This is a genomic window from Billgrantia sp. Q4P2 (genome assembly GCF_052806135.1).
Genome location: NZ_JBRBAI010000010.1, coordinates 1 through 112,932, shown reverse-complemented (window position 1 = coordinate 112,932; position 112,932 = coordinate 1). Strand labels below are relative to the sequence as shown.

General features: G+C 65.1%; 105 protein-coding genes (1 of these 105 only partly in view). 38 read left to right on the top strand and 67 right to left on the bottom strand.

All coding sequences use genetic code 11. The features are described from left to right. The 3 genes in view from ACUY1T_RS17075 to ACUY1T_RS17065 are tightly spaced (each overlapping or abutting the next) and all read left to right on the top strand, a layout consistent with a single transcriptional unit that may run on beyond the window. Nucleotides 1–319 carry the end of an ABC transporter substrate-binding protein gene (locus tag ACUY1T_RS17075; protein ID WP_446024775.1) on the top strand. It extends 815 nt beyond the left edge of the window, so only the last 319 of its 1,134 coding nucleotides appear in the window; its start codon lies off the left edge, out of view; its stop codon occupies nt 317–319. Beyond that, nucleotides 309–1,379, top strand: a complete 1,071-nt coding sequence (locus tag ACUY1T_RS17070) for a FecCD family ABC transporter permease (protein WP_446024774.1) — start codon at nt 309–311, stop codon at nt 1,377–1,379. Before ACUY1T_RS17075 ends, ACUY1T_RS17070 begins: the two co-directional genes overlap by 11 nt. Beyond that, entirely contained in the window at nt 1,373–2,122 is a 750-nt protein-coding gene (locus ACUY1T_RS17065) for an ABC transporter ATP-binding protein (protein ID WP_446024773.1), read from the top strand. The genes ACUY1T_RS17070 and ACUY1T_RS17065 overlap by 7 nt, the downstream gene beginning before the upstream one ends. 36 nt (nt 2,123–2,158) lie before the next feature. Here ACUY1T_RS17065 and ACUY1T_RS17060 read toward each other — a convergent pair whose 3' ends face one another. The 9 genes from ACUY1T_RS17060 to ACUY1T_RS17020 form a co-directional block, all read right to left on the bottom strand. Then, nucleotides 2,159–3,154: a substrate-binding domain-containing protein gene (locus ACUY1T_RS17060; RefSeq protein ID WP_446024772.1), complete on the bottom strand. Its 996-nt coding sequence runs from the start codon at nt 3,152–3,154 to the stop codon at nt 2,159–2,161. A gap of 112 nt (nt 3,155–3,266) precedes the next feature. Further along, nucleotides 3,267–3,794, bottom strand: coding sequence for a gluconokinase (locus ACUY1T_RS17055; protein ID WP_446024771.1), 528 nt, complete (start codon nt 3,792–3,794; stop codon nt 3,267–3,269). A 28-nt stretch (nt 3,795–3,822) separates the two neighbouring features. Further along, complete coding sequence (locus ACUY1T_RS17050) at nt 3,823–5,106, bottom strand: TRAP transporter large permease (protein ID WP_446024770.1); 1,284 nt, start codon at nt 5,104–5,106, stop codon at nt 3,823–3,825. 3 nt (nt 5,107–5,109) lie between these two features. After that, a complete protein-coding gene (locus ACUY1T_RS17045; RefSeq protein ID WP_446024769.1) occupies nt 5,110–5,700 on the bottom strand; it encodes a TRAP transporter small permease in 591 nt (196 codons plus the stop codon). 62 nt (nt 5,701–5,762) lie between these two features. Continuing rightward, on the bottom strand, nt 5,763–6,833 hold the full coding sequence (locus ACUY1T_RS17040; protein WP_446024768.1) for a TRAP transporter substrate-binding protein: 1,071 nt from the start codon (nt 6,831–6,833) through the stop codon (nt 5,763–5,765). Nucleotides 6,834–7,017: 184 nt separating this feature from the next. Further along, nucleotides 7,018–8,139, bottom strand: coding sequence for a serine hydrolase (locus ACUY1T_RS17035; RefSeq protein WP_446024767.1), 1,122 nt, complete (start codon nt 8,137–8,139; stop codon nt 7,018–7,020). Continuing rightward, entirely contained in the window at nt 8,136–9,242 is a 1,107-nt protein-coding gene (locus ACUY1T_RS17030; RefSeq protein ID WP_446024766.1) for an acyltransferase family protein, read from the bottom strand. The genes ACUY1T_RS17035 and ACUY1T_RS17030 overlap by 4 nt, the downstream gene beginning before the upstream one ends. 17 nt (nt 9,243–9,259) lie before the next feature. Next, nucleotides 9,260–9,607 carry a hypothetical protein gene (locus ACUY1T_RS17025; RefSeq protein ID WP_446024765.1) on the bottom strand — a complete coding sequence of 116 codons (348 nt, stop codon included), beginning with the start codon at nt 9,605–9,607 and terminating at the stop codon, nt 9,260–9,262. A gap of 98 nt (nt 9,608–9,705) precedes the next feature. After that, nucleotides 9,706–10,347, bottom strand: coding sequence for a LysM peptidoglycan-binding domain-containing protein (locus ACUY1T_RS17020; RefSeq protein ID WP_446024764.1), 642 nt, complete (start codon nt 10,345–10,347; stop codon nt 9,706–9,708). 278 nt (nt 10,348–10,625) lie between these two features. On the opposite strand from ACUY1T_RS17020, the gene ACUY1T_RS17015 reads away from it, so the two are divergent. Then, complete coding sequence (locus tag ACUY1T_RS17015; RefSeq protein WP_446024763.1) at nt 10,626–11,030, top strand: glutaredoxin family protein; 405 nt, start codon at nt 10,626–10,628, stop codon at nt 11,028–11,030. On the opposite strand, the gene ACUY1T_RS17010 is transcribed toward ACUY1T_RS17015, so the two are convergent. Both ACUY1T_RS17010 and ACUY1T_RS17005 read right to left on the bottom strand, forming a co-directional pair. After that, nucleotides 11,018–12,553 (bottom strand): PH domain-containing protein, encoded by a 1,536-nt coding sequence (locus tag ACUY1T_RS17010; protein ID WP_446024762.1) that lies wholly within the window; start codon nt 12,551–12,553, stop codon nt 11,018–11,020. The genes ACUY1T_RS17015 and ACUY1T_RS17010 overlap by 13 nt on opposite strands. Beyond that, nucleotides 12,550–13,089 carry a PH domain-containing protein gene (locus tag ACUY1T_RS17005; protein ID WP_446024761.1) on the bottom strand — a complete coding sequence of 180 codons (540 nt, stop codon included), beginning with the start codon at nt 13,087–13,089 and terminating at the stop codon, nt 12,550–12,552. The genes ACUY1T_RS17010 and ACUY1T_RS17005 overlap by 4 nt, the downstream gene beginning before the upstream one ends. Before the next feature lie 144 nt (nt 13,090–13,233). On the opposite strand from ACUY1T_RS17005, the gene ACUY1T_RS17000 reads away from it, so the two are divergent. After that, nucleotides 13,234–13,704, top strand: a complete 471-nt coding sequence (locus tag ACUY1T_RS17000; RefSeq protein WP_446024760.1) for an aminoacyl-tRNA deacylase — start codon at nt 13,234–13,236, stop codon at nt 13,702–13,704. A gap of 99 nt (nt 13,705–13,803) precedes the next feature. Here the strand turns inward: ACUY1T_RS17000 and ACUY1T_RS16995 are convergent, their stop codons facing one another. The 4 genes from ACUY1T_RS16995 to ACUY1T_RS16980 all read right to left on the bottom strand — a co-directional run bounded on the left by ACUY1T_RS16995 (nt 13,804) and on the right by ACUY1T_RS16980 (nt 18,783). Beyond that, complete coding sequence (locus tag ACUY1T_RS16995; RefSeq protein ID WP_446024759.1) at nt 13,804–14,814, bottom strand: M28 family peptidase; 1,011 nt, start codon at nt 14,812–14,814, stop codon at nt 13,804–13,806. Between the two features lie 113 nt (nt 14,815–14,927). Beyond that, nucleotides 14,928–16,922, bottom strand: a complete 1,995-nt coding sequence (locus ACUY1T_RS16990) for a diguanylate cyclase (RefSeq protein ID WP_446024758.1) — start codon at nt 16,920–16,922, stop codon at nt 14,928–14,930. Between the two features lie 141 nt (nt 16,923–17,063). Then, nucleotides 17,064–18,275: a methyltransferase gene (locus ACUY1T_RS16985; RefSeq protein ID WP_446024757.1), complete on the bottom strand. Its 1,212-nt coding sequence runs from the start codon at nt 18,273–18,275 to the stop codon at nt 17,064–17,066. Next, the gene (locus ACUY1T_RS16980) at nt 18,247–18,783 is read right to left on the bottom strand and encodes a hypothetical protein (protein WP_446024756.1); all 537 of its coding nucleotides are present in this window, start codon (nt 18,781–18,783) and stop codon (nt 18,247–18,249) included. Before ACUY1T_RS16980 ends, ACUY1T_RS16985 begins: the two co-directional genes overlap by 29 nt. Before the next feature lie 279 nt (nt 18,784–19,062). On the opposite strand from ACUY1T_RS16980, the gene ACUY1T_RS16975 reads away from it, so the two are divergent. The 8 genes from ACUY1T_RS16975 (at nt 19,063) to yejK (ending at nt 25,815) form a co-directional block, all read left to right on the top strand. Further along, nucleotides 19,063–19,695: a glutathione S-transferase N-terminal domain-containing protein gene (locus tag ACUY1T_RS16975; RefSeq protein ID WP_446024755.1), complete on the top strand. Its 633-nt coding sequence runs from the start codon at nt 19,063–19,065 to the stop codon at nt 19,693–19,695. Then, a complete protein-coding gene (locus ACUY1T_RS16970; RefSeq protein ID WP_446024754.1) occupies nt 19,692–20,579 on the top strand; it encodes an SDR family oxidoreductase in 888 nt (295 codons plus the stop codon). Before ACUY1T_RS16975 ends, ACUY1T_RS16970 begins: the two co-directional genes overlap by 4 nt. Nucleotides 20,580–20,610: 31 nt before the next feature. Continuing rightward, nucleotides 20,611–20,931, top strand: coding sequence for a hypothetical protein (locus ACUY1T_RS16965; protein WP_446024753.1), 321 nt, complete (start codon nt 20,611–20,613; stop codon nt 20,929–20,931). 119 nt (nt 20,932–21,050) lie between these two features. After that, on the top strand, nt 21,051–21,329 hold the full coding sequence (locus ACUY1T_RS16960) for a peptidylprolyl isomerase (protein WP_446024752.1): 279 nt from the start codon (nt 21,051–21,053) through the stop codon (nt 21,327–21,329). A gap of 192 nt (nt 21,330–21,521) precedes the next feature. Then, entirely contained in the window at nt 21,522–22,496 is a 975-nt protein-coding gene (locus tag ACUY1T_RS16955; protein ID WP_446024842.1) for an ABC transporter ATP-binding protein, read from the top strand. Continuing rightward, nucleotides 22,493–23,254 carry an ABC transporter permease gene (locus ACUY1T_RS16950; protein ID WP_446024751.1) on the top strand — a complete coding sequence of 254 codons (762 nt, stop codon included), beginning with the start codon at nt 22,493–22,495 and terminating at the stop codon, nt 23,252–23,254. The genes ACUY1T_RS16955 and ACUY1T_RS16950 overlap by 4 nt, the downstream gene beginning before the upstream one ends. Nucleotides 23,255–23,450: 196 nt before the next feature. Further along, nucleotides 23,451–24,677, top strand: coding sequence for a GGDEF domain-containing protein (locus tag ACUY1T_RS16945; RefSeq protein WP_446024750.1), 1,227 nt, complete (start codon nt 23,451–23,453; stop codon nt 24,675–24,677). Nucleotides 24,678–24,798: 121 nt separating this feature from the next. Then, entirely contained in the window at nt 24,799–25,815 is a 1,017-nt protein-coding gene (gene yejK, locus ACUY1T_RS16940) for a nucleoid-associated protein YejK (RefSeq protein ID WP_446024749.1), read from the top strand. 9 nt (nt 25,816–25,824) lie between these two features. Here yejK and ACUY1T_RS16935 read toward each other — a convergent pair whose 3' ends face one another. Further along, the gene (locus ACUY1T_RS16935; RefSeq protein WP_446024748.1) at nt 25,825–26,550 is read right to left on the bottom strand and encodes a glutamine amidotransferase; all 726 of its coding nucleotides are present in this window, start codon (nt 26,548–26,550) and stop codon (nt 25,825–25,827) included. Between the two features lie 195 nt (nt 26,551–26,745). On the opposite strand from ACUY1T_RS16935, the gene ACUY1T_RS16930 reads away from it, so the two are divergent. Together ACUY1T_RS16930 and ACUY1T_RS16925 are read left to right on the top strand one after the other, a co-directional pair. After that, the gene (locus ACUY1T_RS16930; protein WP_446024747.1) at nt 26,746–29,220 is read left to right on the top strand and encodes a vitamin K epoxide reductase family protein; all 2,475 of its coding nucleotides are present in this window, start codon (nt 26,746–26,748) and stop codon (nt 29,218–29,220) included. A 104-nt stretch (nt 29,221–29,324) separates the two neighbouring features. Beyond that, on the top strand, nt 29,325–31,100 hold the full coding sequence (locus ACUY1T_RS16925; protein ID WP_446024841.1) for an ABC transporter transmembrane domain-containing protein: 1,776 nt from the start codon (nt 29,325–29,327) through the stop codon (nt 31,098–31,100). Here ACUY1T_RS16925 and ACUY1T_RS16920 read toward each other — a convergent pair. Further along, nucleotides 31,097–32,068 (bottom strand): YbgA family protein, encoded by a 972-nt coding sequence (locus ACUY1T_RS16920; RefSeq protein ID WP_446024746.1) that lies wholly within the window; start codon nt 32,066–32,068, stop codon nt 31,097–31,099. The two genes, ACUY1T_RS16925 and ACUY1T_RS16920, sit on opposite strands and share 4 nt — an antisense overlap. A gap of 71 nt (nt 32,069–32,139) precedes the next feature. Next, nucleotides 32,140–33,930, bottom strand: coding sequence for a methyl-accepting chemotaxis protein (locus tag ACUY1T_RS16915; RefSeq protein ID WP_446024745.1), 1,791 nt, complete (start codon nt 33,928–33,930; stop codon nt 32,140–32,142). Nucleotides 33,931–34,404: 474 nt separating this feature from the next. Between ACUY1T_RS16915 and ACUY1T_RS16910 the strand changes: the two genes are divergently transcribed. After that, on the top strand, nt 34,405–34,500 hold the full coding sequence (locus ACUY1T_RS16910; protein WP_446024744.1) for a KGG domain-containing protein: 96 nt from the start codon (nt 34,405–34,407) through the stop codon (nt 34,498–34,500). A gap of 556 nt (nt 34,501–35,056) precedes the next feature. On the opposite strand, the gene ACUY1T_RS16905 is transcribed toward ACUY1T_RS16910, so the two are convergent. Next, nucleotides 35,057–35,338 (bottom strand): DUF503 domain-containing protein, encoded by a 282-nt coding sequence (locus ACUY1T_RS16905; RefSeq protein ID WP_446024743.1) that lies wholly within the window; start codon nt 35,336–35,338, stop codon nt 35,057–35,059. A gap of 283 nt (nt 35,339–35,621) precedes the next feature. Between ACUY1T_RS16905 and ACUY1T_RS16900 the strand changes: the two genes are divergently transcribed. Continuing rightward, on the top strand, nt 35,622–36,098 hold the full coding sequence (locus ACUY1T_RS16900) for a phosphatidylglycerophosphatase A family protein (protein WP_446024742.1): 477 nt from the start codon (nt 35,622–35,624) through the stop codon (nt 36,096–36,098). 2 nt (nt 36,099–36,100) lie between these two features. On the opposite strand, the gene ACUY1T_RS16895 is transcribed toward ACUY1T_RS16900, so the two are convergent. The 3 genes from ACUY1T_RS16895 to ACUY1T_RS16885 all read right to left on the bottom strand — a co-directional run bounded on the left by ACUY1T_RS16895 (nt 36,101) and on the right by ACUY1T_RS16885 (nt 38,096). Beyond that, nucleotides 36,101–36,862 (bottom strand): metallophosphoesterase, encoded by a 762-nt coding sequence (locus tag ACUY1T_RS16895; RefSeq protein WP_446024741.1) that lies wholly within the window; start codon nt 36,860–36,862, stop codon nt 36,101–36,103. A gap of 316 nt (nt 36,863–37,178) precedes the next feature. After that, nucleotides 37,179–37,529 (bottom strand): DUF2200 domain-containing protein, encoded by a 351-nt coding sequence (locus ACUY1T_RS16890; protein ID WP_446024740.1) that lies wholly within the window; start codon nt 37,527–37,529, stop codon nt 37,179–37,181. 30 nt (nt 37,530–37,559) lie between these two features. After that, on the bottom strand, nt 37,560–38,096 hold the full coding sequence (locus tag ACUY1T_RS16885; RefSeq protein ID WP_446024739.1) for a VOC family protein: 537 nt from the start codon (nt 38,094–38,096) through the stop codon (nt 37,560–37,562). Between the two features lie 47 nt (nt 38,097–38,143). On the opposite strand from ACUY1T_RS16885, the gene ACUY1T_RS16880 reads away from it, so the two are divergent. After that, on the top strand, nt 38,144–39,028 hold the full coding sequence (locus ACUY1T_RS16880; RefSeq protein ID WP_446024738.1) for an NAD(P)-dependent oxidoreductase: 885 nt from the start codon (nt 38,144–38,146) through the stop codon (nt 39,026–39,028). Here ACUY1T_RS16880 and ACUY1T_RS16875 read toward each other — a convergent pair. Then, complete coding sequence (locus ACUY1T_RS16875; protein ID WP_446024737.1) at nt 39,025–39,870, bottom strand: sterol desaturase family protein; 846 nt, start codon at nt 39,868–39,870, stop codon at nt 39,025–39,027. The two genes, ACUY1T_RS16880 and ACUY1T_RS16875, sit on opposite strands and share 4 nt — an antisense overlap. 148 nt (nt 39,871–40,018) lie before the next feature. Here ACUY1T_RS16875 and ACUY1T_RS16870 point away from each other — a divergent pair, with 148 nt between their 5' ends. From ACUY1T_RS16870 to ACUY1T_RS16850, 5 genes are all read left to right on the top strand, one after another. Next, nucleotides 40,019–40,873, top strand: a complete 855-nt coding sequence (locus ACUY1T_RS16870) for an AAA family ATPase (RefSeq protein WP_446024736.1) — start codon at nt 40,019–40,021, stop codon at nt 40,871–40,873. 3 nt (nt 40,874–40,876) lie between these two features. Further along, nucleotides 40,877–42,058 carry a vWA domain-containing protein gene (locus ACUY1T_RS16865; RefSeq protein WP_446024735.1) on the top strand — a complete coding sequence of 394 codons (1,182 nt, stop codon included), beginning with the start codon at nt 40,877–40,879 and terminating at the stop codon, nt 42,056–42,058. Nucleotides 42,059–42,281: 223 nt separating this feature from the next. Continuing rightward, nucleotides 42,282–42,923, top strand: a complete 642-nt coding sequence (locus tag ACUY1T_RS16860) for a hypothetical protein (RefSeq protein ID WP_446024734.1) — start codon at nt 42,282–42,284, stop codon at nt 42,921–42,923. Continuing rightward, the gene (locus ACUY1T_RS16855; protein WP_446024733.1) at nt 42,920–43,678 is read left to right on the top strand and encodes a DUF3307 domain-containing protein; all 759 of its coding nucleotides are present in this window, start codon (nt 42,920–42,922) and stop codon (nt 43,676–43,678) included. Before ACUY1T_RS16860 ends, ACUY1T_RS16855 begins: the two co-directional genes overlap by 4 nt. 2 nt (nt 43,679–43,680) lie before the next feature. Continuing rightward, nucleotides 43,681–44,607, top strand: coding sequence for an N-acetylmuramoyl-L-alanine amidase (locus ACUY1T_RS16850; RefSeq protein WP_446024732.1), 927 nt, complete (start codon nt 43,681–43,683; stop codon nt 44,605–44,607). A gap of 49 nt (nt 44,608–44,656) precedes the next feature. Here ACUY1T_RS16850 and ACUY1T_RS16845 read toward each other — a convergent pair whose 3' ends face one another. Next, nucleotides 44,657–45,094, bottom strand: a complete 438-nt coding sequence (locus ACUY1T_RS16845; RefSeq protein ID WP_446024731.1) for a hypothetical protein — start codon at nt 45,092–45,094, stop codon at nt 44,657–44,659. 133 nt (nt 45,095–45,227) lie between these two features. On the opposite strand from ACUY1T_RS16845, the gene ACUY1T_RS16840 reads away from it, so the two are divergent. The 3 genes from ACUY1T_RS16840 (at nt 45,228) to ACUY1T_RS16830 (ending at nt 48,360) form a co-directional block, all read left to right on the top strand. Continuing rightward, nucleotides 45,228–45,821 (top strand): GNAT family N-acetyltransferase, encoded by a 594-nt coding sequence (locus tag ACUY1T_RS16840; protein WP_446024730.1) that lies wholly within the window; start codon nt 45,228–45,230, stop codon nt 45,819–45,821. A gap of 150 nt (nt 45,822–45,971) precedes the next feature. Next, on the top strand, nt 45,972–47,693 hold the full coding sequence (locus ACUY1T_RS16835; protein ID WP_446024729.1) for a proline--tRNA ligase: 1,722 nt from the start codon (nt 45,972–45,974) through the stop codon (nt 47,691–47,693). 112 nt (nt 47,694–47,805) lie between these two features. Then, nucleotides 47,806–48,360, top strand: a complete 555-nt coding sequence (locus tag ACUY1T_RS16830; RefSeq protein WP_446024840.1) for a lytic transglycosylase domain-containing protein — start codon at nt 47,806–47,808, stop codon at nt 48,358–48,360. 1 nt (nt 48,361) lies between these two features. Here the strand turns inward: ACUY1T_RS16830 and ACUY1T_RS16825 are convergent, their stop codons facing one another. From ACUY1T_RS16825 to rfaH, 5 genes are all read right to left on the bottom strand, one after another. Further along, entirely contained in the window at nt 48,362–49,492 is a 1,131-nt protein-coding gene (locus ACUY1T_RS16825) for a GGDEF domain-containing protein (RefSeq protein WP_446024728.1), read from the bottom strand. Continuing rightward, complete coding sequence (locus tag ACUY1T_RS16820) at nt 49,486–49,971, bottom strand: hypothetical protein (RefSeq protein ID WP_446024727.1); 486 nt, start codon at nt 49,969–49,971, stop codon at nt 49,486–49,488. Before ACUY1T_RS16820 ends, ACUY1T_RS16825 begins: the two co-directional genes overlap by 7 nt. 163 nt (nt 49,972–50,134) lie before the next feature. Then, complete coding sequence (gene ccoM, locus ACUY1T_RS16815; protein WP_411793905.1) at nt 50,135–50,251, bottom strand: cytochrome c oxidase subunit CcoM; 117 nt, start codon at nt 50,249–50,251, stop codon at nt 50,135–50,137. Nucleotides 50,252–50,409: 158 nt separating this feature from the next. Next, entirely contained in the window at nt 50,410–50,916 is a 507-nt protein-coding gene (locus tag ACUY1T_RS16810) for an FKBP-type peptidyl-prolyl cis-trans isomerase (protein ID WP_446024726.1), read from the bottom strand. Nucleotides 50,917–50,958: 42 nt separating this feature from the next. Continuing rightward, entirely contained in the window at nt 50,959–51,501 is a 543-nt protein-coding gene (gene rfaH / locus ACUY1T_RS16805) for a transcription/translation regulatory transformer protein RfaH (RefSeq protein WP_446024725.1), read from the bottom strand. 177 nt (nt 51,502–51,678) lie between these two features. Here rfaH and ACUY1T_RS16800 point away from each other — a divergent pair, with 177 nt between their 5' ends. Continuing rightward, entirely contained in the window at nt 51,679–53,046 is a 1,368-nt protein-coding gene (locus ACUY1T_RS16800; RefSeq protein ID WP_446024724.1) for an AmpG family muropeptide MFS transporter, read from the top strand. Between the two features lie 9 nt (nt 53,047–53,055). Here the strand turns inward: ACUY1T_RS16800 and ACUY1T_RS16795 are convergent, their stop codons facing one another. Both ACUY1T_RS16795 and ACUY1T_RS16790 read right to left on the bottom strand, forming a co-directional pair. Further along, nucleotides 53,056–54,873 carry an SEC-C metal-binding domain-containing protein gene (locus ACUY1T_RS16795; protein WP_446024723.1) on the bottom strand — a complete coding sequence of 606 codons (1,818 nt, stop codon included), beginning with the start codon at nt 54,871–54,873 and terminating at the stop codon, nt 53,056–53,058. 84 nt (nt 54,874–54,957) lie between these two features. Next, a complete protein-coding gene (locus ACUY1T_RS16790; RefSeq protein WP_446024722.1) occupies nt 54,958–56,202 on the bottom strand; it encodes an ABC1 kinase family protein in 1,245 nt (414 codons plus the stop codon). 140 nt (nt 56,203–56,342) lie between these two features. Between ACUY1T_RS16790 and ACUY1T_RS16785 the strand changes: the two genes are divergently transcribed. The 4 genes from ACUY1T_RS16785 to ACUY1T_RS16770 all read left to right on the top strand — a co-directional run bounded on the left by ACUY1T_RS16785 (nt 56,343) and on the right by ACUY1T_RS16770 (nt 60,869). Further along, a complete protein-coding gene (locus ACUY1T_RS16785; RefSeq protein ID WP_446024721.1) occupies nt 56,343–58,271 on the top strand; it encodes a DNA topoisomerase III in 1,929 nt (642 codons plus the stop codon). A 68-nt stretch (nt 58,272–58,339) separates the two neighbouring features. Then, a complete protein-coding gene (locus ACUY1T_RS16780; protein ID WP_446024720.1) occupies nt 58,340–59,245 on the top strand; it encodes a ketopantoate reductase family protein in 906 nt (301 codons plus the stop codon). Between the two features lie 147 nt (nt 59,246–59,392). Further along, nucleotides 59,393–60,064 (top strand): hypothetical protein, encoded by a 672-nt coding sequence (locus ACUY1T_RS16775; RefSeq protein ID WP_446024719.1) that lies wholly within the window; start codon nt 59,393–59,395, stop codon nt 60,062–60,064. Nucleotides 60,065–60,209: 145 nt separating this feature from the next. Then, nucleotides 60,210–60,869, top strand: coding sequence for a peroxiredoxin (locus ACUY1T_RS16770; RefSeq protein ID WP_446024718.1), 660 nt, complete (start codon nt 60,210–60,212; stop codon nt 60,867–60,869). A 197-nt stretch (nt 60,870–61,066) separates the two neighbouring features. On the opposite strand, the gene ppc is transcribed toward ACUY1T_RS16770, so the two are convergent. Genes ppc through cysM form a run of 5 tightly spaced genes read right to left on the bottom strand, consistent with a single transcriptional unit; the run spans nt 61,067 to nt 69,217 of the window. Then, on the bottom strand, nt 61,067–63,715 hold the full coding sequence (gene ppc / locus ACUY1T_RS16765) for a phosphoenolpyruvate carboxylase (RefSeq protein WP_446024717.1): 2,649 nt from the start codon (nt 63,713–63,715) through the stop codon (nt 61,067–61,069). After that, the gene (gene mazG / locus ACUY1T_RS16760; protein WP_446024716.1) at nt 63,712–64,623 is read right to left on the bottom strand and encodes a nucleoside triphosphate pyrophosphohydrolase; all 912 of its coding nucleotides are present in this window, start codon (nt 64,621–64,623) and stop codon (nt 63,712–63,714) included. The genes ppc and mazG overlap by 4 nt, the downstream gene beginning before the upstream one ends. Beyond that, nucleotides 64,620–66,896, bottom strand: coding sequence for a GTP diphosphokinase (gene relA / locus ACUY1T_RS16755; RefSeq protein WP_446024715.1), 2,277 nt, complete (start codon nt 66,894–66,896; stop codon nt 64,620–64,622). The genes mazG and relA overlap by 4 nt, the downstream gene beginning before the upstream one ends. Nucleotides 66,897–66,900: 4 nt before the next feature. Then, complete coding sequence (locus tag ACUY1T_RS16750; protein ID WP_446024714.1) at nt 66,901–68,319, bottom strand: TRAM domain-containing protein; 1,419 nt, start codon at nt 68,317–68,319, stop codon at nt 66,901–66,903. 1 nt (nt 68,320) lies between these two features. Continuing rightward, nucleotides 68,321–69,217: a cysteine synthase CysM gene (gene cysM, locus ACUY1T_RS16745; protein WP_446024713.1), complete on the bottom strand. Its 897-nt coding sequence runs from the start codon at nt 69,215–69,217 to the stop codon at nt 68,321–68,323. 117 nt (nt 69,218–69,334) lie between these two features. Here cysM and ACUY1T_RS16740 point away from each other — a divergent pair, with 117 nt between their 5' ends. After that, nucleotides 69,335–72,061, top strand: coding sequence for an ATP-binding protein (locus tag ACUY1T_RS16740; protein ID WP_446024712.1), 2,727 nt, complete (start codon nt 69,335–69,337; stop codon nt 72,059–72,061). On the opposite strand, the gene acpS is transcribed toward ACUY1T_RS16740, so the two are convergent. From acpS to rpoE, 11 genes are all read right to left on the bottom strand, one after another. Continuing rightward, complete coding sequence (gene acpS / locus ACUY1T_RS16735) at nt 71,995–72,378, bottom strand: holo-ACP synthase (protein WP_446024711.1); 384 nt, start codon at nt 72,376–72,378, stop codon at nt 71,995–71,997. The two genes, ACUY1T_RS16740 and acpS, sit on opposite strands and share 67 nt — an antisense overlap. Then, nucleotides 72,375–73,172, bottom strand: a complete 798-nt coding sequence (pdxJ, locus tag ACUY1T_RS16730) for a pyridoxine 5'-phosphate synthase (protein WP_446024710.1) — start codon at nt 73,170–73,172, stop codon at nt 72,375–72,377. Before pdxJ ends, acpS begins: the two co-directional genes overlap by 4 nt. Before the next feature lie 35 nt (nt 73,173–73,207). After that, on the bottom strand, nt 73,208–73,909 hold the full coding sequence (recO, locus tag ACUY1T_RS16725) for a DNA repair protein RecO (protein WP_446024709.1): 702 nt from the start codon (nt 73,907–73,909) through the stop codon (nt 73,208–73,210). Between the two features lie 46 nt (nt 73,910–73,955). Next, entirely contained in the window at nt 73,956–74,855 is a 900-nt protein-coding gene (gene era, locus ACUY1T_RS16720) for a GTPase Era (RefSeq protein ID WP_446024708.1), read from the bottom strand. Further along, on the bottom strand, nt 74,852–75,544 hold the full coding sequence (gene rnc, locus ACUY1T_RS16715; RefSeq protein WP_446024707.1) for a ribonuclease III: 693 nt from the start codon (nt 75,542–75,544) through the stop codon (nt 74,852–74,854). The genes era and rnc overlap by 4 nt, the downstream gene beginning before the upstream one ends. 24 nt (nt 75,545–75,568) lie before the next feature. Further along, complete coding sequence (gene lepB / locus ACUY1T_RS16710; RefSeq protein WP_446024706.1) at nt 75,569–76,372, bottom strand: signal peptidase I; 804 nt, start codon at nt 76,370–76,372, stop codon at nt 75,569–75,571. 13 nt (nt 76,373–76,385) lie between these two features. Then, nucleotides 76,386–78,203 (bottom strand): translation elongation factor 4, encoded by a 1,818-nt coding sequence (gene lepA, locus ACUY1T_RS16705; protein WP_446024705.1) that lies wholly within the window; start codon nt 78,201–78,203, stop codon nt 76,386–76,388. A gap of 198 nt (nt 78,204–78,401) precedes the next feature. After that, nucleotides 78,402–79,826, bottom strand: a complete 1,425-nt coding sequence (locus ACUY1T_RS16700) for a DegQ family serine endoprotease (protein ID WP_446024704.1) — start codon at nt 79,824–79,826, stop codon at nt 78,402–78,404. A gap of 142 nt (nt 79,827–79,968) precedes the next feature. After that, nucleotides 79,969–80,961 (bottom strand): MucB/RseB C-terminal domain-containing protein, encoded by a 993-nt coding sequence (locus tag ACUY1T_RS16695; protein ID WP_446024703.1) that lies wholly within the window; start codon nt 80,959–80,961, stop codon nt 79,969–79,971. Further along, on the bottom strand, nt 80,961–81,668 hold the full coding sequence (locus tag ACUY1T_RS16690) for a sigma-E factor negative regulatory protein (protein ID WP_446024702.1): 708 nt from the start codon (nt 81,666–81,668) through the stop codon (nt 80,961–80,963). The genes ACUY1T_RS16695 and ACUY1T_RS16690 overlap by 1 nt, the downstream gene beginning before the upstream one ends. A gap of 179 nt (nt 81,669–81,847) precedes the next feature. After that, on the bottom strand, nt 81,848–82,453 hold the full coding sequence (gene rpoE / locus ACUY1T_RS16685) for an RNA polymerase sigma factor RpoE (protein WP_446024701.1): 606 nt from the start codon (nt 82,451–82,453) through the stop codon (nt 81,848–81,850). A gap of 297 nt (nt 82,454–82,750) precedes the next feature. On the opposite strand from rpoE, the gene ACUY1T_RS16680 reads away from it, so the two are divergent. Then, nucleotides 82,751–83,827 (top strand): 3-deoxy-7-phosphoheptulonate synthase, encoded by a 1,077-nt coding sequence (locus tag ACUY1T_RS16680; protein WP_446024700.1) that lies wholly within the window; start codon nt 82,751–82,753, stop codon nt 83,825–83,827. A 60-nt stretch (nt 83,828–83,887) separates the two neighbouring features. Here the strand turns inward: ACUY1T_RS16680 and dinG are convergent, their stop codons facing one another. Both dinG and rhlB read right to left on the bottom strand, forming a co-directional pair. Beyond that, nucleotides 83,888–86,023 (bottom strand): ATP-dependent DNA helicase DinG, encoded by a 2,136-nt coding sequence (gene dinG, locus ACUY1T_RS16675; RefSeq protein ID WP_446024699.1) that lies wholly within the window; start codon nt 86,021–86,023, stop codon nt 83,888–83,890. A gap of 180 nt (nt 86,024–86,203) precedes the next feature. Next, entirely contained in the window at nt 86,204–87,478 is a 1,275-nt protein-coding gene (rhlB, locus tag ACUY1T_RS16670; RefSeq protein WP_446024698.1) for an ATP-dependent RNA helicase RhlB, read from the bottom strand. A gap of 226 nt (nt 87,479–87,704) precedes the next feature. Here rhlB and ACUY1T_RS16665 point away from each other — a divergent pair, with 226 nt between their 5' ends. Both ACUY1T_RS16665 and xthA read left to right on the top strand, forming a co-directional pair. Then, nucleotides 87,705–87,953, top strand: a complete 249-nt coding sequence (locus tag ACUY1T_RS16665) for a hypothetical protein (protein WP_446024697.1) — start codon at nt 87,705–87,707, stop codon at nt 87,951–87,953. Continuing rightward, nucleotides 87,953–88,783 carry an exodeoxyribonuclease III gene (xthA, locus tag ACUY1T_RS16660; protein WP_446024839.1) on the top strand — a complete coding sequence of 277 codons (831 nt, stop codon included), beginning with the start codon at nt 87,953–87,955 and terminating at the stop codon, nt 88,781–88,783. The genes ACUY1T_RS16665 and xthA overlap by 1 nt, the downstream gene beginning before the upstream one ends. 36 nt (nt 88,784–88,819) lie before the next feature. Here the strand turns inward: xthA and ACUY1T_RS16655 are convergent, their stop codons facing one another. From ACUY1T_RS16655 to ACUY1T_RS16630, 6 genes are read right to left on the bottom strand one after another with little or no spacing between them, the layout of a single operon-like run. Next, nucleotides 88,820–89,899, bottom strand: coding sequence for a hypothetical protein (locus ACUY1T_RS16655; RefSeq protein WP_446024696.1), 1,080 nt, complete (start codon nt 89,897–89,899; stop codon nt 88,820–88,822). Nucleotides 89,900–89,903: 4 nt separating this feature from the next. Further along, entirely contained in the window at nt 89,904–90,665 is a 762-nt protein-coding gene (locus tag ACUY1T_RS16650; RefSeq protein ID WP_446024695.1) for an energy transducer TonB, read from the bottom strand. Next, the gene (locus ACUY1T_RS16645) at nt 90,662–91,069 is read right to left on the bottom strand and encodes an ExbD/TolR family protein (protein WP_434233614.1); all 408 of its coding nucleotides are present in this window, start codon (nt 91,067–91,069) and stop codon (nt 90,662–90,664) included. The genes ACUY1T_RS16650 and ACUY1T_RS16645 overlap by 4 nt, the downstream gene beginning before the upstream one ends. Then, nucleotides 91,062–91,595, bottom strand: a complete 534-nt coding sequence (locus tag ACUY1T_RS16640) for a MotA/TolQ/ExbB proton channel family protein (RefSeq protein ID WP_446024694.1) — start codon at nt 91,593–91,595, stop codon at nt 91,062–91,064. The genes ACUY1T_RS16645 and ACUY1T_RS16640 overlap by 8 nt, the downstream gene beginning before the upstream one ends. After that, nucleotides 91,579–92,952, bottom strand: coding sequence for a MotA/TolQ/ExbB proton channel family protein (locus ACUY1T_RS16635; protein ID WP_446024693.1), 1,374 nt, complete (start codon nt 92,950–92,952; stop codon nt 91,579–91,581). Before ACUY1T_RS16635 ends, ACUY1T_RS16640 begins: the two co-directional genes overlap by 17 nt. Beyond that, nucleotides 92,949–93,722, bottom strand: coding sequence for a DUF3450 domain-containing protein (locus ACUY1T_RS16630; RefSeq protein WP_446024692.1), 774 nt, complete (start codon nt 93,720–93,722; stop codon nt 92,949–92,951). Before ACUY1T_RS16630 ends, ACUY1T_RS16635 begins: the two co-directional genes overlap by 4 nt. 290 nt (nt 93,723–94,012) lie before the next feature. Between ACUY1T_RS16630 and ACUY1T_RS16625 the strand changes: the two genes are divergently transcribed. After that, the gene (locus tag ACUY1T_RS16625) at nt 94,013–96,157 is read left to right on the top strand and encodes a TonB-dependent receptor (RefSeq protein WP_446024691.1); all 2,145 of its coding nucleotides are present in this window, start codon (nt 94,013–94,015) and stop codon (nt 96,155–96,157) included. A gap of 76 nt (nt 96,158–96,233) precedes the next feature. Here ACUY1T_RS16625 and ACUY1T_RS16620 read toward each other — a convergent pair whose 3' ends face one another. Genes ACUY1T_RS16620 through ACUY1T_RS16575 form a run of 10 tightly spaced genes read right to left on the bottom strand, consistent with a single transcriptional unit; the run spans nt 96,234 to nt 108,995 of the window. Then, nucleotides 96,234–96,857, bottom strand: a complete 624-nt coding sequence (locus ACUY1T_RS16620; RefSeq protein ID WP_446024690.1) for an RraA family protein — start codon at nt 96,855–96,857, stop codon at nt 96,234–96,236. A 32-nt stretch (nt 96,858–96,889) separates the two neighbouring features. Next, entirely contained in the window at nt 96,890–97,924 is a 1,035-nt protein-coding gene (locus ACUY1T_RS16615) for a FecCD family ABC transporter permease (protein ID WP_446024689.1), read from the bottom strand. Then, nucleotides 97,921–98,925, bottom strand: a complete 1,005-nt coding sequence (locus ACUY1T_RS16610; RefSeq protein ID WP_446024688.1) for a FecCD family ABC transporter permease — start codon at nt 98,923–98,925, stop codon at nt 97,921–97,923. Before ACUY1T_RS16610 ends, ACUY1T_RS16615 begins: the two co-directional genes overlap by 4 nt. Beyond that, a complete protein-coding gene (locus ACUY1T_RS16605) occupies nt 98,919–99,890 on the bottom strand; it encodes an ABC transporter substrate-binding protein (RefSeq protein WP_446024687.1) in 972 nt (323 codons plus the stop codon). The genes ACUY1T_RS16610 and ACUY1T_RS16605 overlap by 7 nt, the downstream gene beginning before the upstream one ends. 24 nt (nt 99,891–99,914) lie before the next feature. Continuing rightward, complete coding sequence (locus ACUY1T_RS16600) at nt 99,915–101,876, bottom strand: IucA/IucC family protein (RefSeq protein WP_446024686.1); 1,962 nt, start codon at nt 101,874–101,876, stop codon at nt 99,915–99,917. After that, nucleotides 101,873–103,147: a type III PLP-dependent enzyme gene (locus ACUY1T_RS16595; RefSeq protein ID WP_446024685.1), complete on the bottom strand. Its 1,275-nt coding sequence runs from the start codon at nt 103,145–103,147 to the stop codon at nt 101,873–101,875. The genes ACUY1T_RS16600 and ACUY1T_RS16595 overlap by 4 nt, the downstream gene beginning before the upstream one ends. Continuing rightward, complete coding sequence (locus tag ACUY1T_RS16590; RefSeq protein WP_446024684.1) at nt 103,144–103,920, bottom strand: HpcH/HpaI aldolase family protein; 777 nt, start codon at nt 103,918–103,920, stop codon at nt 103,144–103,146. The genes ACUY1T_RS16595 and ACUY1T_RS16590 overlap by 4 nt, the downstream gene beginning before the upstream one ends. 9 nt (nt 103,921–103,929) lie before the next feature. Further along, nucleotides 103,930–105,765, bottom strand: coding sequence for an IucA/IucC family protein (locus ACUY1T_RS16585; protein WP_446024683.1), 1,836 nt, complete (start codon nt 105,763–105,765; stop codon nt 103,930–103,932). A 4-nt stretch (nt 105,766–105,769) separates the two neighbouring features. Beyond that, the gene (locus tag ACUY1T_RS16580) at nt 105,770–107,530 is read right to left on the bottom strand and encodes an IucA/IucC family protein (RefSeq protein WP_446024682.1); all 1,761 of its coding nucleotides are present in this window, start codon (nt 107,528–107,530) and stop codon (nt 105,770–105,772) included. 22 nt (nt 107,531–107,552) lie between these two features. Then, nucleotides 107,553–108,995: a DHA2 family efflux MFS transporter permease subunit gene (locus tag ACUY1T_RS16575; RefSeq protein WP_446024681.1), complete on the bottom strand. Its 1,443-nt coding sequence runs from the start codon at nt 108,993–108,995 to the stop codon at nt 107,553–107,555. 182 nt (nt 108,996–109,177) lie between these two features. Between ACUY1T_RS16575 and ACUY1T_RS16570 the strand changes: the two genes are divergently transcribed. Both ACUY1T_RS16570 and ACUY1T_RS16565 read left to right on the top strand, forming a co-directional pair. Then, the gene (locus ACUY1T_RS16570; RefSeq protein ID WP_446024680.1) at nt 109,178–110,020 is read left to right on the top strand and encodes an ABC transporter ATP-binding protein; all 843 of its coding nucleotides are present in this window, start codon (nt 109,178–109,180) and stop codon (nt 110,018–110,020) included. After that, entirely contained in the window at nt 110,017–110,955 is a 939-nt protein-coding gene (locus ACUY1T_RS16565; RefSeq protein WP_446024679.1) for a sucrase ferredoxin, read from the top strand. Before ACUY1T_RS16570 ends, ACUY1T_RS16565 begins: the two co-directional genes overlap by 4 nt. Nucleotides 110,956–111,129: 174 nt before the next feature. On the opposite strand, the gene ACUY1T_RS16560 is transcribed toward ACUY1T_RS16565, so the two are convergent. Further along, nucleotides 111,130–111,741, bottom strand: coding sequence for a superoxide dismutase (locus tag ACUY1T_RS16560; RefSeq protein ID WP_234273414.1), 612 nt, complete (start codon nt 111,739–111,741; stop codon nt 111,130–111,132). 209 nt (nt 111,742–111,950) lie between these two features. Beyond that, the gene (locus tag ACUY1T_RS16555; RefSeq protein WP_446024678.1) at nt 111,951–112,889 is read right to left on the bottom strand and encodes an electron transfer flavoprotein subunit alpha/FixB family protein; all 939 of its coding nucleotides are present in this window, start codon (nt 112,887–112,889) and stop codon (nt 111,951–111,953) included. Between the last annotated feature and the right edge of the window lie 43 nt (nt 112,890–112,932).

Below are 112,932 nucleotides of genomic sequence, written 5' to 3'. Positions count from 1 at the left end.
CGCCTACGTGCCCGGTGGTGCCTGGGTCGGCGTGGGGCCAGGAGCCGATCTGGACGTTGCCCAAGCCAAGCTCGAGGCGCTGACGGAGCGCACCGCCATGACCGGTATCGCGGCCGTGGAGAACGGCAACTTCCATGCCATCTGGCACCAGTTCTACAACAACCCCTACTACTTCGTCGCCGTGCAGCAGCTGGCCAAGTGGTTCCATCCGGAGCTGTTTGCCGACCTCGATCCCGAGGCCACGATGAAGGAACTGCACGAGCGCTTCCTGCCCGTGGACTACGAATCCGGCTATTGGGTCACACTGAATGAGCGCTGAGATCGCCCAGACCATCGAGCAGACCAAGGGGCACGGTTTCTATCGTGCGCTCGTGCTACGGCGCCAGCTCATCCTGCTGGCGCTCACGCTTGCCCTGGCGCTTAGCTTCTGTGTCGACCTGGCGCTGGGCCCCGCCCGCTTCAGCCTCGCCGAGGTCGTGGCCGCGCTGGCGACGCCGGATGCCGTGAGCCAGCAGGCCCGGGTCATCCTGTGGGAGATCCGCATGCCGGTAGCGCTGATGGCGCTGGTCGTCGGCGCCAGCCTGTCGATAGCCGGCGCCCAGATGCAGACCATCCTCAGCAATCCCCTGGCCAGCCCGTTCACGCTGGGCATCTCGGCGGGTGCGAGTTTCGGTGCGGCGTTGGCGCTGGCCTTCGGCGTGGTAATCGTCCCGGCCGCGGTGGAGTACGTGGTACCGATCAACGCCTTTATCATGGCCATGGTCACCGCCTTTCTCATCCATGCGATGAGCCTGCGGCGCGGGGTCACGATCGAGACCATCGTGCTGCTGGGCATCGCCATGGTGTTCATCTTCAACTCGCTGATGGCACTGATCCAGTTCTTCTCCAGCCAGCAGGCCGTGGCGGCGGTGGTGTTCTGGACCATGGGCAGCCTGACCAAGGCCACCTGGCCCAAGTTCTGGGTCGCGCTGAGTGTGCTGGTCGCCGTGCTGCCGCTGCTCGCCCGCCATGGCTGGGCATTGACCGCCATGCGCCTGGGCGATACCAAGGCCGAGAGCATGGGGGTGAACCCTCGCGCACTGCGCCTGGAGGTGATGGTGCTGGTCTCCCTGCTGGCCGCCATTGCGGTGGCCTTCGTCGGCACCATCGGCTTCATCGGCCTGGTCGGGCCGCATATCGCGCGCATGCTGGTGGGCGAGGATCAACGCTTCTTCCTCCCCGGCTCGGCGTTGTGCGGCGCGCTGATACTCTCCATCGGTTCCGTACTGTCGAAGAGCATTCTGCCCGGCACCGTCATCCCCATTGGAATCATTACCTCGCTGGTGGGGATCCCCTTCTTTCTGTTCCTCATCCTCAACCACAAGAAGGCCTCATGGTAACGCTCCAACTCGACCATCTGTCGGCTCGCTACGGCCGCCGCCAGATCCTGGCAGAGGTCACCACACCCCGCTTCGAGGGCGGCCAGGTAGTGGCGCTGCTCGGCCCCAACGCCGCCGGCAAGTCCACGCTGTTCCGGCGCATCTTCGGGCTGCTCAAGGGCGGCGGCGAAGTCAGGATCACGGGCGCTGCCTCGGAGAGGCCCGTGGCCTACATGCCCCAGGACACCGGCGTCAACGCCGTGCTGACGGTATACGAGTCGGTGCTGATGGCGCGTATGCAGGGGCGCTCCCTGAAGGTCATGGAGGAAGACCTGGCCAAGGTCGACCAGGCGTTGGACGAGCTGGGTATTACGGCACTTGGAGCGCGCGATATCGGAGACATCAGCGGCGGCCAGCGCCAACTCGTCAGTGCGGCCCAGGCCCTGGTCCAGGAACCCGAGATCCTGCTGCTCGATGAGCCGACCTCGGCACTGGACCTCAACCGCCAGATCGGCTTGCTGACCATACTGCGGCGGCTCGCCCGGGAGCGTGGGATGCTCATCATGGTGGCGCTTCACGACCTGGGCCACGCGCTGCGCTTCACCGATGAGGCCATGGTGCTGGAAAACGGTCACATGATTGCCTGCGGCAAGACCTGCGATGTGGTCACGCCAGAGCTGTTGCACAGGGTGTATCGGGTCGCTGCCCGTATCGAGCCCTGCTCGAAGGGTCAGCCCCAGCTCATTGTCGAAGCCGACGTTTGAGACCAGGCCAGGGCAACTGCCCAGGCCCGGCCTTCGCTATAGCGTTCCCCCAAGCTCGATCCGATAACCCAGGTCGATGGTGCGCTCCTCCAACACTCCGCCCTGGATGCGTCGCAGCAGTTCGGTCGCGGCACGCTTGCCGATCGCTTGGCGCGGAGTCACCACGCTGGCCAGCCGTGGGGTCATCACCTGGCTCACGTCGTGGCCGTGGAAACCGGCGATGGCCATCCGTTCCGGCACCTTGAGGCCACGCCGCAGGCACTCGAAATAGGCGCCTACCGCCACGTCGTCGTTGGTACAGAAGATGCCATCGGTATCCGGATGTTCTGCGAGGATCTCGTCCAGCAGTGCCGCCCCCACGGTGTAGGAGGAGCGCTGGCTGCGCTGCAGGGTTAGCGGCTTGAGCCCCTGCTCCTCCATCGCCTGGCGGTAGCCCTGCTCGCGCTGCCGGGTTCGCGCGTCGAGCCGCACGGCAAGATAGACGATCCGTCGTCGCCCCTGGCGAATCATCTCACCGACCATGTCGTAGGCGGCACGCACGTTGTCGAAACCGATCGCCTGGTGCAGCGGTGGCGTCAGCGAGTCCATGATCTCAACGGTGGGAATGCCCGCCGTTTCGAGCATTCTGCAGGTGCGCGCCGTGTGGTGGCTGTCGGAAAGGATCACGCCATCGACATTATAGGAGAGCAGCGAGGCCAGGCTGCGCTCCTCGAGTTCCTGGCTGTAGCCATAATGCGAGAGCATCAGATGGTAGCCTAGGGGCTCGGTGACCTCCTCGATGCCCACCAGTACGTCGGCAAACACCTGGTTGGTCAACGACGGCACCAGTACGCCAATGGAATGGCTGGTGGCGCGCGACAGCAGATCGGGTGCCCGGTTGGGGATGTAACCGACCTGCTCTGCCACGCTGAAGATACGCTCGCGCAGCCCTTCCGATACCGTCGTGGGGTCGCGCAGGCAACGACTCACGGTCATCTTGGTCGCCCCGACCCGGTCGGCAATGTCCTGCAGTGTCGGTCGTTTCTTCTTCACGATGCCCCACTGGCTCCTGTTGGCCCTGACGCGTGCCGAACGACCTCCGCCGCCGGCACGAGCAGCATGATACCGGAGTCGCCGCGGGCGTGCCGTTGACGCTACCCGAGGCTCAAGGGTCGTGCCGTCGGCAGTCCGGCATCGCCTCCAGGAAACTCTCGACGATGGCCTCGGGCGTCTCGGCGATGCTGCATACCACGGCCTCGACTTCACCCGGAGGCTCGAGGTCGTGAAGCTGGCTATCGAGCATCGCCTCGCCACGAAAGAAGTGCTCTTCCCGCGCGGCCAGGCGTTGGCGCAGCTGTTCGCGCTGCCCTTCGAGAAACAGAAAGGCGAGTTCGGGGTCGCCGCGCCGCAAGCATTCCCGATAGCGCTGCTTGAGCGCCGAGCAGGCCAGCACCAGCGAGACACCGCGTCGACGATGGTCGCCGATCAGCCCCGCCAGGGTTTCCAGCCATTCACGGCGGTCATCGTCACCTAGCGGAATGCCGTTGGCCATCTTGTCGATGCTGGCCGGCGAGTGGTAATCGTCGCCATCAATGAAAGCGACGCCCAGGCGACTGGCGAGCAAGGCGCCGATATGCGACTTGCCCGACCCCGACACCCCCATCACCACGATGCGGTATGTGCCATCCTTCACGAGACCTCCCGGTTATCAGTTGCCGCACTCAGTTTCCACGGACTGCGGCCATGTCGGGCAGCCAGGTCACGATCCCAGGGAAGGCAATCAGCACCACCAATACCACCAGCAATGCCGCGTAGTAAGGCAGCATCGCCCTGACCAGTTGTTCCATGCTGACCCGACCGACACCACAACCCACGTAGAGGCAGGTGCCCACCGGGGGCGTCAGCAGGCCGATACCGAGAATGAAGGCCATCAGCACGCCGAAGTAGACCGGGTCGACCCCCACCGAGGTGACGATCGGCGTCAGCATCGGCGCCATGATCACCATCGCCGGGGTCAGGTCCATCACGAAGCCCACCAGCAGCAGCAAGCCGGCCACGATCATCAGCAGCCAGAACGGCTCCTGGGTGATCGCCTGCACTTGGCGCACCAGGGTCTGCGGCACCATGTTGATGGTCAGGAACCAGGCAATGACGGTGGCAAAGGCCAGCAACAGCAGCACCATGCCGGTCAGGCGTGCGGTGCGAATCAGCATGCCCCACAGCTCGCGCGGATGAAATTCGCGATAGACCACCAGCGAAATGAACAGCGAGTAGAGCAGCGCCGCCACGGCTGCCTCGGTGGCGGTGAAGACGCCACCGAGAATGCCGCCAATCACTATTACCGGCAGTACCAGCGCCAGCCATGCTGCCTTGAAGGCCTGCCACAGGCGGCCCAGTTCGAATTTACGGGTCTGTCCGGCATGCTCGATGCTGGCCATGATGAAGGTGGTCACCATCAGCGCGAAGCCGATCAGCAGGCCCGGCACGATACCGGCGATGAACAGGCGGCTGATCGAGGTTTCGGTGACGATGCCGAACAGGATCAGCGGAATGGAAGGCGGGATGATGATGCCGATCACCGAGGAGACGGTGTTGATCGCCGTGGCATGCGGGGCGGAATAGCCCTGCTGCTTCATCGACGGGATCATCATCGCGCCGGTGGCGGCGGTATCGGCCACCGCCGAGCCGCTGATGCCACCGAAGAACATCGAGCCGGTGATCGCCACTTGCCCTAGCCCACCGCGCACGAAACCGACCAGCGCGCCGGCGAGTTCCATCAACCGACGGGCGATGCCACCGTTGCTCATCACCTCGCCAACCAGAATGAAGAAAGGGATGGCCAACAAGGGGAAATTGTTGACCCCACGGATCGACTGCTCGATCAGGATCGACAGTGGAATGTTGGAGAGTACGGCCATGACGACCGCGGCCACGCCGAGACCGAAGGCGATCGGCAACCCAATGGCGATGGAGGCAAACAGGATACCCAGGAAGATCCACAGCATGGCTCAGTCTCCTGCCGTTCGGTTGACGAGGTCGGGGTCGCGAATCAGGCGCAGGCACTGCCAGGCACGCCAGAGGGCCACCGCCACGATGAACAGCGAGCAGAGCACCAGCGAGATGTTGATCAGGTTCCACGGCACACCGAGGATGGCGGTGCGGCCGGTGGAGCGGGACATGACCAGGTAGCCGCCCCAGACCACGATGCCCATCAGCGTGGCGATGATCAGGTGCTGCAATAGGTAAACCAGGTAAGCGGCCCGCGGCTTGAGCCGGCGCACCAGGAAATCGACGGCAATGTGCTCGTAGCGGGCGAAGGCCGCCGCGGCGCCGACGAAGATCAGCCAGATGAACAGCATGCGCGCCAACTCATCGGCCCAGGGCAGCGAGCGATTGAACAATGAGCGACCGATGACATTGGCCGACACCGAGACGATCAGCGCCACCAGGATCGTCGCGATCAGATGTTCCATGAGACGGGTCGCCCAGCGGAAGATGGCCGGGCCATGGTGCCCTTCGATATCGAGTTCGAGCGGTTTGCGCCTGGGATCATCCAGATAGGCGCTGGCCTCGTTGGGCAGTTGGGTGGGCGAAGTCATGCAGCGCTCCGTGCAGGGCAAGGGGACACCCCTTGCCCTGCCAAGTCAGGCGGTTGGAAGGATTACTGAGTGGATTCGACGATGGCCTGGATCTCGGCGATCAGGTCCTCGCCGATGCGCGGCGCCCACTGCTCGTACACCGGCTGCACGGCTTCCTGGAAAGCGGCGATCTGCTCGTCGTTGAGACGGGTGATCTGCATGCCACGCTCCTCGAGCTGCTCGCGCGACCAGTCGTCATACTCGGTAGCCAGCTGGATCTCGTACTCGGCTGACTGACGCGCCGCTTCCTGCACCAGCTCCTGATACTCCGGTGCCAGGCGATCCCAGGTGCGCTCGGAGATCATCAGGATGAACGGGGTGTAGACGTGGCGAGTCTCGGAACCGTAGTCCTGCACCTCGTGGAAGTTTGAGGTCAGGATGGTGCTCCAGGGGTTCTCCTGGCCGTCGACCACACCCTGCTCCATGGCCGAGAACAGTTCACCGAAGGCCATCGGCGTGGGGTTGGCGCCGAGGGTTTCCCAGATCGACAAGTGCACCGGGTTCTCCATGGTGCGTACGGTCAGGCCGCGGACGTCGAGGCCGGCTACGTCTTCGGGCGACTCTACCGGTCGCGCGCTATTGGAAAGCTGACGGTAGCCGTTCTCGGAGAAGGCCAGCGCCTTGATACCGCTGCCCTCGAAGCCATCGAGCATGCGCTGGGCGGTATCGCTCTGCATGACGGCGATGGCCGCTTCGCGGGTCGGCAGCAGGAACGGCAGGTCGAACACCGCCAGCTCTGGGACGTAAGTGGTCGCCGGCGAAGAAGAAGGATAGGTCATGTCCAGTGAACCGGTCTGGAGCATCTCCATCATCTGCACGTCATCGCCCAACTGGCTGTTGGGGAAGACATTGACGGAAATACGCCCCTCGGTGCGCTGGTCGAGGATGTCGGCGAAGTACTGGACGGAAAGATACTGCGGCGAACTCTCGGCCAGGCCGATGCCCATGCGCAGGGTATGGCTACCGTGATCGCCCACCACATCGCCCTCGATAGCGGGCGGATCGGAAAGGTCGGGGCTCTGGGCGTAGGCGATGCCCAGGGAAAGGGTAGCAGCACCGGCTAGCGTGAGGGTGTTGCGCCAGATGGTGGTCATGGCGGACTCCAGTCGAATTATCGTTGTGAGTTGGGCGTCGAATGCCGGCGTTATTTGTTACCGGTAACATCCGATGCTAGAAGGCTAGACATCCGCTATAGGGCTGTCAATCTCGAACATGACGATTACCCACTAGACGTTCGTCGTACAAACAAGCCTGCCACCATCTCGGCACACGCCCCGTTCAGCCCTCGAACACCCCCGCTTCCTTCACGGCACGCCCGATCGCGGCCAGCATCTGCTCGTTGCGGGCCAGATCGGGCTCGCCGCGCACGCAGGCCACGATCACGACGCGGCGGGCGCCATCGCCCTGCCCTTGGGTAGCGATACCTGCATCGCAGGCGAGCCGGTGCTGAGTGCCGGTCTTGTGAGCCAGGCGGATGTCGCGGCCCAGGCCGGCCTTGAGCCGCCGCTCGCCGCTGCTGGTCCGGGACATGACCGCCAGCAGCTCGGCGGTGGCATCCGCCCCCAGCGCCCTGCCCCGCGCCAATGCTTCGAGCAGGTCGCCGAAGGCGTCGAGCCGGCCGCTGTTGAGTTCGGTGGCGTAGTAGTGGCGAAAGGCTTCGTCGAGGCTCGGTAGCAGCAGCTCCTGCGGGGCCAGGCCAAGGCGCTGACGCAGCCACGCCACCCGGGCAGCATCGTCCTGGCGCTTGCGCAGTTCGATGAAGTCCATGCCCCCCAGGTGGAAAGCATCCGGATGCAGGTTGGCATAGGCATGGCGACGCACGTCGACCAGGGTGGTAATCGGCCCCAGCCCGTTGGCGGGTGTGAGCTGGCGCGCCCTGGCGTTGACGCTTTCCAGCCCCAGATGACGCATCAGCATGTCGCTTGCCGTGTTGTCGCTGACGGTAATCATCGATTCCAATAATTGACGTAGCGTGAGCAGGCTGTCCGGTGCCGCCCAGTTGGTGGAGCCGGCACCGTCGACATAGTCGCTGCGATGAAGCGTCAGTCGGTCCTGCAGCGCCATCTCCCCTGCTTCGACGCGGCTCATCAGCTCGATCGCCACCGGCACCTTGACCAGCGAGGCCAGGTACCAGGATTCTTCATCGCGCCAGCCATGGCGTGCATTCGTTTCGAGGTTTCGCACGTGCACGCCGAGCTCGCCGCCGAAGCCGGCTTCGAGTAGCGCCAACCTGGCTTCCAGGCGCTCGGCCCAGGGCGGCTCCACCCAAGCCTCGACCTGCTCCGCCCAGCCAGGCTGTGCCGTGGCCAGCGACGGTATCGCCATGGCCAGCAGCAACAGTGCCCGCACGAGCTTGTGTAGCCAATGCTGCCCGCACTCCCGAAACGTCTTGCCGATCATCGACTCCGCTCCCTGAACCAGCGCATCAGGGCAATCCAGCCCGCGGTGAGAAGTATCAGTGCCAGGCCAATTGCCAGCACCTGCGGGTAGCTGTAGACCTGCCAGGCGCCCAACAGCAAGCGCAGCACCAGGAAAATGACCACGATATGGAAGATGAACGCGCGCAGGGCATCGCTGCCGATCACGCTGAGGGGTTTGAGCCAGATGGCCGCACGTCGGCCGCCCAGCAGGCAGAGCGCCATGATCACCAACGCTCCGCCGGTACTGAAGAGCATGAAGGGCACCTCCGGCGGATGCTTGCCGGCGTTCCACGCCACCGCCATCAAGGCCTCGTACGGTTCAGGCAGGGAAAGCGCCGCGAAGCCAATCAGGAATACCGCCCCGATTCCGGCCAGGCAGGCCACCAGGCGGCGGCGAGTGGCCGGCTCGCCATACCAGCGCAGTACGGCCTCACCGATCAGTAGCCCCAGCATCACCAACGGCAGCCGCGAAAGCTGCCCCCAGGTGTAATGGTCGGCATCTTCGACCAAGAGTGCCTTGAGTATCTCGCTGCCCCAGAAGTGGAAATGGCGTTCGAGCATCACCGAGAGCACGCCCACTACCACCGGAGCGAGCAGCCGCGTCCACAGCGGCATGCGGCACCACAGCGGCAGCACCCAAGGCAGCCATAGCAGCGCCAGGGCATAGAAGCCGAGAATCTCGACCCAGATGGCGAAGCGCTGGTAGAGCAGCGCCTCGAGAATGTCCTGAGGGGGGAAGAGCGGCAGCATCTCTACGATGGTCAGCGCCTTGTACCAGAAGAGCACTTCCAGCCCACGCAGCATCAGCTTGAGCCGGCGCTGCGGCCAGCCGGGCGTGTCGACCTTGGGCAGAAAGGCCACCGCCAGGGCAATGCCGAACACCAGGATGAACAGCGATGAGGAGAATTTGGTGAGCAGATGGATCGGCACCATGCCCCAATCGGGCACTTGGCGAATGCCCAGCAGCCCACTGACCGCATGACTGAGGATCATCAAGGCAATGGCGATGCCGCGGGCAAGGTCGATGGCCTCTACCCGGGCGGGCAATGACGGCAGCTGCGGCCGCTGGCTGAGCCCGATCATGGCGGTTCCCTCCAACCCTATCGGCTCTCGACCGGCTCGATGCTCTCCAAGGTCAAACGACGCCCCTCCGTGGGAGAGTACTCGAAATCGCCGACGACGCGCACCGTTTCACCCAGGTGGGGAGCGATCCGCTCCTGGGGAAAGATCTCCACCCGGTTCAGGTCCTCATCCTCGATCCAGTAGTGAAGCGGGTTCTCGAAGTGCCTCACCGTTCCCTGAGTAGCGACCCGGGAACCAGCGAGCTGCTCGGCCTGGTTGACGAGTACGGCCAAGCTCACTTCACGCACTTCGCCCGTCGAATCCGAACAGGCCGCGAGAGCCAGCAGGGCCAGCCCAGCCATGACACCACGACATTTTGCCTTCACTGCGGTACCACCTGCATGGCCAAGCAGAAGCGCCTTTAGCCAGAATCTATAGGAAAGAGAGCCCGCCGCCCACCACCGTCGACGACAGGCCATTCGTTTCAGCGAGGAATCACCAGGGTCAGGCCCGGCCAGACCAGGTCGGGGTTCTCGAGCACGTGGCGGTTGGCCTCATGCAGCTCCTCCCAACGCTGGGGATTGCCATAGAAGCGCCCCGCGATGCTCGCCAGGGTATCACCGCGGCGCACCCGGTACAGGTTGGCGTCCAACCCGCGCGCCACCAGGCGCTGCTCGCGCCCGAGTTCATCGACCAGCTCGTCGATACTCTCTTCCAGCGCCTCATCACGTCCGCCAGCTCGCATGAGTTCCCCTCGCGTGGCACGAATCGCCCCCATCGTCACGCTGGCCGAGCGCAGGGCACCATCGAGGTCCAGCTCACCGCCCTCCTCGGCCGGCAGGCGGGCGCGCAACGCGGCAAGCTCTCGCTGGGCATCGCGCAGCTGTCGCTCACGCTCCTCCAGCTGTTCAGCAAGCGCAGCCGCATCCTGGCCGTCAGCTTCGGCGGCAACGTCTTCGGCGGATGCCTCTTCGGCCTGTTCGGCGGTGGCTTCCTCGGCCTCGTCATCCTGCTGGGCCAGGGTTGCCGTGCTGAAGGAAATCGCCAGCAGCCCCGCCGCCAGCAGGCCAAGGAGTGATGCAAGCCCCCCAGTGCGTTCTCGCAACAAGATGATAGCCTGTTTCATGACACAACCTCTCTGCGGTTATTGTTGGTGTGGACCGCAGCCCAACGAGGCCAGCGGTCATCAAGAGAAGTCGGGCGAGCACAAGGGCCTGCCCTGTGGCACAGTATGGCCAGTCAGGTACATTCATGCCTGCTTGCTAATCAACGCAGCGGTGTCATGACCCGTTACTTCATCCTCGGCAGGGCTGTCATGCTCCTGTCGCTGCAGCTCGGCTTGGAACTTGGCAGCGGTCACGGCATCATGTGCCCCCTGTGAATTCATCTGCCACTGGGGCTGCAATGAGACTTGTATTGCGCTATTTCTTTCGCGGCGTACGGCTGGTGCTGTCGCCGGTCATGCTGATCGCCGAAAAACTCTCCACGCCGCAAAGCATCGCGCGCCCCGCCGAGGAGCAAGCCCGCGTCGACGAGGGGTGCCGTCAGCTGGCGCTGTATCAGTTCCGCTCTTGCCCATTCTGCATCAAGGTGCGCAAGGAGATGGCCCGGCTGGGGCTGAAGATCGAGGTTCGCGACGCCCAACTCGACCCAGACCGTCGGCGGGAGCTGGAGGCAGGTGGCGGCAAGGTCAAGGTACCCTGCCTGCTCATCGCCCATGACGATGGCGGCGAAGAGTGGTTGTACGAGTCCGACGCCATCAATGCCTGGCTGCATCGTCGTTTCGGCCATAGCGATCAGGCGGCCTGACCGGTTTCGACGCAGAACAGCAGCGTATCGGCGAGCCGGCGAGCCTCGGTTTCTTTCAGGTACGGCAGGCTCTGGCGGCCGTTGGCCAGTTCGAGGTGCAGGGTGGCAACGCCGCGCCGGCGCTGCAACCAGCTCTGTTGGATGCTCAATGAAATGAGGTGGTGCATGGGAAAGATCCCGGTGCGCTGCCCCAGCACCCCGCGGCGAATGCGCAGGTAGCCTTCCTCCATGGCCCAGGCGGTGGCCATCCAACGCAGCTGGGCCAGCCCCGCGGATGCCAGCAGGACCAACCCGGCGAGCCCGCCCCATGCCGGCGCGGGCAGTTCCAGCGAAGCGAACAGGGCCAGTACCAGCGTCGCAGCCACCCCCAGCAACAGCGCATGCCGCAACAGCAGGACCCGCCGGTAGCTCGCATCCACCCGCTGCAGGGGACGTTCGGCGCCATACCCCGGCCACAAGCGGGCCGTCAGCTCGCCACCCTGCTTCCGGGTGAGACCCGGAACCACGAAGCGCCGCGACTCGGCGGCATCGCCGCCCAGTGCACCGAACTGATGGCAGACCAGGTAGCCACGCCCCAGCAAGCGGCCAAGGCCCGTCTGCACCCACTCCACTACCTGCAACCGTGCCAGGCTCAGCGCCTGTTCCTGGCGGTTGAACAAACCACTGACCTGCACCTGACGATCGCCTTCGTCATGCAGCACATAGCCATGGAAGCGCCACCAGGCGGCGAGAACGGCCAGCAATGCCAGCAGCGCCATGACCACCACGATGCCCAGGGGCACCGCGACCCAGAGTGAGGCAGGCAGCCAGGCGGCCAGGTCGAGCTGGGGCAGGCGGTCGTGCAGCCAACGCTCCAGCGGGCGCACCAGCGGTGAGAGCATCGCCGCGATCACATAGATCGAACGGCTGGCCAGGCCATGCAGAACGATGGCCCCGCAGGTAATGGCAAAGACCGGCTCACTGCCACGAGCAAGCAACCTGGTGCTGGTGTAGGCACCGGGCTGGCGGCTAAGGCCTGCTCCTGGCGGGTCGTCCTTCACGCGCAGGCGCTGGCCGAGGGCCTCGGCCCTGTCACGCCGGATACCGGGCAGCGCAATGCGCGACGCCTCCCCCGCCAGCGTTTCCACTTCCCACAGCACCAGCCGGAAGGGGCGCATGTAGGCCGGCTGGTGTATGGCAACGTGCTGCACGTGACGCGCCGCCACCTTGAACTCGCGATGTTCCAGCAAGCCCTTCTGCACGATCAGCACATCACCCTCGAAACGGTATCGAAAGCGTCGGTAATAGAGCAGGCTGACCAGTGCCGCCAAGCCCAGCAGCAAGACACCACCCAGCGCCAGCTCTCGCAACCCCACACGCTCGAGCAGCGCCAGACCTGCGCCAGCACCGAGTACGAGCGGCATGTGCTGACGCAACAGCGTGGCGGCACCGCTGAGCAACAGCAAGATCACCGCCCAGGGCGAAAGGCGCTGCCATTGCGCCAGATCGCTTGGCGTGCCGCCCGGCCGCATCTCTTGGCTCATGGCGCATCCCGCCCTGCCTGAGTTTCCGGCGTACTCTCCAGCTGCGCCAGCAAATGCTGGCGGATCGCCGCGGCACGCTCGGCCGTCAGACCTTCGAGCACCATGTCCGCCCCTCTTCCGCCTGCCGTGAAACAGGCCAGCCGTACCAAGCCAAAGGCCCGCTCGACCGGATTGCTCAGCGTCTCGACGTGCTGCAAGCGAACCAGCGGCAATACCTGAGTGCGCCGCACCAGAAGACCGCGACGATAGATCAGGTCATGCTGGCGCAGCCCATAGGCCCGCCGGCGCGCATCGCACCAGCCCACCAGCACGCTGATTACCCCCAGCGTTGCCACGCCGACGGGCAACCATGGCTGCCATACGGCGAGTTCTTCGTGAAGGAGGGGAAGAAAGAACGCCAGCAGGGCAAGAAACAGCCAATGCAAGGTGCGCAGCAGCGCTTGGCAGGGCGCCAGCCTCCACGATACGGGTTCGAGCGGAGCCTCCTCCAGCAGCGGTAGCCGCTGCGGGTCCAGCGAAGGATTGGAAAACGTCACAGAGGCTCCTTCTCCAGGTTCAACGGGGCGATTTCAGCCCTCTCTCACCGCCCGTTGGCTATGCTGATTAGGCGAGGACACACACCGCCGCAGGGAGGCGCATCACCAGCGAACGTCGGCCGCCGTGCCGAGGGAGACAGAGTCATGGCTATCCCGGCAACCCTTCGGGAATACTTGAGAGCCTGTGATATCGATTACGAGGAGGTCAAGCACACCCACGAAGTCAGCGCCAGCCGCCTCGCCCAGCAGTCGCATATCACCGGCGAGCAGCTTGCCAAGGCCGTCATGCTGCACAGCAGTTCAGGCTACCGGATCGCCGTTCTGCCCAGCACCTGCGATGCCGACCTCGACAGCCTGTCACAGCTGTTCGACGAGCCGGTCGAGCTGGCCACGGAAGACGAGATCGTCAGCCGCTTCCGCGACTGCGACCCCGGCGCCACCATCCCCGTTGGCCAGGCATATGGCCTACAGGTCTACGTCGATGACATGCTGCGCCACCAACCCGACATCTATTTCGATGCCGGCGATCACGAAACGCTGCTGCACATGAGCGGCAAGGAGTTCGAGAAGCTGATGGGCAACAGTCCGCACGGACAGTTCAGCCGCCACCACTGAGCGCGCCAGAAGCCGCCTGGCCGGCCTGTCCTGTCCGCTCGTCCTCCCTGCTGCCCCGGGTCTTGCCAGCGCAAGGCCCGTTTTTTACTACCGGCTGGCTCAGCGCTGGGCCATGGCCTCGAGTGTGTTCGCCAGCGCCACGGTGAGCCTGGCCATGGTGGCATAATCGAGGCGGTCATGAGTGTCGCTGGGGCCGTGATAGTAAGGGTTACGGAAATTGGCGGTGTCCGTCAGCATCATGGCGGGATACCCTTTCTCCCAGAACGCCCAATGGTCCGATCGGCGTATGTCGCCGAGCTGCGGTGGCGCCGCCAGTCCCTCGGAGGGAACCTCGGCGTGGCGGCGAAACGCGCCGATGGCACGGTGGACCAGGCGGCGCGACTCCAGATTGCTGACGAAGGCGAGAAAATTCCCCGTGTCGGGATAGAAGCGATCGAGCGGGAAGGGATAGGCCTGGCTGCCGGGCTCGTCGCTGAAGTAGCCAAGCATTTCCAGCGAGATCATGCCCATGATGTCCGTCCCCTCGGCCTTGGCCCGTCGGGCATAGAGCAGGCTGCCCATGGCCTCGCTGCCGAAAAACGGCATCTCCTCGTTGACGAACGCCACCAGGTGCAACGAACGGTCGAGTTCGGCGTCCTGCAAGAGATTCGCCAGTTCGATCAGCACCGCGACACCGGAGGCATTGTCATCGGCCCCCGGGGTGCCGCGCACCGTATCGTAGTGCGCGCCTACCACAAGCACTTCGTCTGCCAAACGCCCGCCAGACAGGACCACTTCGATGTTATGGAATGTCCAGCTGCCGGTCGGCACGGCCTGTCGCCGTGGGCGATGCCCAGCCGCTTGAAAGGAATGCTCGATGTAGTCCCCTGCGGCCTGCAGGGCTTCCGGTCGCCAATAGTGCCGCTCACCGATCTCCTCGGACAAGGCCCGCACGTGGTCGTGGAGACGTTCGCGCAGGGCCTCGCCCTCTTCCCCCAGCGGCGCTGGCTCACCGCGAAAGGACGTTCCCGGCATGTACAGCATCAGCCAGTACCCTCCCGCCAGTGCGACGCTGGCGAAAAGCGCAATCGCTCCCAGCCATGCCGGCAGGAGCGAACGCCTGCGCCTCACCGTTCGTACCTCTCAGCACCCCTGCCAAGGCTCTTCCACCCGTTTCTTCTACTTCCGTTCATCCTCTCCCCCTCTCCCTGGAGTCGCCTCGTTTCCCTGATCAAGATAGGTGGCTACTGCACCTTGCGCCTCTCGAGGTTGTAGCTGGGCGGCTCGGCCAGGCATACCCGATTGCGTCCGCCGGCCTTGGCCCGGTAGAGCGCTTCGTCGAGGCGCTTGTAGCACAGGGTATCCGGCTCGTCGGGCTCCAGCTCCGCGACGCTGAAGCTGCTGGTGAGACTGGCTGCCGGGGCGAAGTCCTCCTCCCCGACCGCCCGGCGCAAGCGTTCGGTCAGTGTCACGGCCCCGGCCAGGGGCGTGCCTGGCAGCAACAGCATGAACTCCTCGCCGCCCCAACGGGCCAGCACGTCCACCTCACGCAGCAGTGCGCTGCAGGTGCGCACCAGCTTGCGCAGCACCATGTCGCCGACGCTGTGGCCAAAGGTATCGTTGATGCGCTTGAAGTGATCGATATCGAACATGACCATGCTGACGGACCGGCCGTCGCGACGCGCTTCCTGCCGCTCGCGTTCCAGCAGGTCGATGAAGCGGTTGCGGTTGACCGCACCGGTCAGCGGGTCGTGGCCGGCATGGTACTCGAGCTCCGTTTGGTAGCGCTTGGCCTGGCTGATGTCGCGCATGATGGTGGCGATGCTCTCTATCTCTCCGTTTTCGTCACGGCGGGTGACGATCAGCTGCGAGACGGGAATCTCCCCACCGCGCCCCAGTACGGCGGTCTCCGCATACCAGTGGCCGTGCTCGATGGCATAAGGGATACCCTGCTCCTGGATCAGCCGGCGTGCCCAGAGCGGATGCGCCGCGGCCAGCGCGTCCGACAGCGCCTCGGGCAGAGCGCCCAGCAGCTCGCGCCCCGCCTTGTTGAGATAAACGACCCGACGCTCGGCATCGGCAATGGTGACGATATCCGGCGAGGCGTCGAGCAGATGCGTCAGCCTGTCCTGGTTGACCTGGGCGGCGTGGCGCGCCGTGACGTCTTCGACGATGCCGCTGAAATCCACGGTGCCATCCGCCGCGGTCTGGCGATGGACGGTGACCTCGGCATGGATGAGGCGTCCCTTGAGGCTACGCAGGCGCAAAGGCCGGCGGATCACGGCGCCATCGCGCTCGAGATCGGTCAGGAAATCCTCGATCTCCCTGGGACAGTCATAGAGCGAGGAGACCCGCGCGGTGAAAAGTGCCTGGTGTGAATCCGCCTCGAAGATGCGCAGCATGGCGGGGTTGGCGGCCGTGAAGTGCCCCTTGGGATCCGCCGTATGGCGATACACACCCACGGGCAGGTTGTGGAACAGCTCGTTATAGCCCTCGAGCTTGGCGCAGTAGCGCTTCTCGTCGGTAACATCGACGATGATCGAGTGCAGGTACTCGCGGCCGTCCAGGACCACCGGCCCCGAATAGACGTTGACGTCGCGAATCTCGCCGCTGGCCAGGCGATGGCGAAACTCGAAGAAGAGCTGCTGGCAGGACTCCGCCCTGGCCATGTTGGCACGCACCTCGTCGAAACTCTGACAATTGATGTCGGTAATGCTCAGCTGCCTGAGGGCATCGAGCGAATAGCCGTAGAAGGCCACGGCCGAGGCGTTGGCGTCGACGATACGCCCATCGGCGGGGTCGATCAGCAGCTTGATCGCCGGGTTGGTATTGAACATCTGCTTATAGAACGGCTGACGGCCCAGGCGGGATTCTTCCGCCAGTTGGACCAGCGTCAGCTGGCACGCGACCTGGCCTTGCCAGGTGGTACGGCGCAGCAACGCCTCGAAAGGCGGCTTGCCATCGCCTCCCTGGCACTCGACGCTGGTTTCGGCGAGTTCCGATTCTGCCAGGGCGGCCATACCCGCCTCGAGTGCCTGGCGATCGGCAGCGGATATGAGCTGCAGCAGAGCCTGGCTTTCTACTTTGCTGCCCAACCTGAAGTAGCGGCGAGCAGCGTCGTTGGCATAGTGCAACTGCCACCCCTGCTGAATCCCAACGACCAGCACAGGTAAGGGCAACGCATGGAGCAGTCGGCTCAGATCGTCGTCAGACGACGCCGTCGAGTTACCTTCGTTCACAGCCCGGCTCCCTTGCATGTTGACGCTTCGTCAGACCACAACAGGTCCAGGAATCTGGGACTAGCGTCTTATAATAGTCGTTATTTTTTATCGGCAGATACGGTCTGAGCTGAAATCAGGATTCGATCTACTACTTGAAGGTTAAGTCTTCTTGGCATGGATTAACAGATTTCTCGGCGTCAATTCGGCGGCACAGAACGTGGCGATCTCTACCATGTAGCCGGCCTCTTCCATCAGTGAAAGTCGATCCATTACCAGCCACATTTCCAATGGGCGACGAAACAGGTGACGGACCAGCTCCAGGCGCTTCACCTCGGCCTGTCGCTGCCAACCCGCCCGCTCATAGGGGGCCAGATCGAGTGAGCCCGGCAGGTCGAGCCCCTTTCTTTGCGCGGCCCAATGACAGAAGGCGTCAAAACGCTCGGGCATGCGGCCGTAGGCCAGGCTGGGTACCGGCAGGTAGCTGTCCTCGCCGCGCAGCTCGCGCTGCAACTCATCGAACCCCAGCCGCCAGGCGTTGGCCTGCTCGCGGCGGCGGCGCACGCCTCTTGGCGCGGTGACGGTTTCCTGTACCGCCAGGGCCAGGTCCTCGCGGTCGAGCCGCAGGGAGTGCTCACCTGACAGAAGCCGGCCGCGTTGCGATACGGGTCGATATGCCTCTTCCTGGGTACGGTGGTAACAGCATGGCGCCAGGGTAACGGTACTCCCGGCTGCCGCGGCGAGATCGAGTAGCCGCACATGCAGGTCGCCACAGGCATGCAGGGCGACGACATGGGTTTGCGAAGAGAGAAAACGGCCGGCTTCAACGGCCATGACGTCCTGCTGTTGCATGTCCACCGTGGCCTGCTGTGCTGTCGCCAGTCGCTGCCCCTCCTCGCACAGCGATGCCTGCCATTCCAGGGCGGTGACCTCAGCGGCATGGCAGCGGGCCAAGGCCCGGGCCAGATGCCCCTTGCCCGCGCACCAATCCAGCAGGCGGTCTTGCGGGTCCACCTGCAGGCAGTGGCAGAAAGCCTCGATCTGCTGCCATTTGCGGCCAGCCACATGGCGCCCCCAGCCCTGCGGCAATGACCAGGGCGCAGCGGCACGCGGCACCAGACGTACCAGTTCTGCCAACTCCTGCACTGGCAGCCAATTACGCAGCGGCGAGTCCTGCCAGGGGTTGGCCTGAAGGCGCGCCACCTGAGGATCGTCCAGTCCCAGCAGTACGTCAGCCAGTTCGCGGTAGGCCTCCCACCACGGCGGCCGACGATACATGAATGGCGCCGGGCGCCACAGCGGCTGCCACTCGGCCAGCAAGGACGTCAGGCGGGAAAAACGCGGCTCAGTATTCGATACGGGATGCTTCGGCACCGAATTCCACCGATATGCCAATGCCCTCGTCTTCGATGGCGTCTTCGCCCAATTCCTTCTGCAGGGCCAGGATCCCCTCCACTCTGCCCGCCACATGGGCCTTGCCCCCCTCCACATCGAAGGCATGCAGAGTCAGGCGCACCGTGGCATTGTCGGAGGTGAACACCGGCGGCATGACGGTAGCGCCGATGGGGTGCAGCACGTCGAACTCCGTCACTTCTCCCTCGACCAACGTGATGCTGAGCGAAAGCGAGTCTCGCACCCGCCAGTCATCCGGTTCGATGAAGCCGACCAGGTCGACCTGAACGTGGTCGCCAAGCTCGGTAAAGGTGGCATTGGAGTCGGCGCCCTGGCTCATGATGAACCACTCGCGCTCCTGCCCGTCCAGCAGGCCCGCCATGTTGCCGGTAATCTCGGGCTCCTCCAGCGGGCTGGCCACGGCGGGGATGGCCACTGCCAGCAGTGCCAACGGGCCGAGCCACATCCACAGCGCGTATTTGCCCTTCATGATTCCCCCCCTACCGTCGCTTCGGCTCGCCTGCAGCCGTACGGCGGCCATTCTCAAGGGCGCCTGGCTACCTGACAAGCCCCCATCGTTCATGCCACTCCGCCAGCCTCTCTTCCGGGTAGTGGTGGAACATCGGGTGGCCGCGTTGATTCGAACGTGCTTCTTCTTCACAGCGTAGCTGCTGTGGCGCCTGACAAGACTTGCCCGCAAGCAGGCCGTTACGTCGCGCCATGGCGAAATGGTATGGTCTTGGGCAGTCATTGCCCCAAGGACAAGACGATGATCGATCTCTGGACCTGGACCACCCCCAACGGACGCAAGGTTTCCATCCTGCTCGAGGAGCTGGGCCTGCCCTACCGCACCCACGCCGTGGATATCACCCAGGGCGAGCAGTACGAGCCGGACTTCCTCGCGGTCAGCCCCAACAACAAGATTCCCGCCATTCGCGATGACGACACCGGCATGGTGCTGATGGAGTCAGGGGCCATCCTGATCTACCTGGCCGAGAAGGCGGGGTACTTCCTGCCCACGGAGTTCAAGCAGCGCCATCGTACCCTGGAGTGGCTGATGTGGCAGATGGGAGGCCTGGGCCCCTTCCTCGGCCAGGCCCACCACTTTCTGCATTTCAATCCCGGCAAGGCGCCCTACGCCGAGGAGCGCTTCCACAACGAGGCCCAGCGCCTCTACGGTGTGCTTGATTCCCGCCTGGCCGAAAACGCCTACCTGGCCGGAGACGAGTACACCATTGCCGATATCGCCTGCTGGCCCTGGGTGTCGCGCTACGAGTGGCAGCGTATCGACCTGAACGACTATCCCAGCGTGAAGCGCTGGTATGTCGAGATCGCCAATCGCCCGGCGGTGCAGCGCGGCTACCACGTGCCAAAGAAGGTCAATGAGATCCCCTTGCCATGAGCCACGGTTCGCAGTCCGACAGGAATGATGCATCACCTCCCAGCATATTGGTGACCGGCTGTTCCAGCGGGATTGGCCATGCCGCGGCCCATGCCCTGGTACAGCGCGGCTGGCGTGTCTTCGCCACCGCCCGCCGCCAGGAGGATCTTGATCGGCTCCGCGAGGAGGGGCTCGAGGCGCTGCCACTGGAACTGGCTTCGAGCGCTTCCATTTCCGCCTGCGTGGAACAGTTGCTGCAACGCACCGGCGGGAGGCTCGACGCGCTGTTCAACAATGCTGCCTACGGCCAGCCGGGTGCGGTGGAGGATCTCTCCCGGGAGGTACTGCGCACCCAGTTGGAAGCCAACCTGCTCGGTACCCACGAACTCACCACACGGGTCATTCCGGTCATGCGCGAGCAGGGAAGCGGACGCATCGTGCAGAACAGCTCGGTGCTCGGTTTTGCCGCCCTGCCCTATCGCGGCGCCTACGTATGCTCCAAGTTCGCCCTGGAGGGCCTGACCGACACCCTGCGCCAGGAGCTACACGGCAGTGGCATCCATGTCAGCCTGATCGAGCCTGGCCCCATCGCCAGCCGCTTCCGTGACAACGCCTATCGCGCCTTCAAGGCCTATATCGACACCAACAACAGCTACCACCGCAACACCTACCGCGCGGTGGAAGCCCGGCTGGCGGGCAGCAAGGGCTCTTCAGGCGGACCCTTCACCCTGGGGCCCGACGCCGTGGTCGACAAGCTGATTCATGCCCTGGAGAGCCGACGGCCCAAACCGCGTTATCATGTCACCCTGCCCACCCATCTGTTCGGCGTGCTGAAGCGGTTGCTCTCCACGCGGGGCATGGACCGGGTGCTACTGGCATCGACGCGCGACGAACGCAAAACCTAGCCTGGTATTCGGTTAAAGAAAGGAGAAGAACTTGGGCCGACTCATTTCGCTGATCTTCATCGCCGCCCTGGCCTATGGCGGCCTCTACTTCTACTACGGCCATGTCGTCAGGCAGGCCATCGACGAGCAGCTCGAGGCACGAGGACTCACCGCCCTGGAGGTGCAGCGGATCGACTACCACCCGCTGGCTCCCCTCAGCACCGAGGCCACGATACGGGCGGAGGTCAGCTACCGCGGTGCCGATGCCACGGTGACCATTCGTCTGCAGGGCCACCCGATCTTCTCGGACGAGATGCGCATGGAACTCGACGGCCTGCAGAACCTGCGGCTGAGGTTCGGCGTAGGCGGGTAACGGACGAGGAAACGCCAGCATGGGCTTTCGGCGTCACGCGCCCTCCATGCTATGCTTCGCGTCCCTACAAGACACTCATTCAGGCGGCACGCACGCCAACCCTTTCATAGGAGCACGACATGGCCAGGGCAACTGCACGGCATATTCTGGTAGATAGCGAAGAGAAGTGTGAGGCCCTCAAGGCCGAGATCGAGGGCGGTCGCGATTTCGCCGAAGTGGCAAGCGAACATTCCTCCTGCCCTTCCGGCCGCCAGGGCGGCGACCTGGGCAGCTTCGGCCCGGGCCAGATGGTGCGCGAGTTCGACGAGGTGGTATTCTCCGCCGAGCTGAACAAGGTGCACGGCCCGGTGAAGACCCAGTTCGGCTATCATCTGCTGGAAATCACCAGCCGCAGCTAAGGCACGGCTCGCCTGGCGAGCATAGCCACCTGCAACCTGACTGGAAAGCCGCTCGTGCCTGGCACGGCGGCTTTCCTCGTCATGGTCTCTGCGTCAAGCACTGGCTCGCGCTAGGATAGGGGCAATGTCGATTCGCTCTTTCGGAAACAGGGATGCCGCATGACCCTCTCAGCCAACCCCGCACCGATCACCATGCCGGAACAGGGCAGCACCGCTGGTGGTAACGCCGACGCCGGCACGCCGGTCATCCAGGTAGAAAAGCTGTCGAAAGTCTACGGCGACGGTTTCCAGGCACTCAAGGAGATCGACCTGACCATTCGCCGCGGCGAAATCTTCGCCCTGCTAGGCCCCAACGGAGCCGGCAAGACTACGCTGATCAGCGTGATCTGCGGCCTGGTCAATGCCAGCGGCGGCAGCGTCAAGGTCGATGGCTTCGACAATGTGAGCCAATACCGCAGCGCCCGAGAGCGCATCGGCCTGGTGCCCCAGGAGTTGACCAACGAGGCCTTCACCACGGTATGGGATACGGTCAGTTTCAGCCGTGGGCTGTTCGGCAAGCCCAGTGACCCGGCGCACATCGAGAATGTGCTGCGCGCCCTGACCCTGTGGGACAAGCGCGACAACCGCCTGCTGGAACTTTCCGGTGGCATGAAGCGTCGTGTGCTCATCGCCAAGGCGCTGTCGCACAAGCCGCAAGTGCTGTTCCTCGACGAACCCACCGCCGGGGTCGACGTGGAGCTGCGCCGCGAGATGTGGGAAGTGGTGCGTGGCCTGCGCGACCAGGGCGTAACCATCATCCTCACCACCCACTATATCGAGGAAGCCGAGGAGATGGCCGATCGTATCGGCGTGATCCGCCGCGGTGAACTGGTGCTGGTGGAAGACAAGGCCACCCTGATGCAGCAGTTGGGGCGCAAGGAGCTGACGCTGCATCTGGCCTCCCCGCTGGAAGCCGTACCCGCCGCCTTGGCCGGCCACGAACTCTCCCTGGCCGAGGAGGGGCACGCACTGGTCTACACCTACGACGTCACCCGCCTGGACGAGGGTACCGGCATCGCCGGCCTGCTGGCGGACCTGGAGGCCACCGGCATTCGCGTCAAGGACCTGCATACCCGGCAGAGTTCGCTGGAGGAGATCTTCGTCAACCTGGTCAGGGAGAGCGCATGAACCTGCAGTCGGTCAAGACCATCTACCTGGCCGAGATGGCCCGCAGCCTGCGTACCGTTTTACAGAGCATCGTCTCGCCGGTGGTCTCCACCTCGCTCTACTTCGTCGTGTTCGGCGCGGCCATCGGCTCACGCATCAGCGAAGTCGATGGCGTGAGCTATGGGGCCTTCATCGTGCCCGGGCTGATCATGCTGATGTTGCTGACCCAAAGCGTCTCGACGGCCTCGTTCGGCATCTTCTTCCCACGCTTCTCGGGGACGATCTACGAGATTCTCTCGGCGCCGATCTCCTATTTCGAGATCGTGCTCGGCTACGTCGGCGCAGCGGCCACCAAATCGGTCATCCTGGGCCTGATCGTGCTCGGCACGGCGCGCCTGTTCGTGCCCTTCTCGATCCAGTACCCGCTGGTGATGCTGCTGTTCCTCGTCCTCACCGCGCTGACCTTCAGCCTGCTCGGCTTCATCATTGGCATCTGGGCCGATGGCTTCGAGAAGCTTCAACTGGTGCCACTGCTGATCGTCACCCCGCTGACCTTCCTCGGTGGCACCTTCTACTCCATCGACATGCTGCCGCCCTTCTGGCAGGCCGTGACCCTGCTCAATCCGGTGGTCTATCTCGTCAGCGGCTTCCGCTGGAGCTTCTACGGCACGGGTGACGTCAGCATCTGGGCCAGTCTGGCCATCATCACGCTGTTCCTCGGCGTTGCCCTGGCGGTGATCAACTGGATCTTCCGCACCGGCTACCGCCTCAAGCCGTGAGGGCGTAACGAGGCGTTTGGCGATTGGGCATAGTCACGGCTGGCACTCGCCAGCTTTCTTGGCCATCCTTTAGAGGTTACTTCTCGTTACAGAGTCAATGAAGAAAGGTAGGGAAGAGCCACAGGGCAAGATATAACCAAAAAGCTCCGCTGGTAGGCGTCACGCAACTCGGCGCCTCCTTTCAAGGGAACACGACATGACTGCTGGCAAGAACGAGGCTGGGGAGGGGGCTTCGCTCGACTGGCGCGACGAGTTCAACGACTCGGCGCTGGAGACCCTGTATCGTCGCACCATGCAGCTGCAGGACGCCCAGCAGTTGCGTTACGCACTGTGGATCATCGCAGGCATCTTTCTGCTGTTCGGTGTAGCGGACTATATCCTGCTCGGGGCGAGTGTCGAGCTTCTGGGCTTGTGGCTCATCCGTCTCGTCGTGGCGTTCAGTTGCCTGGCGTTGGCGCGCCTGGTTGGCCGCCATCCGTTCCAGGCGCATCTCCCCAAGCCGCTCAACCTGGTGTACTTCACCGCCATCACCGGTCTGCTGCTGTCCATCCTTTTGCATCCCGGCAGCGTGGGCCTGCATATCTCGAGCGTAGCGGTATCAAGCCTGGCCATCTATCTGCTGGTTCCCAACCGCCTGCCGTGGATACTGGCCTGGAACGGCTACCTGGCGGGCGGATTCGTCCTGGTAGCTGCACTGTGGAAGCCCCTCTCGCCCGGCATGCTGGTCAGCAGCATCCTGATACTCGCCTTCGCCAATCTAATGGGCTGGTTGACCTATAGCCGCCTCAATCGTCTGCAGCGCAAGCAGTTCGCCCTGCTGGTGGCGGAACGCGACGCCAACCGCAAGCTGCAAAAGGAGATCGAAGAGCGTCAGCTGCTGGAGGCACAGCTGCGACACATGGCCAGCACCGATCCGCTGACCGGCATTGCCAACCGGCGTCATTTCTTCGAGCTGGCGGGACGCGAATTCAGCCGGGCGCAACGAGAAGGCACTCCGTTGGCGATCTGCATGGTCGATATCGATCTGTTCAAGACCCTCAACGACCATCACGGTCATGCCGTTGGCGACCTCGTCCTGACCACCGTCGCCTCGTGCTGCGCCTCGATGCTACGCGACACGGACATCATCGGCCGTTACGGTGGCGAGGAGTTCGTCATCGCCCTGCCCCAGGCCGATCTCGAAACTGCCACCTTCATCGCCGAACGGTTGCGCCACAAGGTGACTTCGCTGCGTCTGCCGATGCTCGATGAAGACCTGCACCTTTCCGTCACGGTGGGCATCAGCCAGGTGGAACCCAATGAGGCGAGGCTCGAGCTGGCGCTGCAGCGCGCCGACGATGCGCTCTACGCAGGCAAGGCGCGCGGGCGCAACTGTGTAGTAGTGGCAGGCGAAAACCCTCCCTCGATAGTCGTCAGAGCCTGAGAGGCATCCGGTACATGGGTTGAACTGGCCCATGAGCCCGGTATGATTCGCCTTTCTGCTTTCCGGCACCGCTCTCCCGTGCCTTCTCGCAGCCTCCCTTCGCTTCGCAGGATCACAGGTCATGCCGATACAGCACTGCATCGTCCACGACATCGACAAGGCCGGAAGCGACCAGCCCGCCAGCCTGAGCCCCGCCACCACGGAGCTGGCGACCTCGGCGCTCATGGAAGATCTGCTCTCCCGCTTCCATGATGCTTATCATGCCAAGACCAAGGCTTGGGGCCACTTTCTCGGCGAAGACGATCTCGAAGCCGACTCGCTGCCCGCTTTCCCCCAGGTATTGGGGACGTACCTTGATGGAGGCAGCGATTTCGTCGCTTTCACGCGCGCCATCGCCGAACGGCTCCTGCCTTTGGTCGATGCACATCTATCGGTGTCCGGCCATTTACTGTGCGTCGATTACCGCCATGGCGAGACCCACTACCTGAGCCTGGCCCTGCTGCATCAGCGTGAGGGGTTCGGTGTGACCGAGTCGCTGCAGGTGGTCCCCGCCGCCCAGCTCAACCTGGCACGCATGAGCCTGGGCCTGCGCATCAACCTCACGCAGTGGCGCGAAGGCGCTGCTTCACGACACTACCTCTCCTGGATTCACGACCGCGGCGGCAAGAAACTCTCCGAGGACCTGGCCACCCTGCTGGGCGCCACCGAAGGCATCGACGCCACCGGCGAGACCCGCGCCCTGCTCAAGGCCTTCAGCGATTACGTGGAGCAGGAAGACATGCCCGAAGAACAGAGCCGCGAGAAGACCGAGGCACTGATCGACTACGCCAACGAGCAGGCCAGCCGCGGCGAGCCGATTACCCTGGAGGAACTCTCCGAGCTGCTCGACGAGCAGCAGCCGAAGGCCTTCTACGATCATATCCGCAACGCCGACTATGGCCTTTCCCCCGAGATCCCGCCCGACAAGCGCACCCTACGCCAGTTCCGTCGATTCACCGGCCGTGCCGGTGGCGTTTCGATCAGCTTCGACTCCCACCTGCTGGGCTCCAGCATCGAGTACGACGAGAGCCAGGATCGCTTGATCATCAAACAGGTACCCAAGCAGTTGAAGGAGCAGCTCAAGCAGCGCAAGGAGTAACGTGCCGCGTCACTCGATGCCGAAGGCTGCCTCCACGTTGGTCAGCCATTCGCGCAGCACCTGCTGGCCACGCTGCTTCAGGTTCGCGCCATGGCGCAGGGACTGTTCGCGCAGCTCGACCGGGTCGACTCCCGCCATGGCCAGCTCGGCGGCATGACCGATCAGCCAGGGTTCGATCCTGGCCGGATCCACCTCGAGATGGAACTGCAGGCCAAGCACCTGATCGCCCAAGGCAAAGGCCTGGTGAGAGCAGGGATGGCTGTAGGCCAGGCGCGTGGCACCGGGAGGTGTCTCGAACATGTCGCCATGCCAGTGCAGCACCACGTCAGGGTTGCCGATGTGCCTAAGCGGCCCCTCCTGGCCTTCACGGGTCAGGTAGACGTCGGAAAAGCCGATCTCCTTTTCCGGCATGGGGAACACCCGGCCTCCCATCGCCCGGGCGATCAGCTGGGCACCGAGGCAGATACCGAGCAGCGGGCGCCCCGCATCGAGCCGATGGCGAATGGCGTCCAGTTCGGCACCGAGAAAGGGGTAGAGCGCATCGTCATTGGCGCTGATCGGCGCCCCCAGGACCACCATCAGCTCGGGACTGGCAACGTCCAGCGCCTCGAGGGCATCCGGCCCCAGCAGGCCCGGGTCGAGATAGCGCACCCGGTAACCGAACTCTTCGAGCATCGGCTCGAAGATACCCAGGTCCTCGAAGCCGACATGGCGAATGGCAACGACACTCTTCATGCGAAAGAAACTCCTTTTCCCTTGCTGACGGTACGGCAAGCGACTGGAGCAGAAGCCAGTGCCTGCCTCTCTTTCTTGTACTGAGAATGGCACAAGGCGACAAGTCGCGTTTGCCGTGACGGCGAAAACCCGACTAGCTTGAGTGTGCAGCAGCGCGATGCGCTTCAACGGAGTCGTGAGGAGGGAGCCCCGGTCATGGAGGACAAGGAAGTGGCAACCCAGGAGAAACCGCTGGTCGTCATCACGGGGGCCTCGGGTGGCGTGGGAACGGCGCTGACCCAGAGCCTCAAGGATGACTATCTCATCATCGGCCTGGACAGAAGCACCGGTGAAGAGGCTCATGAGAGCTACGAATTCGACCTGACGGACGTCGGCTCCATCAAGGCGGTAATGGACAAGATCACCGAACGGCACGGACGCGATATCGCCGCGGTGGTCCATCTAGCCGCCTACTTCGACTTCACCGGCGAGGAGTCGCCGCTCTACGAGAAGGTCAACGAACAGGGCACCAGGAACTTGCTCGAAGCGCTCGAGGGCATGAACGTCGAACGCTTCATCTACTCCAGCACCATGCTGGTCCACGAGCCCCAGGTGCCGGGCCACCGGGTCAGCGAAGAGACACCGATCGGCCCGACCTGGCCCTATCCGCAATCCAAGGCCAAGACCGAGGCGGTGATCCGTGAACACGCCACCATGCCCTACACCCTGCTGCGGCTGGCCGGCATGTACGACGAGAAGACCAGCGTGCCCACGCTGTCGCACCAGATCGCACGCATCTACGAGCATACCTTCAAGAGCCACTTCTACTCGGGCAATACCAACGCCGGCCAGGCCTGTGTGCACAAGGAAGACATGATCGATGCCTTCCGCCGTACCATCGACCGTCGTCATGAGCTGCCAGAGCGCAACGAGATTCTCATCGGCGAGGAGCATGCCGTCAGCTACGAGGCCCTGCAGAACCGACTCGGTGAGCTGATCCACGGCAAGAAGAAGTGGAAGACCGTGGTGATGCCCAAGCCGCTGGCCAAGACCGGCGCGCTGCTCGAGGAGAAGAGCGAGCCGCTGGTGCCGGACGATTTCGACAAGGGCGAGAAGCCCTTCATCCGGCCGTTCATGATCGACATGGCCGATGACCACTACGAACTCGACATTCGTCGCGCACGGGAACAGCTCGGCTGGGAGCCGCGCCATGACGTCTTCGAAGTGCTCGAAGACATGGTCGACAACCTGCTCGCAGACCCTCACGGCTGGTACGAAGCGAATGGCATCACCCCACCCGACTGGATCGAAGAGGCCGAAGAGAAGGGCGTCAACGCCGAACAGGTGCTGGAGAGTTACGAGGCCCATGCCCAGCGCGAGCACTACCGCTTCCTGTGGGCACACTTCTTCAACGTCGGCCTGGGCGCCTGGCTGGTGGCCTCTCCTGCCACGCTGGGCTATGACGGCGCCATGGCCTACAGCGACATGGCCTCGGGTCTGCTGCTGGCGCTGTTCGGCGCCCTCTCGCTGTCGCTGAAGCTGAGCTGGGCACGCTTCGCCTGCGCTGCCGTAGGCCTTTGGGTGCTGTTCGCCCCGCTGGTGTTCTGGAGCGAAAGCGCGGCGGCCTACCTCAACGGCACCCTGGTCGGCACCCTGGCCATCGGCTTCGCGGCCCTGGTGCGACCGGCACCGGGCGTGTCGCCCGCGGCGGCGATGACCGGCCCCACCATGCCGCCCGGCTGGAACAACAACCCCTCGAGCTGGTTCCAGCGCATGCCAATCATCGTGCTGGCCTTCGTCGGCTTCTTCGTCTCGCGCTACCTCGCCGCCTACCAGCTTGGCCATATCGACGCGGTGTGGGACCCCTTCTTTGCCGGTACTCGCGACGGGCTCAACGGCACCGAGGACATCATCACCTCGGAGGCGTCCGAGGCCTGGCCGGTGCCCGATGCCGGCCTCGGCGGCATCGTCTACATGCTGGAGATCCTGCTCGGTTTCATCGGCGCGGCCAACCGCTGGCGCACCATGCCTTGGGTCGTCGCCTCGTTCGGCGTGCTGATCGTGCCGCTCGGCGTGGTCTCGGTGACCTTCATCATCATCCAGCCGATCCTGATCGGCACCTGGTGCACCCTGTGCCTGATCCAGGCCGGCGCGATGCTGCTGCAGATCGCCTACGCCTTCAACGAATTCGTCGCCACCGGCGAGTTCCTCAAGCGGCGCCACAAGGCCGGCGCCCCGGTACTCAAGATCTTCTTCACCGGCGACACCGACGAAGGCCCCAACGAGTCGCCGGACGAGGATTTTCAGCGCAAGCCGTCCACGATCATGGGCGACGCACTCGGCACCGGCGTAAACCTACCGTGGAACCTGGCACTGTGCATCCTGATCGGCGCCTGGCTGATGCTGACGCGCATCACTTTCGGCGCCGAAGGCACCCTGGCCAACTGGGACCACCTGATCGGCGCACTGATCATCACCGTGGGTATCGTCGCCATGGCCGAGTCGGCACGCCCGGTGCGGTGGTTGCTGATCCCACTGGCGGCCATGCTGTTGTTCACCCCCTTCCTGCATGGGGCCGACATGCTGGCCACCGTCAACAGCCTGGCCTGCGGGGCGGCGGTCATAGCGCTCAGTCTGCGTCGCGGGCCGATTCGCGGCGAGTACGGCAGCTGGAGCCGGCTACTGGGCTGAGAGAACCGGACAAGGCACCTCATTGAGGCGCCTTGTCCGCTCATGCACTCCCGCCGTGGCGCTGTTATCGTGTCTGCATGCCTGCCTTGAGCGACAACCCTGCCATGACCTCACGCCCCGACCCTCGGGTACTGCTACGCCTGCTGAAGTTGCTGGCGCCCTATCGAAGCCGACTGGCCATGGCCGCCCTGGCGCTGCTGGTGGCATCCGCAAGCGTGCTGCTGCTGGGCCAAGGGTTGCGCCTGGTGATCGACCAGGGCTTCCTGGCCGGGGACGGCACTCGTCTCAACCAGACCCTGGCCGCCATGCTCGGCGTGGTCAGCGTGCTCGCCGGTGCCTCGGCACTACGCTACTACCAGGTGAGCTGGATCGGCGAACGCCTGGCTGCCGACTTGCGCCGACAGGTCTTCGATCACCTGCTCGAACTCGAGCCGGCGTTCTTCGAGAGTGCCGCCCATCGCGACCACGGCGCCGCCGAAATCGCTTCGCGACTGACCGCCGACACCAGCGTACTGCAAACCCTGTTCGGTTCCTCGATCTCGCTGGCACTGCGCAATCTGGTGATGCTGCTGGGTGCCATGACGCTGATGCTCGTTACCCAGCCGTGGCTCTCGGCACTGGTGCTGATCGGCATACCCGCCACGGTGCTGCCGATCCTGTGGTTCGGCCGCCGGGTGCGGAAACTCTCCCGCCACAGCCAGGACCGCGTGGCCGAGCTGGGACGCTATGCGAACGAGGCCCTGGACGGCATTCGTACGGTACAGGCTTTCACTCACGAAGTGATCGATCGGCGCGACTATGGCGAACGTGTCGAGCAGGCCTTCAGCACCGCCGTGGTACGTTCGCGACAGCGCGCCTGGCTCACCGGTGCGGCGATGCTGGCAGTCTTTGCCGCTGTGGGCCTGATGCTATGGCAAGGCGGCCAGGCGGTGCTGGCCGGCGACATGAGCGCAGGCGAACTTTCCGCCTTCGTCTTCTACGCGGTACTGGCGGCGGGTGCCGTGGCCACCCTGGCCGAGGTCGCCGGCGACGTGCAGCGCGCCGCCGGGGCCGCCGAGCGCTTGCTCGAGCTGCTCGACGCAGAACCCGGCATCCGCCCACCGACTCGCCCGACACCCCTGCCCTCCTCGCTACGCGGTGAGATCCGCCTGGAGGGTGTGAGCTTCGCCTACCCCGGGCGCACGATACCGGCACTCGAGTCACTCGACCTGTGGATTCGCCCCGGCGAGCGCGTTGCCCTGGTCGGCCCTTCCGGCGCCGGCAAGAGCACCTTGCTGGGGCTGCTGCTGCGCTTTCATGACCCCGACCGAGGCCGCCTGACGCTGGATGGTATCGACCTGCGTGATCTCGACCCCAAGGCACTACGTGCCTGCATGGGCCTGGTGGCCCAGGAGCCGATACTGTTCACCGGCACGGTGGCCGACAACCTGCGCTACGGCAAGCCCGACGCCACCCTCGACGAGCTGCGTGGCGCCACCCGCGATGCCAATGCCCTGGACTTTGTCGAGGCTCTGCCGCGCGGCTTCGACACTCAGCTCGGCCCCGGCGGCGTGCAGCTCTCCGGCGGCCAGCGCCAGCGCCTGGCGATTGCCCGCGCGCTGCTCAAGGACCCCCGCGTACTGCTGCTCGACGAAGCCACCAGTGCGCTCGACGCCGAGAGCGAGCGCCTGGTGCAGCAGGCGCTGGACCGGCTGATGGCCGGCCGCACCAGCCTGGTAATCGCCCACCGGCTGGCCACGGTGACCGCCGCCAACCGCCTGCTGGTGTTCGACGAGGGGCAACTGGTGGCCGCCGGCCACCACACCGAGCTGCTCGAGCAGAGCCCGCTCTACCGTCACCTGGCGGAGCTGCAATTCGGCCGGCACCACCCCACCCCCTAGATGGTGTTGCGCAGCCCCAGTTCGTAAGGGTGCGGGTCGAGGTAGGTCTGCTGGCGGATGTAATCCGAGCCGTGGCGCTTCACGTAGTGGTTGAGCAGGCGCACCGGCACCGCCAAGTGCACATGGCCCAGGCGGTACTCCTCTATCGACTGGAGCAGGTCCTGCTTGACCTCGCTGTCCAGCGCCTGCTTCAGGTAGCCCAACACATGCATCAGCGCATTGGTATGGGTCTTGCGCGTGGCAGGGCGCGATAACGCCACCATGAAGCGCCGCAGGTAGGAGGACTTCACCTCCTCCAGCGGCAAGGCATGGGCCTCGCTGCCCAGGTAACGCCCCAATTCGCGGTAGGCTGCCACGTGGTGTGCCATCAACAGGTACTTCTGGCGGCTATGGAACCGGATCAGCGCATGGAACTCCACTGCATCCTCGACATGGCGCTTCCAGTCGTCGAAGGCGAACACCCTTGTGATGAAGTTCTCGCGCAGCACGGCATCGTTCATGCGCGCTTCTTCTTCCAGCGGCAGCTCGGGGAAGTGCTCGCGCAGCACCCGCACGAAAAGACCCGAATCGGCATGGCTGGGCATGCCGTTGGCGTGGTAGACCTTGACCCGCTCGAGCCCGCAGCTCGGCGAGCCCTTCATCAGGATGAAGCCGCGCAGGTGCCGGTGGCGAGCGACGAACGCCTCGCCAACCTCTTGCAGCCGCTCGGTGACGTCGAGGCTCGGGTCGACCGTGCCCTTCACCCGCGGCGGCTCGTCAGGCGCACCGACCAGGCGAATCGGCTCCCGCGGCACGCCCAGGCCCGCCTCGAGTTCCGGGCAGAAGGGTTCGAAGGCGAAGCACTCCTGCAGCACCTCCAGGCAGTATCGGGAGCGCTTGTGCCCACCGTTGTAACGCACCTGCTCGCCCATCAGACAGGCACTGATGCCCACCGGTATCGATTTCGAGAACGATATCGTTTCAACCAAGGCAAAGCTCCCTTCCGGCTCTCCGCCCCATCGTCACCCCTCTACCGTTCCCGGGCAAGAGGGCCGCAGAGCTAGAAGGCCTCCCATTCGGGTTCGGAGGTTTTCTCCTTTCGCTGCGAAATTGCCTTGGGCTTGGGCCTCGTTGCGGCCGGTGCCGGCAACTGCGTTTGGCCGTCGTTCCAAGGCTGCGCCGCCGGTGCTTCCCCGCCAAGCACAAAGGTGTTGATCAGGCGAGTCAGCTTTTCCGCCTGGCTACGCATGGCTTCAGCCGTATCGGTGTTGTGGCCCACCATTGCCGCGTTCTGCTGCGTCATCGCATCCATCTGGCTGACCGCCGTATTGACCTCATGGATGCCGATACTCTGCTCGCGCGAGCCGGCGCTGATCTCGGCGATGACCTCGTTCACCTTGGCGATGCTGGCAAAGATCTCCTGCATGGTGACGCCGGCCCGATGAACGATGTCGGAGCCCTGCCGGGTTCGCGTCATCGATTCGTCGATCAGCCCCTTGATCTCACGGGCCGCATCGGCCGAACGCTGCGCCAGGGAGCGTACTTCCTGGGCCACCACGGCAAATCCCCGCCCATGCTCGCCAGCCCTGGCAGCCTCGACGGAAGCATTGAGCGCCAGGATATTGGTCTGGAAGGCGATGCCGTCGATGAGCGAGACGATCTCGCCGATCTGGGTCGAGGATGCACTGATCTGCTCCATGGTCTCCTCGACCTGCTGCATCGACTCCTTGCCCTGCCGTGCCACTTCACCGCTGCCACGCACCAGCTGATCCGCCTGCTGGGTATGTTCGGCGTTGTGCTGCACCGTGGAGGTGATCTGCTCCATGGCCGACGAGGTCTGCTGCAGGCTGGCCGCCGCCTGTTCGGTGCGCGAGGCCAGCTCATCGCTGCTCCGGGCGATGCTCAGGGAGGCCGCATAGACGCCGTTGGCACCCTCTTTGACTTCACGCAGCGTTACCTGAATGCGCGCCAGAAAACCATTGAACTGCCGAGCAAGGTCTCCGATCTCGTCCCGGCTGGTAACGGTCAAGCGCCGGGTAAGGTCACCATGCCCCTCTGCCACACCTTGGGCGATCTCGTTCATATCGCTGGCAGTGCGACGAATCTGGCGGACCGTGCGACGCGTGATCCAGATGGCGAACAAGGTTATGGTCAGGTTGATGGCCGAAGCAATGAACCACAGCCGGACCAGGGTATCGACAAGGTTCTGCCTGGCCGCCTGCTCGATCACAGCCATGGCAGCATCCACACCCGTGGCATAAACGCCGGCACCGATCACCCAGTTCCACTCGGGAATGGCCACGACATAGGAGTACTTGGGCTCCACCTCGCCATTTGCCGGATTGGGCCACTCGTACTCGTAGGCCCCTTCTCCACGGCGCGCGATGTCAATCATGTCACGGATCAACGGCTTGCCGTTGGGGTCCTGAGCGCCCAGCATGTTGCGCCCTTCCTGTTCGGGCACTGCCGGTTGGACCAGCATGGTGCCCTGGTAATCGAAGACGAAGACGTAGTTGTCCTGCTCGAAGCGCAGGTCTCGCAGCAGCTCGATCGCCGCCTGCCGTGCCGCTTCGGTATCACCGACGTTGTCTGCCACACTCTCGGTCAGCGTCCTTGCCATGCTGACGATACTCTCGACCTCATGGCGTCGAGACTCGAGCATCAGCTCGCGCTGTTGCTCCAACTGAGAACGATTGGAGTCGATACGCTCGAGGCCTTCAAGAACCAACAGGCACGAAGAAGATACGATCAGTGGTACCAGAACCAAAAGCAGGATCTTGTTCTGCAGGTTTGGCGACAACAGTCGCTTGAGGCTGGCGAGCCTGCCTCCCTTGGTCGTTTGCATTGTCATGGCTGGGCCGTTTTCGCTATGAGTAGGCGTCCTCATGAAGCCCTAATCCTGCCTGCCGCGCCAGTCGTTCTAAGACCATCGAATGCCGGCTTTTCACCTGTCGTTGACTTGCGTCAACCTATCGCGTCCACAGCGCCTTCCAGCCCCAACCATCCCTGCGCACCCAGGCCAACCACATACGCAGGCTCTCCAGCGCTTCGAGGTACTGGCAAGCGTTTCGTTAGCTTCATCATGCTATGCCGGCCCCAAATGCAAGGAGAATCGAATCGAGTAAAGCGACTTCCCACTGTGGGCAATCTTTCGTTAGAAACGCCAACGCTTCTTTGCATTACGAAACCCGAGATGGGTTGATGCACCGCTTTGCCGTTCCTACTTTTAACCGTGATGGCAGACGCCAGCAGTGCCGGAAACTCGGTAAATGGAAGTACGATCTCGCTTGTGATGCGACAGGCAAATATAGGAAGGAGATCTGACATGGCACAGCGCAACCAGAATCCAGGCAACTTTGCCAACGATCCTCAGAAGGCCTCCGAGGCTGGCCGCAAGGGTGGCAAGAACCAGGGCCGCTGAGACAACCCCTTCCGTTCAGGCGCTTAGGGATCGAGGCACGGAGCACGGATGCTTCGCAGGAAGGGACTCGAACCATCGATCGACAGGCTGTCAGGGCACGCCCTGGCAGCTTTTTGTTACTTCATGGCCGCCAATTTCACCATGCACGACCAAGGTCGAGTTGCGGCATCCATGGCCAGCGCGCACCCTAGCCAAAAATAAAAAAGACCCCCCGAAGGGGGTCAGGTGGAGCACGCCAGCTCACATCGGTATATCGCCCGCTGTTCGTTCAGCCATTGGCGACGTTGCTCAGGAAGTGGAGTCGCACACCGATCTTCCTGCAGCGTTGTTCGGTTATCAAATACAAAGCGATTACTGCGCCAATAATTACAGAACCATTGAAAAAACAAAGACCTGCAAGAAAAACAGTCACGCAGGCTTTGTGCCATACGATGCCAGTTCACCTTACCTGCACCACCGAAACCCACTTAAGGGCTATCTTGCCGCATTTTGATGCATTGCAAAATCAGCGAAACGGCATAAACCGCCCGAACGCCTCGACGAGTGGGCCACGTCACTACAGAAACTCACGAGTGGCATCCATCACGCGGCCATCCACCGTGCGCTGCACCTTGTGCTCGATCTCGCTGCACAGCGATTCGACCTTCTGCCGATCGTTGCCGACCGCCACGAAGGTCCACTCACTCGATTCCAGCCGGTCATGTTCGCCGCTCTCGCATACTGCTACCGCCGGGTTGCGGCCATAGCGCTCGTGCAAGCCGCCCATCCGCTGACGCTTCTCCTTAAGCGACGCACAGCCGGGCAGGGAAATGTGCAGGGTCAGTACGGCAATGAACATGCGGCTGGGGCTCCTTCGGTCGATGTCTGCCTGGGGCAGCCTGCTCAGCATGTGGCGTCGAGCCAACTCCCTCCCGGTGCGCTCCGTGGCGCCGCCTATCAGGAAGTATCGCTGTACCCGCCTATGGCTGGGTGAATTTCGCTCTCGTCAGGGTGAGGACGACCGAGCCGCAGGGTCGCGCGACCGGGCCACGTACCGCTCGATACGCAACTCCTTTATGCCAGCGATTCAGCGAAATTGGTATATTGGCCCGCTCCGACGATAGGGAAAAAGCGTACTGCCAATGACCATGGACAACGCCGTACTCTTGTTTGCCACCGGCTTCGGGCTGGGCTGGCTGCCCTGGGCACCCGGCACCTTCGGCTCGCTGCTAGGCATACCGCTGGCCTGGTGGGTGCTGGGCTTCTCCCGTGGCTCGCAACTTGGCATCATGGCGTTCCTGCTGATCGTCGCCGTGCCGATCTGCCATGTGGCCTCGCTGGCCCTGGGCGGCGGTGATGCACCCCAGGTCGTCGCCGACGAGTTCATGGCCTTCCCGATAGCGTTGCTGGGACTCTCCGTCGCCCGCCGACCCTGGGTCATGGCACTGGCTTTTGCCCTGTTCCGCCTGTTCGATACCACCAAACTTCCTCCCATCGATCGTATCGAAGCACTAGGCGGCGGGCTCGGCATCGTGCTCGACGACGTCATGGCGGCGATCTACGCCTGGTTGGTCCTGGTGGCGATACTGGCCCTATGGCGGCGGTATGACCGCCGCTGATTTCACACCTCGATGACAAGATCCGGCACGAACAGCGGTGGCTCGAACTCCCCGGGGTAACCGCCAGGGTTGGCCAGCACCCGCGTGCCAGCCACTTCCCGATCCACCGGCTCGTGTACATGGCCGTGGATCCACAGGTCCATGCGCCCCATCATCGCCGGCAGATGCGAGGCGAAGGCCGGCGACAGCGCATCGCCCCGGTAACGCGGCGGGATACACTCGGCCAACGGCGCGTGATGGCTGATCACCACCCGAGGCCCGTCGAAGGGCTTGGCCAGCTCCACCGCCAACCAAACCAGGGCTTCAGTATGCAATCGCTGGCTTTCGGCCGGACTGAAAGTCTCCCCTTTCGGTTGTTCGATAATGCTGAAATCCGGCATCAACCAGCGCGCCTTCTCTTCGGTCAGCGCCGGGTCGAAGCCAGGGTCATCGGCATAAAGCGCGAAGTCGGTCCAAAGGGTGGTGCCATGGAAGCGCACGCCACCCAGCGTGAGCGAACGGTTGTCGAGCAGATGAATCCCCAGCCGCTCGGCCTCGGCCGCCAGCGCCTGGCGAAGCAGCGGCATGCAAGCGCCATAGAACTCGTGGTTGCCCGGCACGTAGAGAATCGGCAGCCCGGCGAAGCGCTCGGCCGCCCAGGCCAGCCCCTCCGCATGGCGGTGAATGTCCCCGGCGAGAATCACCACATCCGCTGGCGCTTCCGGTAGCTCACGCCCTTCGTCGAAGTGTTCCAGATGCAAGTCCGACAGCACCCTGAGCCGCATGACAACCTCCCTTTGTTCCCTTTCACCGAACCGTTTGCCGGCCCCTCTGCAAGAAGGTCAGCATAAGCGGGAGACGGAAGGCTCCGCCAGGTTTGGCTCATGCGCCAGCCTGCGGCTATGTTGAGATAGCCCGTTGCAAAGGGCGTAACGACTCCCAGCGCGCCCCACTCCGAGCTGTTCCACAAGACGGTAGGCCCCGGCGTCGGCATGGTCGACCGCCTGCGCGACCAGCTCAGTGGCAGATTAACCGGCTAAACGCCAAACCTTCGGTCGAACCTTCGCTTCACCCGGGCGCCTGGAAGGAGGCGCCCGGGTTTCATTGCCTAAGAATCTTTTCGATGGACTTGCCTTTGGCGAGTTCATCGACAAGCTTGTCCAACTGGCGGATCTTCTTCATCAGTGGATCCGCAACCTCTTCCACGCGGACACCACACACTACGCCCTTGATCAGTGAGCTGCGTGGATTCATCGCTGGCGCCTGAGAAAAGAAGGTTTCAAAATCGGCTTCCTGTTCTATCTGAAGCTGTAAGCCAGCGTGGTCATAGCCGGTAAGCCAGCAAATGACGCGATCCACCTCCTCTTGCGTGCGCCCTTTGCGCTTGGCCTTTTCCACATACATGGGATACACCACCGCGAAAGGTGTCGAGAAGATTCGATGCCCTGACATCTCATGTCTCCTGAACTGCCTCATCTCGCCTTACCAGGGGTCGTAGGTGCCGAAGTTCCATAAATGGCCTTCCGGGTCGCGGCAGCTGAAACCCCGCCCGCCGTAATCCTCGTCCTTGATCTCGATGGCGATCTGGGCACCGGCTGCTTTGGCTCGGGTATAGATGGCATCGGCGTCCGAGACGACGAGATAGGCACACTGCGTCTCGGCGCCACCGATTTCATCCGGCTGTTTCATCAGATGCCCGAATTCGCTGTCCGTGGCCGAGCCCAACATGATCATCCCGTTGCCGAACGTCAGTTGGGCATGGGCAATGGTGCCATCCTCGTTGGCGGCAACGAACTGCTTCTCGAAGCCGAAAGCCTGGCAGAGCCATTCGATAGCCGCTGGCGCATCTCGGTAACGCAGGCATGGGATCACCGTGACTCGTGTGTTTTTTGCATCACTCATCTCACTCATGACCTGCTCCATTTCAATGGCTGCCTTGAAGCGTAGCCCGGCACGGTTCGATTCACTGAAGTTTGCGCTACGATATGTAGCATCCTTCTTGATGGAAAATACTTCCATCGCACATGCTAGGGGTCCGCTTCCCTGCCTCATTCTGGAGAGACGACATGACACAGCCCCGCCTCGGCTTCATCGGCATCGGTCTGATGGGCGACCCCATGACGCGCCGCCTGCTGCAGGCCGGCTTTGCCGTCACGGTATGGAACCGCACCCCGGCCAAGGCCGAGCCGCTGCAGGAGGCCGGCGCTACGCTCGCCAGCTCCATAGCCGAGTTGGTACAGAGGGTCGATGTGGTGATGCTGTGCCTGGCCAACACTGCCGTGGTGGAGGATGTCGTGTTCGGCGAGGGCGGCGTGGCGGCCCACGGTCGGGCGGGCCAAAGGCTGATCGACCTCTCCAGCAGCGACCCTGAGGCGACGCGCGTCTTTGCCGAGAAACTGGAAGAAGAGTGCGGCATGCGCTGGGTCGATGCGCCGGTCTCCGGCGGTGTGGCGGGGGCCGAGGCCGGCAGCCTGGCCGTCATGTGCGGCGGTGCGGAAGCGGACGTCGAAGCCGTGCGCCCCCTGCTCACCCCGCTTTCGGCGCGCGTCACGCACATGGGCCCCGTAGGCGCCGGCCAGGTCACCAAGGTGTGCAACCAGATGATCGTCGGCTGCCAGGCGGCGGTAATCGCCGAGATGGTGGCCCTGGCCGAGGCCAGCGGCGTGGAGGCCAGCCGCCTGACCGAGGCGCTGGCCGGCGGTTTTGCCGATTCCAAGCCGTTCCAGATCCTCACCCCGCGCATGGCGGCAAGCGAGTATGCTGATCCGGCCTGGCACCTGCGCACCCTGCTCAAGGACCTCGACATGGCCATGGCCCAGAGCCAACGCGCCGGCAGCGCCACGCCCATGAGCGGGCTAGCCGCCCAGTTGATGCGCGCCCACGTCAATCATGGTAACGCCGAGCACGACCCGGCTACGCTGGTGGAGGCATATCGTCGGAAGGAAGCCTAACCTTGGGACTCCTGCTCACTGGTCTGCGCGGCAGGAGGCTTGGGATTCAGCAGGGGCTGGATCAGCATGCGGTCCAGCCTTAGCTCGCGAGGGTCGCGGAACGCCTCGATGCCCAGCGTCATGCCGAGGTGGCCGGCGCCAGGCTGGTCGCGATAGGTGCCGAACAGCCGGTCCCACCACGGCAGGTTGAAGCCGAAGTTGCTGTCGGTTTCGCGGCGCACGATGGAGTGATGAACGCGATGCATGTCGGGCGTCACCACGACCAGGCGCAGCCGGCGGTCGACCCGCTCGGGCAGGCGTACGTTGCCGTGATTGAACATGGAGGTGGCATTGAGCAGGACCTCGAAGATCAGCACCGCCACGGCCGGCGCCCCCAGCAGCGTGACCACTGCGATCTTGATGCCCATCGAGATCAGGATCTCCAACGGATGGAAACGCAGGCCGGTGGTCACGTCGAACTCCAGATCCGCGTGGTGCATGCGGTGCAAGCGCCACAGCCAGGGCACGGCATGAAACAGCCGGTGCTGGAAGTAGATTGCCGCGTCGAGCAGCAACACCGAGAGCGGCAGCGCCAGCCACAGCGGCGCCGAGACCAGATGGAACAGCCCCCAGCCGTGCTCGGCAGCCGCCAGGGCGGCTCCCACCGCCGCCAAGGGAAACACCAGGCGAACCGCCAGGGTGTCCAGTGCCACGATCGAGAGGTTGCCGGGCCAGCGCTGCCAGCGCCGGATCCGCTGCTGACGACGCGCGGCGAGGATTTCCCACAGGGCCATCGTCGCCAGTACCAGCAGGAAAATGCCGAGGCGGATCGGCGGTTCGTGAAGGAGAAGCGTCTCGCTCATGTTCATGGCTCCCCTGCCGGCATGCAGCGGCAGACCGGCCGTTTACCTCTTCTGATGGTATCGCGTTCGATCGGGATTTGTCCCTTGCCCCACCCTTCCGTACACTTGTTTGACTCTCCCCTACACGACGCTACGCCGAGGCATGACCATGGCTTTCGATTCGACCTCTACCTATGTGGCTACCGATGCCTTGAAACAGGCGGTAAACGCCGCCGTGACGCTGGAGCGCCCGCTGTTGATCAAGGGCGAGCCGGGCACCGGCAAGACCCTGCTGGCCGAGGAGCTGGCGGCCTCGCTGGGTACACAGCTGATCACCTGGCATATCAAGTCCACCACCAAGGCGGCCCAGGGGCTCTACGAGTACGACGCGGTGAGCCGCCTGCGCGACTCCCAGCTCGGCGTCGAGGGGGTGGAGAACGTCGAGAACTACATCAAGCCCGGCAAGCTATGGGAGGCCTTCACCGCCGACGAGCGCGTGGTGCTCTTGATCGATGAGATCGACAAGGCCGACATCGAATTCCCCAACGACCTGCTCCAGGAGCTGGATCGCATGGAATTCCACGTCTACGAGACCGGCGAGACCATCTCCGCCACGCATCGGCCGATCATCGTGATCACCTCGAACAACGAGAAGGAGCTGCCCGACGCCTTCCTGCGCCGCTGCTTCTTCCACTACATCGAGTTCCCCGACCGCGAGACCATGCAGGCCATCGTCGACGTGCACTTCCCAAACATCGCACCGCAGTTGGTCAGCCAGGCGCTCGAGGTGTTCTTCGACCTGCGCCAGGCGCCGGGGCTGAAGAAGAAGCCCTCCACCTCGGAGCTGGTGGACTGGCTGAAACTGCTGATGAGCGACGAGCTGGCCCGCGAAGCGCTCTACCACCGCGACCCGGTGAAGGCGATCCCGCCGCTGGCCGGTGCGCTGGTGAAGAACGAGCAGGATACCCAATTGCTCGAGCGGCTGGCCTTCATGATGCGTCGCCAAGGCAACCAGAGGCGCTGAGACATGTTCATCGGCCTGTTCGAGACCCTCAAGCGTGCCGGCGTACCGGTGTCGCTGCGCGAGCTGCTCGATCTGCATGCCGTCGTCGAGCGCGGCGTGGTGTTTGCCGACATGGAAGCGTTCTACCAGGTGGCGCGTACCGTGATGGTCAAGGACGAGCGCCATTTCGACCGCTTCGATCGCGCCTTCGCCGCCTGGTTCGACGGCCTGGAGAATCTCGATGCCGCCATCGAGGCGCTGATACCCGACGACTGGCTGCGCCGCGAGTTCGAGAAGCAGCTCTCCGAGGAGGAGAAGGCCCAGATCGAGTCGCTGGGCGGGTTGGAGAAGCTGATCGAGACCTTCAAGAAGCGTCTCGAGGAGCAGAAGGAGCGCCATGCCGGCGGCAACAAGTGGATCGGTACCGGCGGCACCAGTCCCTTCGGCGCCTACGGCTACAACCCCGAGGGCATTCGCATCGGCCAGGAGGGCTCACGCCACCGCCGGGCGATCAAGGTGTGGGACGAGCGCCGCTTCCGCGACTACGACGATTCGCTGGAACTGGGCACGCGCAACATCAAGATAGCGCTGCGCCGCCTGCGCAAGTTTGCCCGCCAGGGTGCTGCGGAAGAATTCGACGTCGATGCCACCATCCGCGACACCGCCCGCGACGCCGGCCTGCTCAACGTGCGCATGCGCCCGGAGCGTCACAATACGGTGAAGGTACTGCTGTTCCTCGACGTGGGCGGCTCCATGGACGACCATATCCGCGTCTGCGAGGAGCTGTTCTCCGCCGCCCGCTCGGAGTTCAAGCACCTGGAGCACTACTATTTCCACAACTGCTTGTACGAAGGTGTCTGGCGCAACAACTACCGCCGCACCAGCGAGCGTATCCCCACCATGGACGTGCTGCATACCTACGGCCGCGACTATCAGGTGGTGATCGTCGGCGATGCCGCCATGTCGCCCTACGAGGTGACCCACCCCGGCGGTAGCGTGGAACACTTCAACGACGAGGCCGGGGCGGCGTGGCTGAAGCGACTGGCCGACAAATTTCCTCGCCTGGCGTGGCTCAACCCCATGCCGCCGCGCGCCTGGGAGTACACCCACTCCACCCAGCTGATTCGCCAGTTGATCGACGATCGCATGTACCCGATGACCTTGGAGGGGCTGGAGAGCGCCATGCGCGAGTTGGCACGCGGCTAGAAGCTGCCGAGGCCGGGCTCGATAGCCCTGCGATGGCTTGCTCATCCTGGGCCTGCTCTCTATACTGTATTTTCATACAGTTTTCGTATGACGAGCCATGTCATTCACTTGGTCGTGTACAAGCGTCGATAGTGGAAAGGCCGCTATAACCTTTTTTGGTTATTATCTTGAAAAATAACCCTTAAGGGCTATTATCCTTCCATACCTCATGCAGAGCGGGCCTATGGTGCAGCGCATTGCCGTACTCACGGGCGACCTTGTCGATTCCCGCAAGGCCAGCGACCCGAAGCGACTCTTCAAGGAGCTCGATACCGCCCTTGAGGCGATCACCGACCACTACGGCGGGCAGGGCGAGCGGTACCGTGGCGATGGCTTCCAGATCGCCCTGCCCGACCCCGCGAACGCCCTGCCCGCGGCGGTACTGTTGCGCGCGGCGCTGATTCGCCATTCGGAAAAGCACCAGCGCTGGGATGCCCGCATCGCCGTCGCCATCGGCAAGGATCGCTGGCAACCCGAACAGCGTGTCACTGAAGCCAGCGGTGAGGTGTTCGTGCGCTCCGGTCAGACCCTGGACGCCATGAGCGAAGGCTCTTCCCACCTATGCCTCAAGCTGGTCGAGGAGTCCGAGAGCGAGTGCCTGACCCTGCTGACCCGCTTCGTCGACGACCTGATCGATGGCTGGTCGCGCTACGCCGCCGAGGCCGTCTACCTGAGCCTGTGGCACGATGAGTCCCAGCAGGCGCTCGCCAAGCGGCTCGGTATCAGCCAGCCCGGCGTGCACAAGCGATTGCGGGCCGCCCGCTGGGCGCTGCTCGACGATTATCTCCGCTACCTCGGCCAACGATTCAAGGACGACCCACGATGAATGCCGATCTCTCGCTGCTGCTGGGGCTGGTGCTGGTCCATCTGCTTGGCGATTTCGCCCTGCAGCCAAGGCGTTGGGTCGAGGCTCGCTACGTGCGCAAGGTGCGCTCCCCGCAACTCTACCTGCATGCAGCGCTACACGGAGGTTTGGCCTGCGCGGTGCTGGGTGCGGCCACCCTCACCCATTCGACCGGTACCTCCTTGTCCATGGTACTGGGAGGCGCGCTTGCTGTCGCGGTGAGCCATATGGCGATCGACCTCGGCAAGTCCTATCTGTCGCCGGCAAGGCTGCGCTGGTTCATGCTCGACCAGGCGTTGCACCTGCTGGTGCTGCTGGGTGTATGGCTGGCCTGGCTGGGCAGCTGGCAGCCGTTGGTCACCTTCTGGCAATGGTTGTTCACCCCGCCGGTGCTCGGCATCGTCGTCGCGTACGTGCTCGTCACCCGTCCGCTGTCGATCGTCATTGCCCTGGTCATACAGCGCTGGAGCGCCGAAATCGACAACCCGGGCACGCTCATTGCCGCCGGGGCACGCATCGGCATGGCCGAACGCGTCCTGGTGCTGACCCTGGTGCTGCTCGACCAGTTGACCGCCATTGGTTTCCTGCTCGCCGCCAAGTCGGTGCTGCGCTTCGGCGAACTGCGCGGCGCGCAGGATCGCAAGCTGACCGAATACGTGCTGATGGGCACCCTGCTCAGCGTCTCGACCGCCATGGTGCTCGGTTTGCTGATCCGGCTTGTGACACAGGGGAGCTGATCATGCCGAAACGCTGGACCGCCATCGCGAGCGCCGTTATCGCAGGCGCGTGGCTAAGCGGTTGCGCCACACCGGAGCCTCTCGAGCAGCGCAACGGCTACGTAGTGGATCACACCCACGTGTCGCCCTCGCATACCAGCCGGGTGCGCCACCTGGTCATGCATTACACCGATGTCGACGAGGCCGAGTCGCTGGCCGTGCTCACCGGTCCTCACGTCAGCGCCCACTACGTGCTGCCGTTGCCGGCGCGGGACCACCGCGGACAGCCGCTGGTCTACCAACTCGTCGACGAGGAACGCCGCGCCTGGCACGCCGGCGCCAGCGCCTGGAAGGGACGCCCCAACATCAACGACACCTCGATCGGCATCGAGATCGTCAATACCGGGCCCGACCGACCCTACGCCGAGGTGGAGCAGTTGCTGGAGGCGCATCCCGAGGCCGCCGTGGAGATGAACTGGGCGCCTTACCCAGACGAGCAGATCGAGGCGTTGATCGCCCTGTCCCTTGACATCATCGAGCGCCACGACATCCACCCCACCGACGTGGTGGCCCACTCCGACATCGCGCCGACGCGCAAGATCGACCCCGGCCCGCGCTTCCCCTGGCGCGAACTCCATGAGGCAGGTATCGGCGTATGGCCGGGGGAGGAAGCGGTATCGCACTGGCAGGCTCGCTTCGAGGCAGAGGAGCTACCGCTCGCCACTCTGCAGGAGGCGCTGCGCGCCTGGGGCTATCCGCTGGAGGCAACGGGTGAGCTGGATCGCCAGACCCGCGCCGTACTACGCGCCTTCCAGATGCGCTTCCGGCCCGCCGACTACCGCGGCGAGCCGGACGCCGAGACCGCCGCCATTCTCTGGGCGCTGCTGGAAACGTATCGCCCCCTCGAGCTGGAGCGGCTCGAGGGGGCGATGACGCAGCCGAAAAGCTAGTGGTTTACACCCCCTGGGCCACGTCGGAAAACCGTCGAGCCAGGGCGGGTTACATGGTCGCCAGGCGCTCGCGGTCGTTGATGCCGGCCATGCGCACCAGGGCCAGGGCTTCGTCGAGGCTTTCCACCTCTTCGACCCGCACCAGCTCGCTGTCCAGACTGAACGACTTGCCCGTCTTTTCGGAGAGCAGTCTTTCCAGGGTGGGTACGTCCATGCTCTCCTCCATCTGCAGGACATCGACGCTGGCGCTGTCGTGAGTACCAGGCAGGTAGATGGTGCCGTTGGAGAAGTCCACGGCGTAGGCGATCACGCCCGGGACGATGAAGAACAGCAGGCCCACACCATTGGCAATGGCGACTACCGGGTCGATGCGGCCACTCATCTGGCCCTTGCGCTCGGGATGGAAGACGGTACCGCAGCCCACCAGGGCGGTAATGGAGACGCCAAGCACCAGGCCAATCAGGGCACGACGGATTAGGATCCTCATGGAACGGATGCTCCGCAGAAAGTCAGCTTACCGGCGCCGGACGATTGCCGCCCTTGGCGCCGCCATGGAGAATGGCGGGAGATTACCACAACGCCGACTAATACGAGCGTTTACATTTTTCACGGAGACCGCCATGAGTGAAACCGTACTGCGTATCCTCCAAGGCAACGCCATCGAGCCGCGACTGGACGAGCTGGCCCACCTGCGGATCACCGTATTCCGCGATTTTCCCTACCTCTACGATGGCAGTTTCGATTACGAGGCCAACTACCTGCGCCGCTACGCCGAATGCCCAGAGAGCCTGTTCGTGCTGGCCGAGGATGGCGATGCCTTGGTGGGTGCCGCCACGGGCATGCCGCTGGCGAAGGACGTGGAGGAGTTCCGCGCGCCCTTCGAGCAGGCCGGCTTCGATGTCGACAGCGTGTTCTATTACGGTGAGTCGGTGTTGCTGCCGAGCTACCGTGGCCGCGGAATCGGCAAGGCGTTTCTCGCCGAGCGCGAGCGCCATGCGGTCCGCCAAGGCTTCTCCACCGTGGCCTTCTGTGCCGTGGAGCGTCCCGATGACCATCCGCTGAAGCCGGAGGGCTATGTGCCGCTGCACGGCTTCTGGCGCTCGCAGGGTTACGAGCGGCATCCGGAGCTCGCCACCACCTTCCGCTGGAAGGACATCGGCGAGCCGGAGGAGACCGACAAGCCGATGGTGTTCTGGCTGAAGTCGTTGAGGTAGGAGGCCTGGCGACGGATCAGCCCCGATCGGTCATGCAGGTTGGGCAACGCTTTTGCCGCCGTTCCCCGTTGGCCGTACAATGCCCCGAACGCCGCCCGCCGCGGCACGCCGAATCATGTCAAGCCCATGCTGGAAGGAAACGTCGGACCCATGCGCGCCACTCAACTGTTGATCGCCACCCTCAAGGAAACCCCCTCCGACGCCGAGGTCGTCAGCCATCAGCTGATGCTGCGTGCCGGCATGATCCGTCGCCTGACCTCGGGCCTGTACACCTGGCTGCCGATCGGCCTGCGCACCCTGCGCAAGGTGGAACGCATCGTGCGCGAGGAGATGGATCGCGCCGGGGCCCAGGAGGTCCTGATGCCGGCAGTACAGCCCGCCGAGCTGTGGCAGGAGTCCGGCCGCTGGGAGCAATACGGCCCCGAGCTGCTGCGCCTGAAGGACCGCCACGAGCGTGACTACTGTGTCGGCCCCACCCATGAAGAGGTGATCACCGATCTGATGCGCCGCGAGCTCTCCAGCTACAAGCAGCTGCCGGCCAACTTCTACCAGATCCAGACCAAGTTCCGCGACGAGATCCGTCCGCGCTTCGGCGTGATGCGCTCGCGCGAGTTCATCATGAAGGATGCCTACTCCTTCCACATCGACCAGGCCTCTCTCAAGGAGACCTACCAGGCGATGTACGACGCCTACGTGCGGATCTTCACCCGCCTGGGCCTGGACTTCCGCCCGGTACTGGCCGACACCGGCGCCATCGGCGGCACCGATTCCCATGAGTTCCATGTGCTGGCCGCCTCGGGCGAGGACGATATCGCGTTCTCTACCGAGTCCGACTACGCCGCCAATATCGAGAAGGCCGAGGCGCTGCCCGCGCCGCTGGGTGTCAATCCCGAGCGCACCGCACCGAGCGAGGAACTGCGCCTGGTCGACACGCCCAATGCCAAGACCATCGCCGCCCTGGTTGAACAGCACGGCCTGCCCATCGAGAAGACCATCAAGACGCTGATGGTGCGCGCTGCCGAGGGCGGCCTGATCGCCCTGCTGGTGCGTGGCGACCACGAGCTCAACGAGATCAAGGCCGAGAACCTGCCCGAGGTGGCCGAGCCGTTGACCATGGCCACGGAAGAGGAAATTCGCGCCGTGGTCGGCGCCGGTCCCGGCTCGCTGGGTCCGGTGAATCTCGACATGCCGATCATCATCGACCGCAGCGTGGCGCTGATGAGCGACTTCGGTGCCGGTGCCAACGTCGACGGCAAGCACTACTTCGGCATCAACTGGGAGCGCGACGTGGCGCTACCCAAGGTGGCCGACATCCGCAACGTGGTCGAGGGCGATCCCTCGCCGGACGGCAAGGGCACGCTTTCGATCAAGCGCGGCATCGAGGTCGGCCACGTGTTCCAGTTGGGCAAGAAGTACTCCGAGGCGATGAACGCCACGGTGCTCGACGACTCTGGCCGCGCCGCCCACCCCTGGATGGGCTGCTACGGTATCGGCGTGACCCGCGTAGTGGCGGCTGCCATCGAGCAGAACCACGACGAGAACGGCATCATCTGGCCCAACGCCATCGCCCCCTTCCAGGTCGCCCTGGTGCCGATGAACGCCCACAAGTCCCAACGCGTGCGCGAGGAGTCCGAGCGGCTCTACCAGGCCCTCACCGCGGCCGGCATCGACGTGCTGCTGGACGACCGCGACCTGCGCCCCGGGGTGAAGTTCGCCGACCAGGAGCTGATCGGCATTCCCCACCGCCTGGTGGTCGGCGACCGCGGGCTGGACAACGGCGAACTGGAGTACAAGGGGCGGCGTGACAGTGAAGCGACCATGGTACCGGCCGACAACATCGTCGAGTTCCTGCGCGAGCGGATCGAGGCCTGATCGCCGGCTGGCCGCGACGCTACTGGTCGCGGCCGGCCTGCTTGGCACCTTGCCAACTGCGGCACTGGAACATGGCGAAGCCATCGACACCGGGGAAGCGGGCTTGCTTGATATGCTGCCCGTTGCCCTGCAAGCCCCATCCGCCCAGCGGGTACGGGTGGAGCCCGACATTCCCCCTTCGCTGCGCCAGACCCTCGATACGCTGGTCGGCACACCGCCCTCAGCGGATCAGGTATGGGCGGCACGCCAGTGGATGAGCCAGATGGAGCCCAGGCTCGCACGCTTCGTGCGCGACGACGCCCTGCGCAGCGAGATGCTTACCCGTATCTACCACGAGGCCCGGCTGGCCGGGTTGGCTCCTGAAATCGTCCTTGCGGTCATTCAGGTGGAAAGCGCCTTTCAGGCCGATGCCGTCTCCTCCGCTGGCGCGGTAGGGCTGATGCAGATCATGCCGTTCTGGATTCGCGAGCTGGGCCGCACGGCCGACGACCTGATGGACCCCTGGCTCAACCTGCGTTACGGCTGCACGATACTCGCCCACTACCTGGCCGTGGAGCGCGGCGACCTCACCCGTGCACTGGCCCGCTACAACGGCAGCCTGGGCCAGACCTGGTACCCCGAGCGGGTCATGCGCGCCTGGACCGACCACTGGTGGGTCAAGCGATGACTCAGCCAGCTACCTTGCTGGTGTTCGACGTGGCTATTGCCCAGCCGTCGCGACCCTGGGTCTTGACCTGGTAGAGCGCCGCATCGGCGGCGGCATAGCCGGCGTCCAGCTCGGCATGAGAGGCAGTGAAACGCACCGCCCCCACACTGAAGGTAACGTGCGCGGAGTGAGGGTGGGAGGGATGCGGAATATCGGCGGCACGCAGCGCCTCGATGACGCCTCGGCAGGTCTCGCTCAGGACCTCGTCATCGAGACAGTCGAACAGGACGGCAAACTCGTCGCCTCCCATCCGGTAGAGCCTCGCCTCGTGCGCCAGAGCCTCCTCGATCAACTGGACCAGGCGGCGCAGCAGCCGATCGCCGTCGGGATGGCCCAGGCTGTCGTTGTACTGCTTGAAGTAATCGATATCGACCAGCAGCATGCCCATGGCACGTCCTTGGGAGGCGACCACGTCGTCATGCAAGGCGCTGCGGTTGCCGACTCCGGTCAAGGGATCGCGCAGGGCACGGGTCATCCACTCCAGGCTCTCGCGGGCAGACTTGGCGGCACGGCGACGCTGAAGCTCGTGCATGAACCAGAAGCCCAAGCCCAGTACGAAGATCACCAGGCTGCCGCCCAGTACCTGCCCCTGGTGGCGGCGGGTCTCCTCGACGAACTCAGATGTGACCGCACTACGTCGATCGAGCTGGTGCATTTCGATCCGCGTCAGGCAACGCATCGGCTCCAGCAGGCTTTCACGCAGGTGGGAGGCTTCGACGGGGGCGTCCCCTTGCAGGCGCTGGAGCAGGCGGTCCATGGCCACAAGGCTCGGCCCGGTGCAGTCGTACTCCCGCCGGTAGAGGCCAATGTCGAACAGGCTGTAGGCCAGCTTGATCTGGAAGCGGGCACGCTGGCGAGTATCGGCGTCGCGGGGCGATTGCAACAGCAGGTCGAGCCCTTCCTGGAGATAGCCACGAGCACGGGTGGCCAGTTGCTGGCCCGTGAGGTTGCCCGACTGGCTGAAATAGGCGTGGATCTCGGGATAGACCCAACGCGTCTGGTAGGCGATCAACAGCATCAGAGCGGTGAAGCTCATCAGGCTGAGCCACAGCCAGCGTACGTGACGCCGCCAGAAACGCACGGGTTCTACCATACCGCCTCGATGCTGCGAATCATCCAGATCCAGTCATTGAAATTGCGCAGATTGGCGGGATCACGACGGCCATAATCGCGCTCGACCAGGCGTACCGGGCCGCGATGGCGCAGGCCGATCGGCTCGCCGTCCTGGTGAGTCACGAGAATCCAGTTGGGATCGTCCCAGCCGGACAGGGTCACGTCATAGTCGTCCCAGGCTTCGAAATGGAGCTGTGGCGGCACCCCGCCAAACTGCTCGACCAGCAGGTCGCGGAAGACGAGCCCCCGGATTTCGACCTCTTCGGCCAGATAGGGATCATGGAAGCGGAACTCGACGTCGGCGCGGGCGCGCAGCTCCTCCACCGTGAGCGGGATTTCGCGCCCAGCATCACGTAACAGCAGTGCATCGGGATTGGCGAGAGCGGCGGTCGAAGCAATCAGCAGGATGCCAGGTAGCAGCCCCTGCGCGCATTGACGGATGCGGTCCAGGTAGGACATAGCAGACTCCCTTTGTTCTTGTTCTTCTTCTTTTTCTCGTGCCGATAGCGCCATTGGCGTACCGTTACCGACGGAGTCTACCACGAAAAAATGCCGGCCCAATTGGGCCGGCTACTGGGGGGAAAACTCCCCCCTCCCCTGACGACTTGCTCTACAGGCTGGTTCAGTGCTTGCGCTTGCGACGATGGTCGCGAATCACGAAGCCGATCCAACCTGCCATGAAAGCGACCATCATCGCGACGGTTACCAGCCCGAAAATCACTGCATCATCCCAGTACATGGTGGTTTCTCCCCGTCACCTGATGTGATGGGTTCACTCTAGCCGGTTGACGCCCATGGAAAACTGACCTGCATCAAATTTCGCCTCGGCCTCGACGAGTGCCGCGCAGCGAATTGACACAGGTCAGTTTTTTGAGCTGACTCGAGCTTCCCGAGGGGTCAGGGAGCCTTGCGGTCTTCGACTTGGGAAGGTTCGATACCCGCGGGAAGCGGATGGCCCTTGGCCAGTTCGGCACGAGTCGCCTCGCGTACTTCGAGCACTTCCAAGGCATAGCTCAGGGTTTGCCCGGCCAGGGGGTGATTGGTGTCGATCAGCACGCTGTCGTCATGCACCTCGAGCACCGTCACGACCTGAGGACCGTCATCGCCGGGGGTCTGGAAGCGCATCCCAGGCGCCAGGTCGTCCTGGGAAAAGGCATTGCGGCCGACTTCCTGGACCAGGCTCTCGTTGCGCAAGCCATAGGCTTCTTCGGGCGGCAGCGTGATGCTCAATCGAGCGCCGGGCCCGTGTCCCATCAGGACCCTTTCGAGGCCGGCCATGATGTTGTCATGGCCATGCAGGTACTCGAGGGGCTTGGCACGCGCTCGCGAGTCGTCGAGCACTTGGCCTTGCTCGCTGCTGAGCACGTAGTGCAGGGTCACGACCCGCTGCGGGGCGATGTTCATGGCGGTCTCCTTTGGTCGGTTGGCGAGGCGAGCGCCAAGCGGTTACGTCCGTGGACGCAGGTTTGCCACTGGCATCTCCAGTTGCTGCTGGCGATTGAGCAGATTGAGCAGCACGATCGCCCGCTCATCGCCCTTGTGGCTGGCAAAGACCGCTTGCAGATCCTTGAACGGCCCTTCGGTAATCTCCACCTTCTCGCCGGCGCGGAAATAGACGTTGGCGACATTCTCCGCCCCTTGGGCGCCCTGCTCACGCAACATCGCGATGAGTTCGTCATCGACAGGCAACGGACGATCGCCGAAGGTGACGATCCTGAGCACGCCGCGGGTCGAGCGAATCGGCCGCCAGTTGCTGGCGATGCGGTCGAGACGGATGAACAAATAATGGGGAAACAGCGGCTCGTCCAGCCATACCAGCTTGCCACCGCGCTTCTTCTGGACCTGCAAGATGGGGTGGAACAGCTCGTAGCCCTGGTTGGCCAGATGCTCCGCAGCACGGAAGGACTCTCCTCCCTTGCACTGAACGACGTACCAGTGCGGCAGGCTATCGTTCTCGTCTTCGATCGGCTGACGTTCGCTGTGGCTCATGAAGGCCTCCTACCGGATATCCTGCTGGCATCGATGCCGGGGCTCTGCAACAATCGAGCGGCCGGACGATGGGTCCTCCTGGGCCGCCCACCTCCGCCGAGCGGTGTGCCATTCTAGCATCGTTGCCGGCCTCGGGCCGCCCCCTGGCCGTTGTCACACCGAGGAGTATCGCCACGCATGACCACCCCTACCGCTCAGCGCAGCTGGGGAGCCGCCCTGGCCATTTATCTACGCGCCCCCGTCATCACCATGCTGTTCCTGGGATTCTCGGCCGGTTTGCCGTTCCTGCTGGTGTTCTCGACCCTCTCTGCCTGGCTGCGCAGCGACGGTGTCCAGGTGGCCGCCATCGGCTTCTTCTCCTGGATCGGCATGCTCTACTCGATCAAGTTCTTCTGGGCACCGGTGGTGGATCGCCTGGCCCTGCCAGTACTGACGCGCACCTTCGGCCAACGGCGCGGCTGGATGCTGCTGGCCCAGGCCATGATTGCCGGCGGGCTGGTGGGCCTGGCTAGCCTCGACCCGCAGCAGAACCTGACGCTGGTGGCCGTCTTCGCGCTGCTGGTGGCCTTCGGCTCGGCCACCCAGGACATCGCCATCGACGCCTTCCGCATCGAGTCGGCACCGGATGACATCCAGGCGGCCATGGCCTCGACCTATATCATCGGCTATCGTGGCGGCCTGCTGGCCGCGGGCGCCGGCGCCCTCTACGTGGCTTCATGGCTATCCTGGCAGGCCGCCTACCTGACCATGGCCCTGCTGGTCGGCGTGGGCGTGATCACGGTACTGCTGCGACCGGAGCCCAAGCGGCTGTCGCTCTCCATCCAACTGATCCATGAGCCCCGCGTACGCGCCTTCATCCGCGTCAGCCGCGGCAAGCCGCGCCACCTGCGCCGCCTGGGCGCCTGGCTGATCGGTGCGGTGGTGTGCCCCTTCACCGATTTCATTTCCCGGCATCGGCTCAAGGCGCTGTGGCTGCTGGTGTTCGTGGCCGTGTTCCGCATCAGCGACCTGGCCATGGCCTCGATGGCCAACCCGCTGTATATCGATCTGGGCTTTTCGCTGGAAATCATCGCTAAGGTCACCAATGTGTTCGGCATCGCCATGAGTATCAGCGGCGGCATCCTGGGCGGGTTGTTGGTGGCACGCTATGGTATCGGCCCGATACTGGTGCTGGGCGCGGCGGCAGCGACGCTGACCAACCTGCTGTTCGCCGCCCTGGCGCTGGCCGGCCAGAGCCTACCGATGCTGGTGATGGCCATCGTTGGTGACAACCTGGCCAATGGCCTGGCCAGCGCAGTGTTCATTGCTTTCCTGTCGAGCCTGACCTCGCGCGCCTACACCGCCACCCAGTACGCACTGTTCTCGTCGCTGATGACACTGCCGGGCAAGTTCTTGAGCGGCTTCGGTGGGCTGGTGGTAGCGGCGGAGGGCTACGCCACCTTTTTCGTCATCGCCACGGCACTGGGGTTGCCGGCCATTGCCCTGGCGATCTGGATCAGCCGCGACAAGGAGCTGGTTCCGCCGCCCACCCCGCGCGCGGCCTGACGGGGCATCTCAGCCGTCGATCTGCTCCTGCAGCCAGGCCAATGCGCCCGGCGTGATGCGCCACTGGTCGCGCATCAGCGTGCGATATTGCCACGCCTCGGCGCGGGTGCCAGGCTCGGCGACGCTGTCCGGCCCCTGCTGCACCGGGCGGGTCTGCTCGGCGCACAGCATGGGCAGCGCATGGGGATTATGGTGGCGCACTTCGCGTAGTGCCTCATTGGCCTCGTCGATACGCTCCAGCCGGAACAGCGCCAGCGCACGCCCCATGAGAAGGCCCAGTACGGGCGTGTCGTCGCGCCGGGTCTCGGTCACGGCCAGCGCCTCACGGTCACGCCCTTCGCGCAGCAGTTGATCGAGCACCAGCTCCTGCAGCCCCAGGCTGTCCTGATCGTCGAGTACCAGCAGCCGCTCGGCCAGGCGCCGCGAGCGCTCCCGGGCGCCCCGCTCCATGCCGACCACCAGTGCCAGGCCGGTACGCAGCAGCACGGCGTTGTCGGCGCTGTCCCACAGGAACGGCCCCTCACCCTCGCCTCGGACCCGCTCGAGCCAGCGCTCGAGACGGTCGGCCAAGGGCTCGAACAGGCTCGGTGACATCCATGGCAGGCTGCCGAAGCGGCTGGTCAGGGCCAGGGTCAACGCCTCCACCACCCGCGGCGAGTCGAGCCATTCGGGATGCGCGCAGAGTTCGCGCAGCCAGTCGCCGGCCTGGACCCAGGGGTCGCCCTTGAGACCCAGCGCGCTCTCGTCATCCACTTCCACCTGGAAGTGTTTGTGCCAGGCGGCGAACAGGGTGTCCTCCCGGGCACTGCTGTGATACTCCAGCTCCCCAGATGCGGTACGCTGCGCATCCAACCCGGGTGCCGTTGGCAGTTCCGACAACAACTCCTGCAAGGCGGCCAGCGGCTCTGCTAGGTCTTCCTCGGCGTTGAGCAGCTGGTCGGCCAGGGTAGCACCGGGGTTCTCCGCCAGGTCGGCCAGGAACTGCAACTGGTCGGGCTCCAGCTCGCCCTTGCGGGCCAGGCGCCGAAACCAGAAGCGTGCGCGTTCCGCGGCTTCCTCCTCATGCCCCTCGTGCAGCAGCAGCATGGCCTCGATATAGGCCAGGGTCGGCGAATCGGGCAGCGCTTGCTGGGCCCGCACGAAGGCGGAACGGGCACTGTCCAGGTCGTCGTTGTCCAGATGCATCAGGCACAACCGCTCCAGGGCCACACCGCGCAGGAACAGCGGGCCGCGTTCGAGCACCTCGTCGAGCAGCTCGGTGCGCTTGCGGATGAAGCCGCGCTCCTGGTAGAGGTCGATCAGCAGTTCGAAGGCGGGTTCGGCCTGGGCCGGCAGGCGCGACCAGTCGGCACGCTGGAACAGCGATTCGAGGATCTGCTGGGCACGCCCGCGCTGGCCCGTCTCGGCGGCAATCAGCCCGGCCTCGAGCAGGGCCTGGGCGGGAGCGTTGCCGCTCTCCAGGGCAGCCTTGAGCGTAGGGCCCTTCCAGTCCCGCAGCGAGAGCATCCACATCAGGTGGTCGGGCACTTCGGCGGGCATCGCGACGGCACCGCAGCAGTGCTTGGTCTTGCGCCCGGAATCGCACCAGCAGGGTTCGTTGCGTCCGGGGCGCGCCAAGGGCTCGCTGGTAAATCCGGTACGTTCGAGCGGAGTCTGGCTCCACAGGATGGGCGCGAGTGCCTGGGCCATGGCCAGGTCACCGCCCATCAACTCGGCACCCTCCTCGCGCGCCCAAGCCATGAAGGCCGGGTAGCGCTCCTCCTCACGGATGGCTGCCAAGGCACCCGAAGCATAGCCCAGCAGCTGTTCCACCCATACTGCCAGCATCACACTCTCCGCCAGTTCAAAAGGCGCATATAGTAACAGGGAAGCGTGGCTCGGTGCTGCACACAAGGCAGGCTGCGCATAGCTTCATCGTCGAGCCCAGGCCAGCAGCGGACGGGTGCGGGCATGCATGTCGAGGCGAGCTCCCAGGCGTACCAGATTCCAGTAGTGTCCGTTAAGCGTGCGCGACAGCAGCAGCACGTCCGCTGGTGGCTGCAAGCGATCCATGGCCGCCCACACCTTGGGGGTGAGATCGCGCAGACGGCGGTGCACCCTGACGTCGGAGAAGTCCTGCGGGCCGGGTTCGAACAGCGGCGCCACCGCTTCGGCGGATTCGCGATACAGCGCCAGCGGCGCACCCTGCCCTTGGCGGCCACCCAGCCGACGCAGAGCATCGTCCATGGCCATGGGGTCTCCCGCCAGGGTGGCATCGAGCAATTGCATCGTCGCCTTGAGGTGCGCTTCCGGCACTGGGATCACCGCACCCAGGTCGTAGATCACCAGCCGACCCTCGGCGTCTACGGCAAAATTGCCGGCATGCGGATCGGCATGCAGTTCGCCGTGGGTGAAGAGTTCTTCGGTGAGCCAGTCGGCCAGGGTCGCGGCCACACGCTGGCGCACGGCATCGTCGGCCTCCTCCAGCTCGCGCAGCGGCGTGCCGGCCACGTAGCGCATGGCCAGCACCCGCGGGCCGGAAAGATCGGGCAACGGCTCGGGAATCAGCAGCCCTTCCAGATGCGCATAGCGTTGCCGGTAGCGCGCCAGCGCGCGAGCCTCGGCGTGGTAGTCGAGTTCGCTGCGCAGGCTGGCGGCAAGTTCTTCGAACAGGGCATCGAGGCGAGCCTGCGACACCTTGAGCCAGCGACCGAGACGCATGATGCGCCTGAGCTGGGCCAGATCGCCCTCCAGCACTTCGGCCAACCCCGGATACTGCACCTTGAGTACCAGCGTCTCGCCACCCCGAGTCACCGCGCGGTGCACCTGCCCCATGGAGGCACTGGCGAAGGGCGTGGGTTCGATCTCGAGGAAGTGGAGGTCCAGCTCACCGTACTGCTCGATCAGGGTGCGTCGTATGCCCTCCCAGGGCATGGGCTCGGCCTGGCGCTGCAGGCGCGCCAGCTCGTCGGCGAGATCCGGCGGCAAGAGGTCGTCCCACTGGGCCATGATCTGGGCCAGCTTCATGGCCGGCCCCTTCAGCTCGGAGAGTCCCTCGAACAGGGCTTCACCCAGCGCGCGCCAGTCTGCCTCGCCGCCGAGCCGGCTGCGCAGCAGGGTGCCGCCGGTACGCGCACCGAGACCGAACAGGCGTCGCGTTCTTCCCCGTTCCCGCATGGTGGGTTCTCCTCTCCCCATCGATTCCTATACGCTACAGGCATTGTACAGCTTGTGGCGTTTTTGGCCCCTGGCCTTGGCGGTCGATTACTGTAAGAATATCCATAAATGACGCGACTCGACTGCAGCGGAAGGGTGACATGCGCCTGATCATCGCCGAAAAACCCAGCCTGGCCCGGGCCATCGCCGACGCCCTGCCAGGTGGCGTGCGCCGTGAGGACGGCGCCATCCACGCCGGTGAAACCGTGGTGACCTGGTGCCTGGGTCACCTGCTGGAGCAGGCCCCGCCCGACGCCTACGACCCCGCCTTCAAGCAGTGGCGCCTGGACCACCTGCCGATCCTGCCGGCGCGCTGGCAGCTCAGCCCGCGGCCCAAGGCCAGGGGGCAGCTCGCTGTCATTCGCAAGCTGCTCAAGCAGGCCCGTGAAGTGGTGCATGCCGGCGACCCGGACCGCGAGGGGCAACTGCTGGTGCAGGAGGTCATCGAGTACCTGGGCTGGAAGGGGCCGGTGTCACGCCTGCTGGTCAGCGACCTCAACCGTCCCGCGGTGCAGCGGGCCTTGACGCGGCTGCAGGACAACGCCCGCTATCAGCCGCTCTACCGTGCTGCCGAGTCGCGCTCCCGCGCCGATTGGCTGTACGGCATCAACCTGACCCGCGCCTGGACCCTGACCGGGCGACAGGCCGGCCACGACGGCGTACTCTCGGTGGGCCGGGTGCAGACCCCGGTGCTCGGGCTGGTGGTGCGCCGCGACGCCGAGATCCGCGATTTCGTCCCCTACCCCTTTCATGTGCTGTGGGCCGATCTGGCGGTGGCCAACGGCAAGCTGCGCGCCTGGTGGCAGCCGGGCGAGAACCACCGGCTAGACGACCAGGGCCGCCTGCTCGAACGCGCTCCGGCCGAGGCACTGGCCGAACGGCTGCCCGGTGCCGAGGGCAAGCTGACCTCGCTCGAGACACGCCAGAAGCGTCAGCCCGCCCCACTGCCCTATTCGCTCTCGGCGCTGCAGGTGGACGCCGCGCGGCGCTTCGGGCTCTCGGCCCAGGCCGTGCTGGACATCTGCCAGCGGCTCTACGAGCGCCACAAGCTGATCACCTACCCGCGTTCGGACTGTCGCTACCTCCCTGAGGAGCATCTGGGCCAGGCACGCTCCACGTTGGAGAGCGCCTGCGGCAGCGATGAGACCCTGCGCGGCTGGCTGGCAGGCGCCGATTTTGCACTGCGCTCCAAGGCGTGGGACGACAAGAAAGTGGGCGCCCATCACGCCCTGGCGCCTACCGGCAAGCCGGCCGAACTCGAACGGCTGGAGCGCGCCGAGGCCGACGTGTTCCGCCTGATCGCACGCAACGTGCTGGCGCAGTTCTATCCGCCGCTGGTCGCTCGCGAAGTGAAAGCGGAGTTCACCATCCTCGGCGAGCGCTTTCGTGCCAGCGGCCAGGAACTGCTCCAGCCGGGCTGGAAGCCGCTGTTCACCACCCGCGACGAGACCCCGCCGCTACCCCCGCTGACAGAAGGCGAAGCCTGCCGGGTGGAAGCATGCGAAGTCGAGGATCGTGAGACACGCCCACCGGAACCCTTCACCGACGCCAGCCTGATCAAGGCGATGATGAACATTGCCCGCTACGTCGACGACCCCGAAGTCAAACGCACCCTGCGCGAGCATGACGGCCTGGGCACCGAAGCCACTCGCGCCGGTATCATCGAGACGCTGATCGAACGCGGCTACCTGGTGCGGCTGAAGAAGACGCTGCGCGCCACCCGGCTGGGCACGGGCCTGATCGCCTCGCTGCCCGAGGCCGCCTCACGGCCCGAGCGTACGGCACTGTGGGAACAGCGACTGACGGCCATCGTCGAGCGTAACGACGACCCTGCTCCGTTCCTCTCCGCCCTGGTCGAAGATCTGCGTGGCCTGCTGGGCAGCGCCGATGCAGGCCGCCTACGCCAGGCCATGGCCACGGCCCAGGGCGAGGCCGCTGCCGCACCGAAGCGACGCGGGGCGGCTGGCAAGAGCCGACGCAGCCGCAGCGCTCCGGGACGAACGCGCCGCAAGCCGCGCACGAGTGCATGATCCCGCGGGCTGGCATCCGGCCACCGGGCATCGGTATGCTGCCTTTGTTCCTTCCGCCAAGGCATCACATGAACGACCAGACTCATCTGATTGTCGGACCCGGCGCCCTGGGTCGGCTACTGGCCATGCACCTGGCCGATGTCGCACCGGTCGTGCTGGCTGGACGCCGGGCGCTGCCCGCCAAGCAGACACTGACCACCCCGGAAGGCACGCTGCACACGCGCCGCCTCGTCACGCACCAAGTCGACCGACTGCCGCCCGCGACGCCCACCTTTCTGCACCTCACCACCAAGGCCTATGCCGCCGAGGCGGCTTATATCGCCGCCATGGCCCGGCTGGCCGGCACCCCGACGCTGGTGCTGTGGCAGAATGGCTACCAGGTACAACCCGAACTCGACCAGCGCCATCCAGGCCCCGTGCTGTGCGCCTCCACCACCGAAGGCGCCTGGCTGAGTGGTGACGACGGCGTCACCCATGCCGGTCGCGGCATCACCTATATTGGCGACCTTGCCAACCGGCATGCCCCATCATGCCGCGAACTGGCCGCCCTGCTCGACCAGGCGGGCCTGGCCGCCGAGGCGGTCACGGACATCGACGTGCGACTCTGGCACAAGCTGGCCGTGAACGCCGCCATCAACCCACTGGTGGCACGCTTTCGCATTCGTAACGGCCAGCTGCGCGACCGCCCTTTTCGGCCCATGGTGGAACGAATCATCGACGAAGTCGCCACGATCATGGCCGCCGAGGACATCGCACCTCCGGTAATGGGCTGGCATGCCCTGGTATGGCAGGTGGTCGCGGGAACCGCCAACAACCGCGCCTCCATGCTACAGGACGTGCTGGCCGGCAGGCCCACCGAACGTGAGGCAATCCTTTGGCCCTTGCTGTCAGCCGCCCATCGGCACGACATCGCCACCCCCAACCTGAGCGAACTCGACGCCATCCTGGCACGCAGTACCCAGCCCCAGCGTTAAGGAGTTGCCTGGCTATCGCCCTGGCAGGCTGCTAGTCTTTCGTCATTGGCTTACTATCTCCAAGCTAGGCGCGTGTTTCGCATAGCGTTTCGCATAGAGACCTCCTGTCAGGCGAGTCGCCTCGCACAGGGAAATGGGACAGGAAACATGAAAACGTGTTTCAGAAGTGCCATCACCATGGCTGCCGGCCTGGCGCTGCTGCCACTCGTGGCCATGGCAGAGACGGGCACGTCACACGTTGTGAACATGCCTCTGCACAGCGAGCCCGACGCCTATACCGAGGCCTCGCATGACCTGCTGGCTTCGCTGACCATGACTCGTCTGGCACCTGCCTACGCCAGCAAGACCAGCGACCTGATGTATCTCGACAACGGTCTCGTGCTGGAGGGAGGCGATCTTCAGACGCCTGACGGCTATACCTCCGGCTTTCGTTTGACGGCGGGCTTCTCGCCGATGAACCTGCCGCGGCTCGACCTGGGGGCCGAGTTCACCTATCGCGAAAGCGACGAGGTTCCGACCCGCCATGCCGATCAGGCAATGCTGGTCAACTCCACCACCCTGGGTGGCAGCCTGGTAGCCGGCGTCCGCCTGGGCCAGGTCGGTCTCTACGCCAAGTCGGGCTTTGCCGAATGGGAGGGCGACCCGGTGTCTCAGAGCGAGCCGCTGTACATGGCGACGACCGGGACCGCCCGAACTCAGGGCTTCGGCGCCAGGCTGCAACACAATCGCCTGGTGAGCCGGCTGGAGTTCGAGGAGATCGATGCCCCCAGCATGGCCCACCTGAACCTGATCACGGCCTCGCTCCATTACGCCTTCTGAGCAACTGCCAGGGCTGACGCATGCCCGACATCTCTGCATTTCACCGGACACCACGGCATCTCAAGCAGGTGTGTTCTATATTCAATCAGCGCTGCATGCCGACATGCGGCCCCTTTACATGAACTCATGACCTGGAGTCACGACGATGAGTCTCAGAATCGGCGATACCGCGCCCGACTTCACGGCCCAAACCACCCAAGGCACCGTGAATTTCCATGAATGGATCGGCGACAGCTGGTGCATCCTGTTCTCGCACCCGAAGGATTTCACTCCGGTCTGTACCACTGAGCTGGGCTACATGGCCAGGCTCAAGCCCGAGTTCGACAGGCGCAACACCAAGATCATCGGCCTGTCGGTAGACCCGGTGGACAACCATACTGCCTGGGCCAAGGACATCGAGGAGACCCAGGGCACCGCGCCCAACTACCCGATGATCGGCGACGACAAGCTCGAGGTTGCCAAGCTCTACGACATGCTGCCCGCCGAGGAACCCGGCACCGCCGAGGGTCGCACCCCGGCCGACAACGCCACGGTACGCTCGGTGTTCATCATCGGGCCGGACAAGAAGGTCAAGGCCATGCTGGTCTATCCGATGACCTCGGGGCGAGACTTCAACGAGGTGATGCGCCTGCTCGACTCGATACAGCTCAATGCCAAGCACACCGTGGCCACCCCGGTGAACTGGCGGCCCGGGGATGACGTGATCATCCCGCCCGCAGTCAGCGACGAGGAAGCCAAGAAGAAGTACCCGGAAGGCTTCACCACCATCAAGCCCTACCTGCGCACCGTCAAGCAGCCTAACTGAAGCCATACCAGGCTTCATTGACGACACCGCCCCGGCAACATGCCGGGGCATTCGCATCCGCGGGTAGACAGCACACAAGAAAAGTCTACGAGCGATGGCCAGACGAGGCGAAAAGCAGCGACAAGACGGAGTTTACAATTCGTAAATGAGTACTTGGCGCTGCTTTTCAACACAGTATGGCCGAGCGCAGTAACTTTTCAGCCCGTATTGCGCAGGCCCGCGGCAATCCCCGCCATGGTCACCATCAGGGCACGCGAGAGTTCGCCGCTGATAGCACCGTCGGCATCGCGGTTACGCTGCAACAGCTCGGCCTGCAAGCCATGCAACGGGTCGATGTAGGGGTTGCGCACCTCGATGGCCTGGCGGATCAGCGGCGTCTGGTCCAGCAACTGCGGCTGGTCGAGAATCTCCAGCACGACCGACTGCAGCTTGGTGAAACGCTGGCGCAGTTGGGTACCGAGCTCCTTGAGGGCGGGCTCGTCGACCAGGCGCTGCTCGTAATAGGAAGCAATGCCCACGTCGCCCTTGGCCAGCAGCATCTCGAGCATGTCCAGGTAGGTGCCGAAGAAAGGCCAGCGGTCGCGCATCTCGCGCAGGACTTCGAGGCCACCCTCCTCTTCCATGCGCGTGGAAAAGGCTTCGCCGCTGCCCAGCCAGGCCGGCAGCATGAGGCGGATCTGAGTCCAGGCAAAGATCCAGGGAATCGCACGCAGGGTCTCGACGCCGCCATCCTGGCGTCGCTTGGTCGGGCGCGAACCCAGTGGCAGGTGCCCCAGTACGCCCTCCGGCGTCACCGCACGGAAATAGGGCACGAAGTCGGGATCCTCGCGCACCACGCCGACATAGGCAGCATGAGCGATGCCGGCCAGGCGATCCATCTCCTCGCGCCAGTGGGGCTCAGGTGCCGGTGGCGGCAGCAGGCTCGCCTCCAGCACGGCACAGGCGTAGATCTCCATGGAACGCAAGGCGATGTCCGGCTGACCGAACTTGAAGCGAATCATCTCGCCCTGCTCGGTGACCCGCAGGCTGCCGTTTACCGAGCCCGGCGGTTGCGACAGGATGGCGGCGTAAGCCGGGCCGCCGCCGCGGCCGACGGCGCCACCACGACCGTGGAACAGGGTCAGCGCCACGCCGTGGCTGCGGCACACCTCCACCAGGCGTTCCTGGGCACGGTACTGGGCCCAGGCCGCCGCCAGTTGACCGGCATCCTTGGCTGAGTCGGAGTAACCGATCATCACTTCCTGCCGTTCGCCGACCAGCGCCCGGTAACCCGATAGCGCCAGCAGCCGATCGACCACGTCGCCAGCCCGGTTGAGGTCGTCCAGCGTCTCGAACAGCGGGGCGATGGGCAGCGACACGACCCCACCGACCTCCTTCATCAGCAGGGCGACCGTCAGCACGTCGGAAGGCTGGGCGGCCATGGAAATGATGTAGGTGCCGAGCGCCTCGGACTGCTCGCTGGCTATGACCATGAAGGTGTCGAGCACTTCGCGGGTCTCGGCCGAGCATTCCCAGCGCCGCGGGATCAGCGGTCGGCGCGACTCGAGTTCGGCGAGCAGGAAGGCCTGGCGCTGCTCCTCGCTCCAGTCACGGTAGTGACCGAGCCCCAGGCACTGGGTCAATTCCTCCATGACCATGGCGTGGCGACTCGCTTCCTGGCGAATGTCGAGCTTGGTCAGGGTCACGCCGAATACCGCCACCCGCCGCAAAGTATCGAGCAACGCGCCGTTGGCGATGGTGTCGAGCCCGACGTCGCACAGCGAGCGGTAGCAGGTCAGCAGCGGTGCGTAGAGCTGGTCGCTGTTCTCGATGATCGGGCCACCCTCGTAGCTCTTGCCGTCGAGCTGGGCCTTGGCCCAGTCGCGGGTCGCTTCCACCCGCTGCAGCAGGCGCTTGAGCAGCTCGCGGTATGGCTCGGCGACGTTGCCGACCTCGGCCCGCAGCGCGCTGTTGCATTTCCACATGGAGAGTTCGGCCTTGAGCTGCTCCAGGTCGCGCAGGTAGAGATCCGCCGCCATCCAGCGCCCCAGCAGCAGCACCTCACGAGTCACCCGCGAGGTGACGTTGGGGTTGCCGTCACGATCCCCCCCCATCCACGAGGCGAACACGATCGGCGCGGCATCCAGCGGCAGGCGCTCACCGGCAGACTCCAGCAACAGGCTGTCGAGATCGCGATGAAACGCCGGCACCGCCTGCCACAGCGAATTCTCGATCACCGCGAAGCCCCACTTGGCCTCGTCCACCGGCGTGGGCCGCTCATGGCGGATCTCGTCGGTATGCCAGGCCTGGCTGATCAGCTCCTCGAGGCGTCCGCGAGCTCGGCTGGCCCGCTCGGGATAGTCCAGCGACGACTCGATGACGGTGAGGCACTCGTCGATGGCATCGTACTTCTGGATCAGGGTGCGCCGGATGACCTCGGTGGGGTGTGCGGTCAGCACCAGCTCGACGCGCATGGTAGACAGGCTCTCGACCAGCTTGCGCGGCGCGTGGCCGGCGCCGCGAGCTCGCGCCAGCAGCTCGGAAAGCACCGGCTGCGAGCCCGGTTTGTAGTCTTCCACCCGGCGAAAGCGCGCCCGGTAGTGCTGTTCGGCGATGTTGGCCAGGTTGAGGAACTGGTTGAAGGCACGCGTCACCGGCAGCAGGTCGCGGTCGGGCAGCTTGCGCAGGTACTCGATCAGCTCGCGGCTGCTCTGCACGTCTCCCTGTCGACCGCTCTTGGCCAGGCCGCGGATGGTCTCGATACGGTCGACGAAGCCCTGGCCCAGGTCATCGGCGATGGTGCGGCCCAGGCTGTCGCCCAGGATGCGTACGTTGTCGCGTAGGGATTCGTGCAGATCGCCGCTCATGGCCGATCTCCTCCTGAAGACGATTCGGAATGTCCAGATGACGTTTCGGAAACTGTGCTCTCGAGCCGCTTGGCCGCTTGCCAATGGCGCTCCATGGTGTCCAGGTCGACATCGCGGGGGGTCATGCCGCGCTCGGCCAGCGCCGCCTCGACATGGCGGAAGCGGCGCTCGAACTTGGCGTTGGTGGTACGCAAGCACTGCTCGGGGTCTGCCTCGAGGGTGCGCGCCAGGTTGGTCACGGCGAACAGCAGGTCGCCGACTTCCGTGGCAGCATGGTGGCGATCGCCCTCGGCCAGGGCCTGCTCGACCTCGTCGAGTTCCTCGCGGATCTTGGCGATCACGCCGCTGGCATCGGGCCAGTCGAAGCCGACCCGGGCGGCGCGCTTGGAAAGCTTGGCGGCACGCGCCAGCGCCGGCAGGGTGCGCGGCACGTCGTCCAGCACCGAGGCGGGTACCGCATCGGTGCTGCGCCCGGCTCGCTCCTCGGCCTTGAGCGACTCCCAGCGACTGCTCACGTGCTCGAGTTCGACCTGCCGCGCCTCGAACTGCTCGGCACTGACCCCGGCGGGGCGACGCGACGCCAGGGTACCGTCGGGAAAGACGTGTGGATGCCGGCGCACCATCTTGGCGGTCAGGGTATGCACCACGTCGTTGAAGTCGAAGCGCCCCTCTTCGTTGGCAAACTGGCTGTAGTAGACCACCTGGAACAGCAGGTCGCCGAGTTCACCGGGCAGCTCATCCCAGGCGCGGCGCTCGATGGCATCGGCCACCTCATAGGCCTCTTCCAGAGTATGCGGCACGATGCTGTCCCAACCCTGCTCGAGATCCCAGGGACAGCCCTGGTCGGGATCACGCAGCACGGCCATCAGCGTCAACAGGTCGTCGATGCCGTGTCGGATCTCGCTCATGTGCCGCCTCCCTTGCGCTTCATCCCCTTGGCACCCGTGCGCAGGCGCTGGACCTCGATCACGTTGGACAATTGCTGAATGCGTGAGAAGAGCCTGCCAAGCATCTCCAGGCCATCGACTTCCACGGTAATGCGCATGCGGGCAATGCCGTCGCGGGTATCGGTCAGGGTATTGACCGAGAGGACGTTGACCTTCTCGTTGCTGAGGATGCCGGTCACGTCGCGCAGCAGGCCGGAGCGGTCCCAGGCCTGGATCTCGATGTCCACCGGATACTGGGTCCGGGCGCGCTGCCCCCACTCCACCTCAATGACCCGCTGCGGTTCATCCAGGCGCAGTTGCAGGATGTTGGGGCAGTCCTGGCGATGCACGGTGACGCCACGTCCCTGGGTGATGAAGCCGACGATCGGCTCGCCGGGCACCGGGTGGCAGCAGTTGGCCATGCTGGTCTTGAGGTTGCCCACGCCCAGCACGGTGATGTCTCCTGTCCCTGCCTTGCCCTGGTCGCGGCGGGGCTTGGCCAGCAGGCGGTCGAGCTGCTCCTGATCGTCGGTTTCGCCGAACAGCTGTTGGGCCTGGTGCAGAACCTGGCCAATACGCAGGTCGCCGGCGCCCAGCGCAGCGTACATGTCCTCGGGGCTGGTGTAGTTGACCTTGTGCGCCAAGGTGTCGAGGTCCATGTCCTCCACGTCCAGGCGCTTCATCTCGCGGTCGAACAGCGCCTTGCCCTCTTCCACGTTCTGCTCGCGGGCCTGGTGCTTGAACCACGACTGGATCTTGGCCCGTGCCCGCGAGGTGCGCACGTAGCCGAGGCTGGGATTGAGCCAGTCGCGGCTGGGCCCACCCTTGCTGGCGGTGAGGATCTCGACCTGCTGGCCGGTCTTGAGCCTGAAGGTGAGCGGCACGATGCGGCCATCGACCTTGGCCCCACGGCAGCGGTGACCGACCTCGGTATGTACGCGGTAAGCGAAATCGATGGGCGTGGCGATGCGCGGCAGATCGATGACGTGGCCGTCCGGTGTGAAGACGTAGATGCGGTCCGGTGCCACGTCACTGGAGAGCCCTTCGCGCAGATCGCTGAAATCGCCGACTTCGTCCTGCCATTCGAGCACTTGGCGCAGCCAGGCGATCTTCTCCTCGTAGCTGGAACTCTTGCCGCCGGTGTCGTGGCCCTTGTAGCGCCAGTGGGCGCAGACACCGAGTTCGGCCTCGTCGTGCATGGCGAAGGTTCGGATCTGGATCTCGAGGACCTTGTTCTCCGGCCCCAACACGGCGGTGTGCAGCGACTGATAGCCGTTCTTCTTGGGGTTGGCGATGTAGTCGTCGAATTCGTTGGGCACATGGTGCCAGCGCGAGTGGACGAGCCCCAGCACGGTGTAGCAGTCGGCCACTTCCGGCACCAGGATACGCACCGCACGCACGTCGTTGACCTGAGAGAAGTCGATGCGCTTGCGCTTCATCTTGCGCCAGATCGAATAGATGTGCTTGGCGCGGCCGTTGACCTCGTATTGGGTGATGCCCTGGGCCTCGAGCATGCCCTTGAGGACGTCGACCACGTCGTGGATATAGCGATCGCGATCCAGGCGCTTCTCGGCCAGCTGGCGGGCGATCGCCTTGTAGTCATCCTCGTGCAGGTAGCGGAAGGAGAGATCCTCGAGCTCCCACTTGACCTGGCCGATGCCCAGGCGATGGGCCAACGGTGCATAGATGTCGAACACCTCGCGAGCCACCTGCAGGCGCTTCTCGCGAGGGGCGTCCTTGACCTGACGCAGAGCGCAGGTGCGCTCGGCGATCTTGATCAGCGCCACGCGCACGTCGTCGATCATGGTGACCAGCATCTTGCGCAGGTTGTCCTGCTGATCGTGCTGGACCAGCCCTTGGCTGGGCACCTGGGCATTGCTGATGGCCGCCATCTGCAACACACCCTCGATCAGGTGCGCCACTTCCTTGCCGAAGCGCCTGGCCACGGCATCGACCGAGATCAACCCTTCACGCACGGCGCGATAGAGCACCGCGGCTTCGAGCGCCGGCTGGTCGAGCTTGAGCAGGGCCAGGATGTCGGCCATCTCCAGGCCCATGCGGTAAGTCGTGTCCTGGGGCAGCCAGGCCTTGTGAGGGCGGTCGGCCTCTTGTGCAAGATGCTTGGTGAGTTCACAAGCCTCGTGCATTTCACCGGGGTCGCGCAGCTTGACGTCTTCCTGCAGGCGCTCCAGCCAGTGAGCGATATCGACGTCGCCATTGTCCGTCAGTGGCTGATCGTCGCGAACTTTCACCATCTCTCTAGGCTCCTTGCGATGACGGCTGCGTTGCTCCGTGTTCCAGCAACAACAGGGACTCCAGATGGGAGGTATGCACGAACATGTCGGCCACCGCCACTCGAGTGATGCGATAACCGCCATGCACGAGTCGTGCCGCATCGCGCGCCAGCGTGGCAGGGTCACAGGCAATGTAGACCAGCCGCGGCACGGGGCGTTCGATCAGTGCACGACATGCCGCATCGGCACCGTCGCGGGGCGGGTCCAGCACCACAGCCTCGGGCGAAAGCCGTGCAAGAAGTCCCGCCACGGCCGCCTCGTCGTTCAGGTCGAGCTGCAGCGCATCGATGTCGAGCCCATTGCGGCTGGCATTGTGCGCAAGCCTGGCCACCATGGCGGGATTGCCTTCCGCCGCCGTGACCGAGGCACCGTCGGTCGCCAGCGGCAGGCCGAAGTTGCCGATGCCGGCGAAAAGGTCCAATACGCGCTGGCCGGCAATCGGCGCCAGCCACTGGCGCGCCGTGGCCACCAGCTCCCGGTTGATCTGCTCGTTGACCTGCACGAAATCACCCGGCGCAAAACCGAGTTGCAGTTCACGCTCGCCACCCGGCAACCGATAGCCAAGCGTCGGTGCCTCACCCAGCCATTCGAGAGTCGGCTCCTCGCGACCCAGCAGGCACGCGACGGCCACGCCATGCGCCTCGCCGAACGCACGCCAGCGCTGCAGGTCGGCACGGTTGTCGCGCAACTGGCGAACCACCACCACCCGTGTGGAATCGGCAGCGATCAGTTCCAGGTGCCCCACCAGGCGTGGCGCCTCGAGTTCGGCCAGCAGTTCCCGCAGCGGCACGATCAGTACTGCCAATTCCGGCAGCAGCACCTCGCAGGTCTGAATATCGACCAGGCGAGTGGCGTGACGGGTGCGAAAACCGAGATGAACACCGCCCTCGGCATCCACCTTGACGCCCAGCCGGGCGCGACGCCGATAGCCGAGCGGCTCCCCGGCCAGCAACCCGGGCGGCTCGGCCAGTGCGACCCCCTCCCGCGCCAGCAGGTCGGTGAGCACCGCGCGCTTGTGTTCACGCTGGGCCGCCACGGCCAGATGCTGCAGGTCGCAACCGCCGCACTGGCCATAGTGAACGCAAGGCGGCTCGACCCGTTCGGCCGCCGGCTCGAGCAGCTCGCGGACATGGGCTTCGTCGTAACGCTTGCGCGTACGGTGCACGGCCACCTCGACCCGCTCGCCCGGCAAGGCCCCATCGACGAACAGGGTCTTGCCGCTGGCAGCACGCGCCACGCCTCGACCGTCGTGGGCCAGGCGCTCGATGACCACAGCCGCATCGGCGCCCGGCGGTGCTGCAGGAGGGGCTTCGCCCGGGCGTCGCTGTAGCCCCGAAACGCCGGAGCGTTGGCGCGCCGGACGTCGCTTGCCAAGCATTGCCACCTCAAGCCTCCGGGGCGAACAGCCCGGTCGAGAGATAACGATCGCCGCGGTCGCAGACGATGAACACGATCACGGCATTCTCGACTTCCTCGGCGATACGCAGCGCACCGGCCAGGGCTCCACCGGACGAGACGCCGGCAAGAATGCCTTCTTCCCGGGCCAGGCGACGCATGTGTTCCTCGGCTTCGTACTGGCCGATATCGAGTACCCGATCGACACGCGTGGCGTCGAAGATGCTCGGCAGGTACTCCTTCGGCCAGCGCCGGATGCCGGCAATGCTGGCACCGTCTTCCGGCTGCAGGCCGACGATCTGGATGTCGGGATTACGCTCCTTGAGATAGCGCGACACCCCCATGATGGTGCCCGTGGTCCCCATGGAACTGACGAAGTGAGTGATCGTGCCCGCGGTCTGCTCCCACAGCTCGGGGCCGGTACCGCGATAATGTGCCAGCGGGTTGTCGGGATTGGCGAACTGGTTGAGCGGCTTGCCCTCGCCGCGCGAGATCATCGCCTCGGCCAGGTCGCGCGCTTCCTCCATGCCGCCCTCCTTGCTGACCGTGATCAGCTTGGCGCCATAAGCGGCCATGGCGTGCTTGCGCTCGCTGGAGGCACTCTCGGGCATGATCAGGATCAGGCGGTACCCCTTGATCGTCGCGGCCATGGCCAGCGCGATACCGGTATTGCCCGAGGTGGCCTCGATCAACGTATCGCCCGGCGTGATCTCGCCACGCGCCTCGGCCTGCTCCAGCATCGACAGCGCCGGGCGATCCTTGACCGACCCGGCGGGGTTGTTGCCCTCGAGTTTGGCCAACAGGGTGTTGTTGCGACCCGCCGTAATGCGCTTGAGCCGCACCAGCGGCGTATGCCCAACGATATCCTCGATGGTAGGAAACTGCATGTAACCGTCCTTAGGGTAACGTCTTTTCAGTAGTATATCCGCGGCGCCATCGACTGGACAGGCATGCCCCTTCAATGTGGCATACTAGGACGGAAGGCCCATGACAAAGGAATGCCGATGTCGCTCGGAAATCGCCTGACACTCTGGATCTTGTGTCTCCCCCTGCTGGTGCTGCTGCTCGTGGCGGTTTTCGTGCTGCATCTGGATACCGAGTGGCGCAAGTCGGCTCTGCACGACCGCATCATGACCGCCATCGAACAGCAGGCACCCGAAATGGCCCTGGCCGTCATCGAGTCCGACCAGTCGCGACTGGACGCCATGGCGAGACGCCTGCTGGACATCGATGAGGCGCGTGGGGTGGGGATCTATTCCGACAGCGGCGCGATCCAACTGGAACTGGGCCGCAACCGCGCCCAGGTCGCGACGACGCCACCGCTCGAAAGATACCTCGATACCAGCAGCGACCTGTGGCGCCTGATGGTGCCACTCGCCCCGACAGAGCTGGAAGGCAGTGTGACCAGCCGAACCTGGCTGGAACTCGACATCGACAGCCGCCCGCTTACCCTCGACTACTATCGGCGCCTTGCCACCACGGGGCTGGGCTTGCTGATCCTGGGCCTGCTGCTGTTCGTGATCGCCTCGGCCCTTGGCCGCCGCGTGGATACCAGCCTGGACGATACCGCCGAGGCACTCAGACGGCTGCGCAGCGGCGATTTCGAGGCTCGTCTGCGCGAGGCAGGAGCTCCGGAGTTACAGCGACTGGCGCGCCACGTGAACGCGCTGGGCGACGAGCTGAAACAGTCTCACGAGAACATGCAGCGCCAGATCGAGCAGACCACCATCGACCTGGAAGAGTCGATGGAGACCATCGAGATCAAGAATATCGAACTCGACCTGGCCCACCGCAGGGCACTGGAGGCCAACCGGATCAAGTCCGAATTCCTGGCCAGCATGAGTCACGAAATTCGCACCCCGCTCAACGGCATCGTTGGCTTCTGCCGCCTGCTGGGGCGCTCGCGTCTCGAACCGCGCCAGCGTGAGTGGCTCGACCAGGTGCAGATCGCCTGCGACAACCTGCTGGCCCTGGTCAACGACGTACTCGATTTTTCGCGCATGGAAGCCGGACGCCTCGAGCTGGAACGTGCCGAGCTGGATATGGTGTCGCTGGTCGACGAGGCGCTGGCTCAGCAGGCACCGCTGGCTCACCAGAAGGGGCTGCATCTGCTGGGTCTGGTCTACGACGACGTACCCTCGCTGCTACGTGGCGACCCGCTACGCATCCGCCAGGTGTTGACCAACCTGATCCACAACGCACTCAAGTTCACCGAGCGGGGCGAGGTCATCGTCCGGGTGATGGTCGAGGAGCAGAATGCCCAGGGGCGCGCGCTGCTGCGCATCAGCATCAGCGATAGCGGGATCGGGCTCACGCCGCAGGAACAGCACAGCCTATTCCAGGCCTTCCGGCAGGCCGCCGCCAGTCATTCCCGCCACTACGGCGGCTCCGGGCTGGGCCTGGCCATCAGCCGGCAACTGGTCGAGCAGATGGGCGGGCAGATTACCGTGGAGAGCGAACCGTCACGGGGTTCGACCTTCTCCTTTACCCTGCCGCTGGATGTCGTCGACAGCGGCGAAGCCACTCCAGAAGCGATTCTCGACAACCACCGGGTCGCCCTCTACGAACCGCACGCCCCGACACGCCACGCGCTGAATCACCTGATCGCACTCTGGGGAGGCCAGGTAGTGGAACTCCACCAGCCGGAGCTGGCGCCTCCCTACCCTTCCCTGCAGGTTGCCGCCCTGCCTATCGAGCTGAACGACGCGCTGCTCGACGAATGGCGGGCCAGACTCCAGGCAAGCCCTTGCCCGGTGCTGCTGCTGGTCAACGTGGCGCCGCTGGAAATGCCGGACCTGCACCTGCCCAGCGGCTGCGAAATCCTGAGCAAGCCGGTTTCGCGCCAGGCCCTGGCGGATGCCTTGCGCCGCTGCAGCGCCGCCAAACGTTGTCCGGCAGCCCTGGAAAAGCGCCCGGTTCGAGTGCTGGTCGTCGACGACAATGCCATCAACCGCCGACTGCTGCGCGAGCTGCTGCAGCGCCCCGGCCTTGAGCTGGTAGAGGTCGGCAGTGGCGAAGAGGCCCTGGCGCTGGCCGAGAGCCCTCCGTTCCAACTGGTCCTGATGGACATTCGCATGCCGGGTATGGATGGCATCGAGACGACCCAGGCGTTGCGCCGCCTGGGAGGGCACTGGTCGAACTGCCCCATCATCGCGGTGACCGCCCATGCCCACGATAGCGAGCGCGAGCGGTTGCAGGCAGCGGGCATGCAGGAAGTGCTGGTCAAGCCGGTGGATTCCAACCGGCTAGAGGCCATACTGCATCGCCATATCGGCCCCGTGTCGCCACCTCTTGCGCCTGCGCTGCCCGCCGCACGAGAGTCAGGGCTCGCCAGCGAGCTGGCCGTCGTCGACATGGAACTCGGCACCCGCCTGGCGAACGGCAACGAAAGCCTGGCACGCGAACTGCTGGACGAACTCGTCGCCTCGCTGTCGGCTACCGCGGACGACATCAGGGCCGCGCTCTCCAGCCAGGACCCCGAGGCACTATTGGACGCCGTGCATGCACTCAACGGCGCCTGCCGCTACTGCGGCGCACCCGCGCTTGCCCTGGTGGCGGAAACCCTGGAAACCCGGCTGCGCTCACGCGGGATGTCGGACGTCGACACACTGGTCGACGAACTGTTCCAGGCCATCGAACGGCTACGCGACTGGCACGCCGGGCATCAGGGCGCGCCTTCCAACACGACCATCGCCAATGCCAACTCGGCCTCGTCGCTCAAGGACAGATGAATCACCCTGACACCTGCCGCAGTGGCCAGCTCGTAGGCCCGCCCCGAAAGCATCAGTGACGGGCGGCCCAGGGCATCGCTGGCCACCTGAATCTCGCCCCAGCGCATGCCGTGGCGCAGCCCGGTGCCCAGCGCCTTGACGAAAGCCTCCTTGGCCGCGAAACGCTTGGCGAGGAAGGCAGCCCTGTCACTGCGCTGAGCCAAGTGTTCACGTTCCAGTTCACCGAGCACACGCTCCGGGAAGCGTTCCCCATGACGCGCCATGGCGGCCTCGAAGCGCGCCACCCGGGCGATGTCGGTGCCGATGCCGATGATCATGCGTGTTCGTCGTCGTGGTGATGATCGTGGTCGTGCTCTTCCAGCGAGGCGATGAACCCCGCCTCCTGGCCAGCGATCATCAACCGCTTCATCTCGGCCACGGCTTCCTTGAGCCCAACGAACAACGCTCGGGCGATGATGGCATGACCGATGTTGAGTTCATGCAGCCCCGGGATCGCCGCAATCGCCTCGACGTTGTGGTAATGCAGGCCATGTCCGGCATTGACCGTGAGCCCCAGCTCCAGCGCCATCTCCGTCGCCGCCGTCAGCCGCGCATGCTCCTCACGGGCCAACTGGCCGGTGCACTCGGCATAGGCCCCGGTATGCAGCTCGACCACCGGCGCCCCGGCGCGCTTGGCCGCCTCGATCTGGGTAGGTTCGGGGTCGATGAACAGCGATACCTCGCAGCCCACCGCCGCCAGGCGCCGGCAGGCAGCCGCAATGGCATCGAAACCGCCGGCCACGTCCAGGCCACCCTCGGTGGTCAGCTCTTCGCGCTTCTCGGGCACCAGGCACACGTGGGCCGGGCGGATCTCCTCGGCCAGTGCCAGCATCTCCTCGGTGACCGCCATCTCCAGGTTCATGCGTGTATTGAGCACCTCGGCGAGGATGCGCACGTCGCGCTCCTGGATATGCCGCCGGTCTTCGCGCAAATGGACCGTGATGCCATCGGCACCGGCCTCCTCTGCCAGCAGCGCCGCCTGGACCGGGTCAGGATAGCGCGTACCGCGAGCCTGACGCAGGGTGGCAATATGATCGATGTTGACGCCAAGCAAAATGCGCGGGGGGTGCATGATTGTCTCCAGCTGCAGGTCGGGGGATGACGCGATCAGTTTGAAGGGGAACGGCGCCGCTCGGCAAGCTGACGCATCAGCTCACGCGAACGCAGAGGACGCGAGCCGAGCAAGGGGGCAAGCGCCGCTCGCGCAATCGCCTTGGCCGGGCCGGCCAGACCGGAAGCCGTCCAGTCGCCGCCAGCCAGCAGGCGAAGGGTGCGCCCATCGAGGCCGGGCTCGCCGGGCACGAAGGCCCGCGAGGCCGTATCGAAGCGATAGCGGCACTGGGGGTCGAGCTCCCTACCCTCCGGCGTGGTATAGCGCGGTGCGGCATCCAGCGCATCGAGCAGAGAGAACTCGAGACGCCGCAGCGCCACGGCGCGGCCATCGGGGCGAGGCAGCGCCTCGAGCAGCGCCGTATAGAAGGCGAACACCTCCGCCACCGGTAGCTCCACCGGCAGGGTTCGGGTCAGCAGTTCATTGGCATAGAGGCCGCACAGCAGGCCCTCACCAGCCAACAACGCCGCCGCACCGCGGCTCTCCATCAGGCGCAAGCGCTTGAGCTCACCCTCCCCCACCCAGGTCACGTGCAGCGGGGCGAAGGGCTGCAGCCGCCCGCGCGAGCGCGACCCAGGGCGCTGTACGCCCTGGGCCACTGCACGCACGCGACCATGTTCGAGGGTCAACAGCTCGACCAGCGCACTGGTCTCACGGTAGGGGCGCTTGTGGAGGAGAAAGGCCGGCTGCGGCTGCATGGTGGGTCGCCTGAACGAAGGAGGGGCAAGCGCAGACAGGTTCGGGTCAATCCAGGTCGTAGCCCAGGCTCTTCAGGGCTCTCTCATCATCCGACCAGCCGCGCTTCACCTTGACCCACAGGTTGAGCATCACCTTGGCATCCAGGGCACGCTCCATGTCGAGCCGAGCTTCGCGGCCGATGCTCTTGATCCGCTCACCCTTGTCACCGATGAGGATCTTCTTCTGGCCATCACGCTCCACCAGGATCAGGGCACTGATGTGGACCACCCTGCCCTCGTCGCGGAACTCCTCGATCTCCACCGTTACCTGATAAGGCAGCTCATCGCCGAGCTGGCGCATGATCTTCTCACGCACCAGTTCCGCTGCGAGGAAACGCTGGCTACGGTCGGTGATCTGGTCGTCGGGGAAGTGGTGGATGCCTTCCGGCAGGTGCTTGCTCACCTCCGCCTCCAGCTCAGGCACGTTGGTGCCGTGCTTGGCGGAAATGGGAATGATGGCGGCGAACTCTCGCCGTGCTCCGACCTCGGCAAGCCACGGCAGTAGCGTGCTCTTGTCCTCGAGCCGGTCGACCTTGTTCACGGCGAGTATTACCGGTGCCTCGACGTGCTCGAGCCGCGTGAGCACCACCTGATCCTCTTCGGTCCAGCGGGTACGGTCGATGATGAAGACCACGCAGTCCACGTCGCGCAGGGCCTGGGTGGCCGCCTGGTTCATGAAGCGGTTGATCGCCTTGTTGCGATCGCGCCCCAGGATATGGATGCCCGGGGTGTCGACGTAGATGAACTGCGCCTCGTCTTCGGTCTTGATGCCCATCACCTGATGCCGGGTCGTCTGGGGACGACGTGAGGTGATCGAGATCTTCTGGCCGAGGATACGGTTCATCAGGGTCGACTTGCCGACGTTGGGACGACCAACGATGGCTACGAAGCCACAGGTCTCGCTCATGATTTCTGCCCTTTGCGGTTCTCGAGCTGCAGCAATGCAAGCTCGGCGGCCTGCTGCTCGGCATGGCGACGGCTGGACCCGGTACCCAAAGTGTGCGAATCCAGCAGCTCGACATGGCATTCGACGGTAAAGGTCTGGTCGTGGGCCTCGCCTTCGACCGTGACCACCTCGTAGCGCGGCAGCGACGACTGGCGCGACTGCAGGAATTCCTGCAGCCGGGTCTTGGGATCCTTCTGGGTATCCTGCAGGTCGATCGCCTCCAAGCGCTCGGCGTACCAGGCCAGCACCCGGGTACGCGCCACGTCCATGCCGGCATCGAGATAAATCGCTCCAAGCACGGCCTCGACCGCGTCGGCCAGGATCGAGTCGCGCCGGTGCCCGCCGCTCTTCATCTCGCCGGAACCCAGGCGCAGGCACTCGCCGAAGGACATCTCCCGGGCCAGCTCGGCCAGTGTCTGGCCGCGCACCAGGCGCGCACGCAAGCGCGAAAGCTGCCCCTCACGGGCCTGCGGGAAACGCTCGTACAGGGCCTCGGCGATGACGAAATTGACGATGGAGTCACCGAGGAACTCCAGCCGTTCGTTGTTCTGGCCCCCGAAGCTGCGGTGGGTCATGGCCAGCTCCAGCAGCGAGTCGTCGCGGAAGGTGTGGCCGATACGGCGACTGAAGGCAGTAAGGGATTTGCTCACGAAATTCCTGTTATTTCTGGTCCATCAATGGATGCGGCGAACCTGGGTAAAGCTGGGCAAGCCGCCATCCCAGTGCATCCATACGGCAAAAGCACGACCGACGACATTCTCTTCGGGTACGAAGCCCCAGTAGCGGCTGTCGTTGGAGTGATCGCGGTTGTCGCCCATGGTGAAATAGTGTCCATCGGGGACGACGACCTCACGCACGCGAGGGCCCGGGTCACGCGGATTATTGTAGATACGATGGCTGACCGCGCCCAGTCGCTCCTCCATCAACCACTCGCCGGGCGCCGTAGGAGGCGCTTCGTCAAGCAACTGCTTGGGCACGAGTTCACCGTTGACGTAGAGCTGCTTGTCTTCATAGCGCACCGTGTCGCCCGGCAGACCCACCACCCGCTTGATGAAGTTTACCGAGGGCTCGGTGGGGAAGCGAAACACCATCACATCGCCACGCTGGGGCTCACCGAACTCGACGATACGGGTATGGGTGACCGGCAGGCGCAGACCATAGGCATACTTGTTGACCAGAATGAAGTCGCCCACCTCCAGGGTCGGACGCATGGAACCGGAAGGTATCTGGAACGGCTCCACCAGAAAGCTGCGCAGCAGCAACACCACCAGCAGCACCGGAAAGAACGAGCGCGCGTAGTCCACCGGCCAGGGCTCTTTCATCGCCCGCTCGCGAGCGGTCTCGTCGAGCCCTTCCATGGTACCCACCTCGACGGCGGCCAGCTTACGGCGACGCGCCGGGCGCCACCAGGCCATGTCGAGCAGCCAGATCAGACCCGTGATGGCGACGGCCATCACCAGCAGGAGAGAGAAATCCATAGTATCGCCGGTCCTAGTCGTTCACCTTGAGCACGGCCAGGAAGGCGTCCTGGGGAATTTCCACCCGACCGACCTGCTTCATGCGTTTCTTGCCCGCCTTCTGTTTCTCGAGCAGCTTCTTCTTGCGCGTCACGTCGCCACCATAGCACTTGGCGGTGACGTTCTTGCGCAGCGCCTTGACCGTGGAGCGCGCCACCACCTGACCGCCGATGGCCGCCTGAATCGCCACGTCGAACATCTGACGCGGAATCAGTTCCTTCATCTTCTCGACCAGCAACCGGCCACGGCCATGCGCATGATCCCGATGGATGATCACCGCCAAGGCATCGACGCGGTCGCCGTTGATCAACACGTCCAGGCGTACCAGCTTGGCCGCCTCGAAGCGCTCGAAGTTGTAATCCAGCGAGGCGTAGCCCTTGGAGATGGACTTGAGACGGTCGAAGAAATCCATCACCACCTCGGACATGGGCAGCTCGTAGGTGAGCTGGATCTGGCTGCCGAGGAACTGCATGTCGAGCTGGTTGCCGCGCCGGTTCTCGCACTCCATGATCACGTTGCCGACGAACTCCTGAGGCACCAGGATGCTGGCGCGCACGATCGGCTCGCGCATCTCATCCACATCGGCCATGTCGGGCAATTTGGAGGGGTTGGAGACGTACTTGACGTCACCGTTCTTCATCGCCAGCTCGTAGACCACGGTAGGCGCCGTGGTGAGCAGGTCCAGGTCGTACTCGCGCTCGAGCCGCTCCTGGATGATCTCCATGTGCAGGGTGCCGAGGAAGCCGACGCGGAAGCCGAAGCCCAGGGCGTCGGAGTTCTCGGGCTCGTATTCCAGCGAGGCGTCGTTCAGCGCCAGCTTCTCCAGCGCATCGCGGAAGTCCTCGTAGTCGTCGGCGCTGACCGGGAACATGCCCGCATAGACCTGGGGCTTGACCTTCTGGAAGCCGGGCAGACGCGGCACGTCGGGGGTCTTGGCATGGGTGATGGTGTCACCCACCGGGGCCCCCTGGATATCCTTGATGCCGGCCACCACGAAACCCACCTCGCCGGCACGCAGGATATTGGTTTCCTTGCGCAGCGGCGTGAAGATACCCACCTCGTTGGCCTGCCAGTCGCGACCGGTGGACTTGATGCGGATCTTCTCGCCCTTCTTCAGGGTGCCATCGAAGATCCGTACCAGCGAGACCACACCCAGGTAGTTGTCGAACCAGGAGTCGATGATCAGCGCTTGAAGCGGCGCTTCCGGATCGCCCTTGGGCGGCGGGATGTCGCGCACCAGGCGCTCGAGCAGCGCATCGATGCCCAGGCCACTCTTGGCCGATACCTGGCAGGCGTCGGTAGCATCCAGCCCGATGATCTCCTCGATCTCGTGAGACACCTTGTCGGGATCGGCCTGGGGCAGGTCCATCTTGTTGAGTACCGGCAGCACTTCCAGCCCCTGCTCGATGGCGGTGTAGCAGTTGGCCACCGATTGTGCCTCGACGCCCTGGGCGGCATCGACCACCAGCAGCGCCCCTTCGCAGGCGTAGAGCGAACGCGAGACCTCGTAGGAGAAATCGACGTGCCCCGGCGTGTCGATGAAGTTGAGCTGATAGGTATTGCCGTCCTGGGCCTGGTAGTCGAGCGTGACCGACTGCGCCTTGATGGTGATACCGCGCTCACGCTCGAGATCCATCGAATCGAGCACCTGTTCCTTCAGCTCGCGCTCGGAAAGCCCACCGCAGCTCTGGATCAGGCGGTCTGCCAGGGTCGACTTGCCGTGGTCGATGTGGGCAATGATCGAGAAATTCCGAATATGCTTCAGTTTTTCGTTGCTTGCTTCGTTGCGCATCTAGCCCAATCCGGTGTTCGACACGAGCGCGGCAGCGGCGGAGTCATCGGCGCCCGTTCACGTCATATGAATTCGATGGCCGGTATTGTACCGGCATGACCCAGGGTTGGACAGCACAGCCGCCCCAGGAGGGTAAAACGAAGGCACCTCCCGCCGCGGGCAGGAGGTGCCTTGTCAGCCGTACGCAGCCGGGACGAATCAGCCGCGGCCGAGTCGCAGCGCCACGAACAGGGAACGCCCCTCGCGATAAAGGCGCACGGGCACGGCGCGGTCGGTGGGCAGCGATTCGACCAGTTCGCGCAGCTGCTCGGCACTCTCGACGGCGTGATGGTCGAGGCTGACGATCACGTCGCCCGGCAGGATACCCGCCTCGGCGGCTGCGCCACGGGAGTCGACCTCACGCACCAGCACACCGCTGTCGACACCCAGCCGTTGACGTTCGACCTCGTCCAGTTGGGCCACTGCAATCCCCAGGCGGGCCTGGGCGTCGGACTCTCCGGGACGCGCCTGTGCCGTCTGTTCGCCATCGGGCCAGTCGCCGATGGTGACCGCCAGGCTCTGACGATCGCCGTCGCGCATGATGGTCAGTTCGGCCTCGTTGCCGGGCGTCACCCGGCCAATCAGCCGCGGCAGGTTGCGTGAACGCTCCACCTCTTCGCCATCGACCTCGAGCACGATGTCGCCCGCCTGCAGGCCTGCGCGAGCCGCGGGGCCTTCGGGATCGAGATCGGCGATCAGGGCGCCGCTGGCGCTATCCATGCCGAACGACTCGGCAAGGTCGCGAGACACCGGCTGAATCATCACCCCGAGCCAGCCACGCCGGACACGCCCGTCATCGCGCAGTTGGTTGGCGACGTCCATGGCCACGTTGATGGGTATCGCGAACGAGACCCCCATGAAGCCACCGCTGCGGGTGAATATCTGGGCGTTGATGCCGACCACCTCGCCATCGAGGTTGAACAGCGGCCCGCCCGAGTTGCCCGGGTTGATGGCGACATCGGTCTGGATGAAGGGCACGTAAGCATCGCGCGGCAGCGTGCGGTTGATGGCACTGATGATGCCGGCGGTTACCGAATGGTCGAAGCCGAACGGAGAGCCGATGGCGGCCACCCACTCACCCACGCGCAGCCGATCGGAATCGCCCAATCGCAGCGTAGGCAGATCCGATGCATCCACCTTGAGTAGCGCCACGTCGGTCTGGGTGTCCGCTCCAATCAGTTCGGCTTCCAGCTCACGGCGGTCGTTGAGACGCACGAGGATCTCGTCGGCCCCCTCGACCACATGGGCATTGGTCAGGATATAGCCGTCCTCGCTGATGACGAACCCGGACCCCAGCGACTGCCGCTCCTCGCCTCGCCCGGGGCCACCCGGCCCCGGAGGCATCGGGAAGCGGTCGCCGAAGAAGTGCCGGAAGATATCGGGAATCTCCTGGCCACCAAAGCCTTCGAAAGCCTGCGAACGATCCGGCATGACCCGAGTGGTGGAAATGTTGACCACCCCTGGAGCGGCCTGCTCGACCAGCTCGGTGAAATCGGGCAACTCGCGGGCGAAGGCAGACTGCCACGACAGCAGCACGGCCAACAGCAGCGCCCAGAGAGAGAACTGTCGCGTCAACGGCATCATAAGAGCTCCTGCATCAGTGTACTTCGTCTCAAGGGGTAACTGTCTCAAGGGGTAACTGTCTCAAGCGATAACTAGGGAACCGTGCATCGTTTTTCAAGGGGGTACAGCGTTGGGCAACGATACATGCACCGGGGGCGAGCGCTCATTCCGTCACCTCGCGCCAGGCCAGATTCTCGGCCACCTGCACGAGCACCCGCGGAGGCAGTTCGCCCATGACGACGACCTGCAATGGGCGCTCGTCCGCCATCACGTGGCGCACCACGGCAAGCGAAATACCCAGGCGATGCAGTCCGGGAATCAGGCGCTCGCGCCCCTCCTCGATGGGCTCGACGAACAGACTGAGCGTCGACAGGCCATCACTGTAGATGCGGTGCCCTACTACCGGATCCTGCCCTTCCGCATCGCTGTCGACAGGCTGGTCGACGAAGCCTTCGGGCAGCCAGGTCGGGTACCATGAGTGCCGTGGCGGCTCCCGGTAGGTATCCAGCACCACGCCGCCCTCATGCAGCCGCGGTGGCTGAAGCTCGGTGAGCTGGAACGTCTCCACGACTCGCCCACGATCATCGATCAGCTCACGCTTCAGCGGCAAGGCCGTCTCGGAGTCGAGCCACAGGCGCTGGCCGAAGCGCATCCCATCGAGCGGCTCGATATCCAGTCGTACCGCGCCGCGGTTGGCAATACGCTCATCACTGCCCAGGGATAGCCGGTAGTACTGATCGATATGGCGTGCGATTCCCGCCGGAGAGGCAGGTGCGCTCCCGTCGTCGCTGGACCAGTTCATGCGGCCGATGCGCCCATGGCGCTCGAAGAAAACCGGCGGCCCGTCGAGAAAGCGGGCCACTTCACGCTCGATGCCGTCCTGGATGTCACGCGAGAGCGCCAGCGTGCGCACCCCATCGATACCGATGCGTACCGCACGTGCCTGGAAGACATGACAGTGACTGGCCCATAGGCTGTGCTCGAACCACTCCAACGGCGTTTCGGGCGGCTCCCAATCGGCCAGTTGACGACAGTCGAATCGCTCGGCGTCACCCGTCATTGCCGAGGTGTCGGCAATGACGGGTGAGGATAGATGAGCCAGAAGCGCGGCGCTGCTGAGTAAGGCCAGGCGCTTTGCGATACGCCTGTCTGCCATCAGCGCTGCCCCAGTGTCTCGTTACCCGAACCGCGTAGTAGAGGCATCCACACATCGCCGCTGCGATAGGTCGCACCTTCGGCATGCCGATCGAGATAGGACTGAAGCAGACGCGCCTGCTCCTGGTCGGAGCGCTGGGACTGACGAGGGTTGGGCGTCATGAACAAGGGGGAATCGAAGCTGGCTCCCACCGCCATCAGGCCGGATTGCCCGCCCGAGGCTGCTGGAGAAAAGAGCGGCATGCCGACGGGCATCGCCTGACTGCCACTTCCAGCCTGCGCCGCAAGACTACGCTGCGGTTGGGCGGTGGCGGAGCGCGCCTCGCTGTCGGCCAGTTGGGCGTCACCTTCGGTAGTGGTGAAGTCACTGCCTTGATAGAACTGCACCCCGGTGATGACCATCAGGGTGACGGCGGCGGCGATACCCGCGCTGCGGGCGAAGGGATAGGAGCGACGCGGTGCGATGCGCGGCTCTTCCACTACCGGCGCCGGTTCGGCCTCCAGTCTGGCCATGATCCCGGCCGAAAGGTCCGTGCGGACATCGATGTCATGATCCCGCCGCAGCAGGCTGCGCATCAGATGATAGCGCCGCCAGGCTTCCGCTGCATCCGGCTCGTCTTCGAGCGACTTCAGTACCCGGCGCAGCTCGAGATCATCACCTTCGCTGTCCATCAGCGCAGAAAGCGATTCCCGTGCATTCTGACTCATTCCTCACACCCCCACATCGGCAAGGCACCCTGCCTCGCTACCAATGATTCCCGGCATTCCCGACCGCACCCAACCGGAATGCCGACAGCCCATGTTGCCACTGTCATACAGCAGTCAATGCTTCAGACGTCATCGACGCGAGACAGTTCAGCGTCGAAGCAAAAACATTGTCGAAAACTTCACTCCGTCATCGATTCCCGTGTTCGCGCCGTAGTCACCAGCGGCTGAATGTGTTGGTCCACCGCCTCGCGGGCACGGAAGATTCGCGAACGAACCGTGCCCACCGGACACTGCATGATATTGGCAATGTCCTCATAGGAAAGCCCGTCGAGTTCGCGCAGGGTTATCGCCGTGCGCAGGTCGTCGGGCAGGTTCTCGATCGCCTCGAATACGGCCGCTTCCAGCTGGTCCCGAGCCAGCGACGATTCGGGCGTCTCGATGTCGGCCAGACGACCGCTGTGGTCGAGAATCTCGGCATCGGCGATGTCGAGGTCGCTACCGGGAGGCCGCCGGCCCTTCGACACCAGGTGATTCTTCGCCGTGTTGATGGCGATGCGGTACATCCAGGTATAGAAGGCACTCTCGGCACGAAACTTGCCGAGCGCCCGATAGGCCTTGATGAAGGCTTCCTGGGCCACGTCCTGCACTTCGGCGTGGTCCTGTATGTAGCGTCCAATCAGCCCGATGATCTTGTGCTGGTATTTCTTGACCAGCAGATCGAAAGCTCGCGTATCGCCCTTCTGCGCACGCTCCACGAGCTGTTGGTCGGTTTCCCGGTTACCCATTCACGCTCTCCCCGGCAGGGCGTTACCCTGAAACGGGACGAGCGAGAAATACGTCGTTAGGTAGTCTGCATGCATGGTATCAACCTGGAGCCCATTGGCCGCTGTATGTCCCTGGACGTCGCCGTCCGTTTCGACAAGTGTTCCTGTTTCTTGGCCGCGCATCAAGCCGCTGCCATGCCGCCCGCGCTGTGACAATCCCGGGGCCGTCGGGTTCCGTTGCGATTGCTGATTTCTTCCTCGGCGGGTGTATAGTAGTTCATCCTCTTGCCATCAACGCACCACGACACAGGTAGCAACATGTCAGATCAGCAGGTCAGCAACCTCAACGTCCTGTCCCAGGACGTACTGATCACCCCCGAAGCCCTCAAGAACGAAATCCCCCTCGGCGAAGTCGCCGAGAGAACGGTGATCGAGGGACGCCGGACCATCCAGAACATACTCGACGGTACCGATCCGCGCTTGCTGGTGGTGGTCGGCCCCTGCTCGATCCACGACGTCGAAGCTGCCCTGGACTACGCGCGCCGCCTGCGCCGCCTGGCCGATGAAGTGAAGGACAGCCTCTACATCGTGATGCGAGTCTACTTCGAAAAGCCGCGCACCACGGTCGGCTGGAAAGGCCTGATCAACGACCCGCACCTCAACGGCTCCTTCGAGATCGAGGAAGGCCTGCACATCGCTCGCAAGCTGCTGGTGGAGCTTTCGGAACTCGGCCTGCCGCTGGCCACCGAGGCGCTGGACCCGATCTCGCCCCAGTATCTGCAGGACTGCATCAGCTGGTCGGCGATCGGTGCTCGCACCACCGAGTCCCAGACCCACCGTGAGATGTCCTCGGGCCTCTCCAGCCCCGTGGGCTTCAAGAACGGTACCGACGGCAGTCTCGACGTGGCGATCAATGCCCTTCAATCGGTCTCGCACCCGCACAACTTCCTCGGCATCAACCAGAGCGGCCAGGTGGCAATCATCCGCACCCGCGGCAATGCCTACGCCCACGTGGTGCTGCGTGGCGGCAACGGCAAGCCCAACTACGATAGCGTCAGTGTGGCACTGGCCGAGCAGGAGCTGAAGAAGGCCGGCATCAAGCCCAACATCATGATCGACTGCTCTCACGCCAACTCCAACAAGGACCCGGCGCTGCAGCCGCTGGTGCTGGACAACGTCACCAACCAGATCCTCGAAGGCAACCGTTCGATCATGGGGTTGATGGTCGAGTCCAACATCGGCTGGGGCAGCCAGAAGATCCTCGACGATCATAGCCAGATGCAATATGGCATTTCCGTCACCGACGCCTGCATCGACTGGCCGACCACCGAGGAAAGCATGACCCGAATGGCGCAGAAGCTCAGCACGGTACTGGCCGAGCGACGCCAGGACTGAAGCCGCAAGGCTCGACTGCCACCGTAGGCCCGCGATCGCGGGCCTTCTTTTTACGCTCCACTATACGCCGTCGATCTCTCTCACGAACGGCGGCAGGGCATCGAGCAGCGCCTGGCCATAGCGCCGGGTGAGCACGCGCCGGTCGAGCAGCGTGATGCGCCCCTGGTCGGCCTCCTTGCGGATCAACCGCCCACAGGCCTGGACCAGCTTGATCGAGGCATCGGGAACGCTGATGCGCATGAAAGGGTTTCCGCCCCGGCTCTCTATCCACTCGGCCAGCGTCGCCCCCACCGGGTCGTCGGGCACGGCAAACGGCAGCCGGGTAATGACCACATGGGTCAGGTAGTCGCCGGGCAGGTCGATACCCTCGGCGAAGCTCGCCAGACCGAAGATCACGCTGCCCTCCCCGGCGTCCACACGGGCACGGTGACGCTCGATCAGCTCGCGCTTGGGCAGGCGGTCCTGGGCCAGCACCCGCTCGCGCCACTTCGACGGTAGCGCTTTCTCCACCGCCCGCAGCTGAGCCCGCGACGAGAACAGCATCAGCACCGCCTCCTTGTCACCGAGCGCTGCGACGAAGTCGACGATGGCTCGCTCGTGGGCCTCGCGGTCGCTGGGGTCCACGGCCGTGCGCGGCACGCTGAGTACCGCACGGGAATAGTCGAAGGGGCTCGGCAGACGCTGGTAGCGGTAGCGGTTGGCCAGCCCGGCGCGCTCCTGCAGGCGCTCGAATCGCCCCAGCGCAGTGAGCGTGGCCGAGGTCACGACGGCACCGAAGCAGCTGCCCCACAGGCTCTTGGCCAGGGTCGGCGCGGCTGACACAGGGCTTGCCGAAAAGGTCAGCTCGGGGTCGGCACCGAAGCGCTCCAGTGTCAGCCAGCGCGCCCGTGGCGCCTCGCCCTCGATATCCGGTTCGGCGTAGGCCTCCCACAGGCCATGCGCCTCCAGCGCCCGGCCATGCAATAGCGCCAGCAGCGGCAGCCAGGCCTCGGCCTGCTCGCGCTCGAGTCCGGTGTGCTTGTCGGGATCGAGGCTCTCGCGCAGGATGTCGCTCATGGTCTCGAGCGTGCGTGAAAGCTCGGCGAAAGCCACCAGCAGGGTACCGGCATGCTCGCGCAAGGCATCGGGCAGCTGCCCCATGGGGAAGCGATATTGATGGTTCTCTTCGCCCTCCTCCAGCCCGTGGTGGCGACCGGCCAACTGATGCCCCAGTGAGAAGGCCTCACCCAGGCGCGGCTCCAGCGCGGCGATGGTTTCCGGCAAGCCGGCCAGCAGCCGTGCCAGGGTCGGCTGTATCGCCAGCGCCTGATGAAGTTCGGTCAGCGACTTCTTGAGATTGCCCAGCCAGCGCAACGTACCGTTCACGCCCACACGATGAGCGAAGTGGTTCAGCGCCTTGTCCGGCAGGTGGTGGCCTTCGTCGAAGACGTAGATGCAATCGCCGGGCGGCGGTAGCACCACGCCGCCACCCAGCGACAGGTCGGCCAGCACCAGGTCATGGTTGGCGACGATGATATCGGCACTTTCGAGGTCGCGACGGGCACGGAAGAAGGCGCAGGCGGCGAAGTGGCCGCAGCGGCGGTTGGTGCACTGGCGATGGTCGATGGTCAGGCGCCGCCAGTCGCCGTCCTCGATCGAATCGGGCCAGCTCTCGCGGTCACCCTCCCAGCGGCCGCTGCCGTAGGCGTCGGCCATCTCCTGCACCAAGGCCTGGAAGTGGTCGCCGCCCCCCTGCGCCAGGCTCTGCTCGAACAGCGACAGGGTGGGGTTGCCCTCGACGCCATCGAGGGCTTGCTCCAGGCGCGTCAGACACAGGTAGCGCCCACGCCCCTTGGCCAGGGCGTAGTCGAAATCGAGGCCGCTGTGGGCCTTGAGGGTCGGCAGGTCCTGCAGCAGCACCTGCTCCTGCAGGGCGATGGTGGCGGTGGCAATCACCAGCCGCTTGCCCTTGGCCTTGGCCACGGGCAGCGCCGCCAGCAGGTAGGCCAGGGTCTTGCCGGTGCCGGTGCCCGCTTCGAGTACGCAGACATGCTCGTCGGAGACCCGCCGGCCGGCGTCGTCGGCCTCGATGGCGCCCAGGGTACGAGCAATCTCGGCGATCATCAGCCGTTGGCCATAGCGAGGCGTCAGTCCCTGGGCCTCCAGCACGCGGCGGTAGGCGGCCTGTATCTCGCCCTTGAGGGCCTCGTCAAGCATGGCCTCACTCTCTAGAGAACTTACTGTCTGGGGAACGCCTGGCGGTGGTGGCTTCGGCGCCGTCGACAGGTTTCCGAGGAGGCGCTGTGAACCCTTCCTTGGGCGCTACTTTTGCCATCCATGGCAAAAGACCTCCTCTTCCACCTGTCCCCGGCACCCTCTCGGCGAGGGCAGCAGGCTTTACAGCAATCCTTCGGGCGGATGCACGCAGGGCAACTTGTCCTGGATGTAGCGCTCGATTTCCGGCAGCGAGAAGGCATCCTCCTCACCGACGAAACTGATCGACACCCCGGCAGCCCCGGCACGACCGGTACGGCCGATGCGGTGGACGTAGTCCTCCGGGTCCTCGGGCAGGGTGTAGTTGATCACGTGGCTGACGTCCTCGATATGGATGCCGCGGCCGGCCACGTCGGTGGCCACCAGCACCTGCACCTCGCCCTCGCGGAACAGCTCCAGGGTCTTGATGCGCTGGTTCTGCGGCACGTCGCCGGAGAGCATGGCCACGTTGATGCCGGCCTTCTTCAGCAGGCCCTCGAGCTTGCGCACCAGGTCGCGACGATTGCCGAACACCATCACCCGGTCGAAGCTCTCCTGCTTGAGCAGGTTGACCAGCAGGCGCGCCTTGTCGTCGTCGCTGACCATGTAGACGCGCTGATCGATGTTGGCCTTGTTGTCCACCGTGACCTCGATCTCGACGTGGGTCGGCTGGTGGGTCCACTGGCTGGCCAGGTTGAGGATGTCATGGGAGAAGGTGGCCGAGAACAGGAAGGTCTGGCGCTCCTCCTTCTTCGGCGTGTGGCGAATGATGCGCTTGACGTCGGGGATGAAGCCCATCGACAGCATACGGTCGGCCTCGTCGAGCACCAATACCTCGACCTGGGTGAGATCGACGTCGCGCTTCTCGTGGAAGTCGAGCAGGCGTCCGGGCGTGGCCACCAGGATGTCCACCGTCTTGCCCAGGTGTTCACGCTGCTTCTGGTAGTCCATGCCGCCGACGACACTGGCCACGTTGAGGTCGGTGAAGCGCGCCAAGGCCTTGGCATCCTTCTCGATCTGCAGGGCCAGCTCACGGGTCGGCGCCACGATCAGCGCGCGCGGTGCGCCGGGCTTTTGGCCATCGGGCGCCTCTTCCTCGAGGAAGTAGGCCAGTATCGAGATCAGGAAGGCGGCGGTCTTGCCGGTGCCGGTCTGGGCCTTGCCGACCACGTCGCCACCCAGCAGGGTATGGGCCAGCGCCTCGGCCTGGATCGGCGTGCAGTACTCGAAGCCCAGGGCATGAATGGCGCGCATCAGCGGCAGGGGCAGATCAAAGTCGTGAAAGCGCCACTTGCCCGCCACGGCAGGCACCTGAAACTGGCGCAGATCCCAGTTCGACTGGCGGCGGCGCGGCTTGCGACGACGGCGCTTGGGCTTGCGGTTCTCGGCCGGGGCTGTGGTCTGTTCCGACTCGCTCATAGGCTATGTATCACGTCCGTAGCAATGGATGAAGAAAACACTGCACGAATGCTTGCGCGACCGAATCGCTGCGTTGCGCTTCAACTCGCTCGTCGATTCGTTCAGCGTTTCCTGAACTTCGTACAGCCGCATATTGTACCAGCCTATGGCGTCGAGGGCGCGCCTCTTGCATTGGGCTGGTAGAATGACGCTTTGCCGCCACTCGACACCCATGGAGCCAGGCCTGATGACACGCCGCAAGAAGACACGCTCGCTGGCCGACAAGGTGACCATCCGCACCGGCAAGCGCAAGGACTACAAGAAGTGGCGCCACGAGAACCCCGACCAGGTGGTTTCGTCGCGCCGCTTCACCCAGAAGAAACGCCAGCAGCGCAAGCTGCAGGCAGCGCGCAAGCTGGCCCGCCAGGAACAGGGCGCCAGCATCGCCATTCATCCCGAACCCGACACAACGTCTAGCGAGGAGCGCGACGAGTGATACGCCTGGTCTCGTTCAACATCAATGGGCTGCGCGCCCGGATGCACCAGCTCGAAGCGCTGATTGCCACCCACCAGCCGCTGGTGATCGGCCTGCAGGAAACCAAGGTGCATGACGACGAGTTTCCCCGCGAGGCGGTCGAAGCCATGGGCTATCACGTCCATTTTCACGGCCAGAAGGGGCACTACGGTGTCGCCCTGCTGTGCCACAAGACACTCTGCCCCAGCGGGCCGGAGGAAGTCTTCTTCGGCCTGCCCGGCGACGGCGAGGAGTCGCAGCGTCGGCTGATCGGCGCACGCCTGCGTACCGCCGACGGCGAAGCGCTGACTGTCTGGAACGGCTACTTTCCCCAGGGCGAGAATGTCGATCACCCCACCAAGTTTCCCAACAAGCGCGAGTTCTACGCTCAGTTGATTCAGCTATTGCGCGAGCAGCATCGCCCCGACGAGCGGCTGGTGGTGATGGGGGATTTCAATATCTCCCCCGAAGACATCGATATCGGCATCGGCGAGGCCAGTCGCAAGCGCTGGCTGCGTGAGGGCAAGACCAGCTTTCAGCCCATCGAGCGGGAGTGGCTGGGCACGCTCAAGGCATGGGGGCTCAGCGACAGCTATCGGGTGCGCCATCCCGACGTGAACGACCGCTTCAGCTGGTTCGACTACCGCTCCCGCGGTTTCGAACGCGAGCCCAGGCGCGGCCTGCGCATCGATTACATCCTGGTCACGGCAGCGCTGGCCGAGCGAGTTCGCGAAGCCGGCATCGATTACGACCTGCGCGGCATGGAGCGCCCCTCGGATCACGCCCCGGTATGGACCGAGTTCGACCTCTGAACGATTGACGACCAGCTTTACCTAGCGGTTGGAAGACTAGCGGTTGGTCAACCAGCGAGGATCGACTTCAGCGCCATGCGCAGCGGCCTGCTGCATGGCTTCCTGAGCCAGCTCAAGCCGCCCCCAGGCGTGGGCCAACAGCCCAAGGCGCTGCCAGTCCTTGCCGCTATCGCTTCGTTCGGCGACCGTGCGCCAGGCGTCCAGCGCCCGCTCACGGTCGCGGGCCTCCTCCCAGCCACGGGCGAGCAGGCGGCGGTTGGCCAGGGTATCGGGCAACGCCGCGTCGGCCAGCGCCGCTTGCAGGTATTCGGCCGCCCGGGCCGGGGTGCCGGCAGCCAGGTGCAGCTCGATGCGCTGGCGCAAATCCTCCTCGCCCGCCAGCACCCCCAGCCGCCAGCCGGCTTCCCAGATCACCGCGGCTCGCTCGGCCTCGCCGAGCCCATGGGCCAGCGCTGCGGCACGCCGCCATGCCTCGGGCTCAGCCTGCGCGCTCAGTGCGGCTTCCAGGCTAGCCAGGGCCTCCTCGCTCTGCCCGGCGCGCTGGAACACGGCGGACGCCAGCGCCTGCCGGCGCTCGTCCGGGGATGGGTCGTCGGCCAGGGCACGTTCGACCCAGCCAGCCGCCTCGTCCCAGCGCTCCAGTTCCGCCAGGGCGCGGGCCAGGCGCCAGCGATCGTCGACACTCCCCGTATGCCGCTGGTGCCAATCGAGCCACAGCGTCACCGCCTCTTCGGTCTGCCCCGCCGCCAGGCGCAGGCGCGCCTCTTCGCGCAGCCAACGTTCGCGCTGATGTTGCGGGGCCTCCTGCGTTCTTCGGGCCTGGCGCAAATGCTCGGCAGCGGCTTCATGACGCCCCGCCCCGGCCTCGGCGCCGGCCGCCAGCTGATGATAGAGCGCGCTGGCCCAGCGATCGGCGGCATTACCGCCTTCGAAACGCCGTGCCTGTGTACGGGCCCGCTCGCCCACGCTGTCATGCTCGCCCTGCTGCAACTGACGCTGCAGACGCTCCAGGTCGGCAATGATGTCGCCGGGAAGCGTCGGCGGATCGGCCGCGGCAGAGGCGGCTACCAGCAGGCTGGCACAGGCGATTAGACGAATCACGGCACGAAGTGGCATGGCATCACCTCAACTGGAACTCGAGGCGCTGGCGAGCGCGACGTACCCCATTAGCCGGTGCGAACTGCCAGCGCGCCACGGCCTGTTCGGCGGCCGAGTCGAAGACATTGCGCGGCTGCGACTCGAGCACACGGATCGACGAACGATCGACACTGCCATCGGGGCGAATCAGGAACTGCAGTTCCACGTGCCCCTCGAGGCCGCGCCGCTGGGCGCGCGACGGATACTCCGGTGGCACACGGCTGGTCGGCGCGATCTCGCCGACGTCCACCGGCCCCTGCTCTGCAGATGCGGCTTCCTCGGCCGCCGGTCCTGGTGCGGGCGCGGCGCTCGACGGCGTCGGCGACGAGCTAGGCTCGGCTGTCGGTTCGGATGCTGGCTCGGGTTGAGGTGACGGCTGCGGGGTTGGCTCAGGCGGCGGCTGAGGCTGCACCTCGGCGAGCTCGGGCAGGCTGGCGTCGAATTCCAGCGGCTCCATCGGCTCCGGCGGAAGCTCGGGTTCCGGCATCGTGATGGAACTCTCCAGCGGCGGCAGCGGCTCCGGCTGGGGCGGCGGCGTCGCTTCCGCCGGGGGTGGCGGCCGCTCGGCACTGGGCTCGGCCATTTCTTCCTGCACCGGCTCCGGGGCCTCGACCATGTTCATGGTCATGCTGACATCGAGGACGTCGAACTCCTCCTCCGGCGGCGTTACCAGCAGCGCCAGCAGCCAGAACAGCAGCAGCGCCAGGGCCACCCCGCCCAGCGAGGAGAAGGGGATGCGTATCACGGCCGGCTCCGGCTGGCGGCGACCGCCACCTGCTCCACGCCGGCCTCGCGGATGCGGTCCATCACTTCGATCAGCAGGCCGGTGGTGGATTCGCGATCGGCCTGGATCACCACCGAGCCATCCTCGCTCACCAGCCCGGCAACCTCGCCGCCGACACGGTGCAGATCCACCGCGCGACCATCGACCCACACGGCGCCTTCCGGCGTGATGGCGACCATCACCTGGGCGTCGGGCCGCGGCGAAGCGGCGCTGGATTCGGGGCGTTCGATCTCTACCCCGCTTTCCTTGATGAAGCTGGTGGTGACGATGAAGAAAATCAGCATGATGAAGACGACGTCCAGCATCGGCGTCAGGTTGACTTCGCTGGCTTCGCCATCGTCGGCGCCAAGGCGGCGTCTACGCATCGTTATCCTCCACGGCACGGGCCAGGCGGTCATGCAGCCGCTGGTCCTCGCGTCGAATGATGTGCTCGAGGCGGCTGGTGAAAAGCAGCCCCACCACCGCCACCGCCATGCCGGCCAGGGTCGGCAGGGTGGCCCGCGCCACGCCATCGGCCATGGCCCGGGCCTGGCTGGTATCGGTCATCGCCAGGCTGTCGAAGACGGCGATCATGCCGGTCACGGTCCCCAGCAAGCCGAGCAGCGGGCACAGCGCTACCAGCAACTTGAGCCACGGCAGCGGGCGGCGCAGCCGCCCGATCAGCTCGCGCGCCCAGGCCTTGCGCAGGGTCAACGCGCTCCAGCTCAGGTGGTCCTGGCGCGCCGCCCAGCGCTCGATCAGGGCACGCCTGGCCCGGCGATAAGTGAGGCGGAAATACCACACTCGCTCCAGCGCCAGGCTGAACAGCAGCATCGCCACCAGGGCGATCACTACCAGTACCGAGCCGCCCGCCTCGACCAGGCGCTCGAGCGGTTCAAACCATAGCGGCATCGCGACGCGCGCTCCCGGTGACGCCATCGAGCCCATGCGAGCGGTGCTCGAGCTGCTCGGCCAGCGCCGCACTGGCCTGCCCCTCGACCAGGCCCGCCAGGTGGCGACTGCGACCGGCAAGCGCGGTATGGGCGAACAGCAGCGGCACGGCGGTGATGAGACCCAGCACCGTGGTTACCAGCGCCTGGCTGATGCCGCCCGCCATCATCTGCGGGTCGCCGGTGCCGAACACGGTAATCGCCTGGAAGGTCACGATCATGCCGGTCACGGTACCCAGCAGCCCCAGCAGCGGCGCCACCGCGGCCAGCAGCTTGACCAGCGGCTGGCCGCGCTCGAGACGCGGCAACTCGGCCAGCACGGCCTCGTCGAGGCGAGCCTCCAGCGCTTCCGGCACAGGGTCGTCGTGCAGCGCCCGGAAGCGCAGCAGCACTCGCCCGAGCGGGTTGTCCTGGCGCAGCGTGGCGAGATCACGTATTTGGCGACGCATGGCCAGGCTGACGCGCAGCAGGTAGGTGTACTGCAGCAGGGCGACCAGCAGGCCAATGGCGCCCAGTCCGACCACCACATAGCCAACCGCCCCGCCCTGATGGAAGCGCTCGATCAGGCTCGGGCGCTGGGCCAGTGCCGAAATGACCTGGCCGCGGGTGGGGTCGAGCGCCAGCGAGCGGGACTCACCGGCATGGAAGGAGGCCAGGCTGGTGGCCACCTCGCGCGGCGTGCGCTCGACCATCGCCAAGGTCTCGTCATCGGCACCGCGGCGCAGCAGGTGGCCCTCGGTGAAGGCGGTGAAATCGCCCAGCCGCACGACCTCACGCGGGGCAAGCTCGCCGCTGGTCGACGCTACCGGCGCCTCGAATCGGAGCACCCTTCCCGTATCGACGGTCAGGGCCATCAAGCGGTCAGCGAACGCTTCCAAGTGTCCGAGTTCGAGAACCTCGGCCTCATCCAGCCGCGGAGGCAAGCTGTCACCCTGCATCACCAACCAGCTATCGGCCAGGGTGTCGCGCAGCTCACCGCTATGGCGGGCCAGCGAAGCCAATACGGCTTCGAGGTCGTCCCCCTGTTCCTGCTGGCGCTCCTCGAGTTCGGCCTGGCGCTCATTCAGCGCCTGCGCCTCGGCCTGCAATTCGGCGTGGCGGGTTTCGGCCTGTTCGTGGGCGGCACGGGCCTCCTCCAGAGCGGCCTCCAGGGCGTCGCGGTCTTCGATCAGCTCGGCCAGCCGTGCCCGGTCGCGGGCCTCGGCGGCTTCGCGTTCAGCGCGCAAGGTATTCAGCGGCTCGGACTGAGCCTGGGCCATGACCGGCACCGCCAAGAGCGCGGCAATGGTCACACCGATAAAGTAACGTCGCGCTCTCATGCGTCGCCCTCCCCGGCCCGTTCCAGCGGCTGCGAGATGGGCAGCGTGAGCAGTTCGGGCGCACGGCGATCACGGGCGATGCGCAGGCCGTTGCGCACCTCGCGACGCTGAACTTCGTCAAGGGGTGCCCAGCTGCCCGTATCGGCCTGCCACACGCGCCCGGCTCTTCCGTCCGGAGTGAGATAGTAGAAGCCCACGCGCCCCAGGCGCAGGAAGTCCACCTCGCGGCGCGAATCTCCTTCACCGAGATAGCCGCGCCAGGCATCGACTTTACGCCCGTACTCCAGCTCGGTGCGCCAGGCTTCGACGATACGCTCCCAGCGTTCGACAGTGGAGAGTTCGCCGGCTTGGGAGCGCAGGCTGGCGACCCGTGCCTGGCGCTCCTCGCGCAGGAACGGCATATCATTGTCGACCCACTGCGCAAGCCGTTCGATCAGGCGTTCCTGAAGTTCTGGCAGGGCCTCACGGGTTTCCTCCAGCGTATCCAGCGCCATCTCGCGGCGATCGAGGGTCTCGGCCTGGCGCTCTAGGCGCGGGGCGAGCTCGGCGTTCTCGCGCGTCAGGCGACGCTCGACACGCTCCAGCTCGCGCAGTTCTTCGAGCATGGCACGCGTCTCGTCATCGGCAGCGTCGATGCGTGCCTGCAGCTCGGCCTGGCTGCGCTGCGCCTCTCTCGCCTCCTGCTGCAGCGCGGGGTCGGCGGACGCCGAGACGACCAGGCCCAGCCAGAGGATGCCTACCCAGAGGCATGGACGGCGAAACGTTCTCACGTGCGGACTCCCGGCAAAAACGACTCAGTGAACAAACAATGCTCTGCCCACACGGGCAGGGCAAGACGATGCCATAAATGATAACCGTTATCAATGAAATCGGTGCATCGCCATGCCACCGGACTTCGTTGGGTTCGCCACGCCCCATTATTACCACTGGCGATATAGCATTCACTTGCGTTTGAAAAATCAAATGCAAACTATTATCGTTGCCACGCTTGAACATGGCTCTGCCTGAACTGCGCTGAGACGACTCGATAGCCCAACACAAGCAAGGGAATAAACCTTCCATGATCCACAAGACGCATATCGCCTGGCTGGCGCCGGTGATGCTTGGCTCCACCCTGCCGGGATTGGCCTTCGCCCAGGTCAATGACGAGACCGCCGCTTCGTCCAATCTCTCACCGCTGGTGGTGACCGCGACCCGCAACCGCAGCCACGCCGGCGAAACGCCACAGAAGGTCACCGTCATCACCCGCGAGCAAATCGAACAGCAGCTTGCCGTTACCCGCGACCGCGGACAGATCCTGGGTAACCTTATCCCAGGCTATTCGCCCAGTCGCCAGAAGATGACCAGTTCCGGCGAGACGTTTCGCGGCCGCGCCCCGCTCTACATGATCGATGGCGTGCCGCAATCCACTCCCATTCGCGACAGCGCCCGCGAGAGCTACACCATCGACCTCGACATGGTCGAACGCATCGAGGTGATTCACGGCGCCAGCGCCGAGCACGGCCTGGGGGCCACCGGCGGTATCATCAACTTCGTGACCAAGCGCGCCGAGGGCGGTGGCGTCAATCATCACGTCTCGAGCCAGATTACCTTCGACGACAAGCTCGACTCCGAGGGCCTTGGCCACCGGCTGGGCTACCGCCTCAGTGCCCAGCGGGGCGATTGGGATTTCCTCGGCGGTATTACGCGTCAGGAGCAAGGCATCTTCCGCGATGGCAGTGGACGCAACATCGGCATCGATCCCATCCAGGGCGAGATCCAGGATTCGACCAGCTACGATCTCTTTGCCAAACTCGGCTACTGGATCGACGATGACCAGAGCCTGGAGTTCTCCCTCAACCGCTTCGAGCTGGAGGGTGACAACGACTACGTGCCGGTAGTGGGAAACCGGGCGAACGGGATTCCGACCAGCGCCGAGCGTGGCACACCGGATGGAGAGGCTTCCTACAACGAATCCACCACTGCGCAGCTTACCTACCGGCACGGCGACTGGTTCGGCAACGAGCTGGATGCCAAAGTGTACCACCAGCGTTTTCGCGCCCAGTTCGGCTCGCATCCCTCCGCCTTCCCTTATCAGGACGCTCAGGGCAACGACCGGCTCGACCAGAGCCGTAACGAGTCCGACAAGCTGGGCGCCAAGTTCACCCTGAGCCGTAGTGACCTGTTCGACGACCGCGTGTCGCTGGCCACCGGCATCGACCTGCTGCAGGACGACACCCAGCAGCGGCTGGTGCAGACCGATCGCAGCTATGTGCCCGAGACCCAGTTCCGCAATGCCGCGGCCTTCCTGCAGGGCTCATTGCAGGTCTTCGAGCCGTTGACGCTGCATGCCGGCGTTCGCTACGAGCATGCCCAGCTCGATGTCGATACCTACCAGACCCTCGACCGTAACGATGTCCGACAGGATGGCGTGACCGTGGAAGGCGGCAAGCCGAGCTTCGACGAGACGTTGTACAACTTCGGGCTGGTCTACCAGGCCACCGACTGGGCTCAGCTGTTCGCCAACTACTCCGAAGGCTTCGGCATGCCCGACGTGGGCCGGGTACTACGCGCCGTCAATAGCGAAGGACAGTCGATCGATACGCTGCTGGAGCTGAGCCCCATCATCACCGACAACCGGGAGGTCGGTACCCGCTTCGACTGGGGGCGTGCCCGCCTGGAGCTGAGCTACTACGAGTCTGACTCCGACCTTGGCGAACGACTCATCCAGGACGACAGCGGAGTGTTCGTGGGCAGCCGGGAGAAGACCGAGATTCGTGGCGTGGAACTCGCGGGCGAACTCGACGTGACCGACGCTCATGGCCTGCGCGTTGCCTATGCGCGCAACCGGGGCAAGTCCGACACCACCGGCGACGGGCGGGTCGATACCGAGCTGAGCGGTCTCAATATCGCCCCCGAGCGACTCACCCTGGGCTGGAATGCCAGTTGGAGCGACGATCTCTCGACCCACCTCCAGGCGAGCCACTTCTTCGATCGAAGCTTCAACGATCAGGAAAATCCCGACCTGCAGCGCTTCGACGGCTATACCCTGGTCGATGCCTCGCTCGGCTACCAGTTGCCCGTAGGCCGTCTCTCCCTGGGCGTCGAGAACCTTACCGATCGGGAATACATCACCTACTACTCACAGACCGCCCGCCCCGGAGACGATCAGTACTTCGCCGGTCGCGGCCGCACCTTTACCCTCGGCTACCAGTTGGACTTCTGAATCCTCGTCCTGACACGGACCTGGCTTACTGCTGACGGCGCCTGCGGGCGCCGTTTTTTCATGCTTGCGACACCTCTCAGCGCCACCACTCGGGATTCGAAGCCATGACTTCCCGCCGGCGCGCCGCTTCCTGCGCCTGCTTGTCGAGTACGGCCGCCAGCACCGTTTCGGCGCGCTCGGGCGTCAGCGCGTAGAGGCCATCATCATCGCCGACGATCAGGTCGCCCGGCGCAATCGTCACCCCATCGATGGCCACCGCCACGTTGACCTCGCCCTCCAGCTTCAGGGATCGAGTAGTCAGCGGGCTTGGTCCACGCGAGTAAATGGGCAGCCCCAGCCGTACGAGTTCGGCCGTATCGGTCACCCGTCCCGAGGTCACCACACCGGCCAGGCCCTTGCGCAGGGCCGCGTAGGTACGCATCTCGCCCCAGCAGGCGCGCCGCTCGTCGCCGGCGACGTCGATCACCAGTACGTCCCCGGGTTCGACCATTTCCAACGCCTGACGGATCACGCTGCCATCGAGGTGCGGGATGCGCACCGTCAAGGCACTGCCCAGCAGCCGCGTGGGACGGCGCAGCGGCGTGAGGTCGGTGATGGCGCCGATGTCGGTGAAGTGGCCCAGGGTGGAAGTCGCCACTTCGCGGTAGCGGGCCAGCAGCTCGGGCGAAATGCCCCTCACCCGGGGACGGATATCGAACATGTACAAGACTCCTAGCCGTCGTCCACTGACGCTCAGCTGCGCCAGCGGTAGAGCAGATAGACGAAGAACGGTGCGCCGATACCGGCGACGAAGATGCCTGCCGGCAGGTCCCGGGGCAGGAAGGCGATTCGCCCCAGCAGGTCGGCATACAGCACGATCAGCGCGCCGACCAGTGCTGTTACCGGTACCAGGCCGGTATGGCCTCGTACCGCCAGCCGCCGCGCGATATGCGGGGCAAGCAGGCCGACGAAGCTCAGCCCGCCGGCAAACGCCACCGCTGCGCCGGCCAACGCCACGGCCAGCAGCAGCAGGGCCAGACGACTGCCCTGCAGCGCCGTGCCGAGCCCAACGACCAGCTCGTCGCCCAGCGCCAGGACATCCAGGCGTCGCGCCAGCACCAGTGCCAGGGGCAAGCCCACCAGCGCCCAGGGGACGAGCCCCGCCACTTCCCGCCACTGAGCGGCATAGAGACTTCCGGTCAGCCATACATAGGCCTGCATCGCCGTGGTATCGGTGCTCAGCACCAGCACCAGCGTGGTACCCGCACCGAGCGCAGCGGCAATGCCGATGCCGATCAGTACCAAGCGTGCCGGGGTCACGCTGCGCCCGGCCAAGGCGATGATGGCCAATGCCACCAGCAGTGCGCCGCCCAGCGCCACCAAGGGCAGCCAGGCTTCGCCCAGTGCCGCCCCGCCCAGCGCCAGGAAGCCGACCGCCGCCAGCGAGGCGCCACCGGTAATGCCGATCACATCCGGCGACGCCAGGGGGTTGCGCACCAAGCCCTGCAGCAACAATCCGGCCACGCCCAGGCAGGCACCGACGAGAATCGCCAATACGATTCGGGGCAGGCGGATCTCGTGGACGATCAGGGCGATGTCGCTGCGCCCGGGAAACAGCAGCGCCTCCAGCACCGCCCCAGGCGGCGTGGCCTGGCTGCCCAGGCTCAGCGAGGCCAGGGCACTAGCCGCGAGTAACAGGGTCAGCAGCAGCGTCACCGCCAGGGTGCGGCGCTCCAAGCGCAGGGAGAACCGCCCATCGGCAGTGCGTACGACAACGGGATGGCTCATGAGGCCAGGCTCCGGCGGCGAGCCAGATAGAGGAAGAACGGTGTGCCAAGCAGCGCCGTCATCACCCCCACCGGTACCTCCTGGGGCGGCATGAGGAAGCGGGCCAGGGTATCGGCCGCCAACAGCAGGCCGGCACCGAGCAGGACACAGCCGGGCAGCACCCAGCGATGATCGCGACCGAACAGGGCGCGCACCATGTGCGGTACGATCAGCCCGACGAAACCGATCATGCCGGCCAGCGCCACCGAACTTCCCGCCAGCACGATGACCGCCGCCCCCGCCAGCAACCTGACCCGGCCGGTACGCTGACCCAATCCCTTGACCACCTCGTCGTCCAGCACCAGCAGGTCGAGTTGGCGCACCAGCAGCAGACAGACGCCGGCGGCGACCACGAAGAATGGCAGCAGCGGCGTCATCATCTCCAGGCTGCGCCCCGCCACCGAGCCCGCCAGCCACAGCAGCAGGCTCTCGAAGCCCTCCTGATCGACGATCAGGAGCCCTTGGGCCAGCGAGACGAACAGGGCCGTGACCGCCACCCCGCCCAGCACCACCCGCACCGGAGAGAAACCACCGTCCCGCCCGCGCCCCAGCAGCGCGACCAGCAGTGCCGCCACCAGGGCGCCGAGAAAGGCCACCCAGGCCAGCGCCAAGGGCGAACGCAGGGCGAAGAGGCTGCTCGCCACCACCACGAAGCACATGGCGCCGGCGTTGATACCGAGAATGCTCGGCGCCGCCAGGGCGTTGCGTGTCAGGGTCTGCATCAGGGCGCCGGCCACCGCCAGGCTGGCGCCCACCACGGCGGCGATCAGCGCGCGAGGGAGGCGCTCGGTACGCAGGATCAGGTGCTGCACCGACCCCGGGTCGGGCGCGAGAAAGGCCTCCACCAGGGTGGTCGGCGCGATCGCGGTGGCGCCCAGCGCCAGGCTGGCAAGGCCGGCGGCAAGCGTCAGCAGCGCCCCCACCATCAATCCAAGCAGTCTCGTCGTGGGGGTGGTCAACATATCCCACCCTCCCCTTGGCGCCCGGCGTCATGCAGCTCGTAGTGATCGTAGAGTTCGTCCAGCAGCCGATGGGCGGCCAGGATGCCGGCGCCCATGTTCCATATCACCGGGTCGACGTAATAGACACGCTCCCGCTGGACCGCCTCCAGGCGCCGCCACAGTGGGTGAGCCGTCCACTCGCGATGCAGCTCGACTACCGCCGCATCGTCACTCATGAACACGAAGATGGCGTCGGCATCCAGGGCCGGCAGGGTTTCGCGGCTGACCAGCTTGATACCCCAGCCGTTGCCCTGCTGCCCTTCCGGGCGCAGAAATCCCAACTGGTCGAGGGTGTGCCGGGCAAAGCCGTCGTAGTAGAGGCGCGCGTGGTCACCACGGAAGCTCACCACCGAAACCCGCTGAGGCCAGGCATCACCCAGGTGCGCCTCGGCACGGCAGCGAAAGTCGGCCACGCGCGCCCGCCAGTCGGCAAGCAGCGCCTGGGCTTCGTCCTCACGACCGGTTGCCCCGCCCATCAGCTCGAGCATGGCCTCGAAGTCATGGGCGGTATCGGCGATCAGCGTGGGAGCGATACGCGACAGCAGCGGATAGACCCCGGCATGGCGATAGCGGGCCCCCACGATCAGCTCGGGCGCAAGCCCCGCCACCGCCTCCAGGTCCGGCTGGGTCTCCAGCCCCAGGTAGCGCACGTCCGCGGGCAGCTCGTCGCGCAGGTAGCGATACATGGGCCGCTCGAGCCACGACTCGACTACCCCGACCGGTTCGAGTCCCAGCGCCAGCGCGCTGTCCGTAGCACCCTGGTAGAGCGTCACGATGCGCTGGGGCTGGCCCTCGATGCGTGCCTCACCGAGGGCGTGTCCGACGCTGCGCGTCGCCTCGGCATGGGCCGCCAGGGTCAGACAGATCGACAGCAGCATCAAGGCGGTGAAGCGACGACAGGTGGGCAAGAAGTGCATGAGAATCATTCGTTATTCCAGAATTCGGCCCCTTTATACAGGTTCAGCCCCGACAACGCACGCGCCTTCCCGCTCCCGGCTGCCCAGCATTGCCGCGTGGAACGGGTTGGGCAGGCTCGACTTGCCCGAAGGCATGCTGCCAGGCACGCCCTGCTGTTCGAACAGCGGTCGCAGCACGCACTTCAACGGCCAACGCGACGCTTCGAACAGCACGGCGTGCAGGGTACGCCGCTGCTCGTCGTCGAACGGCAGCGCCACGATTCGCGCTTCCAGGCGAACGCGCATCTCTTGCCATAGCCGCGCTTCCGCCATGCCGAGATGAGAATAGTGACGCGTCAGACTCTCGACGATGGCCAACAGGTTGACCTGGATGCCCAGGGTCTGGAGGTAGAACAGCAGGTCCTGCGGCGTCTCGTTGTAGAGGCTGTTCGAGTAGCCCGGGCGAATGCGGTATCGAGGGTCGTCGATATCATGGCGGTCAAGCCACGGACGATGCAGGCGCACCGAGTCGTGATCGCGCAGCAGCAGCCCTTCGAGGCGACCGTCGCGGCATACCAGTACGGCGTTCTGGCCATGAATCTCCGGCATCAACCCGAGGCGGTAGAGGCGCAGCGCGATATCGAAGAAGGTGTCGCACACTTCGCCGAACAGGGCGAGCATCGCCGCCTCGCTGTCACTCCATCCGCGCTGTTGCCGCAAGGCGTCGAAGGGGTGCTCGCCGGCACGCGCCATCTGAACGCTCGATACACCCAGCGCTGCCATCGGTACCAGGCGTACCGAGGGGTCTTCCAGCAGTGAAGCCGGATACTCCCGTGCCAGCGCTCCCAGGTGGCGGGGTGGGTCGTCGAACAGCCCGCTACCCTGCGGCAGGTAGGACCACCAGCGGCGCTCGTCGCACAGGTACAGCCGTGCCTGGAGTTCCGGATCCCGTGCCTTGGCCTGCTCGAGCAGCGTCTGGCCTCGCTCGCCGTTGATCAGTTTGACCGCCGGCAGGTAGCGGGCGGCCCCCAGCGAGAAAACCGCCATCGGCAGCTTGAGGTGGAAGCGGCCCTCGTCCAGCGGCGCCAGCGAGCGCAGCGAAGAGGTTGCCGTGTAGTCGCCGACGGCCGTCGTCAGTGCCACCCCCTCCTCTGCCTCCAGCATGGCAGCGAGATGACGCGGCAAGCCGTGCTCGAACTGCCAGGGATGCACCGGTAGCGCCATATAACGGTGAGGGTCCAGGCCACGCCTTGCCATTTCCTCTTCCAGCTTGCTGCGCGCCGTGGCATCCAGCAACAGATCTGCCGGCTCCGACGCCCCGGGCGCCGCCCCACTGCCGGTCGTGAGGCAGTCTCGTCGCATGGCCAGCCAGCGCATGCGGATGGTCTGTGCAAACTCCGCCGCATGGCAACGATGGTCCGCCTCGTCGAGCCCCTCCTTGGCCTTGGCCAGCGGATGGAAGGGGCGATCGCGCAGCGCGGCACGCCGCTCGAGGGTACGCAGGCTCGCTGCCGCGGTGTGCCTCTGCGGCATGTCCAGCGGCGCCGCCTCGGCGATGGACTGGCGGGTCTGCCACAGGGTGGTGAGCAACAGCCGGCGAACGTTGGCCACCCCCGGCTGTTGGCGCTGAGCGTCGTTCAGGCAGTGCTTCACCACGAACTCGAGCAGCTCGGCCGGCGCCAGGCGCCACCAGGTGGCGAGGGTGCCATCGTCGCGGTAGCTCGCCGCGAACACGCCGGCCGTCGCGACATGGCGGTGCGGCGGCAGTATCGCGCCACGCAGCGGAATCAGCACCGCCTCCCCCGCCTCGCGCGCCGTCCACCAGCGCAGACACTGTACCCCTCGCGGCCAGGCCAGGGCGTCAGGCAGCGTATCGGACGCCGGCCAATCGACGTTCTGGTCGTCGAGAAAGCCTTCGGCCAGCAGCGTGTCGACGAGATCGCCCAGCACGCGCGCCTCGGCAAGGCGCCCTGCCTCGGCCAAATCCGCATCGGTCGGTGAAGATAACGCAGTCATCGGACAAGCTCCTTGTCGTCGTGGCAATCGTCGAGGTAGAGATGCCGGGGATGGGGGTGGCCCAGAAAGTCGTGATGGGAGATGGTCCAGCCGTAGGCACCGGCACGATGGAAGAGCACCCGATCGCCGACCCTCAGCCGTGCCACAGTCACTTCCCGGGCCAGCACGTCCTTGGGCGTGCACAGTTCGCCGGCCAGGGTCACGCGCTGGGCATTGAGTTCGGGGCGCGGGAAGGGATAGGGCCAATGGTGGCGCGGCACCACTTCGAAGGGGTGGTCGTGCTGCCAGGAAGCGGGCAGGCGGAAGTGATGGGTGCCGCCGCGCAGGATGGCAAAGTGGCGCCCATGGCTCTGCTTGAGATCGATGACTTCGGCAACGTAGTAGCCGCAGAAGGCGGCAATGTAGCGCCCCGGCTCGAACAGCAGCTCCGCCCCGGGCAGCGGGTCGGTGGCGAGCAGTGGGCGCAGCGCTTCGACGAAGGCCGCCCAGTCGAAGTCCGGGCGCTCGTCGTAGGAGACGCCAAAGCCGCCACCGGCATCGAGGCAGCGGATCTGCAGGTCGAAGCGTTCGGCCCAGGCGCGCACTCGCGCCAGGTAGGTGGCTACCAGCCGTGCATGCAGGCGGGCATCTAGATTGTTGGAGATCGAGTGCATGTGGAAGCCGTCGAGCCGCAGCCCCGGGCTGCGCCGGGCCGCCTCGATCGCCTCCTCCACCTGCGGCTCGTCGATGCCGAACTGGGTGGCCCGCCCGGCCATGGTGACGGTGGCCTCGGGCAGTGCGTCGTGCAGGTTCACCCGCAGCAGTATCGGCACCACCCTGCCGCGTCGCTCGGCAATCAGATTGAGCCGGCGCAGTTCGTGCAAACTCTCGACATGAATGCGCTTCACGCCGAGGGCGAGCGCCTCCTCGAGCTCCGCATCCTTCTTGCCGGGGCCGCCGAAGATCACCGGCGCCGATCCGCTGACTTCACGAATCCGGCGGATCTCGCCGATCGAGGCGGCTTCGAACCCCGCCACCAGGGGCGCCAGGGTTTCGACCAGGCGCCGGTCTGGGTTGGCCTTGACGGCGTAATAGAGCCGGCAGGGCTGCGGCAGCCCCGCCAGCATGGCACGAACGTGCTCGCGCAGTGCCGCCAGGTCGTAGACAAAGGCACAGACAGGTTCGCGCGTACTGCCGGGAGCCGGCTCGCCGAGTGCCGCCAGGCAACGCCTGACCGCCGACGAGGGCGGGCTCCAGGGCGCCCGGGGCAGAATCTTGGCCACGCTGGTCATGGGCTCGTCTCCTCACGATAGGGGGCCAGCTTCGCTTGCAGGGCACGAAAGGCCGTGCCGCGTTCGTCGCCCAACACAAAGGCGTGCACGCCCCGCTCGCGCCAGTAGTCGCGCCGCGCGGCACTGCGAGGGATCGCGCAGAACGGCACCTCGGCGCAGCGACAGGCCGCTTGGATACGGTCCAGCGCCTCGCGTACCTCCGGCGCCTCGGTCTGCCAGGGCAGGCCCAGCGACTGCGACAGGTCCGCCGCACCCTCGAGTACCATGTCCACCCCGGGTACCTGCAGGATGGCCTCGAGGTTCTCCACCCCTTCCAGGCTCTCGATCATCGGCACCAGCATCAGCTCGTCATTGGCCCGTTGCAGGTAGTCGACCAGGTCGTCGGCACCGAAGCGCCCCGGGCGGCCACTGTTCATGCCGCGCCGCCCCAGTGGATGGAAGAGCAGGCATTCGTTCAGCGCCTGCAGGGGTTCGGGGCCACGCACGTCAGCCAGCACGATCCCCCGGGCGCCGCCATCGAGCAGAGGCACCACGATGCCCGGGTCGGGGCGCGACACCCGCACCAACGCGGTGAGCCCGGTGAGCTCCGCGGCGCGCAGCATGTGCTCCAGGGTCTCGGGGTTCACCAGGGTGTGCTCGGTATCGAGGATGACGAAATCGAAGCCGGCCTGGCCGATCATCTCGACGGTCACCGCCGTGGGGATCGAGGCGAACAGGCCAAGCACCGTCTCGCCTCGCGCCAGCCGGCGCTTGAGTTCATTGGGCGTCAACATCGGCTCTCCTCAGGCGCCTGGCCGGTAGGGGTACAGCGGGTTGTCGCGGGTGGCGAAGCGCTTCTCGGCGTCGCCGAACAACCGACGCTTGGTCAATTCCTCGATGCTCACCGTTGGCGCGAAGAGATCGAACAATGCGAAGCGCGGCTCCAGCGCGGGGTGCGCGGTCTGGTAATCCCGGATGACTTCCGCGGTCAGCTCCCAGAAGCTGGCCTCCGGCAGGTCGTAGTGCTGCTCCAGGCACAGACAGAGCTCGGTGAGGGCTATGAAGACGAAGGCGTCGTAGGTGAAGTCGCGCACCTCGTCGGCACTTTCTGTCTGGATGTAGGAGTTGCGATTGACGGCAGCGTGGCTGGCCGGCTCCGGCACCAGGCAGGGCGCGCGTTCGGGCTCGGCCAGCAGCGCCGGGCTGTAACGTACCCCGTCGTGAAAATCCTTGAGCGCGATGCGCTCGGGCCAGCCGTTGCGATGGATCAGCAGGATGTTCTGACCGTGGGATTCCAGGCCGATACCATGGGCGTAGAGCAGGTGAATCAGCGGCGTCACCGTGACCTCGAGCAGCCGCTGGGTCCAGGCCGTCACGCCATGATGCCGCACCCAGCCGTCGAGCATCGGCACCCCCGTGGCGGCCAGTTGGGTCAGGCCGTTGAAGGCCAGCGCACGCTCGCCCGGATACAGGTAACGATGCAGGCTCTCGCGCCAGACGGCGCCCAGGGTACCGTAGGCCAGGCTGCGCTGCGGCTCGGCCAGGCGCGAGGCGTCATAGGCCACTCCCAGCACCTCACGCAGGATGACGACGCCGTACTCGCGCGCCGCTTCGTCACGGGTCACCAGGTCATGCAGCCAGTCGCTGATGCGTGCACTGTTCTCCACGGTATGGGCAGCCAGGATACGGCTGGTGGAGGTGTTGACGATGCTCAACGCGAGCTTGAGGTTGGCTCGTCGGGGCCGGCTGGTATTGGCCAGGGTGCGGATCGACTGCTGGGCCAGGTAGGCGTCGTCGCCCGTGCCCAGGTAGCAGAGACGCCCATCGGCCAGCTCGGCCTGGAAGGTGGGCAGGATGACGTGGCTCCACTGCCAGGGATGCACCGGCAGAAACACGTAGTCCTGCGGGCGCCGTGCCGCCGCGACGAGCAGGCGACGGAAGCGTGCCAGCGTCGCCTCGCCCAGTTCCTCGCGCAAGAAGGCAGCCAGGCTCATTGAAGCCGACAGCGAGACCCGGCAATGCTCACGGGCCACGGCCAGCCAGACCGGCCGGACGTCCTGGCGGAACTCGGGGCCATAGGCCGCGTTGTCGGCAAGCGTGAAACCGAGCCGGGACTTGTAGCTCGGATGATAGGGATGGCCCTCCTGCAGCCACCCTTCCCAGGCATCATGGTCCCATGCAAGGTCGGGGCTGGTCGGCATGCCGCTCAATATCCGCGACTGGGCATCCTTGAGCAGGGTCTGCTGCAGCTCTTCCAGCAGATAGGGCAGGCGCTCTGCGGGAACCACCGTAGCCATCACCTCGGCCATGAAGCCGGCCAGGGTCGCCTCCTGCCGATGGCCGTCCGCATCGCGGCGCTGAACGGGCCGCAGCGCCAGGCGCACCCGACCGAAGCTGGCCTTACGCGCACCCCAGGCGGTGTAACTCACCTCACGCCCCTGGACGTCACGCCCCGACAGCGCAAACGCGCGCAGCTCACCCGGCCCGACCGGCTCCTCGACGACTGGCAGGACCGCTTCGAACAGCAAGCCCTGGATGAACTGGCGCAGCACCCGCTGCTGCACGCGCACGTACTCCGGCGACGAGGGGAGTTGCCCGAGGTCGAAGCTCGTTTGCGGGGATCGTAGGGTCGCTTCCATGTGGTCATCCAACTCGCTTGATGGGGTTGACGATATCGACGAACAGCGGACTTGCACCCCGCTGCCGGAAGCAGCTGAGCAGATTGGCCTTGGCCGGCCAGTGGTCTGCCTGAAGCAGGTCTTCGGCGTAGGCCGCAAGGCGTGAGTCCCCCGCTTCGCGCAGTCGCTTCAGGCAGTCGCCCACCTGACGCCAGAAGTGCCTCTCGTCGACGCCAAGGTGAGTTGCCAAGGCGTTTACCACGCCTCCAAGATGATTGACGAAGAAGTAGTACTGCGTGCGCCGCCAGGCGACCTCCGGCGAGTAGAGCAGCGGGCTGTCCGCTGCGATACCAAGCGAAGGCCACGCCGGCAGGCGGGTGACCTGCTCGCGGTCCAGGCTCACGCCCTCCAGGTCGCGCACGTAGAGCGTGGAGGGCCAGCCCCGCTCCAGCCTCAGCAGACTGTTCTGCAGATGAGCCTCGAAGCTGACGCCGGTGCGCGCCAGAATCTCGAGAATCGGTACCAGCGAGACCTCCAGATAGGCCGCGAACCAGCGCTTCAGGTCCACCTCGCCGCCTGCTCCCTGGCGAATCGCCGCCACCAGCTTGGGCTCCGCCTCGCCGGGGTAGGGTTCCAGCAGCGAGGCAAGCACGCAGGCATGCTGCGCCTCGACCGGCATGGGCCGATAGATCACCGTGAAGGCCGCAGCGCGATGGCTGTCCAGCGCCGGATGCCCTGGGTCCAGGGTGCGATAGCCGGTCTCCATCACCACCTGGAAGGCGTCGCTCTCCAGCTCATCGCGAAGACGATGAATGAGCCGCGCGGCGTCCAGCGTACGGCGCGATTGCTCGAGGGTGTTCTCGCGTATCAAGTTGGTGATACGCACCTGCAGCGGCAGCTTGTAGCCTTGGCCGGTCTCCGGCACCCACACCGAACGCACCGAGGAGGTGGGATAGGCCAGCGGCCCTTGAGCGCCGAGGTCGACGAGAAGCCCCTCCTCCAGCAGCAGGCGAACATCCGGCTGACCCAGCAGGTAACCCGCCTGCCAGGGATGCATGGGCAGCAGGACATAGTCGGCGTGGCGCTCGCCGAGCCGTTGCCGGGCCGCTTCCAGCACCTCATCCGCCATTCCGTCGTCGGGTCCATCGAGCCATGCCTCCACCAGCAGGTCGCGGCGCACGGCCAGGTAGTGCAGCTGGAAGCGGGCACCGCGCTCCGGGCTGTAGTCGTCGAAGGCGCGTCGCTCCACGCCCTGGGAGCACTTGGGGAAGGGATGGAACGGGTGGCCTAGGTAGAGCGACTGTTCGGCGGCGATGAAATCCAATGCCTCCGCCGGCGCACTGCCCTGACGGTGATGGAAGGCGTCGAGATGCGCCGCCATCCGGGTAAAGCTGTTGTTGATCTTGTCGCGCATGTCCCACAGCCGCAGCTCGTGGGTATTGTCGACCGCCGGCTCACTCAGCGATTCCAGCAGCCGCTGAATGATGTCCTGCATGTCGAGAGGCACCACCCTCCCCTGATCGTCGTGCAGATAGAAGGCCGCACCATAGCGATGCTGTCCCGACAGGGAGAAATCGCGCAGCGTGCCGATCAGCTCACCTGCGGGCAACCTCACGCGAAAGGGCTCACCGACGTCGAGCAGCGATGCCACCAGGCCGGTCTCGTCATGACGCGGATCGTGGCACCCCGTCTCTCGCAGGTAGCTGTTGAGCAGCGCACGCAGGGTGGTCTCCTTGGCCTGAAGATGGCTGCCATAAGAGGGACAGCTCGCGTGTGGAGTCGGCATCGTGGCCTGGCTGGCCTCCCGCTCACTTGCGGGAAATCTGGGTAGCTCTACATGGATCATGAGCTGGCGTTACCTCATGGCGGGTGGAGGGAAGCGACAACGCCAGGGGCGTCGCCACGAGAAGCAGGGCAGCCAGGACGAGAAAGGCCTCGCCCAACGCCACCAGGGCAGCCGCTTCGGGAACGGCCCCCTCGGCGGCGAGTTGCCATGTACGCAGGTCGTGATGCAGGGCCAGGATGGCGACACCCAACGCCGAAGCGAGCCGCCGGGCCAGGTTGTTCATTGCCGAGGCCTGGGCGACACGAGCGTCCCCCACGGCGTTGAGCCCGATCGTGGTTGCCGGCAGGTAGCCGAAGCCAAGACCGACCCCGCGTGCCGCCATCAATATGCCGATCAGCCAGAGGGGCGCCTCATTGCCCAGCGCGGCGAGGCCTGCCAGCGCTACCGCCGACACCACCAGGCCGCCAGTTACCACCTGGCGCGCCCGACGGCCATCGACCAGGCGCCCGGCCCAGGGCGAGCAGATAGCCGCCATCAGCGCGGTGGGCAGGAACATCAGGCCGGTAGTCAGGGCGTCGTAGCCCTGGACACGCTGCATCCAGATCGGAATCAACAGCAGGCACCCGAAGGTAGAAACGGCCTGAGCGCAGGCGATGAGCACGCTGGCGCGGAAAGGAGAGATGGCAAACAGGCGGAGTTCGAGCAGCGGTTGCGAGGCACGTCGTTCGACCCTGACGAAGGCGACCAGCAACGCCACTCCGAGACCCAGCGGTCCCCAATGGGCGGCGTCGAGGAGATCGGCAGGCGACGCCATGCCGGCCAGGGCGACAAGCACCCCGCCCGCTCCCAGGGTCACCAGCACGAAGCCGGGCAGGTCGAAGCGACGCTCGCGGTCGCGTTCGCCCTCTTCGAGGCAAAAATGAGCGCCCGCCAAAGCCAGGACGGCGACGGGCAAGTTCATCAGGAACAGGGCCTGCCAGGAACTCACTTCCAGCAGCAGCCCACCGACGCTGGGCCCTATGGCCGGCGCGATCATCACGGCGAACCCCCAGACCCCTACCACCCGCCCCCGCCGTTCGGCAGGCCAGGCGGCAAAGATCAACGGCAGCGAGAGCGGTATCATCAGGCCGGCGGCCATGCCCTGTAGGGCTCGCGCCGCCAGCACCCAGGCCAGGCCCGTCGCCAGCGCCCCCTGCAGGGAAGCGAACAGGAACAGCCACAGCCCCAGCAGGTAGAAGCGCCGCGCGCCCCAGCGCTTGGCAAGAAATCCGGTCAGCGGCATGGTCATGCCCATCGCCACCAGGAACAGGGTCATGACCCAGCTCACCTGGATGGCGGCGGCGTCGAATACCCGCATCAACTCGGGTATCGCCAGATTCAAGGCGCTGTTGTTGAGACTGACGGTGAAGGTTCCCAGCAGCACGGTGACAAGCACTCGACGCGCGGCACTATCCCTAGATGGCATTCCTTTCTTCCCTACGCCCCATGAGTGGCATGGGGACGAACCTGGACGATGCCCCAAGGTTGTCACAGTCAATTCTTAAATACAAATAGTTATCAAAAGCATTTGGTAATTATATGTAATACGTCGCATCGGAAATGAGAAACGCTTATACTCGTCGCTGCATTCAAGCTGTGGTATCGCCGATGAACACTTCTCGTTCCCAAGCCTGCCGCCTGCTGGGCGAAGGCCTGACCGCCGGCTACGAGGATCGTCGCGTCCTCGAGAACGTTGACTTTCGCGTCGCCGAGGGCCGCCTCACGGTACTGCTGGGTCCCAACGGCAGCGGCAAGTCCACGCTGCTCAAGACCCTGGCCCGGACGCTGACGCCACAAAAAGGCCGAGTGTTGCTCGACGGCCAGGAGATACACCGCTACCGCACCCGTGAAGTCGCCCACCGCCTGGGCATCCTGCCCCAGAGCCCCACGGCGCCGGAGGGCATGACGGTACGCGAGCTGGTCGGCATGGGGCGTTTTCCCCATCAGCGCCTGTGGCGGCAATGGTCGAGGCAGGACGAAGAGACGGTAGCGGAGGCCATGGCCGTGGCGCGGGTCGCGGACCTTGCCGAGCGTCCGGTGGACGCCCTTTCCGGCGGCCAGCGCCAACGCTGCTGGATCGCCATGGTGCTGGCCCAGGACACCGATCTCATCCTGCTCGACGAGCCGACCACCTTTCTCGACCTCAAGGTCCAGGTCGATCTGCTGGAGCTGCTGGTACGGCTGGCCCACGAGCGTGGCCGGACCCTGCTGGTGGTGCTGCACGATCTCAACCTGGCCGCCGCCCATGCCGACGTGCTGGTGATGATGCGCAACGGACACATCGAACATAGCGGTCCCCCGGACAAGGTCTTTACCGCGGCAAACCTCAAGCAGGTATTCGATCTCGATGCCGAGGTGATCAGCGCACCCAGTACCGGCCGGCCGGTCTGCATCCCGGCCCTGGGTAGCGCCCCCTCTCACGTCAGGCGCAAGGAGGCGTTGTCTGCATGAGTGCCACCCAGCGTTTCTGTACCCGGGAAAGCCTTGCGCAGGGCGACCCGCTGGCGGGCAGTGCCGCCCATGCCGAGCGCAACCTGCTGCTCAGCTGGCCGCGGCCGAAATGGCAGCGCAGCCTGCGCCGGGCCAGCGACATGGGCGATGAAGTGTCGACACGGCTCGAGGCCATTGCCGATGCGGGGCGACGGGTCAACCTGATTCATCGGCGCGACCAGCCCAGTGCACGCCACTGCCTCTACCTGATGCCGGAGAATCGCCGTTTCGAAGTGACACGCGACGAACTGTCGGCTTTTCTGGCCGCGCTGGAGCGGAACGAGCCGCTCGCGCACTGGGAGGCCTCCCCGCCCGACGCGGCGCTGCTGCTGTGCTGCACCCATGGCAAGAAGGACAAGTGCTGCGCCAAGTTCGGCTATGCCACCTACAAGGCCCTGGACGCAGCAGTAGCGGAGCGTGCCCTGCCCTTCGAGGTATGGGAGAGCACCCACTTGGGTGGCTGCCGCTTGGCAGCCAGTGCCGTGGTCTTTCCCGCCCTGCGCAAGTACGGCCGCATCGGCGACGAAGACGTACTGCCGCTACTCGAAAGCGAGATGGCAGACCGCCCTTACCTGCCCTGCTACCGCGGCGATTCCCGGCTCAGCCCGGTGCAGCAGTGCGCCCAGGTCGCGGCACTGGAGTGGCTGGCCTCGCGAAGCATTCATGCTGACGTGTCGGTGGCCCAACCAAGCAATGAGCAGGAATCGAGCCAAGGATGGATAGCGATAGATTGGCGTAGCGCAAGCGACACGGGGCGACTCGCGGTGCGCTGCGAGCCCAGGATGATCCAGCGCTACGACACCTGTGCCGACCTGGCCGCGGGCCCGCCCGCAGCAAGCCAGGTATGGGTGGCAACACAGGTACAGGCCATCGAGATGGCCGCGCTGCACTCATGAACCCTGTTCGAATCGCTCATTCCCGCAATGTTTGCCAGATTCGACACTTGACCCGACCTCAGCGCCTGGCCACCCGACTCGTGGCTGGCCATGTTTCCGAGCGGTCTTGCAGACCAAACGCAATCGCCGCAGCCCGAGGGCCGCGGCGATTGATGAAGCGTGGTGACGCTGGAATCAGGCAGTCGCCTGCTGATAGCGGCGCTCCACCTCCTCCCAGTCGATCACGTTGAAGAATTCGGCGATGTAGTCCGGACGCTTGTTCTGGAACTTCAGGTAGTAGGCGTGCTCCCACACGTCCAGGCCCAGCACCGGGGTGTTGCCGTTGGAGATGGGGCTGTCCTGGTTGAGGCTGTTCTCCACCACCAGCTTCTTCTCCGGGGTCACGCTGAGCCAGGCCCAGCCGCTGCCGAATCGGCCCAAGGCCGCCTTGGTGAAAGCATCCTTGAAGGCCTCGAAGCCACCCAGCTCGCTATCGATGGCTTCAGCCACCTTGCCCTTGGGCTGGCCACCCCCGTTGGGTGACATCATCTGCCAGAACATGGTGTGGTTGGAGTGCCCACCGCCATTGTTGATCACCGCCTGGCGCTTGTCCGCCGGCACGCGATCGAGATTGGCGAGCAGCTCGTCGACCGGCATGTCCTCCAAACCCGTGCCTTCCAGGGCGGCATTCAGGTTGTTGACGTAGGTCTGATGGTGACGCGAGTGGTGAATCTCCATGGTCATGGCATCGATGTGCGGCTCGAGCGCATCGTAGGCGTACGGCAGGTCAGGGAGGGTATGTGCCATGTTGGTCATCTCCTTTGGTGGCTGTGGTTGTGCTGCAAACAAATGAAGTGCGGTCGCCGACCGGCGATTTCAACCGTCCCGAGACTCCTTTTTCTCAAGGTACGAACACACTACACCAGACAGTGTGCCTCCGCCCAGAACGGAGCGGCCACTCAGCAAGAAGCCGGCTCCTTGCGGAGCCGGCTTCGTTCAGCGACCCGGACGAGGGGTCACAGCTTGCTTTCCAACTCCGGCAGGATCTCGAACAGATCGCCGACGAGACCATAGTCGGCGACCTGGAAGATCGGCGCCTCCTCGTCCTTGTTGATCGCCACGATCACCTTGGAGTCCTTCATGCCGGCCAGGTGCTGGATCGCCCCGCTGATGCCCACGGCGATGTAGAGCTCCGGTGCGACGATCTTGCCGGTCTGCCCCACCTGCATGTCGTTGGGTACGAAGCCGGCGTCCACCGCCGCGCGCGAGGCGCCGATGGCCGCGCCCAGCTTGTCGGCGATGCCGTCGAGCAGCTTGAAGTTCTCGCCGCTGCCCATGCCGCGCCCGCCGGAGATGACCACCTTGGCCGCGGCCAGCTCGGGGCGGTCGCTCTGGGCCAGCTCCTGCTTGATGAAGGTGGACTGGGTGTTGTCGACGACCGTATCGACGCTCTCGATGGCAGCGTTACCGCTCTCGCCCACCGCATCGAAGCCGGTGCTGCGCACGGTGATCACCTTGAGGCTGTCGGCGCTCTTCACCGTGGCGATGGCGTTGCCGGCGTAGATGGGGCGCTTGAAGGTGTCGGCGTCGACCACCTCGACGATCTCGGAGATCTGGCTGACGTCCTTCAGCGCGGCGACGCGCGGCAGCACGTTCTTGCCGGTAGTGGAAGCGGCGGCGAGGATATAGGAATAGCCGCCGGCGAGCTCGACCAGCAGAGCAGACAGGGGTTCGGCCAGCTGGTGGGCGTAGACGGCATGGTCGGCCACGCGGACCTTGCTCACGCCGTCGAGCTTGGCCGCGGCGTCGGCCACGGCGCCGACGTTTTCCCCGGCGACCAGGATGTCGATGTCGCCGCCGATGGTCTCTTTCACTTTCTGGGCCGCGGCGACCACGTGGGCGGTGGCGCCGGCGAGCTGGCCATCATGATGTTCGGCTAAAACCAGGATGCTCATGAAATCGGCTCCCTTCAAAGCACTTTGGCTTCGTTCTTGAGTT

Excerpts from the sequence above, each read along its gene's own strand:
- ACUY1T_RS17070 (WP_446024774.1), top strand. The coding sequence starts at position 309 with ATGAGCGCTGAGATCGCCCAGACCATCGAGCAGACCAAGGGGCACGGT.
- ACUY1T_RS17065 (WP_446024773.1), top strand. The coding sequence starts at position 1,373 with ATGGTAACGCTCCAACTCGACCATCTGTCGGCTCGCTACGGCCGCCGC.
- ACUY1T_RS17050 (WP_446024770.1), bottom strand. The coding sequence starts at position 5,106 with ATGCTGTGGATCTTCCTGGGTATCCTGTTTGCCTCCATCGCCATTGGG.
- ACUY1T_RS17045 (WP_446024769.1), bottom strand. The coding sequence starts at position 5,700 with ATGACTTCGCCCACCCAACTGCCCAACGAGGCCAGCGCCTATCTGGAT.
- ACUY1T_RS17040 (WP_446024768.1), bottom strand. The coding sequence starts at position 6,833 with ATGACCACCATCTGGCGCAACACCCTCACGCTAGCCGGTGCTGCTACC.
- ACUY1T_RS17035 (WP_446024767.1), bottom strand. The coding sequence starts at position 8,139 with ATGATCGGCAAGACGTTTCGGGAGTGCGGGCAGCATTGGCTACACAAG.
- ACUY1T_RS17030 (WP_446024766.1), bottom strand. The coding sequence starts at position 9,242 with ATGATCGGGCTCAGCCAGCGGCCGCAGCTGCCGTCATTGCCCGCCCGG.
- ACUY1T_RS17020 (WP_446024764.1), bottom strand. The coding sequence starts at position 10,347 with ATGAAACAGGCTATCATCTTGTTGCGAGAACGCACTGGGGGGCTTGCA.
- ACUY1T_RS17015 (WP_446024763.1), top strand. The coding sequence starts at position 10,626 with ATGAGACTTGTATTGCGCTATTTCTTTCGCGGCGTACGGCTGGTGCTG.
- ACUY1T_RS17010 (WP_446024762.1), bottom strand. The coding sequence starts at position 12,553 with ATGAGCCAAGAGATGCGGCCGGGCGGCACGCCAAGCGATCTGGCGCAA.
- ACUY1T_RS17000 (WP_446024760.1), top strand. The coding sequence starts at position 13,234 with ATGGCTATCCCGGCAACCCTTCGGGAATACTTGAGAGCCTGTGATATC.
- ACUY1T_RS16980 (WP_446024756.1), bottom strand. The coding sequence starts at position 18,783 with ATGAAGGGCAAATACGCGCTGTGGATGTGGCTCGGCCCGTTGGCACTG.
- ACUY1T_RS16975 (WP_446024755.1), top strand. The coding sequence starts at position 19,063 with ATGATCGATCTCTGGACCTGGACCACCCCCAACGGACGCAAGGTTTCC.
- ACUY1T_RS16970 (WP_446024754.1), top strand. The coding sequence starts at position 19,692 with ATGAGCCACGGTTCGCAGTCCGACAGGAATGATGCATCACCTCCCAGC.
- ACUY1T_RS16960 (WP_446024752.1), top strand. The coding sequence starts at position 21,051 with ATGGCCAGGGCAACTGCACGGCATATTCTGGTAGATAGCGAAGAGAAG.
- ACUY1T_RS16955 (WP_446024842.1), top strand. The coding sequence starts at position 21,522 with ATGCCGGAACAGGGCAGCACCGCTGGTGGTAACGCCGACGCCGGCACG.
- ACUY1T_RS16950 (WP_446024751.1), top strand. The coding sequence starts at position 22,493 with ATGAACCTGCAGTCGGTCAAGACCATCTACCTGGCCGAGATGGCCCGC.
- ACUY1T_RS16945 (WP_446024750.1), top strand. The coding sequence starts at position 23,451 with ATGACTGCTGGCAAGAACGAGGCTGGGGAGGGGGCTTCGCTCGACTGG.
- yejK (WP_446024749.1), top strand. The coding sequence starts at position 24,799 with ATGCCGATACAGCACTGCATCGTCCACGACATCGACAAGGCCGGAAGC.
- ACUY1T_RS16935 (WP_446024748.1), bottom strand. The coding sequence starts at position 26,550 with ATGAAGAGTGTCGTTGCCATTCGCCATGTCGGCTTCGAGGACCTGGGT.
- ACUY1T_RS16930 (WP_446024747.1), top strand. The coding sequence starts at position 26,746 with ATGGAGGACAAGGAAGTGGCAACCCAGGAGAAACCGCTGGTCGTCATC.
- ACUY1T_RS16925 (WP_446024841.1), top strand. The coding sequence starts at position 29,325 with ATGACCTCACGCCCCGACCCTCGGGTACTGCTACGCCTGCTGAAGTTG.
- ACUY1T_RS16915 (WP_446024745.1), bottom strand. The coding sequence starts at position 33,930 with ATGACAATGCAAACGACCAAGGGAGGCAGGCTCGCCAGCCTCAAGCGA.
- ACUY1T_RS16910 (WP_446024744.1), top strand. The coding sequence starts at position 34,405 with ATGGCACAGCGCAACCAGAATCCAGGCAACTTTGCCAACGATCCTCAG.
- ACUY1T_RS16905 (WP_446024743.1), bottom strand. The coding sequence starts at position 35,338 with ATGTTCATTGCCGTACTGACCCTGCACATTTCCCTGCCCGGCTGTGCG.
- ACUY1T_RS16900 (WP_446024742.1), top strand. The coding sequence starts at position 35,622 with ATGACCATGGACAACGCCGTACTCTTGTTTGCCACCGGCTTCGGGCTG.
- ACUY1T_RS16895 (WP_446024741.1), bottom strand. The coding sequence starts at position 36,862 with ATGCGGCTCAGGGTGCTGTCGGACTTGCATCTGGAACACTTCGACGAA.
- ACUY1T_RS16890 (WP_446024740.1), bottom strand. The coding sequence starts at position 37,529 with ATGTCAGGGCATCGAATCTTCTCGACACCTTTCGCGGTGGTGTATCCC.
- ACUY1T_RS16885 (WP_446024739.1), bottom strand. The coding sequence starts at position 38,096 with ATGGAAGTATTTTCCATCAAGAAGGATGCTACATATCGTAGCGCAAAC.
- ACUY1T_RS16880 (WP_446024738.1), top strand. The coding sequence starts at position 38,144 with ATGACACAGCCCCGCCTCGGCTTCATCGGCATCGGTCTGATGGGCGAC.
- ACUY1T_RS16875 (WP_446024737.1), bottom strand. The coding sequence starts at position 39,870 with ATGAGCGAGACGCTTCTCCTTCACGAACCGCCGATCCGCCTCGGCATT.
- ACUY1T_RS16870 (WP_446024736.1), top strand. The coding sequence starts at position 40,019 with ATGGCTTTCGATTCGACCTCTACCTATGTGGCTACCGATGCCTTGAAA.
- ACUY1T_RS16865 (WP_446024735.1), top strand. The coding sequence starts at position 40,877 with ATGTTCATCGGCCTGTTCGAGACCCTCAAGCGTGCCGGCGTACCGGTG.
- ACUY1T_RS16860 (WP_446024734.1), top strand. The coding sequence starts at position 42,282 with ATGGTGCAGCGCATTGCCGTACTCACGGGCGACCTTGTCGATTCCCGC.
- ACUY1T_RS16855 (WP_446024733.1), top strand. The coding sequence starts at position 42,920 with ATGAATGCCGATCTCTCGCTGCTGCTGGGGCTGGTGCTGGTCCATCTG.
- ACUY1T_RS16850 (WP_446024732.1), top strand. The coding sequence starts at position 43,681 with ATGCCGAAACGCTGGACCGCCATCGCGAGCGCCGTTATCGCAGGCGCG.
- ACUY1T_RS16845 (WP_446024731.1), bottom strand. The coding sequence starts at position 45,094 with ATGAGGATCCTAATCCGTCGTGCCCTGATTGGCCTGGTGCTTGGCGTC.
- ACUY1T_RS16840 (WP_446024730.1), top strand. The coding sequence starts at position 45,228 with ATGAGTGAAACCGTACTGCGTATCCTCCAAGGCAACGCCATCGAGCCG.
- ACUY1T_RS16835 (WP_446024729.1), top strand. The coding sequence starts at position 45,972 with ATGCGCGCCACTCAACTGTTGATCGCCACCCTCAAGGAAACCCCCTCC.
- ACUY1T_RS16830 (WP_446024840.1), top strand. The coding sequence starts at position 47,806 with ATGCTGCCCGTTGCCCTGCAAGCCCCATCCGCCCAGCGGGTACGGGTG.
- ACUY1T_RS16825 (WP_446024728.1), bottom strand. The coding sequence starts at position 49,492 with ATGGTAGAACCCGTGCGTTTCTGGCGGCGTCACGTACGCTGGCTGTGG.
- ACUY1T_RS16820 (WP_446024727.1), bottom strand. The coding sequence starts at position 49,971 with ATGTCCTACCTGGACCGCATCCGTCAATGCGCGCAGGGGCTGCTACCT.
- ccoM (WP_411793905.1), bottom strand. The coding sequence starts at position 50,251 with ATGTACTGGGATGATGCAGTGATTTTCGGGCTGGTAACCGTCGCGATG.
- ACUY1T_RS16810 (WP_446024726.1), bottom strand. The coding sequence starts at position 50,916 with ATGAACATCGCCCCGCAGCGGGTCGTGACCCTGCACTACGTGCTCAGC.
- rfaH (WP_446024725.1), bottom strand. The coding sequence starts at position 51,501 with ATGAGCCACAGCGAACGTCAGCCGATCGAAGACGAGAACGATAGCCTG.
- ACUY1T_RS16800 (WP_446024724.1), top strand. The coding sequence starts at position 51,679 with ATGACCACCCCTACCGCTCAGCGCAGCTGGGGAGCCGCCCTGGCCATT.
- ACUY1T_RS16795 (WP_446024723.1), bottom strand. The coding sequence starts at position 54,873 with ATGCTGGCAGTATGGGTGGAACAGCTGCTGGGCTATGCTTCGGGTGCC.
- ACUY1T_RS16790 (WP_446024722.1), bottom strand. The coding sequence starts at position 56,202 with ATGCGGGAACGGGGAAGAACGCGACGCCTGTTCGGTCTCGGTGCGCGT.
- ACUY1T_RS16785 (WP_446024721.1), top strand. The coding sequence starts at position 56,343 with ATGCGCCTGATCATCGCCGAAAAACCCAGCCTGGCCCGGGCCATCGCC.
- ACUY1T_RS16780 (WP_446024720.1), top strand. The coding sequence starts at position 58,340 with ATGAACGACCAGACTCATCTGATTGTCGGACCCGGCGCCCTGGGTCGG.
- ACUY1T_RS16775 (WP_446024719.1), top strand. The coding sequence starts at position 59,393 with ATGAAAACGTGTTTCAGAAGTGCCATCACCATGGCTGCCGGCCTGGCG.
- ACUY1T_RS16770 (WP_446024718.1), top strand. The coding sequence starts at position 60,210 with ATGAGTCTCAGAATCGGCGATACCGCGCCCGACTTCACGGCCCAAACC.
- ppc (WP_446024717.1), bottom strand. The coding sequence starts at position 63,715 with ATGAGCGGCGATCTGCACGAATCCCTACGCGACAACGTACGCATCCTG.
- mazG (WP_446024716.1), bottom strand. The coding sequence starts at position 64,623 with ATGAGCGAGATCCGACACGGCATCGACGACCTGTTGACGCTGATGGCC.
- relA (WP_446024715.1), bottom strand. The coding sequence starts at position 66,896 with ATGGTGAAAGTTCGCGACGATCAGCCACTGACGGACAATGGCGACGTC.
- cysM (WP_446024713.1), bottom strand. The coding sequence starts at position 69,217 with ATGCAGTTTCCTACCATCGAGGATATCGTTGGGCATACGCCGCTGGTG.
- ACUY1T_RS16740 (WP_446024712.1), top strand. The coding sequence starts at position 69,335 with ATGTCGCTCGGAAATCGCCTGACACTCTGGATCTTGTGTCTCCCCCTG.
- acpS (WP_446024711.1), bottom strand. The coding sequence starts at position 72,378 with ATGATCATCGGCATCGGCACCGACATCGCCCGGGTGGCGCGCTTCGAG.
- pdxJ (WP_446024710.1), bottom strand. The coding sequence starts at position 73,172 with ATGCACCCCCCGCGCATTTTGCTTGGCGTCAACATCGATCATATTGCC.
- recO (WP_446024709.1), bottom strand. The coding sequence starts at position 73,909 with ATGCAGCCGCAGCCGGCCTTTCTCCTCCACAAGCGCCCCTACCGTGAG.
- era (WP_446024708.1), bottom strand. The coding sequence starts at position 74,855 with ATGAGCGAGACCTGTGGCTTCGTAGCCATCGTTGGTCGTCCCAACGTC.
- lepB (WP_446024706.1), bottom strand. The coding sequence starts at position 76,372 with ATGGATTTCTCTCTCCTGCTGGTGATGGCCGTCGCCATCACGGGTCTG.
- lepA (WP_446024705.1), bottom strand. The coding sequence starts at position 78,203 with ATGCGCAACGAAGCAAGCAACGAAAAACTGAAGCATATTCGGAATTTC.
- ACUY1T_RS16700 (WP_446024704.1), bottom strand. The coding sequence starts at position 79,826 with ATGATGCCGTTGACGCGACAGTTCTCTCTCTGGGCGCTGCTGTTGGCC.
- ACUY1T_RS16695 (WP_446024703.1), bottom strand. The coding sequence starts at position 80,961 with ATGGCAGACAGGCGTATCGCAAAGCGCCTGGCCTTACTCAGCAGCGCC.
- ACUY1T_RS16690 (WP_446024702.1), bottom strand. The coding sequence starts at position 81,668 with ATGAGTCAGAATGCACGGGAATCGCTTTCTGCGCTGATGGACAGCGAA.
- rpoE (WP_446024701.1), bottom strand. The coding sequence starts at position 82,453 with ATGGGTAACCGGGAAACCGACCAACAGCTCGTGGAGCGTGCGCAGAAG.
- ACUY1T_RS16680 (WP_446024700.1), top strand. The coding sequence starts at position 82,751 with ATGTCAGATCAGCAGGTCAGCAACCTCAACGTCCTGTCCCAGGACGTA.
- dinG (WP_446024699.1), bottom strand. The coding sequence starts at position 86,023 with ATGCTTGACGAGGCCCTCAAGGGCGAGATACAGGCCGCCTACCGCCGC.
- rhlB (WP_446024698.1), bottom strand. The coding sequence starts at position 87,478 with ATGAGCGAGTCGGAACAGACCACAGCCCCGGCCGAGAACCGCAAGCCC.
- ACUY1T_RS16665 (WP_446024697.1), top strand. The coding sequence starts at position 87,705 with ATGACACGCCGCAAGAAGACACGCTCGCTGGCCGACAAGGTGACCATC.
- ACUY1T_RS16655 (WP_446024696.1), bottom strand. The coding sequence starts at position 89,899 with ATGCCACTTCGTGCCGTGATTCGTCTAATCGCCTGTGCCAGCCTGCTG.
- ACUY1T_RS16645 (WP_434233614.1), bottom strand. The coding sequence starts at position 91,069 with ATGCGTAGACGCCGCCTTGGCGCCGACGATGGCGAAGCCAGCGAAGTC.
- ACUY1T_RS16640 (WP_446024694.1), bottom strand. The coding sequence starts at position 91,595 with ATGCCGCTATGGTTTGAACCGCTCGAGCGCCTGGTCGAGGCGGGCGGC.
- ACUY1T_RS16635 (WP_446024693.1), bottom strand. The coding sequence starts at position 92,952 with ATGAGAGCGCGACGTTACTTTATCGGTGTGACCATTGCCGCGCTCTTG.
- ACUY1T_RS16625 (WP_446024691.1), top strand. The coding sequence starts at position 94,013 with ATGATCCACAAGACGCATATCGCCTGGCTGGCGCCGGTGATGCTTGGC.
- ACUY1T_RS16620 (WP_446024690.1), bottom strand. The coding sequence starts at position 96,857 with ATGTTCGATATCCGTCCCCGGGTGAGGGGCATTTCGCCCGAGCTGCTG.
- ACUY1T_RS16615 (WP_446024689.1), bottom strand. The coding sequence starts at position 97,924 with ATGAGCCATCCCGTTGTCGTACGCACTGCCGATGGGCGGTTCTCCCTG.
- ACUY1T_RS16610 (WP_446024688.1), bottom strand. The coding sequence starts at position 98,925 with ATGTTGACCACCCCCACGACGAGACTGCTTGGATTGATGGTGGGGGCG.
- ACUY1T_RS16605 (WP_446024687.1), bottom strand. The coding sequence starts at position 99,890 with ATGATTCTCATGCACTTCTTGCCCACCTGTCGTCGCTTCACCGCCTTG.
- ACUY1T_RS16600 (WP_446024686.1), bottom strand. The coding sequence starts at position 101,876 with ATGACTGCGTTATCTTCACCGACCGATGCGGATTTGGCCGAGGCAGGG.
- ACUY1T_RS16595 (WP_446024685.1), bottom strand. The coding sequence starts at position 103,147 with ATGACCAGCGTGGCCAAGATTCTGCCCCGGGCGCCCTGGAGCCCGCCC.
- ACUY1T_RS16590 (WP_446024684.1), bottom strand. The coding sequence starts at position 103,920 with ATGTTGACGCCCAATGAACTCAAGCGCCGGCTGGCGCGAGGCGAGACG.
- ACUY1T_RS16585 (WP_446024683.1), bottom strand. The coding sequence starts at position 105,765 with ATGGAAGCGACCCTACGATCCCCGCAAACGAGCTTCGACCTCGGGCAA.
- ACUY1T_RS16580 (WP_446024682.1), bottom strand. The coding sequence starts at position 107,530 with ATGCCGACTCCACACGCGAGCTGTCCCTCTTATGGCAGCCATCTTCAG.
- ACUY1T_RS16575 (WP_446024681.1), bottom strand. The coding sequence starts at position 108,995 with ATGCCATCTAGGGATAGTGCCGCGCGTCGAGTGCTTGTCACCGTGCTG.
- ACUY1T_RS16570 (WP_446024680.1), top strand. The coding sequence starts at position 109,178 with ATGAACACTTCTCGTTCCCAAGCCTGCCGCCTGCTGGGCGAAGGCCTG.
- ACUY1T_RS16565 (WP_446024679.1), top strand. The coding sequence starts at position 110,017 with ATGAGTGCCACCCAGCGTTTCTGTACCCGGGAAAGCCTTGCGCAGGGC.
- ACUY1T_RS16560 (WP_234273414.1), bottom strand. The coding sequence starts at position 111,741 with ATGGCACATACCCTCCCTGACCTGCCGTACGCCTACGATGCGCTCGAG.
- ACUY1T_RS16555 (WP_446024678.1), bottom strand. The coding sequence starts at position 112,889 with ATGAGCATCCTGGTTTTAGCCGAACATCATGATGGCCAGCTCGCCGGC.